This is a genomic window from Saccharibacillus sacchari DSM 19268, assembly GCF_000585395.1.
Lineage (GTDB): Bacteria > Bacillota > Bacilli > Paenibacillales > Paenibacillaceae > Saccharibacillus > Saccharibacillus sacchari.
On sequence record NZ_KK073875.1, the window covers coordinates 5,074,274 to 5,189,616 of the forward strand.

At 52.6% G+C, this 115,343-nt stretch carries 99 protein-coding genes, 1 tRNA gene, 1 pseudogene, 1 riboswitch and 2 other annotated features (1 of these 104 cut by a window edge); of the genes and pseudogenes, 36 read left to right on the plus strand and 65 right to left on the minus strand.

What is annotated here, in order from left to right; translation table 11 throughout:
- Nucleotides 1–184 (plus strand): hypothetical protein (locus SACSAC_RS28320; RefSeq protein ID WP_211251350.1); only part of this gene is annotated, 184 nt, incomplete at its 5' end.
- Nucleotides 185–524: 340 nt separating this feature from the next.
- Here SACSAC_RS28320 and pheA read toward each other — a convergent pair.
- From pheA to SACSAC_RS22160, 37 genes are all read right to left on the minus strand, one after another.
- A complete protein-coding gene (gene pheA / locus SACSAC_RS21980; RefSeq protein ID WP_037290363.1) occupies nucleotides 525–1,418 on the minus strand; it encodes a prephenate dehydratase in 894 nt (297 codons plus the stop codon).
- Nucleotides 1,415–2,389 carry a homoserine kinase gene (thrB, locus tag SACSAC_RS21985; protein WP_037290366.1) on the minus strand — a complete coding sequence of 325 codons (975 nt, stop codon included), beginning with the start codon at nucleotides 2,387–2,389 and terminating at the stop codon, nucleotides 1,415–1,417. The genes pheA and thrB overlap by 4 nt, the downstream gene beginning before the upstream one ends.
- Before the next feature lie 90 nt (nucleotides 2,390–2,479).
- Complete coding sequence (locus SACSAC_RS21990; RefSeq protein WP_037290368.1) at nucleotides 2,480–3,772, minus strand: homoserine dehydrogenase; 1,293 nt, start codon at nucleotides 3,770–3,772, stop codon at nucleotides 2,480–2,482.
- 102 nt (nucleotides 3,773–3,874) lie between these two features.
- Entirely contained in the window at nucleotides 3,875–4,312 is a 438-nt protein-coding gene (locus tag SACSAC_RS21995; RefSeq protein ID WP_037290370.1) for an ACT domain-containing protein, read from the minus strand.
- Between the two features lie 446 nt (nucleotides 4,313–4,758).
- Nucleotides 4,759–6,069 carry a GTPase ObgE gene (gene obgE, locus SACSAC_RS22000; protein ID WP_037290373.1) on the minus strand — a complete coding sequence of 437 codons (1,311 nt, stop codon included), beginning with the start codon at nucleotides 6,067–6,069 and terminating at the stop codon, nucleotides 4,759–4,761.
- Between the two features lie 70 nt (nucleotides 6,070–6,139).
- A complete protein-coding gene (locus SACSAC_RS22005) occupies nucleotides 6,140–6,847 on the minus strand; it encodes a Spo0B domain-containing protein (protein WP_169833797.1) in 708 nt (235 codons plus the stop codon).
- Between the two features lie 186 nt (nucleotides 6,848–7,033).
- The gene (rpmA, locus tag SACSAC_RS22010) at nucleotides 7,034–7,345 is read right to left on the minus strand and encodes a 50S ribosomal protein L27 (RefSeq protein WP_018977229.1); all 312 of its coding nucleotides are present in this window, start codon (nucleotides 7,343–7,345) and stop codon (nucleotides 7,034–7,036) included.
- Between the two features lie 22 nt (nucleotides 7,346–7,367).
- Nucleotides 7,368–7,700 carry a ribosomal-processing cysteine protease Prp gene (locus tag SACSAC_RS22015; protein WP_037290377.1) on the minus strand — a complete coding sequence of 111 codons (333 nt, stop codon included), beginning with the start codon at nucleotides 7,698–7,700 and terminating at the stop codon, nucleotides 7,368–7,370.
- Nucleotides 7,701–7,714: 14 nt separating this feature from the next.
- A complete protein-coding gene (rplU, locus tag SACSAC_RS22020; RefSeq protein WP_037290379.1) occupies nucleotides 7,715–8,026 on the minus strand; it encodes a 50S ribosomal protein L21 in 312 nt (103 codons plus the stop codon).
- Nucleotides 8,027–8,039: 13 nt separating this feature from the next.
- Nucleotides 8,040–8,123, minus strand: a sequence feature (ribosomal protein L21 leader region).
- Between the two features lie 69 nt (nucleotides 8,124–8,192).
- Entirely contained in the window at nucleotides 8,193–9,431 is a 1,239-nt protein-coding gene (locus tag SACSAC_RS22025; RefSeq protein WP_037290381.1) for an Rne/Rng family ribonuclease, read from the minus strand.
- 164 nt (nucleotides 9,432–9,595) lie between these two features.
- Nucleotides 9,596–10,396: a septum site-determining protein MinD gene (minD, locus tag SACSAC_RS22030; RefSeq protein WP_037290384.1), complete on the minus strand. Its 801-nt coding sequence runs from the start codon at nucleotides 10,394–10,396 to the stop codon at nucleotides 9,596–9,598.
- 3 nt (nucleotides 10,397–10,399) lie between these two features.
- Complete coding sequence (locus SACSAC_RS22035) at nucleotides 10,400–11,083, minus strand: septum site-determining protein MinC (RefSeq protein WP_037290390.1); 684 nt, start codon at nucleotides 11,081–11,083, stop codon at nucleotides 10,400–10,402.
- Between the two features lie 125 nt (nucleotides 11,084–11,208).
- A complete protein-coding gene (gene mreD, locus SACSAC_RS22040) occupies nucleotides 11,209–11,739 on the minus strand; it encodes a rod shape-determining protein MreD (RefSeq protein WP_037290392.1) in 531 nt (176 codons plus the stop codon).
- Nucleotides 11,736–12,629 (minus strand): rod shape-determining protein MreC, encoded by an 894-nt coding sequence (gene mreC, locus SACSAC_RS22045; protein ID WP_037290394.1) that lies wholly within the window; start codon nucleotides 12,627–12,629, stop codon nucleotides 11,736–11,738. Before mreC ends, mreD begins: the two co-directional genes overlap by 4 nt.
- A 44-nt stretch (nucleotides 12,630–12,673) precedes the next feature.
- Nucleotides 12,674–13,687 carry a rod shape-determining protein gene (locus SACSAC_RS22050; protein WP_037290398.1) on the minus strand — a complete coding sequence of 338 codons (1,014 nt, stop codon included), beginning with the start codon at nucleotides 13,685–13,687 and terminating at the stop codon, nucleotides 12,674–12,676.
- A 36-nt stretch (nucleotides 13,688–13,723) separates the two neighbouring features.
- Nucleotides 13,724–14,413 carry a RadC family protein gene (gene radC / locus SACSAC_RS22055; protein WP_037290401.1) on the minus strand — a complete coding sequence of 230 codons (690 nt, stop codon included), beginning with the start codon at nucleotides 14,411–14,413 and terminating at the stop codon, nucleotides 13,724–13,726.
- Nucleotides 14,414–14,703: 290 nt separating this feature from the next.
- On the minus strand, nucleotides 14,704–15,300 hold the full coding sequence (locus SACSAC_RS22060) for a Maf family protein (RefSeq protein ID WP_037290404.1): 597 nt from the start codon (nucleotides 15,298–15,300) through the stop codon (nucleotides 14,704–14,706).
- Between the two features lie 188 nt (nucleotides 15,301–15,488).
- Complete coding sequence (gene murC / locus SACSAC_RS22065; protein ID WP_037290407.1) at nucleotides 15,489–16,868, minus strand: UDP-N-acetylmuramate--L-alanine ligase; 1,380 nt, start codon at nucleotides 16,866–16,868, stop codon at nucleotides 15,489–15,491.
- A gap of 8 nt (nucleotides 16,869–16,876) precedes the next feature.
- Nucleotides 16,877–18,250, minus strand: coding sequence for a bifunctional folylpolyglutamate synthase/dihydrofolate synthase (locus SACSAC_RS22070; RefSeq protein WP_037290409.1), 1,374 nt, complete (start codon nucleotides 18,248–18,250; stop codon nucleotides 16,877–16,879).
- Nucleotides 18,251–18,262: 12 nt separating this feature from the next.
- Nucleotides 18,263–20,935 carry a valine--tRNA ligase gene (locus SACSAC_RS22075; protein WP_037290413.1) on the minus strand — a complete coding sequence of 891 codons (2,673 nt, stop codon included), beginning with the start codon at nucleotides 20,933–20,935 and terminating at the stop codon, nucleotides 18,263–18,265.
- An 85-nt stretch (nucleotides 20,936–21,020) separates the two neighbouring features.
- Nucleotides 21,021–21,332 (minus strand) — a binding site (T-box leader).
- Between the two features lie 80 nt (nucleotides 21,333–21,412).
- On the minus strand, nucleotides 21,413–22,399 hold the full coding sequence (locus SACSAC_RS22080; protein WP_037290415.1) for an RluA family pseudouridine synthase: 987 nt from the start codon (nucleotides 22,397–22,399) through the stop codon (nucleotides 21,413–21,415).
- The gene (gene hemL / locus SACSAC_RS22085) at nucleotides 22,399–23,700 is read right to left on the minus strand and encodes a glutamate-1-semialdehyde 2,1-aminomutase (RefSeq protein WP_037290417.1); all 1,302 of its coding nucleotides are present in this window, start codon (nucleotides 23,698–23,700) and stop codon (nucleotides 22,399–22,401) included. Before hemL ends, SACSAC_RS22080 begins: the two co-directional genes overlap by 1 nt.
- 450 nt (nucleotides 23,701–24,150) lie before the next feature.
- The gene (hemB, locus tag SACSAC_RS22090; RefSeq protein WP_037290419.1) at nucleotides 24,151–25,158 is read right to left on the minus strand and encodes a porphobilinogen synthase; all 1,008 of its coding nucleotides are present in this window, start codon (nucleotides 25,156–25,158) and stop codon (nucleotides 24,151–24,153) included.
- 200 nt (nucleotides 25,159–25,358) lie between these two features.
- Nucleotides 25,359–26,951 (minus strand): uroporphyrinogen-III C-methyltransferase, encoded by a 1,593-nt coding sequence (gene cobA / locus SACSAC_RS22095; RefSeq protein ID WP_245608675.1) that lies wholly within the window; start codon nucleotides 26,949–26,951, stop codon nucleotides 25,359–25,361.
- A gap of 4 nt (nucleotides 26,952–26,955) precedes the next feature.
- Nucleotides 26,956–27,888: a hydroxymethylbilane synthase gene (gene hemC, locus SACSAC_RS22100; protein ID WP_037290421.1), complete on the minus strand. Its 933-nt coding sequence runs from the start codon at nucleotides 27,886–27,888 to the stop codon at nucleotides 26,956–26,958.
- A gap of 5 nt (nucleotides 27,889–27,893) precedes the next feature.
- Nucleotides 27,894–28,541, minus strand: a complete 648-nt coding sequence (locus tag SACSAC_RS22105; protein WP_037290423.1) for a precorrin-2 dehydrogenase/sirohydrochlorin ferrochelatase family protein — start codon at nucleotides 28,539–28,541, stop codon at nucleotides 27,894–27,896.
- Nucleotides 28,542–28,548: 7 nt separating this feature from the next.
- Nucleotides 28,549–29,376 (minus strand): cytochrome c biogenesis protein CcsA, encoded by an 828-nt coding sequence (ccsA, locus tag SACSAC_RS22110; RefSeq protein WP_037290425.1) that lies wholly within the window; start codon nucleotides 29,374–29,376, stop codon nucleotides 28,549–28,551.
- A 13-nt stretch (nucleotides 29,377–29,389) separates the two neighbouring features.
- Entirely contained in the window at nucleotides 29,390–30,745 is a 1,356-nt protein-coding gene (hemA, locus tag SACSAC_RS22115) for a glutamyl-tRNA reductase (RefSeq protein WP_037290427.1), read from the minus strand.
- Between the two features lie 136 nt (nucleotides 30,746–30,881).
- On the minus strand, nucleotides 30,882–31,469 hold the full coding sequence (locus SACSAC_RS22120; RefSeq protein WP_037290429.1) for a hypothetical protein: 588 nt from the start codon (nucleotides 31,467–31,469) through the stop codon (nucleotides 30,882–30,884).
- Nucleotides 31,470–31,647: 178 nt separating this feature from the next.
- Nucleotides 31,648–32,331, minus strand: a complete 684-nt coding sequence (gene yihA / locus SACSAC_RS22125) for a ribosome biogenesis GTP-binding protein YihA/YsxC (RefSeq protein WP_037290431.1) — start codon at nucleotides 32,329–32,331, stop codon at nucleotides 31,648–31,650.
- 103 nt (nucleotides 32,332–32,434) lie between these two features.
- Entirely contained in the window at nucleotides 32,435–34,813 is a 2,379-nt protein-coding gene (gene lon / locus SACSAC_RS22130; RefSeq protein WP_037290434.1) for an endopeptidase La, read from the minus strand.
- A gap of 177 nt (nucleotides 34,814–34,990) precedes the next feature.
- Entirely contained in the window at nucleotides 34,991–36,133 is a 1,143-nt protein-coding gene (ispG, locus tag SACSAC_RS22135) for a flavodoxin-dependent (E)-4-hydroxy-3-methylbut-2-enyl-diphosphate synthase (protein ID WP_037293518.1), read from the minus strand.
- 160 nt (nucleotides 36,134–36,293) lie between these two features.
- A complete protein-coding gene (clpX, locus tag SACSAC_RS22140) occupies nucleotides 36,294–37,550 on the minus strand; it encodes an ATP-dependent protease ATP-binding subunit ClpX (protein ID WP_037290437.1) in 1,257 nt (418 codons plus the stop codon).
- Between the two features lie 19 nt (nucleotides 37,551–37,569).
- Complete coding sequence (gene clpP / locus SACSAC_RS22145; RefSeq protein ID WP_037290439.1) at nucleotides 37,570–38,160, minus strand: ATP-dependent Clp endopeptidase proteolytic subunit ClpP; 591 nt, start codon at nucleotides 38,158–38,160, stop codon at nucleotides 37,570–37,572.
- 218 nt (nucleotides 38,161–38,378) lie between these two features.
- Nucleotides 38,379–39,683 (minus strand): trigger factor, encoded by a 1,305-nt coding sequence (tig, locus tag SACSAC_RS22150; RefSeq protein WP_037290441.1) that lies wholly within the window; start codon nucleotides 39,681–39,683, stop codon nucleotides 38,379–38,381.
- Nucleotides 39,684–39,964: 281 nt separating this feature from the next.
- Nucleotides 39,965–40,807, minus strand: coding sequence for a hypothetical protein (locus tag SACSAC_RS22155; RefSeq protein WP_037290446.1), 843 nt, complete (start codon nucleotides 40,805–40,807; stop codon nucleotides 39,965–39,967).
- A gap of 517 nt (nucleotides 40,808–41,324) precedes the next feature.
- Complete coding sequence (locus tag SACSAC_RS22160; protein WP_037290449.1) at nucleotides 41,325–41,648, minus strand: hypothetical protein; 324 nt, start codon at nucleotides 41,646–41,648, stop codon at nucleotides 41,325–41,327.
- Between the two features lie 286 nt (nucleotides 41,649–41,934).
- Here SACSAC_RS22160 and SACSAC_RS27355 point away from each other — a divergent pair, with 286 nt between their 5' ends.
- From SACSAC_RS27355 to SACSAC_RS22175, 3 genes are all read left to right on the plus strand, one after another.
- Nucleotides 41,935–43,038 carry a YrpD family protein gene (locus SACSAC_RS27355; protein ID WP_051507322.1) on the plus strand — a complete coding sequence of 368 codons (1,104 nt, stop codon included), beginning with the start codon at nucleotides 41,935–41,937 and terminating at the stop codon, nucleotides 43,036–43,038.
- Nucleotides 43,039–43,285: 247 nt separating this feature from the next.
- Nucleotides 43,286–43,813, plus strand: coding sequence for a copper amine oxidase N-terminal domain-containing protein (locus tag SACSAC_RS22170; protein ID WP_037290452.1), 528 nt, complete (start codon nucleotides 43,286–43,288; stop codon nucleotides 43,811–43,813).
- 226 nt (nucleotides 43,814–44,039) lie between these two features.
- A tRNA-Arg gene (locus SACSAC_RS22175) sits at nucleotides 44,040–44,113 on the plus strand.
- Between the two features lie 175 nt (nucleotides 44,114–44,288).
- On the opposite strand, the gene SACSAC_RS22180 is transcribed toward SACSAC_RS22175, so the two are convergent.
- The 6 genes from SACSAC_RS22180 to SACSAC_RS22205 form a co-directional block, all read right to left on the minus strand.
- Nucleotides 44,289–44,867 (minus strand): copper amine oxidase N-terminal domain-containing protein, encoded by a 579-nt coding sequence (locus SACSAC_RS22180; RefSeq protein ID WP_051507323.1) that lies wholly within the window; start codon nucleotides 44,865–44,867, stop codon nucleotides 44,289–44,291.
- A 113-nt stretch (nucleotides 44,868–44,980) separates the two neighbouring features.
- Nucleotides 44,981–46,549, minus strand: coding sequence for a response regulator (locus tag SACSAC_RS22185; RefSeq protein WP_037290455.1), 1,569 nt, complete (start codon nucleotides 46,547–46,549; stop codon nucleotides 44,981–44,983).
- Nucleotides 46,546–48,441 (minus strand): cache domain-containing sensor histidine kinase, encoded by a 1,896-nt coding sequence (locus tag SACSAC_RS22190; protein WP_037290458.1) that lies wholly within the window; start codon nucleotides 48,439–48,441, stop codon nucleotides 46,546–46,548. The genes SACSAC_RS22185 and SACSAC_RS22190 overlap by 4 nt, the downstream gene beginning before the upstream one ends.
- Nucleotides 48,442–48,626: 185 nt before the next feature.
- On the minus strand, nucleotides 48,627–50,285 hold the full coding sequence (locus SACSAC_RS22195) for an extracellular solute-binding protein (protein WP_037290460.1): 1,659 nt from the start codon (nucleotides 50,283–50,285) through the stop codon (nucleotides 48,627–48,629).
- Between the two features lie 87 nt (nucleotides 50,286–50,372).
- Complete coding sequence (locus SACSAC_RS22200) at nucleotides 50,373–51,260, minus strand: carbohydrate ABC transporter permease (RefSeq protein ID WP_037290464.1); 888 nt, start codon at nucleotides 51,258–51,260, stop codon at nucleotides 50,373–50,375.
- A 27-nt stretch (nucleotides 51,261–51,287) separates the two neighbouring features.
- The gene (locus SACSAC_RS22205; RefSeq protein WP_037290467.1) at nucleotides 51,288–52,253 is read right to left on the minus strand and encodes an ABC transporter permease; all 966 of its coding nucleotides are present in this window, start codon (nucleotides 52,251–52,253) and stop codon (nucleotides 51,288–51,290) included.
- Nucleotides 52,254–52,559: 306 nt separating this feature from the next.
- On the opposite strand from SACSAC_RS22205, the gene SACSAC_RS22210 reads away from it, so the two are divergent.
- Nucleotides 52,560–53,501 (plus strand): GNAT family N-acetyltransferase, encoded by a 942-nt coding sequence (locus SACSAC_RS22210; RefSeq protein ID WP_051507324.1) that lies wholly within the window; start codon nucleotides 52,560–52,562, stop codon nucleotides 53,499–53,501.
- 378 nt (nucleotides 53,502–53,879) lie between these two features.
- On the plus strand, nucleotides 53,880–55,055 hold the full coding sequence (locus SACSAC_RS22215) for an asparaginase (protein ID WP_037293525.1): 1,176 nt from the start codon (nucleotides 53,880–53,882) through the stop codon (nucleotides 55,053–55,055).
- A 229-nt stretch (nucleotides 55,056–55,284) separates the two neighbouring features.
- Here SACSAC_RS22215 and SACSAC_RS22220 read toward each other — a convergent pair whose 3' ends face one another.
- A complete protein-coding gene (locus SACSAC_RS22220) occupies nucleotides 55,285–55,665 on the minus strand; it encodes a GNAT family N-acetyltransferase (protein WP_084778277.1) in 381 nt (126 codons plus the stop codon).
- Nucleotides 55,666–56,106: 441 nt separating this feature from the next.
- Between SACSAC_RS22220 and SACSAC_RS22225 the strand changes: the two genes are divergently transcribed.
- The 7 genes and pseudogenes from SACSAC_RS22225 to mnhG all read left to right on the plus strand — a co-directional run.
- Complete coding sequence (locus tag SACSAC_RS22225; protein ID WP_084778279.1) at nucleotides 56,107–58,764, plus strand: Na+/H+ antiporter subunit A; 2,658 nt, start codon at nucleotides 56,107–56,109, stop codon at nucleotides 58,762–58,764.
- The gene (locus SACSAC_RS22230; protein ID WP_037290470.1) at nucleotides 58,757–59,182 is read left to right on the plus strand and encodes a Na(+)/H(+) antiporter subunit B; all 426 of its coding nucleotides are present in this window, start codon (nucleotides 58,757–58,759) and stop codon (nucleotides 59,180–59,182) included. The genes SACSAC_RS22225 and SACSAC_RS22230 overlap by 8 nt, the downstream gene beginning before the upstream one ends.
- Complete coding sequence (locus tag SACSAC_RS22235; RefSeq protein WP_037290473.1) at nucleotides 59,182–59,538, plus strand: Na(+)/H(+) antiporter subunit C; 357 nt, start codon at nucleotides 59,182–59,184, stop codon at nucleotides 59,536–59,538. Before SACSAC_RS22230 ends, SACSAC_RS22235 begins: the two co-directional genes overlap by 1 nt.
- Nucleotides 59,535–61,013, plus strand: coding sequence for a Na+/H+ antiporter subunit D (locus SACSAC_RS22240; RefSeq protein ID WP_037290477.1), 1,479 nt, complete (start codon nucleotides 59,535–59,537; stop codon nucleotides 61,011–61,013). The genes SACSAC_RS22235 and SACSAC_RS22240 overlap by 4 nt, the downstream gene beginning before the upstream one ends.
- Nucleotides 61,014–61,499: a Na+/H+ antiporter subunit E gene (locus tag SACSAC_RS22245; protein ID WP_342666483.1), complete on the plus strand. Its 486-nt coding sequence runs from the start codon at nucleotides 61,014–61,016 to the stop codon at nucleotides 61,497–61,499.
- Nucleotides 61,499–61,789, plus strand: a complete 291-nt coding sequence (locus SACSAC_RS22250) for a Na(+)/H(+) antiporter subunit F1 (RefSeq protein WP_084778541.1) — start codon at nucleotides 61,499–61,501, stop codon at nucleotides 61,787–61,789. The genes SACSAC_RS22245 and SACSAC_RS22250 overlap by 1 nt, the downstream gene beginning before the upstream one ends.
- Nucleotides 61,761–62,111: pseudogene (mnhG, locus tag SACSAC_RS22255) on the plus strand (monovalent cation/H(+) antiporter subunit G); the annotation flags it as partial. The gene SACSAC_RS22250 and the pseudogene mnhG, both read left to right, overlap by 29 nt.
- Nucleotides 62,112–62,392: 281 nt before the next feature.
- Here mnhG and SACSAC_RS22260 read toward each other — a convergent pair.
- Complete coding sequence (locus SACSAC_RS22260; protein ID WP_037293536.1) at nucleotides 62,393–63,109, minus strand: class I SAM-dependent methyltransferase; 717 nt, start codon at nucleotides 63,107–63,109, stop codon at nucleotides 62,393–62,395.
- 208 nt (nucleotides 63,110–63,317) lie between these two features.
- The gene (locus tag SACSAC_RS22265) at nucleotides 63,318–63,632 is read right to left on the minus strand and encodes a hypothetical protein (RefSeq protein ID WP_037290480.1); all 315 of its coding nucleotides are present in this window, start codon (nucleotides 63,630–63,632) and stop codon (nucleotides 63,318–63,320) included.
- A gap of 961 nt (nucleotides 63,633–64,593) precedes the next feature.
- Here SACSAC_RS22265 and SACSAC_RS22270 point away from each other — a divergent pair.
- Complete coding sequence (locus tag SACSAC_RS22270; RefSeq protein ID WP_037290483.1) at nucleotides 64,594–65,823, plus strand: outer membrane protein assembly factor BamB family protein; 1,230 nt, start codon at nucleotides 64,594–64,596, stop codon at nucleotides 65,821–65,823.
- Nucleotides 65,824–66,278: 455 nt separating this feature from the next.
- Nucleotides 66,279–66,539 carry a GlsB/YeaQ/YmgE family stress response membrane protein gene (locus SACSAC_RS22275; protein WP_037290485.1) on the plus strand — a complete coding sequence of 87 codons (261 nt, stop codon included), beginning with the start codon at nucleotides 66,279–66,281 and terminating at the stop codon, nucleotides 66,537–66,539.
- 152 nt (nucleotides 66,540–66,691) lie between these two features.
- Here SACSAC_RS22275 and SACSAC_RS22280 read toward each other — a convergent pair whose 3' ends face one another.
- The 4 genes from SACSAC_RS22280 to SACSAC_RS27360 all read right to left on the minus strand — a co-directional run bounded on the left by SACSAC_RS22280 (nucleotide 66,692) and on the right by SACSAC_RS27360 (nucleotide 76,202).
- On the minus strand, nucleotides 66,692–67,939 hold the full coding sequence (locus tag SACSAC_RS22280; protein WP_037290487.1) for a methyl-accepting chemotaxis protein: 1,248 nt from the start codon (nucleotides 67,937–67,939) through the stop codon (nucleotides 66,692–66,694).
- A gap of 158 nt (nucleotides 67,940–68,097) precedes the next feature.
- A complete protein-coding gene (locus SACSAC_RS22285) occupies nucleotides 68,098–68,442 on the minus strand; it encodes a hypothetical protein (protein WP_037290490.1) in 345 nt (114 codons plus the stop codon).
- Nucleotides 68,443–68,559: 117 nt separating this feature from the next.
- A complete protein-coding gene (locus SACSAC_RS22290; protein ID WP_245608676.1) occupies nucleotides 68,560–75,279 on the minus strand; it encodes a non-ribosomal peptide synthetase in 6,720 nt (2,239 codons plus the stop codon).
- 53 nt (nucleotides 75,280–75,332) lie between these two features.
- Entirely contained in the window at nucleotides 75,333–76,202 is an 870-nt protein-coding gene (locus tag SACSAC_RS27360; RefSeq protein WP_425414825.1) for a 4'-phosphopantetheinyl transferase family protein, read from the minus strand.
- A 181-nt stretch (nucleotides 76,203–76,383) separates the two neighbouring features.
- Here SACSAC_RS27360 and SACSAC_RS22300 point away from each other — a divergent pair, with 181 nt between their 5' ends.
- From SACSAC_RS22300 to SACSAC_RS22350, 10 genes are all read left to right on the plus strand, one after another.
- A complete protein-coding gene (locus SACSAC_RS22300) occupies nucleotides 76,384–77,322 on the plus strand; it encodes a DNA-binding transcriptional repressor DeoR (RefSeq protein WP_037293540.1) in 939 nt (312 codons plus the stop codon).
- 108 nt (nucleotides 77,323–77,430) lie between these two features.
- Nucleotides 77,431–77,523, plus strand: a riboswitch (cyclic di-GMP riboswitch).
- Between the two features lie 43 nt (nucleotides 77,524–77,566).
- On the plus strand, nucleotides 77,567–78,565 hold the full coding sequence (locus SACSAC_RS22305) for a hypothetical protein (protein ID WP_245608677.1): 999 nt from the start codon (nucleotides 77,567–77,569) through the stop codon (nucleotides 78,563–78,565).
- Nucleotides 78,566–78,861: 296 nt separating this feature from the next.
- Nucleotides 78,862–79,527 carry a deoxyribose-phosphate aldolase gene (gene deoC, locus SACSAC_RS22310; protein ID WP_037290495.1) on the plus strand — a complete coding sequence of 222 codons (666 nt, stop codon included), beginning with the start codon at nucleotides 78,862–78,864 and terminating at the stop codon, nucleotides 79,525–79,527.
- An 80-nt stretch (nucleotides 79,528–79,607) separates the two neighbouring features.
- The gene (locus SACSAC_RS22315; RefSeq protein ID WP_037293543.1) at nucleotides 79,608–80,006 is read left to right on the plus strand and encodes a cytidine deaminase; all 399 of its coding nucleotides are present in this window, start codon (nucleotides 79,608–79,610) and stop codon (nucleotides 80,004–80,006) included.
- A 280-nt stretch (nucleotides 80,007–80,286) separates the two neighbouring features.
- Nucleotides 80,287–81,489: a NupC/NupG family nucleoside CNT transporter gene (locus SACSAC_RS22320; RefSeq protein ID WP_037290496.1), complete on the plus strand. Its 1,203-nt coding sequence runs from the start codon at nucleotides 80,287–80,289 to the stop codon at nucleotides 81,487–81,489.
- 74 nt (nucleotides 81,490–81,563) lie between these two features.
- A complete protein-coding gene (gene deoB / locus SACSAC_RS22325) occupies nucleotides 81,564–82,745 on the plus strand; it encodes a phosphopentomutase (RefSeq protein WP_037290499.1) in 1,182 nt (393 codons plus the stop codon).
- A gap of 518 nt (nucleotides 82,746–83,263) precedes the next feature.
- Entirely contained in the window at nucleotides 83,264–83,971 is a 708-nt protein-coding gene (gene deoD / locus SACSAC_RS22335; RefSeq protein ID WP_037290503.1) for a purine-nucleoside phosphorylase, read from the plus strand.
- A gap of 38 nt (nucleotides 83,972–84,009) precedes the next feature.
- Nucleotides 84,010–85,311, plus strand: a complete 1,302-nt coding sequence (locus SACSAC_RS22340; protein ID WP_037290505.1) for a pyrimidine-nucleoside phosphorylase — start codon at nucleotides 84,010–84,012, stop codon at nucleotides 85,309–85,311.
- Between the two features lie 167 nt (nucleotides 85,312–85,478).
- A complete protein-coding gene (locus SACSAC_RS22345; protein WP_037290507.1) occupies nucleotides 85,479–87,305 on the plus strand; it encodes an HSP90 family protein in 1,827 nt (608 codons plus the stop codon).
- A gap of 6 nt (nucleotides 87,306–87,311) precedes the next feature.
- Nucleotides 87,312–88,385: a hypothetical protein gene (locus tag SACSAC_RS22350; RefSeq protein ID WP_037290509.1), complete on the plus strand. Its 1,074-nt coding sequence runs from the start codon at nucleotides 87,312–87,314 to the stop codon at nucleotides 88,383–88,385.
- 188 nt (nucleotides 88,386–88,573) lie between these two features.
- Here SACSAC_RS22350 and SACSAC_RS22355 read toward each other — a convergent pair whose 3' ends face one another.
- Complete coding sequence (locus SACSAC_RS22355) at nucleotides 88,574–89,269, minus strand: MgtC/SapB family protein (protein WP_037290511.1); 696 nt, start codon at nucleotides 89,267–89,269, stop codon at nucleotides 88,574–88,576.
- Nucleotides 89,270–89,467: 198 nt separating this feature from the next.
- Here SACSAC_RS22355 and SACSAC_RS22360 point away from each other — a divergent pair, with 198 nt between their 5' ends.
- A complete protein-coding gene (locus tag SACSAC_RS22360) occupies nucleotides 89,468–90,136 on the plus strand; it encodes an S-layer homology domain-containing protein (RefSeq protein ID WP_037290513.1) in 669 nt (222 codons plus the stop codon).
- 93 nt (nucleotides 90,137–90,229) lie between these two features.
- Here the strand turns inward: SACSAC_RS22360 and SACSAC_RS22365 are convergent, their stop codons facing one another.
- The 4 genes from SACSAC_RS22365 to SACSAC_RS22380 all read right to left on the minus strand — a co-directional run bounded on the left by SACSAC_RS22365 (nucleotide 90,230) and on the right by SACSAC_RS22380 (nucleotide 94,398).
- The gene (locus SACSAC_RS22365) at nucleotides 90,230–90,868 is read right to left on the minus strand and encodes a PepSY domain-containing protein (RefSeq protein WP_037290517.1); all 639 of its coding nucleotides are present in this window, start codon (nucleotides 90,866–90,868) and stop codon (nucleotides 90,230–90,232) included.
- A 422-nt stretch (nucleotides 90,869–91,290) separates the two neighbouring features.
- Nucleotides 91,291–92,232 (minus strand): PepSY domain-containing protein, encoded by a 942-nt coding sequence (locus tag SACSAC_RS27365; RefSeq protein ID WP_051507327.1) that lies wholly within the window; start codon nucleotides 92,230–92,232, stop codon nucleotides 91,291–91,293.
- Nucleotides 92,232–93,686, minus strand: coding sequence for a sensor histidine kinase (locus SACSAC_RS22375; RefSeq protein ID WP_037290521.1), 1,455 nt, complete (start codon nucleotides 93,684–93,686; stop codon nucleotides 92,232–92,234). Before SACSAC_RS22375 ends, SACSAC_RS27365 begins: the two co-directional genes overlap by 1 nt.
- A gap of 1 nt (nucleotide 93,687) precedes the next feature.
- Complete coding sequence (locus tag SACSAC_RS22380; RefSeq protein WP_037290524.1) at nucleotides 93,688–94,398, minus strand: response regulator transcription factor; 711 nt, start codon at nucleotides 94,396–94,398, stop codon at nucleotides 93,688–93,690.
- A 311-nt stretch (nucleotides 94,399–94,709) separates the two neighbouring features.
- Between SACSAC_RS22380 and SACSAC_RS22385 the strand changes: the two genes are divergently transcribed.
- Complete coding sequence (locus SACSAC_RS22385; protein WP_037290527.1) at nucleotides 94,710–95,696, plus strand: diaminopimelate dehydrogenase; 987 nt, start codon at nucleotides 94,710–94,712, stop codon at nucleotides 95,694–95,696.
- Nucleotides 95,697–96,169: 473 nt separating this feature from the next.
- Nucleotides 96,170–97,546: an NADP-specific glutamate dehydrogenase gene (gene gdhA, locus SACSAC_RS22390; RefSeq protein WP_037290530.1), complete on the plus strand. Its 1,377-nt coding sequence runs from the start codon at nucleotides 96,170–96,172 to the stop codon at nucleotides 97,544–97,546.
- 153 nt (nucleotides 97,547–97,699) lie between these two features.
- Here the strand turns inward: gdhA and SACSAC_RS22395 are convergent, their stop codons facing one another.
- Complete coding sequence (locus SACSAC_RS22395; protein ID WP_037290533.1) at nucleotides 97,700–98,131, minus strand: DUF6526 family protein; 432 nt, start codon at nucleotides 98,129–98,131, stop codon at nucleotides 97,700–97,702.
- Between the two features lie 186 nt (nucleotides 98,132–98,317).
- Nucleotides 98,318–99,697 carry a sodium-dependent transporter gene (locus SACSAC_RS22405; RefSeq protein ID WP_037290540.1) on the minus strand — a complete coding sequence of 460 codons (1,380 nt, stop codon included), beginning with the start codon at nucleotides 99,695–99,697 and terminating at the stop codon, nucleotides 98,318–98,320.
- A 277-nt stretch (nucleotides 99,698–99,974) separates the two neighbouring features.
- Between SACSAC_RS22405 and SACSAC_RS22410 the strand changes: the two genes are divergently transcribed.
- From SACSAC_RS22410 to SACSAC_RS22420, 3 genes are all read left to right on the plus strand, one after another.
- Nucleotides 99,975–100,979 (plus strand): ABC transporter substrate-binding protein, encoded by a 1,005-nt coding sequence (locus tag SACSAC_RS22410; protein WP_037290543.1) that lies wholly within the window; start codon nucleotides 99,975–99,977, stop codon nucleotides 100,977–100,979.
- 237 nt (nucleotides 100,980–101,216) lie between these two features.
- Entirely contained in the window at nucleotides 101,217–101,936 is a 720-nt protein-coding gene (locus tag SACSAC_RS22415) for a DUF554 domain-containing protein (protein WP_037290546.1), read from the plus strand.
- 27 nt (nucleotides 101,937–101,963) lie between these two features.
- On the plus strand, nucleotides 101,964–102,689 hold the full coding sequence (locus SACSAC_RS22420) for a metallophosphoesterase family protein (RefSeq protein ID WP_037290549.1): 726 nt from the start codon (nucleotides 101,964–101,966) through the stop codon (nucleotides 102,687–102,689).
- A gap of 86 nt (nucleotides 102,690–102,775) precedes the next feature.
- Here SACSAC_RS22420 and SACSAC_RS27370 read toward each other — a convergent pair whose 3' ends face one another.
- Nucleotides 102,776–104,095, minus strand: a complete 1,320-nt coding sequence (locus SACSAC_RS27370; RefSeq protein ID WP_156951066.1) for a S41 family peptidase — start codon at nucleotides 104,093–104,095, stop codon at nucleotides 102,776–102,778.
- A 271-nt stretch (nucleotides 104,096–104,366) separates the two neighbouring features.
- Here SACSAC_RS27370 and SACSAC_RS22430 point away from each other — a divergent pair, with 271 nt between their 5' ends.
- On the plus strand, nucleotides 104,367–104,960 hold the full coding sequence (locus SACSAC_RS22430) for an RNA polymerase sigma factor (RefSeq protein ID WP_037290551.1): 594 nt from the start codon (nucleotides 104,367–104,369) through the stop codon (nucleotides 104,958–104,960).
- Entirely contained in the window at nucleotides 104,935–106,086 is a 1,152-nt protein-coding gene (locus tag SACSAC_RS22440) for a DUF4179 domain-containing protein (protein WP_051507329.1), read from the plus strand. The genes SACSAC_RS22430 and SACSAC_RS22440 overlap by 26 nt, the downstream gene beginning before the upstream one ends.
- A 414-nt stretch (nucleotides 106,087–106,500) precedes the next feature.
- Here the strand turns inward: SACSAC_RS22440 and SACSAC_RS22445 are convergent, their stop codons facing one another.
- From SACSAC_RS22445 to SACSAC_RS22455, 3 genes are all read right to left on the minus strand, one after another.
- Nucleotides 106,501–106,956: a hypothetical protein gene (locus tag SACSAC_RS22445; protein WP_037290559.1), complete on the minus strand. Its 456-nt coding sequence runs from the start codon at nucleotides 106,954–106,956 to the stop codon at nucleotides 106,501–106,503.
- Nucleotides 106,957–107,119: 163 nt separating this feature from the next.
- Nucleotides 107,120–107,386 (minus strand): hypothetical protein, encoded by a 267-nt coding sequence (locus tag SACSAC_RS22450; protein WP_051507330.1) that lies wholly within the window; start codon nucleotides 107,384–107,386, stop codon nucleotides 107,120–107,122.
- Nucleotides 107,387–107,418: 32 nt separating this feature from the next.
- Nucleotides 107,419–108,732, minus strand: a complete 1,314-nt coding sequence (locus tag SACSAC_RS22455; protein WP_037290561.1) for a VWA domain-containing protein — start codon at nucleotides 108,730–108,732, stop codon at nucleotides 107,419–107,421.
- A gap of 241 nt (nucleotides 108,733–108,973) precedes the next feature.
- Between SACSAC_RS22455 and SACSAC_RS22460 the strand changes: the two genes are divergently transcribed.
- From SACSAC_RS22460 to SACSAC_RS22470, 3 genes are all read left to right on the plus strand, one after another.
- Complete coding sequence (locus SACSAC_RS22460) at nucleotides 108,974–109,726, plus strand: ZIP family metal transporter (protein WP_037290563.1); 753 nt, start codon at nucleotides 108,974–108,976, stop codon at nucleotides 109,724–109,726.
- Nucleotides 109,727–110,055: 329 nt separating this feature from the next.
- Nucleotides 110,056–110,562, plus strand: coding sequence for a winged helix-turn-helix domain-containing protein (locus SACSAC_RS22465; RefSeq protein ID WP_037290565.1), 507 nt, complete (start codon nucleotides 110,056–110,058; stop codon nucleotides 110,560–110,562).
- 2 nt (nucleotides 110,563–110,564) lie between these two features.
- Nucleotides 110,565–112,034: an MFS transporter gene (locus SACSAC_RS22470; protein WP_037290567.1), complete on the plus strand. Its 1,470-nt coding sequence runs from the start codon at nucleotides 110,565–110,567 to the stop codon at nucleotides 112,032–112,034.
- A 326-nt stretch (nucleotides 112,035–112,360) separates the two neighbouring features.
- Here SACSAC_RS22470 and SACSAC_RS22475 read toward each other — a convergent pair whose 3' ends face one another.
- The 4 genes from SACSAC_RS22475 to SACSAC_RS22490 form a co-directional block, all read right to left on the minus strand.
- Nucleotides 112,361–113,248, minus strand: coding sequence for an ABC transporter permease (locus SACSAC_RS22475; RefSeq protein ID WP_084778283.1), 888 nt, complete (start codon nucleotides 113,246–113,248; stop codon nucleotides 112,361–112,363).
- Nucleotides 113,245–113,970: an ABC transporter ATP-binding protein gene (locus SACSAC_RS22480; protein ID WP_037290571.1), complete on the minus strand. Its 726-nt coding sequence runs from the start codon at nucleotides 113,968–113,970 to the stop codon at nucleotides 113,245–113,247. The genes SACSAC_RS22475 and SACSAC_RS22480 overlap by 4 nt, the downstream gene beginning before the upstream one ends.
- Before the next feature lie 15 nt (nucleotides 113,971–113,985).
- Nucleotides 113,986–114,894, minus strand: a complete 909-nt coding sequence (locus SACSAC_RS22485) for a hypothetical protein (protein ID WP_037290573.1) — start codon at nucleotides 114,892–114,894, stop codon at nucleotides 113,986–113,988.
- A gap of 217 nt (nucleotides 114,895–115,111) precedes the next feature.
- A protein-coding gene (locus SACSAC_RS22490) for a response regulator transcription factor (RefSeq protein WP_245608678.1) crosses the window boundary here: on the minus strand, nucleotides 115,112–115,343 show its 3' end. The gene runs 473 nt beyond the window's last position; only the last 232 of its 705 coding nucleotides appear in the window; its start codon lies beyond the right edge, outside the window — the gene reads right to left on this strand; the stop codon is at nucleotides 115,112–115,114.

Below are 115,343 nucleotides of genomic sequence, written 5' to 3' on the forward strand. Positions count from 1 at the left end.
TTGGCGATTCTTGATTGCTCAAGAATCTTATATTCTCACGATGATCTTCATCATCGCGACTCACTTACTGTTCAGTTTTCAAGGAGCAAACCGTGTTTCTCGTTTCTGCCGTTCAGCGTTTCGCTCGCAGCAGCAACTCTTATATATTAGCACGTTCGTTTTCGTTTTGCAAGTCTTTTTTTGAAATCTTTTTTATTCTACTTTTGTAGAATCAAATCCGAATTTCTAAAACCCGCGTCCAAAAACAAACATCCAATCTCGCAATCGCTCGACTGGACTTTTAATATAACATATTGCCGATTACATTTCAAGCCCTAATCCAATATTCTTTACGCAACGCAACATTTCTGCACAATATCAGTTTTAAAAACAAACAAAGGAGCATCTATTGCGTTGACCACGCTAAATTGAGTTTCTGTTCGAAATGGAACTGATCCTTCTCCCTAGCACTCCGTAAAGTCAAAGCGGTCCGCACCATGATGCTCCTTCACGTCAATCCCCAGCCTCTTAACTTGATGTGTTTTTCATTGTTGCTGCGCTTCCGTTTTCTCGGTCTCATAGTCGAAGCAAGGATAAGAACCAAGCACCCTCACCTGACAACCGAGCGCCGCGATTTCTTCGATTGCCGCTTTTAAAAGAACAGAATCTCCAGCTTCAAGCACATCAATATAGAAGTAGTAGTTGCCCAGCTTCTTTTTGGTCGGGCGCGATTCGATTCTGGACAGGTTCAATCTTCTCCAGGCGAAAGCCGACAGTACCTGATGCAAAGCTCCCGCGTAATCTTCCGGCAAAATGACTTGCATGCTCGTCTTCTCATGCTCGCTATGTTTGTCTAGGTTAATCCGCTCCGGGCCAATCAATACGAAGCGAGTGTAGTTGTTGTCGTGATCCGTCACCCGCTCGGCAAGTACATCCAGGCCATAACGTTCCGCGCCGAGTCGAGTTGAAAAGGCAGCCCAGCCGCTTTCCGGATGTGCCGCCGCTTGAGCTGCGCCCTCCGCCGTACTGCTTGCGTTTTCAAGTTCTGCATTAAGCAGATGCTCACTAATAAAGGTTCGACACTGCGCAATTGCAACAGGATGAGACAATACCTTGCGGATTTTTGAAAAATCGAGATTGCCGTCTTCTCCAACAAATTCTTCTTGGCGACCGACAAGATTCTGAATCGACGGATATACCCACTCGGCGCGCATCGGAATATCAACTTCATTAACCAGCCAATCCATATGCAAGCTGACCGAGCCTTCGATCGTATTTTCGACCGGAATAACCGCGTAATCAGCTTTCCCCTGAACTACGGCCATAAAAACATCGGAAATCAATTTATAATGAATCAATTCGACCGGTTCGTTTCCCAGCAGATAATCGACTGCTTCATGAGAAACGGAACCTGCCGGAAGCAGTGCAATACGTTTCATGACGAAATTTCTCCTTTAATCGTTTCCAGAAAAAGATCCGGATGAATCCCGCTTTCGCAAACGGCTCCTTCCAAGTCAGGCTCCAACCAGAGCGTACGGGCTTGGATTCCGTTTTCCGACATTACGCTTTGCATAAAGGCTTCCAGTTGATCGAACTCGGACGAAGTACGGTCAACCAGCGCAAGCAAAGTCGGTCCGGCTCCGCTAAGCGAAGCACCGAGTGCTCCATATTGAGTCGCTTGTTCCAGAATCTTTTCCATTCCCGGAACAAGCACGGCACGGTAAGGCTGATGCAATCGGTCCTTCATCGCAGAAGACAGCAGGTCTAACCGTCCCGCCGCCAAGGCAGCAGTCAGCAACGAAGAACGACTGATATTATAAACGGCATCCTGAATGCTGAGCTGCTCCGGCAAAACCGCACGCGCTGCCGATGTCGCCAATTCGAACTCGGGAATCAGCGCCAGAACTTTCAAGTTTCGAGGCGGCTCGATACGAACGTAATCCGCATGTTCGCCGTCCCACGCAGCTGCGATGATGCCGCCGAATAGCGATGCGCCAACGTTGTCCGGGTGCCGTTCCAGTCCTGTCGCCAAATCGAACAATCGATCGTTGGATAGCGGCGAACCGATCAGCGCATTTGCAGCCGCCATCCCGGCGATGATCGCCGAGGCGCTGCTGCCGAGTCCGCGCGTCAACGGAATGTCCGAGCGCATCCCGATCTCCAGTTCCGGAACATCGACGCCTGCTTCTTTGAACACGAGCTGAGCCACTTTGTAGATCAAGTTATCTTTATCCGCCGGGATTCCTTCAAAACCATCACCTGAAAAATGTACGACCGTACGTTCCGACTTGCGCATCTCTAGCCAAATATACAGGGAAAGCGACATGCCGAGCGTATCGAATCCCGGTCCCAAGTTGGCCGTGCTGGCCGGAACCCTGACGCGTACCGATCCGGCATTTTCGTTGATCATGATGTCCTGCTCCTTCCGACTTGTCCAGCAACGTCAGAGTCAATGCTCTACTCCAACGCCGCTTTTTTTCTGCACCCTATAGGGTTACGTTCAGCCTTCTACTCGATACACGCTCATGATCCGACGAACGACTTCCAACTCGTCAAATCGCTTTAATACTTTGTCGATGCTTTCTTTGCTTGCTTTATGTGTGACAATCACGATTTCCGCATTCGGGTTCAGCTCGTTCGGTTGTTGAACCACAGAGGCGAGACTGACTTCATATTCGGTAAAGATTTGCGTGATGCGCGCCAATACGCCCGCTTTATCGTCCACGTGCAGCAAAATGAAGTTTTTGAACTCGATTTCCGCATCGGTTTTGAGCTTTTTGGGTTTATGCGGCGCGATCTGCTTAAGTCCGTTGACGCCGAGGCGCAGATTTTTGATCACGGAGACCAAATCCGCCACGACCGATGTCGCAGTAGGCATCTCGCCGGCGCCCGCTCCGTAAAACATCGTTTCGCCCACAGCTTCACCGTACACGTAAACCGCGTTGAACACACCGTTTACCGAAGCAATCGGATGCGAAGCCTTGACCATCGTCGGCTGGACGCTGATCGAGATGGCATCGTCGTCGCGATCCGCGATTCCGAGCAGCTTGATCTCGTACCCCAAGTTTCTCGCATACGCGATATCGGATTGGCTGACGCCGGAGATGCCTTTTACCTGCACATCGGCAAGCTCGACGTTGGTTCGGAAACCGAGCGTGCCCAGAATGGTCATCTTGCGCGCGGCGTCCAGCCCTTCCACGTCCGAAGTCGGATCGGATTCCGCGTAACCGAGCTGCTGGGCTTCTTTGAGCACATCCTCGTAAGACACGCCTTCTTTGCTCATTTTGGTCAGCATATAGTTGGTCGTGCCGTTTACGATCCCCATGATCTTCGTAATCCGGTCCGACGAGAAGCCTTCGATCAAGGTGCGAATAATCGGAATGCCCCCGGCTACGCTGGCTTCGTAAAAGACGTCGCATTTCATCTGTTGAGCCTTGGCCAGAATCTCCGTGCCATACAGCGCCATCAGATCTTTGTTCGCCGTTACGATATGTTTGCCCTGTGACAGAGCTTCAAGAATATAAGTACGGGTCTGCTCGACGCCGCCCATCACTTCCACGATCACATCGATTTCGGGATCGTGAATAACTTCCCACGGATCATCAGTCAATTTGGAAGGATCGATCGGAATATTACGCGACTTTTCCCGATCCTTGACCGAAATTTTTTCGATTACGATCGGCGAGCCTACCTGACTACTCAGATCCTCCTGGTGCATATCCACGATCCGCACGACACCCGTTCCTACCGTGCCCAGACCGAGCAATCCAACTTTTATCGGCTTGTTACTCACGTACAATTTCCTCCCCGTCCCTATGCAGTCCTTGCTATAGCAATGGTATTGCCATACCCGCTGCTCGTTCCGATTTCAAAAATGTGTTCCGTTTGCGTCGACTTATCCTTGCCCGATCACAACGACCCGGCTGACGCCCGCTACCGATTCCAGCGAAGCGGTCAGGCGCCCCAGTTCTTCGTGCAGTCTCGACGTTTCTACCGATAATACCACATTCGCCGTACCTTGCAGCGGAATGCTCTGATTGATCGTGAGTACGTTACCGCCGCTTTCCGCAATCAACCCGAGCACTTTAAACAAAATCCCCGCGCGGTGTTCAAGCAGCAGCGACAACGTCACCAATCTTTCCCGATCCAACTGATTGACCTGATGAATACCGTCCTTATACTTGTAAAAAGCACTCCGACTGATCCCCGCGATCGCGACCGCTTCGTTGACCGTCTTCGCTTGCCCGCCGGCCAACAGCTCTTTCACATGCAGCGTCTTCAAGATTGCTTCCGGTAAAATATCTTCTCTAGCCAAGTAATAACGCTCTTTCATTTAACGTCCTCTCCTTAAAGACCACTGTTTTCATATAGCGGACATTATATCGAATAAACCGACTTAGCGTCAACCCTTTACAGCAAAAAAGTTACACAGTACGTTAATCTTATATAAAATCAAATCCCTTTTCCAACGCAAAAAAGCGAAGCGCCCTAGGAGACGCCCCGCTTATCCATTGCAAATAGATAGATAAACTATTGTTTGATCGCATAGCCCGTTAACAAACGGGCGCCTGCGATCCTCTTTTATCTCTTGATCTTATTCTGTCGATCTTGTGCCCTAATTCAAGCCCGAGCCCAGAAGCGGCGAGGGTATTCCCTCTACCACCCCAGCGAGCGGTTTGCGATTGGAGCGACTTTTGGCTTTCCTTCTACTGCCGGACCATACCAGGGTCCGCAGAGGAAAACAAGCCGGAGCGACAAGCGCAAACCGCTCGCCTACGCTCAATAATAGCTGCTGCCCTCAACAAACTCGAACTCGAAGTCGGCGATCCGAACGATCGTGCCGTCTTTCGCCCCGCGCTTGCGCAGCTCATCGTCGACGCCCATATGACGCAGCGTGCGCGCCAATTTCAGAATCGCATCATGCGTAGTCAACTGCATCCGCTTCATCATGCGTTCGATTTGGACGCTTTCGACGACGAACATCTCGTTCTCGCGACGAATCGTGAAGCCCTCTTCCTTGGCTTCTTCGACGCGATACACTTTGCGCTCGACCTGCTCGGCAGCTTCTTCGATCGCCGGAACGTCCGCGATCGAATCCAACACATCGACTGCCCGATACATGAGTTCCTTCACACCTTGACGGGTCAATGAAGAAATCGCCATGATCTCGATATCCGGATTGATTTCCGCGACTTTTTCTTTGAAGACGCGCAGATTTTCTTCCGAATCCGGCATGTCCATTTTGTTGGCTGCGACAATCTGCGGGCGCTTCTCAAGCTCTGCGTTGTACAGCTTGATTTCTTCGTTGATCTTCATCCAATCGTCGAACGGGTCCCGTCCTTCGGAGCCGGACATATCCACCACGTGGATGATAACCCGCGTACGCTCGACGTGGCGCAGGAACTCGTGGCCAAGACCGATGCCTTCATGCGCGCCTTCGATCAGGCCGGGCAAGTCGGCCATAACGAAGCTACGGCCGTCGTCGATTCCAACCACGCCGAGGTTTGGAGTGATAGTCGTAAAGTGATAAGCTCCGATCTTCGGCGTTGCCGCGGATACGACCGACAGCAGCGTCGACTTGCCTACGCTAGGGAAGCCGACCAAACCGACATCCGCCATGACTTTAAGCTCAAGCACGATATAACGTTCTTTGCCTTCTTCGCCATGTTCCGCAAGTTCCGGAGCCGTATTGTTTTGCGTGGCCATACGAACATTGCCGCGTCCTCCGCGTCCTCCGCGGGCAACGACGATTTCCTGACCGTTACGGGTCATATCCGCCAGAACTTCCTGAGTGTCGTCATCGATCACCAATGTACCGGGAGGAATACGAACTACCATGTTTTCGGCATTCGCGCCATACTGATTTTTATTGCGTCCTTTTTCTCCGCGTTGAGCTTTGAAATGGCGCTGATAACGGAAATCCATCAGCGTACGCAAGCCTTCGTCGACGCGGAAAATGATGTCGCCGCCTCGACCGCCGTCGCCGCCGGCAGGCCCGCCGTTCGGCACGTATTTTTCGCGTCGGAACGCAACCATACCGTCTCCGCCGTCGCCGGCTTTTACATAAATCTTCGCTTTATCTACAAACATGGATTCACCTCTTCTAGATGGTGTACGCATCCCATGCACAAAAGCTTGATGGCTGCGTACGCATTTCAAATTAAACAGGAAGCTTCCAACGAATCAAAGTTCCGCAATCGGAAGCTTCCGCCGATAAGGCACAGGATTCAAGAGCTTCTTCAACCGCGTGATGCAAAACAGATGCCGCCTGCGGATCATTTTCCGGTTCGATGAACAAAGTCGCTTCCCCGCCCTCTTCGCCGAACACGATACGCAGCGCAGGTTCCGCAGCTTGCGCCGCAAGTCCCGAATAGCGATAAGCCGCCATTCCTGCTCTCACCGCACGAATAAGCCCTTCTTCCTCTTCCGGCGTCAGGCTCCCTACATACTGAAGTTCCTGGTCCGCCTGGATGTGCAGCGCCACTTCCCGATTTTCCCCTTTGATCGTCATCAGGTAAAAAACAAGTTCAGGAAGTCCAAGCTTCGCAATTCGGCCTTCTTTATGCATTTCTGCGCTCACTCTGCTTACGATCTCTTCGACCCGCTCTGATTTGCCCATTCTTGCGTATCCGAAAATCAGTTGAAGATCGTTCATCCAATCATGCCGTTGATGACTGAGGACATTGAGGAAGAACTTTTGCATGGATTGTCTCAATTCCTGAAGCTCCCGATTCTTGCGGCGTTTCTCCCGTTCGGACAAAAGAAAGAACACGGCAGCAAGCCATGCTACCAGCAGGATAAACGTGATCACTCTTGGGAAAATCCAAGCCAGAACCAAGGGAACTGCGGTAGATAACGGCAGTATCAAGGATAAGTCCCTCCACCTTCTCATCGGCTCTCTCCGTTTCTGATACGTAGTTAGTCTGAGTATACCCAGAATTCGGCAAAAATCCAAGCCGGCATAGGCCAAGAACATCCTGTTTCTGAGCAAGCCTTTCAACAAAAAAAGACCTTCGGTACGAATACCGAAGGCTTCTTGATTACCCGTTAGGTCTTAGGCCTCTACGGAAGCTGCTACGTCAGCAACTTGTACCGGGTAGACGCTGACTTTTTTGCGGTCACGGCCGAGACGTTCGAATTTCACAACGCCATCGATCAGAGCAAACAAAGTGTCGTCTTTGCCAATACCTACGTTCGTTCCCGGGTGAATCTTCGTTCCGCGCTGACGGAAGATGATTCCGCCGCCGCGTACGGCTTGACCGTCCGCACGTTTAGCGCCAAGGCGCTTCGAGTGGCTGTCACGACCGTTTTTCGTCGAACCTACACCCTTTTTGGAAGCGAATAACTGGAGATCCAATTTCAACATAGTGGTCTACCTCCTTCTTTGCTTATTTTGTAACGTTGTCGATCCGAATATATTCACGATAAGAATTCACGATTGCCTCCAGCATGACCACCATTGAATCGAGAATCAGCTCGGCTTTAGCCTTGAGTTCGTCCGATTCAATCGGCGGAAGACTTCCGCTGAGAAAACCATTCTTCATTCGGGTACTCATAACCGTTCCCGCAAGCACTTCGACTGAGTTCACCGTCCCGACCGTAATGGCCGAAATAGCAGCACAGACGATATCCTCACCAGGATCGGCATATCCCGCATGACCCTTAACCCGAAAAGCCGTTATCTTCCCGTCTGGCGATCTAACAATTTGGACGATAACCAAGTTATCAACCTCAATTATGCTTGGATTTTTTCGATCGTTACCTTAGTGTAAGGTTGGCGATGGCCTTGTTTCTTGTGGTAGTTCTTCTTAGGCTTGTATTTATATACAACAACCTTTTGGCCTTTACCGTGTTTTTCAACTTTCGCCGTTACTGTTGCTCCGGATACCAACGGGGCACCAACTGTCAGTCCGTTTTCTTGGGAAACGGCCAGGACACGGTCGAACGTTACGCTTTCGCCGTCTGCGGCTTCCAGCTTCTCGATGAACAGAACGTCGCCCTCTTGGACTTTGTACTGTTTACCACCTGTTTCGATAATTGCGTACATCTTCTTGCACCTCCTCATGTCTCAGACTCGCCTGGTTCGGGTGGATTTTCTGCAAGCAGCAATCGCTTAGACCCGGCCTGTGCGGTTACAGCATGTTGTGCAAAGTGAAGTACACCGGCACACATACCAACGTATCTTAGCATGCCTTTTGTTAAAAGTCAACGGGTCAACGAATCATAATTCGTCCTGTTCCACCACATGCCGCACAGGTTTCATAAAAGAGTCCCGCACCGCTTTCACGCACCTTTTTGCGGGTCATTTCCAACAATCCGAGTTTTGTCCAACCCACGATATGCGACTGGGTGCGATCTTTGGCGAGCCTTTCCTCAAGACGGTTCCATACACGGGTTCGATTCTGTTCTTCCTGCATATCGATAAAGTCCACGATCACGATACCGCCGACGTCGCGAAGCCTAAGCAACCTGGCAATTTCCTGCGCAGCTTCAAGATTCGTATCGGTTACCGTCGTTTCCAAGCTATCGTCCGCTCCCGTGAATTTTCCTGTATTGACGTCCACGACGGTCAATGCCTCGGTCTGATCCCATACCAGTGTCCCGCCTCCGGGCAAGCGGATCTTACGGCCGAAGTCCCGATGAAGCTGATGTTCGACCTGATATGCTTCGAACAGAGGCGTTGGTTCTCGATGGAAAAGAACCCGAGTCTCGGTACCTGGCAGTATTCGCTCCAAATAAGCATGAGTTCGTTCGTGTTGCGCAGCATCGTCTACGATCAATTCATCAGAACCGGGATTAAAAACATCCCGAATCATGCGCTGTGTCAGGTCCAGATCACGGTACAACTCCTCTGGCGCCTCTAAGGTTTCGGAAGCTGTGCAGATCTCTTGCCATTGACTGCGAAGCTGGAGCAGATCCTCAAGCAGTATCGCATCTGCTTCGCCGCCTGCCACCGTACGCAAAATCATCCCCTCGCCGGGATTCCGCATCTGTTCCCCTAGTGTTTTGAGTCTCGTACGCTCGGATTCCGGTTCTACTTTCTTGGACACGGCTACATAATCCGCTTCAGGCATATAGACGATATGACGCCCGGGAAGCGAATAATGGGTCGTCACTCGTGCGCCTTTTCCGCCCAGCGGCTCCTTGGAAATCTGCACCAGAAGTTGTTGGCCTTTACGCGCAATTTGTTCAATAGAAGGTTTGGATTTGGGCTGTCGTTCCAAGTGAGCAGGCAGCATATCATCAATATATAAAAAGGCATTCTTCTTCAATCCGATGTCTACAAAAGCAGCCTGCATGCCGGGCAGCACGTTAACAATCCGTCCTTTATAAAAGTTTCCGGCGATCCCATGCTCCTGAACGCGTTCTGCGGCAAACTCAATCAGGCAGCCGTCCTCAAGCAACGCCGCCTGCGTCCACTCCGCTTCATTATGCACAACCAGTTGTTTCATGTGTCACCTCTTGCCCTACATTTTATTGGCGGGCTATGCCTATGAGTGCGCAACTTGCCTCTATTTCACTAGACGCGATTGGGCTGAAAAAAGTTTCGCTTGCTCGTATTTCTACGTCAAAAAGCCCCTTCTACCAAAAGTGAAGGGGCTTGATCGCGATAACGTTATGACTTGCCGCCGCCAAAAAGTTTCCGAAATAGATTGAAGCGGCCTTTTTTCTCATCCAACTGCATAAGCGGAACCGTATCCCCTTGAATGCGACGCGAAATGTTACGGTACGCGATCGAAGCTTTAGAATCCGGATTCATGACGGTCGGCTCGCCGGTATTGGCCGCCTTGATGACCATCTCGTCGTCCGGCACGATGCCGAGCAGATCGATGTTAAGCACTTGAAGCACTTCATCCACATCAAGCATTTCGCCGGCTTTGACCATGTTCGGACGAATCCGATTGACGACCAATTTCGGCGATCCGATATGCGAGCTTTCCAACAGTCCGATCACGCGGTCGGCATCGCGCACGGCCGCGTTTTCCGGCGTCGTGACGACAATCGCCTGATCGGCGCCTGCGATCGCGTTTTTGAAGCCTTGTTCGATACCCGCGGGGCAGTCGATCAGCACATACTGGAATTCGGCTTTCAATTCAAGGATGATATCGCGGATTTGCTCCGGCGATACTGCATTTTTATCTTTGGTTTGCGCAGCCGGAAGCATGTACAACTCTTCGAAGCGTTTATCTTTTACCAGCGCCTGATGCAAGCGGCAACGCCCGTCAGCCACATCGCAAATGTCGTAAATGATCCGGTTTTCCAGTCCCATCACGACATCCAAGTTGCGAAGGCCGATATCGGTGTCGACCAAGCACACCTTTTTGCCGAGCAGTGCCAGCGCCGTTCCGATATTGGCCGTGGTCGTCGTTTTGCCGACGCCGCCTTTTCCCGAAGTGACGACTATAGCCTCTCCCATCTTCTACACTCCTTTGAACACATTCAGATCCCGGCGCAGCCGGGCGATATTCGCCATCTTGTCGATCTGCATCTGCCCGTCCTTCAGATAGGCGAACTCCATCTGCGTCTCATGCGGATGGGCGCTGCTTTCTTCGGCACTATCTGGCGGACGACTGATGACTTCGGCAATTCGCAGCTGCGTCGGTGCCAGATACGAAGCTCCAACAATCGCATGTTCGCTGCCTTCCGAGCCGGCATGAGCCATTCCGCGCAGCGCTCCGAGGATATAGATATCTCCGGTACACACAATCGAACCCCCTGGATTAACATCACCCAAAAACAGCAGGTTTCCATCATGTTGGAGCACCTGCCCGGAACGGACCATGCCGCTCATTGTCGCGATCGGTACGCGCAATACCGCATTTTCCCGAAGCTCAGCGGTTTTCGAACCTTCGATCGAACGCACGAGCAAGTTACGCTTGCTTCGCAATACATCCAAAATTTGCAGCTTCTGCTCGTCCGATAAATCACGGCCCCCGAACCGCACATCAATCGAAACCAGCGGACCGCTAAGAAACGTTTCGCTATTCTCCAACATTTCCCGCAATCCGGTCAGCAATTCATCGAATTCGCATCGTTCGTCTAACCGGAACACGAGACCATCTTTGATTCCCTTGATTGTAATGAGATTGCGCTTGATGGACATCTCCCCCGCTCCCCTTCGACTTGAATGTTTCGAGACGAAGGTTCCTTTCTCCTGCACGAATCGCATAAAAGTTGCCGCAGATCCGCCGCTTCAAAACGATCGCTCGCTTTTCGAAGCGACGAATCTTACTCTTTCACGTCTTTTTTCGGACGAAGCGGCATCTTGTCGAATTGCCGACGGATCGGCACATAGATGATTAACGCAAAAACGAGCCGGAACAACAAGTCAGGAATGATATATTGGATCAACGCCCAGTCGTACGTTTGCTCATTGAAATTAAATACGGTGTAGATACCGAACAACATGCTGTCCAAAATGAAACTTCCGAGCATGACGACCGTAAGCATAACGGGCAGCGGCGCTTTGGGAAGTTGAAAAATCAACCCCAGCACGTAGGCCGTAAAACCCATCGTGAAGGAATACGGCCCCAGCATCGCACCGTAGTACACGATGTCGTGCACCATGCCGAACACGGCACCCAGTACCATGCCCGCATAGCGGTGACGGTATACGGAAACGAACAGCACGCAGACGAATACCAGGTTCGGCATCAGGTGAGGCATCCAAGCGTCGGGCAGGAACCACGGCAGCACGCTGCCGTCGATCAGGAAGATCACGAAAAGCAGCAGGACGAGAAACTGTTTGCGCCAGGTCATGGCGTACCGTCTCCCTCGTTTGGATCGATACCCGGAATGACAACAAAGAGTTCTTTCCATTCGACGAAGCTCGCGGTAGGTTTGATTAACGCCGTCTCGGTCAGGCCGAATTCGCTCGGAGTCACTTGCATGACTTCGCCCAGTACGATTCCCGCCGGGAACACGCCGCCGCTGCCTGAGGTAACCACTGTATCATAAGGCTCGAGCTTTGTTTTGTTCGGATCGATTCCTGTCATCAACAGACGCTTTTTGTTTTTGTCGTAGCTTTCCACAATACCGAAAGTATCGGCTTTTCCCGTTACCGTAGCCGCAATCGCGTAGCTGTCAGGCGAAGTCAGGCTCAGCGACGTGATCAGTTGAATCGTCGAGGTGTAATCGGTCGTTGTGCTGACAATGCCGACCATGCCTTCGATACTCGTTACAGCCTGACCCACGGCAACGCCGTCTTTCGAACCCACATCGATATTAACGGTGGGGTTATTGACATCGTCGTTGACCGAGATTACATGGGCAAACCGATAATACTTATTCGCGTTTCTTTTTTGCATTTCCGTAAAATCAAGGTCTTTTTGCAAATTCTCATTGTCTGTCTTGAGCTTGCGGTAGTCAATGACCTGCCGCTGAAGCTCGACAAGCTGAACGCGATAATTTTCGTTTTCTTCGTAAACAGCGTTCAAGTCCGCGATATCTTCAAAAAATCCCGATACCGCTGCCGCAGGCTTATTCACTATGCGCTGCGTAAAGCCGACCGTGTCCTTGACGAACTTCTCCGGCCAAGTCAGTCCGATCCGGTCGCCGAGCGTGACGCCCATCAGGGCAACGAAAAGAACGATCACGATCAACAGGATAAATAGTTTGCGATTTCCGAGCAGTCTAAACAGTTCGAACACCCTCTAACATTGCTGAATTGTTCATGAATATAGACACCCTTCGTTTATCCGCGTTTCGAACGGGACTTGAACAGGTGGATATTGTCGAGCGCGCGTCCTGTACCGATTGCGACGCAGTCCAGCGGATTTTCGGCTACGATAACCGGCATTCCTGTCTCGCCTGCAAGCAATTTATCCAAGTTGCGAAGCAATGCGCCGCCGCCTGTCAGGACAATACCGCGATCCATAATGTCGGCTGCCAATTCCGGCGGGCATTTTTCCAATGTAACTTTAACTGCTTCGATAATCGAGCTTACCGTATCAGCCAACGCTTCCGTAATTTCATGCGAAGTGATGGAGATCGTTTTAGGCAAACCGCTTACCAGGTCGCGACCTCGAATTTCGATCGTTTCCGGCGTTTCGAGCTGGATCGCCGAACCGATTTCCATTTTCAACATTTCCGACGTGCGCTCGCCGATCATGAGGTTATATTGACGTTTCACGTATTGAATGATGGACTCGTCCATTTCGTCGCCCGCTACGCGCACCGAACGCGCGGTTACGATCCCGCCGAGCGAGATGACCGCAACTTCGGTCGTACCGCCGCCGATATCGACAACCATGCTGCCTGTCGGCTCCCATACCGGAAGGTCTGCGCCGATTGCGGCCGCAAACGGCTCTTCGATCGTATACGCTTCGCGAGCGCCGGCTTGTTTGGTTGCATCTTCGACCGCGCGCTGTTCAACCGCAGTAATCCCCGACGGCACGCATACCATGACGTTCGGATGGCGTTGGAAGAACGAGCGTTTTTTCTGCGCTTGATTAATAAAATATTTGATCATTGTCGCCGTCGTATCGAAGTCCGCGATTACGCCGTCTTTCATCGGACGAATGGCGCGAATGTTCCCCGGCGTACGGCCGATCATTTTTTTCGCGTCTTCGCCTACCGCTTCGATCGTTTTCGTGTCGGTACGAAGCGCGACAACGGAAGGTTCTCTCACTACAATGCCTTTTCCCCGTACGTATACCAGTGTGTTTGCTGTTCCCAAATCGATACCCAGATCTTTATTGCCCATCATTTTCAATTAACTCCTTTTCTCATTCGAGTTCAATTTTCACATAAATCCCTGTTCTTTGAGGCTGACAAATCGACCATCGCCTACCACAATATGGTCAAGTACGTCGATTCCTACAATTTGCCCGGATTCGACTAAACGCTTGGTAATCGCGATATCTTCCGGACTTGGAGCCGGATCGCCGCTTGGATGATTATGAGCGCAGACGATCGAAGCGCTGCTATATTTGATCGCGGCGCGAAAAACTTCGCGCGGATGGACGATTGAAGCATTAAGACTCCCGATCGACAACGTTTCCTGCGCGATGACAACATTTTTTGTATTTAGAAAAAGGCAAACGAAATGTTCTTTTTGAAGGTATCTGAGCTGTTCGGTCAACAGCTCCGCCGCATCGCGCGGACTGCGAATCACGACCGATTCAGTCAGACGTGAGGCCACCATGCGCCGCCCCAATTCGATCGCCGCTCTTAGTTGAACGGCCTTTGCCGGGCCCACGCCCTTGATTTCTACCAGTTCTTCGACTCCCGAGTCTGCAAGGCCGCGAAGCCCGCCCGACTGCATCAGTATACGTTGAGCGATCATGATCGCCGATTCGCTGCGCGTTCCGGTTCGGAGCAGGATGGCCAGCAGTTCCGCATGGCTAAGCGCCTGCGCTCCGTATTGCAGCATTCGTTCTCTCGGTCGTTCTTCACGAGGAAGATCACGAAGCATAATATTCGACAATTCCATTTTTGCAGTCGTCCCTTCGAAATGGAACGCCGCTTCCGTGTTCAACTTGTGTATTCGATCATGGCAGGATCGGGACATGCGCTTGTTCAACCCAAAAACGGCAGCACCGATTTGCCCCTTTTAAACAATACCAGCTAAAAGCGGCTTGTCAACCTGAAGCCCGCGCGCCGCATCATGCAGCTTCCTTCGCCTGATTTTCAAGACAAAGGCTATGTAACCTTGTCATTATACCACGGCCGTCGCCCGCAATCGAGTCGGCCTATTTTTCGAGTTGATTCGGCGGCACGAAGTTAACCTAAAGCATGAATCCCGAACTGCCCCAGCATCCGGTACAGAGCCGCAATCGGCAGACCGACAATCGTATGATAGTCGCCTTCGATTCGCTCGACGAATACCGCACCTAGACCCTGAACGGCATAAGAGCCTGCTTTGTCCATCGGCTCTCCTCCGGCAACATAAGCCTCGATCTCTGATTCCGCAATGCTGCGCATGGTGACGCCGGCCCGACTGAAATCGGACAATTCACGTTCGCCGGAACCTTGAATACAAGCTAACCCCGTATAGACCTGATGCGTACGTCCGGATAAAGCTTTCAGCATTCGCTTGGCGTCTGCCTCATCTGTCGGTTTCCCCAAGACGACACCATCCAATACCACGATCGTATCGCTGCCGATGACAATAGCATCATGAGGAACACCTTCGGCAATGACGGCCTGAGCCTTGCGCAACGCCAGTTCCTGCACGATGCGCTCCGGCGACCAATCGTCCGGTACGCTTTCGTCCGCATCGCTAACTTTCACTTCAAAAGGCAAATTCAAAAGCGAAAGCAGCTCCCGTCTTCTCGGAGAGCCCGAAGCGAGGATCAGCGGCTTTTCTTGTTGAGTCATCCTATTGTTCCTCCTTCAAAATAGCCCTTCATTATTATAAGGGAACAATACTGCCGTCTCAAGCTTGCTCCGCTGTAAGAAAAAAGCCGCTCCCTCGCGATGCGGCGGGGAACGGCTTTCTAGCAGCCTTTGCGAATGCCTGTTTATCTTAAAAGGCTATTGCGATTGGAAATTTCGATATTTACGTATTACAGGTTTCGATTCTTCCAGTCTTCCGCGAGCTTATGCGAGACTTTCCAGATATCGCCTGCGCCCATCGTAATGACCAGGTCGCCGTCTTGAATGCGTCCCGACAAATGCTCCAGCGCTTCTTCCTTAGTCGCCAGATATTGCGAATTGGGATTGCTGTTCTGCTTGATCAACTCGGTCAGCGATGAGGAATGAACGCCTTCGATCGGCTCCTCGCCGGCCGGCGAGTAGATATCGACGATGATCGCCTCATCGGCGTCCGAGAACGCCCGGCTGAACGCGTCAAGCAGGAAGAAAGTCCGCGTGTAGCGCTGCGGCTGGAACACGGCAACAATGCGTTTGCCCGTTGATTTCGCTGCACGCAGCGTGGCTTCGATCTCGGTCGGATGGTGCGCGTAATCATCGACAACCAGTACGCCTGCCGCATCGGCCAACACTTGGAAGCGACGCTTCGCGCCATGGAACTTCGACAACCCGACAGCCGCTTCTTCGAACGGAATGCCGCTCTTCAGGCAGGCAATCAGTGCAGCCGTTGCATTATAGACGTTATATTTGCCCGGCACAAACAGATTTACGCGTCCCAGTTCTTTCCCTTCCGTGCTTACCGTAAACGAAGCGCGACGGTCGCCCAGGTCGATGTCCGAAATGCGGTAATCCGCGTCTTCGCCCATGCCGTAAGTCACGAGTTTGCAAGTAAGCTTCGGCTTCAATTCGCGCAAATTCTCGTCGTCGGCGCATACGATCGCCAGACCGTCCTCGCGTGTCTGATTCAGGAATTGCACATACGCTTCCTTGATTTTCTCGAAGCTGCCTTCGTAGTTTTCCAAATGGTCGGCTTCGATATTGGTCACGATGCTGATGTACGGATGATACTGCAAAAACGTACCGTCGCTCTCATCCGCTTCCGCTACGACAAAATCGCTTTTGCCCGCTTTGGCATTGGTACCGAAACCTACGATTTCGCCGCCGATAATGTACGTCGGATCCGTTCCGCATTCTTCCATCGCAAGCGCGGTCATGGATGACGTAGTCGTCTTACCGTGCGCTCCCGCTACCGCGATGCCTTGACGCTCGTTGAGCAGGCGCGCCAGCATTTGCGAACGGTGAATGGTCGGAATTCCAAGACGCAAAGCTTCGACGCGCTCCACGTTATCTTCAGGCAGCGCCGTCGAATAAACGACCGTATCGGCGCCCTCCACGTATTCGGCTTTGTGGCCGTAATGGATGGTCGCGCCTCCTTCAACCAATCTTTTGGTAAGGCTTTGTTCAGCCACGTCGGAACCCGTAATTTTGTAGCCCATTTCCAGCAGTACCCGGGCGATCGCGCTCATGCCGTAACCGCCGATGCCGATGAAATGGATGTGTTCTGTTTTTTTCATAATACGTTTCACCAACCTTTCTCAGAATCGGCCTGGTGCAGCAGTTGCGCACGCACGTCGGAAATTAAATACAGCGTACCGGAGACGACCCCGAGGTCCTCCGGTCCGATCGAAGCTTTGAACTCGGCCAGCGCCGTTTTCCAATCGGGCTGCACGACGATGCGAAGGTTCGGCTTGGCATATTCCGCCCGTAGTCCCTCCGCAATATCAGCCAGCGCCGAAGCATTCATTTTTTTGCGAAAATCCGGTTCTGTCAAGATCAATTCATCAACCAGCGGCAGAATGGATTTAAAATAGTCTTCGTGGCTTTTGGTGGACAACATGCCCATCATCAGTACGAGTTTGTTATACGTCCAGCCGTTTTGCAAGCTTTGTGCCAATGCAGCCGCCCCTTCGGGATTATGCGCGCCGTCCATCAGAATACGCGGATTTTTTTGTACAAGCTCCATGCGCCCTGCCCAAAAAGCTTCTTCAAACGCCGCCGTCGTCTGCTCGTCCTCCAGTTGGAACGCCATATACTGACGAAGCACCTCAAGCGCCATAAAAGCACCTGCGGCATTCTCCAATTGGTATTCTCCGCGCAGCGAGAGAGACAGATCGAATTCCCGGAACGGACCTTTGAAATGCAGGCTTTGGCCGTCTTCGCCAACTGCTGTTTTTTCATAAAAGAATTGCTCGCCCGCCGTATAACAAGTGCTGCTGTGAAGCTTGGCCGCATCCTTGATCACCTGCAACGCTTCCGGTTGGCTCACACTGGTCACGACCGGAACGCCCGCCTTGATAATGCCTGCCTTTTCTGCCGCAATCTTCTCCAGCGTATCGCCCAGAATATCCATATGGTCGTGTCCCACGTTCGTGATGATCGACAACATTGGATTCACAATATTCGTTACGTCCATACGTCCGCCAAGTCCCGTTTCCCAAATCACGACATCCGGGAAACAGACATCCGCATAATACAGAATAGCCAGCGCGGTCGAAACTTCGAACATGGTTGGCGACCCGAGTTCGGTCTCCGCCAGTTCTTCGACAACAGGATGTAACCGGTTCGACAGCGCGAGCAACGTCTCGTCCGGAATATCCCGCCCGTTGTATTGAAAGCGGTTCGTGAATTTCGTGATGTAAGGAGACGTAAACGTCCCAACGTCATAGCCGTTATGAATCAGCGCGCTGGTCAGAAAAGCACAAGTCGAGCCTTTGCCGTTCGTTCCCGCGACGTGAACAAACTTGAGACGACGGTGCGGATGGCCGAAGCGGTCCATCAGCGCCTCTATTCGTTCCAAGCCCGGACGGATGCCGAAAGGAATCAGTCCGTTAATCCATTCTACCGCTTCCGCATAAGAAGTCAGGGGCGCCGAAGCGCCCCGATCATTGTTGTCCATCGCTGAATCCCCTTACCCTTTCAGCTCGGCAATACGGGCCAGCACTTTATCGCGCTTCTCGGAGTAGTCGGCCTGTTTGGCACGCTCTTCCTCGATCACATGTGCCGGAGCCTTCGACGTGAAGCCGGGATTCGACAGCTTTTTGTCCACGCGCTCCACTTCCGCATTCAATGTCTTTACTTCTTTTTCAAGACGGGCGATCTCTTGGGCGATATCGATCAGTCCGGCCAACGGCAGATACAGCTCGGCTCCCGTAATCACCGATGTCACGGCTTTGTCCGGTGCTTGCAGATCCAGTCCGCTTGCATACTCGGATGTGTTACAGAAGCGACGGATATAGCCTTCGTTGGCGCTCAGGATGCTCAACATTTCCGGCGAAGTCGCTTTAACGTTCAGTTCGATCTTTTTGCTCATCGGTACGTTCACTTCAGCACGGATGTTGCGAACCGAACGAATGATTTCCATCAACAATTCCATTTCGCGCGCGGACTCCGCATTTTCCAACGCTTCATCATAGGTCGGCCAAGCCGCCAACGTAACCGTCTCGCCTTCATGCGGCAGATGCTGCCAAATTTCTTCGGAAATGAACGGCATAAACGGATGAATCATGCGCATGGTGCGGTCGAGCACGTAAGCGAGCACGGATTGCGTTTTCGCTTTTGCCGCTGCGTCTTCTCCATACAGCGACAACTTCGCGAACTCGATGTACCAGTCGCACAGATCGTCCCAGATGAAGTTGTACAGCAAACGTCCGGTTTCGCCGAATTCGTACGAATCGATCAGACGCGTGATGTCGCGGGATGTCTCGTTCATGCGGTGCAAAATCCAGCGGTCCGCCGTCGTCAAGTCACCCGTGATATCGATCTGGTCGTACGTAAAGCCTTCAAGGTTCATCAGCGCAAAGCGCGACGCGTTCCAGATTTTGTTCGCGAAGTTGCGGATCTGTTCGACGCGTTCCCAACGGAAGCGCAGGTCTTGTCCAGGTGTGATGCCTGTCGACAACATGAAGCGCATCGCGTCCGCACCGTATTTCTCGATGACTTCAAGCGGATCAACGCCGTTGCCCAGTGACTTGGACATTTTGCGCCCTTCGCTGTCGCGTACGAGACCGTGGATCAGCGTATCTTTGAACGGCATCTTGCCCGTGAATTCGTAGCCTTGGAAGATCATGCGCGATACCCAGAACGGAATGATATCGTAGCCGGTTACGAGTACGTCAACCGGATAGTAACGCTTGAAGTCCGCGCTTTCTTCGTCCGGCCAACCCATCGTCGAGAACGGCCACAGCGCGGAACTGAACCAGGTATCGAGAACGTCGTTGTCTTGAACCAGATCGTCGCGGCCCAGCTTTTCGCGCGCTTCTTCTTCGCTCTTGGCTACGACCATCTCGCCCGTTTCTTGGGAGTACCAGGCCGGAATGCGGTGTCCCCACCACAGCTGACGGGAAATGCACCAGTCGCGGACATTTTCCATCCAGTGCAGGTAGGTGCGCTCGAAGCGGTCAGGTACGAAGTTAACGCCCGTGCCTTCTTTTTGCGCAGCGACAACCGGCTCGGCCAGCGGCTGCATTTTAACGAACCATTGCGTGGACAAATACGGCTCGACAACGGCGTCGGTACGCTCGCTATGGCCTACCTGATGCAAGTGATCTTCGATCTTGATCAGAACGCCTTGTTCTTTCAGATCGGCAACGATCTTCTTCCGGCAATCCGCGCGATCCAGGCCTTCGTACGGACCGGCTTCGCTGTTCATGATGCCGCCTTCGTCCATTACCGTGATCTGCGGGAGATCATGACGCAAGCCGACTTCAAAGTCGTTCGGATCGTGCGCCGGCGTAATCTTAACCGCGCCGCTGCCGAAGTCTTTTTCTACGTATTCGTCGGCGATAACCGGAATTTCGCGGCCGATGATCGGCAGGACGAGCGTTTTTCCGATCATGTCCGCGTAACGCTCATCTTCCGGGTGAACGGCTACGGCGGAGTCGCCCAGCATCGTCTCCGGACGCGTGGTCGCTACCGTAATCGAACCGCTTCCGTCTTTAAGAGGATATTGGAGGTGGTACAGATGACCTTGCGTTTCTTTGTACTCAACCTCGATATCCGACAGCGCTGTGCGGGCAGCAGGGTCCCAGTTGATGATCCGTTTGCCGCGGTAGATCAGGCCTTTATCATACAACTTAACGAAAACTTCCTTAACCGCATCGGACAGGCCTTCGTCCAATGTGAAACGTTCACGCGAGTAATCCAGCGACAAACCGATCTTCGCCCATTGCGCTTTGATGTTGGCCGCGTACGTTTCTTTCCATTCCCAAGTCTGTTCCAGGAATTTCTCGCGACCCAGATCGTGACGGCTGATTCCTTGCTCGCGCAGCTTTTGCTCCACTTTGGCCTGCGTCGCGATACCCGCATGGTCGGAACCCGGCAGCCAGAGCGCGTCGTAGCCCTGCATGCGCTTCGCGCGAACCAGGATATCCTGAAGAGTGAAATCCAGCGCGTGACCGATATGCAGTACGCCTGTTACGTTCGGTGGCGGAATAACGATGCTGTACGGCTTCGCCTCCGGCACGCGGCCGGCTTTGAAGAAATCGTTCTCCATCCAGTACTTGTACCATTTCTGCTCCGCGGACTTCGGATCGTAAGTCGTTGGCAATGACGTTTGATTTTCGTTGTTTTGAATATCCGACATCGGACAGCCCTCCCGTTATTTGGGTTTACATTCGTTTGGTTTTCGTTTGGTTATTGAAAAAAGGCAATAAAAAAAGCCCTTCGTCGCAAAGGACGAAAGGACTTGCTTTCGCGGTACCACCTTTGTTCCGCAGCTAAGCGTTTCCCGTAGGAAAATCGCTATCTTCTCAGATCCGATTGCTTTCCCAAAGGAAAATCGGCATCTTGACTGCGGCACTCGTACGAATAACGGCCGTAACCGGCTTTCCCTAGCTTTTCGCGATTCATCCGGCGAAATCAGGTTCAGGAAAACGACTCCCGGGCGACTTCGACCAACATCCGTCCTACGGAATCTTCCAGCCTATGGATTCCGCTCTCTGAAGGGGCTGCTGCCTACTCTTCCCGTTCACTGTCTTTGATTTTGAAAAGTTTCATGAATATCCTTTATCATACCGTGCATAGCCGCGCGCGTCAATGATTCCGTACGAGAGTTGCCCCGTTATGTTAGGCGATCCAATAGCGATTGAAGCTCTGTCGGAAGCGGGTCGGCAACCTCGATCTTTTCTCCCGTAAAAGGATGTTCGAGTTTGAGACTCTCGCCATGCAGAGCTTGACGTTGCAGCAGGTCGTCGGAACCTCCGTAAAGCGTATCGCCGATTAGCGGATATCCGGCATGAGCCATATGCACGCGAATCTGATGCGTGCGACCTGTTTCAAGCGTTAGACGAACGAGGCTGGCCTGACCGTTACGGAGCGTCTGCACCAGCTCGACCCGGGTGAGCGCCTCCTGACCGCCGGGGGATACCCGGCGGCGGCTGTTGTGGTGACGGTCCCGACCGATCGGCGCGTCGATGACGCGCAGGTTGCGAGGGACTTTGCCTTCGGCGAGCGCGAGATAGACGCGGCCGATGGCTTTGTCGCGCATCTGCGCGTCCAGCGCCAGCCGGGCGAATTCGCCTTTGGCGTAAAGCACGGGACCGGACGTGTATTCGTCCAGGCGGTGCACATGGTGAACGGCGCAGGCTTCGCCGTTCATTTGGTAATGCGCGGCGACGACGTTCGCCAGCGTCAGGCGCTTCGCGCCTCCGTCGGGATGAACGGGCATCCCGGCAGGCTTGTGGACGACTAAGCAGAAGTCGTCTTCGTACAACGCTTCGAGTCCGTCTTCCGTCCAGACGGGCTCGAAGCCCAGGGCTTCGTCCGGACGAAGCCGCAGCCGCGCGCGGCCGCCCCGGACCTGCACTTCGCCCGCATGCAGCAGGCGGCGGGCCAGCTTGTCCGGCACGCCGAGCGCAGCGGCGGCCAGCGCTTCGGGCGTCGGCGAGGCGGCTGCGGAAAGCGAATTATCGCTGCCGGCCTGATCTGCGGGAATAGTTTCGTCGGAATAACCGACCGTGTCGAGATCGGGATCAGCCTTTTTTTCGGTCGGTTTTGCAGGCAAAACCGTCTCGATCCATTCGCCCCGGCGCGTCCAGGAGCGCGCCATCAGAGCGACAGCAGCGCGCTGCGGTGCGCTTCGATCGTAGCGTCGATATCGGCGTCGCTATGCACGCCGGATACGAACATGCCTTCGAACTGCGACGGCGCGACGCTGACGCCGCGATCGATCATCGCCGCGAAATAGCGACGGAACAAATTCAAATCGCTGGCTTTTGCCGTATCGTAGTCCACGACCGGACCTTCGGTGAAGAACGGGCAAACCATCGAACCTACGCGGTTAATCGTAACCGGAATCCCGACTTCTTTCGCATTTTTTTCGAATCCGGCCTGTAATCTCGCACCCGCTTCTTCCAAACGGTCATAGACCGCCGGAGTCAGCAGCTTCAACGTCGTGTAACCCGCAGCCATCGCCAAAGGATTACCGCTTAATGTACCCGCTTGATAAATCGGCCCGCTCGGCGCGATCTGCTCCATGATCTCGCGTTTGCCGCCGTAAGCGCCGACAGGCAGACCGCCGCCGATCACTTTGCCGAAGCAGGTCAGATCAGGCTTCACGCCGAAGCAGCTTTGCGCGGAACCGATGTGTACGCGGAACCCCGTCATGACTTCGTCGAAGATCAGCAGGCTTCCGTGACGTTCCGTCACTTCGCGCAATCCTTCAAGGAATCCGGCTTTCGGAGGCACAACGCCCATATTGCCTGCGATCGGTTCAACGATGATGCAAGCGATCTGCTCGCCGAATTTTTCAAAAGCAAGCTTAACCGAATCCAGATCGTTGTAAGGTACCGTAATCGTGTTGGAGGCTACCGATTCCGGTACGCCCGGGCTATCCGGCAGACCTAATGTTGCTACGCCCGATCCCGCTTTGATGAGCAGGCTGTCGCTGTGCCCGTGATAAGAGCCTTCGAATTTCAAGATTTTATCGCGCTTGGTCACGCCGCGCGCCAATCGGATCGCGCTAAGCGTTGCTTCTGTACCCGAATTGACCATACGGACAATCTCAACTGAAGGCACACGCTCCACGACCAATTTCGCCATCTCGGTTTCCAACAGCGTAGGCGCGCCGAAGCTCGTCCCTTTTGCCGCCGTCTCTTGCAAAACACGGACGACTTCGGGATGGGCATGGCCCATAATCAGCGGTCCCCAAGATCCGACATAGTCGATAAAGACATTACCATCGATATCGTACACGCGTGAGCCTTCACCGCGTTCGATATAAACCGGCGTCAGACCAACCGACTTAAACGCCCGAACCGGGCTATTCACGCCGCCGGGGATATACTGTTTAGCTTCTTCGAAAGCCGCGCTCGATTTCGTATCGATGCGTTTGGATACGGATTCGCTCATAGGATCACTCCTTCAAAAATTGTGTGCAAAAAGTCAAAAAAATCGATGCGCTAACCCACTTTTTTGTGCGAATACTGACGGTTTGTAAACATTTCGAACAAATTCCCAACGAAAAAGCGAAAAGATCGCCAAAATGTTGACTTTCCATCAGCATTTGCGAAAAAAACGGGATTAAACTACAAAAATGTGCACAAAAGGTCAACAATCCAAAATCGGCATAATGACCGTGATAAATTTGTAGTTGGAAGCGGCGAAATTCCAGTTCGATTCGCACGCAAGCCAACTATCGCACGCGGTCAAGGTACCTGTACCATGACCGTACTGAACCTGTGGTTTGAGGCGGCGAATCCTTCTTGGAGCGTGAAGGATTCGATTCGCACGCAAGCCAAACATCGCACGCGGTCAAGATACTAGCAGCTTGCGATTTTGCTTATCAGGTTGCTTCGCGGCTTAATTGCGGTCTTCGCGGATCCAACGGGCTGCATCTTTGGAGTGGTAGGTGATGATGATATCGGCTCCTGCGCGCTTCAAACCGGTCAACAGTTCCATCACGATTCCTTTTTCGTTGATCCAGCCGTTTCCTGCCGCCGCTTTGACCATCGCGTACTCGCCGCTGACATTGTAAGCCACGAGCGGAAGGTCGAATTCGTTTTTGATCGTGCGGATGATATCCATGTAAGCCATGGCCGGTTTGACCATCAACATGTCTGCGCCTTCCAGCACGTCGCTTTCCGCTTCGCGGATCGCTTCCAGCGCGTTGGCCGGGTCCATCTGGTACGTTTTGCGGTCGCCGAATTGCGGCGCCGAGTCGGCGGCTTCGCGGAACGGTCCGTAGAAAGCCGATGCGTATTTGACGGAATACGCCATGATCGGGATTTGGTCGTAACCCGCAGCATCCAGTCCTTCGCGGATCGCTTGCACGTAGCCGTCCATCATGTTCGAAGGCGCGATGATATCGGCTCCCGCTTCGGCTTGCGATACGGCGGTCTGTACAAGCAATCCCAGCGATTCGTCGTTCAACACGTCGCCGTGGATATGGCCGTCGCGTTCGAAGGTATGCACCATGCCGCAGTGGCCGTGATCGGTGAACTCGCACAGGCAAGTATCCGCGACAACGAGCAGATCGGGATACCAAGCTTTGATTTGGCGCGTCGCCTGCTGCACGATTCCGTCTTGTGCATAAGCTCCGGTACCGACACTGTCTTTGGTTTCGGGAATACCGAACAAGATGACGGCTTTGATCCCCAAATCGACGATTTCGTCCACTTCGGCTTTCATCATGTCGAGAGAAAAATTGTAAACGCCCGGCATTGAGCTGATTTCGTTCTTCACGCCTTCACCGTACGTAACGAAGATCGGCATGATAAAGTCGTCCGCGCTGATCGCGGTCTCGCGTACCATGCTGCGAAGCGCCGCGCTGCGACGCAAACGACGGTGTCTAACAGTTGGAAATGCCATAATAACAGGACTCCTTTTTTTAAAAAATGAATGTAAATGTTCGCCCGAACAGAAATCCGGCCGGGTCCTTCGGGTTTCAGGCGAAGGGTTCCGGCCGTTTCGTGCATTCAAGGTCGATGTTTAGGTGAATTTCAAACGAGCATAATCTTACTTTTATCGTTAATAAGGGACTCGCTGCGTGCACAAATCCGCTCTTCAAGTTACATACCCGTTTCTTTCCCGTCTGCCGAGACTTTCCACGCGCAAAGTGCCTCCAACAGCCCCTCAATCGTCGCTTCTTTTGCCAACAAATCCACGCGCAGACCCAGTTCTTCGGCCGTTTTGGCCGTTTGCGGACCGATGCAGGCCAGTGTCGACGCGTTCAGCAGCTCTACGGCATTTTCTTGTCCCATGCGTTTCAATACGGCCACCAAATTGCGAACGGTTGACGAGCTGGTAAACGTAATCGCATGCACTTTGCCGTCTTGCAGCAGGTCCAGCAGTTCCTCGTCGTCTTCGCCGGTCAACACCGTCTCGTACGTATCGAGCTCCGTCACTTCAAGGCCGCGTTCGCTCAGCGCCTGCGGCAACCAGGAACGCGCCAAGTCTCCGCGAGGCAGCAGCACGTGTTGACCGGCAAGCAGCTTCTCTCCGTAGGCCTCAAGCATGCCCTCTGCATCAAACGTAACGGGCGGCGCTTCGCTGCGAATGCCGCGTATTCGCAGCGCTTCGATGGTAGCCGGCCCCACTGCCGCGATACGCGCACGGTATAGCGCACGAATATCCAGTCCCTGCTCGTCCAGATGGCGGAAGAAATATTCAACGCCGTTGACGCTGGTGAAAAATACCCAGTCATAACGCTCGATCCCCGCAAAAGCTTTACGGATCGGCTGGAGCTTGTCTTCGCCTTCCGGCATAACGGTCTCGATAACCGGGAACTCATACGGCTCGCCGCCAAGTTCCTCGATCCGGTCGACCAATTCGCTTGCCTGACTGCGCGAACGCGTTACGAGTATGCGGCGTCCGAACAAGGGCATCTGCTCCGCCCAATGCAGGCGTTCGCGTTGACTGACGACGTCGCCCACTACAATAACGGCCGGCGGCTTAAAGTCGCGCGCCGCCACCTTCTCCGCGATATCCTCCAACGTGCCGACCAGCGTCTCCTGCTCCGCGCGGGTGCCCCAACGGACTAGGGCTACTGGCGTCGATGCCGGCCGTCCATGTTTAAGCAGCTGAGCGGTAATATGCCCGATCTGCGCAACGCCCATCATGAACACGAGCGTGCCGGTCGCGTTGGTCACTTTGTCCCATTTGATCATTTTGTCCAGCTTTTCCGGATTTTCATGTCCGGTTACGACGGAAAAAGACGAAGCCAGATTACGATGCGTGACCGGAATGCCCGCATACGCCGGAACGGCGATCGAAGAAGTAATCCCCGGTACGATCTCGTAGCCGATGCCGTGTTGACGAAGCTCTTCCGCTTCTTCCCCCACCCGACCGAACACGGTCGGATCACCGCCTTTAAGACGCACGACCACATGTCCTTCCAGCGCCAATTCGACCAGAAGTTTGTTGATGTCTTCTTGCTTCATCGTATGACGTTCGGTGCGTTTGCCTACGTAAATTTTACGCGCGCCCGGCTTCATTTGACGCAGCAGCCTCGGACTTGCCAAGCGGTCGTATACGACCACATCGGCTTTTTTGATGCACTCCAGCCCTTTTATCGTAATCAGCTTGGCATCGCCCGGACCCGCTCCGACCAGATAGACTTTCCCGACGCGTTTAGGCTCGTTTCCCATCGATTCTGTTCCCATGCGTTCAGCCCCTTGCCTGTTCGAGAATCTCGTCCGCGCCTCTGTCTGCCAGCAAGCGGGCAACTTCTCGCCCCAATGCTTCCGGATCCGTTCCGGTCGCGGATTCTTTGAGCAGCAGACTTCCGTCCGGCTTACCGACCAGTCCGGTCAGATGGACGGTTTTGCCGTCTTCATCCAATACCGCATAGGCACCGATCGGTACTTGGCAGCCTCCGTTGAGCGAAGCAAGCAGCGAACGCTCCGCCGCCACCGTACGCGCGGTGTCGCCGTCCTGATAACGACCCAGCAGCTCCAGCAGCTCGGCGTCGTCTTCGCGGCATTGGATGCCTAACGCCCCTTGTCCGACCGCAGGCAAACAAATCTCTACGGGAAGGTACGAGGTAATCCGGTCTTCCCAGCCCATGCGCTTGAGCCCCGCAGCCGCCAGCAGAATCGCGTCGAACCCTTCCGTTTCCAGCTTGCGCAGACGCGAATCGATATTGCCCCGAATCCATTCCAATTTCAGGTCAGGCCGATACGCCAGCAATTGACTGGAACGGCGCAGACTGCTGGTTCCGACCTTCGCTCCATGCGGCAGACCGTCCAGATCGACGCCCTCCCGGGAGATTAGGCAATCGCGAGGGTCCTGACGAAGCGGCACGGCCCCGTTAACCAGTCCATCAGGTAGCAACGCAGGCATGTCCTTCATGCTATGTACCGCCATATCAATCTCGCCGTTCAACAGCGCTTGCTCGATTTCCTTCACGAACAACCCTTTTCCGCCGACTTTCGACAGGGTAACATCCAGAATCTGATCGCCTTTGGTCACGATTTTCTTCACTTCGAAACAAACCTCGAGGCGCAGCTCGGCCGCCAGCTTTTCCAGCGCGTCGATCACCTGGTTCGTCTGCGTCACAGCCAGTGCGCTTTGTCTTGATCCGACTACAATTGTACGCATTCCCGTTATTCCTCCCGCTCTGTCTCAATCCATTCGGCCATTTGCGACTCGCTCCACGGCACGAATGTTTCTTGTCTGATATGGTCCAGTATATCCGTTTCCGTTAACTTTCGCATTAGGCGATGCCGAATCTCCGGCTCGCCGACACTCGCTCTGATCTTCTGCCGCATCACGTAAAGAAACTCGGCGTACGTTTCGTATTCACGGCCGAAACGTTCGTCGAGTTCCCGAATCAGCGCGGACGCCGCGGACGGTCCGGCCCCCGACGTCGAAGCCGTCACGACCAACCTGCCGCGCCGCAATACGGCCGGATGAATAAAATTGCCTGCCTGAGCGCGGCTGGCGACGTTGACGAGCGCTCCGCTGCGGCGTGCCGCTTCCGCGATCCGCTCGTTCAACGCCTCGTCGCCGCTGGCCGCGTACACGATCCTGTAGTTCTCGGCGTCTTCCATCCGGGCTTCTCGCGCGATCCGCTCGAGCTGCCCGGATTGCTCCAACGTCCGGATCTCATCGCCGATCTCCGGACTGATTACCGTCAGCTTAGCCCCTGCCGCAAGCAGCTGGTTGGCTTTGCGTCCTGCGATTTTCCCGCCGCCAACAAGCAGAACATGCATGCCGCGCAGGTCCATCATGATCGGCATATACTCCGTCATTACCCGCTCAGCCTCCGTTCCATTTGTGATATTCGGAAAACGCGTTGCTCAGCAGGTTGACGATCACGAGCGCGTAACCGACCAGCGTCCACTTGGCGATTGAAAAACCGGAATACTTGCGCGTGCGTTTCAACACAAAATACAGCCCGTACACGGCAAGTGCCGCAAACGTCGTAATGCCTTTGATATCGAACAGCATCTCCCACCGCTTTTGCGCCACGATCATAATGAAAGCGACCAACAACGACACGATGAGCAGCGGCGTTCCCGTCAGCACGGCGAGATGCGCCCAGCGTTCGGTCTGTTCCAGACTCGGCAGGCGCCGAATCGTATCATTCCATTTCTTCTTTTTTAACATGGCATATAAAAAGAGATATAAGATGCCGAATACGGCGGCGATCGTCAATGCCACCAGGCTCAAATTCGCCAGCGCGACGTGCAGGATCAACAGCAGCTGCTGGGTATACCCGATATGCTCCGCGTGTTCGCCGACCGAAAACCAAAATTCGTTCAGCACGCTGGCCGTGAATCCGACGATGCCGAGCAGCAGCACGACGAATTCGGCTTTTTGCGTCAAGGCCAGAGCAAAACCCGCTGTCGTGAGGACGAAGATAAACAAAAACAGAAAATCGTAGATGGAAAACATCGGGACCCGATTTTCCAAGACGATCCGTACGACAATGACTGAAAACTGCAACAATCCCGTGACGCCAAGAAGCCCCGTGCCGATCCGCCGGGATCTCACGCTGCGGCTCACGCAATCGGAGAAATAGAACAGAAGGCTCAGGGCATAAATGTAAATCATCAACTCGATCAAACTCGCAAGCAGCAGCATGCCGTTCACCTACCTAGAGGGCTGCCGGACGCAAAGCAAAAGCCGGGATGTCCACCGTCTTTTTTTCCGACTCCCGGATTACGGCCGCTTCCGCCTGCTCGATTCTGGACTCCAACGCAAAAATTTGGGTGAACATATCGACGGCTTCGGCACCGTTTTTGTCCGCTGCCATTTCTTTGACCCGATTGATCGGATCGTGCATCATCTGGTTGGCGACGCTTTTCATCATCCGACTAATGACTTTGCGTTGACGCTCGTCCAGTTCCGGAAGCTTGTTGAACAAACTTTCCAGCGTTTCCTGGTGAATATCCGTCGCTTTCTCCTGGAGTGCGCGGATGACCGGACGAACGCCCAGCGTCTTCAGCCAACCGTAAAAGTTGTCGGATTCCTGCTCGATCATACGTTCGATCTTGATTGCTTCGGCACGTCGGAGTTCCATGTTACTCTCCACGATGCCTTCAAGATCGTCGATATCATACAGGAATACGCCCGGAAGCTCGGCAATCGTCGGATCGATATTGCGCGGAACGGCGATGTCGATCATGAACAGCGGACGCGAACGGCGCGCCGCAGCCAAAGTCTTCACCTGCTCGCGCGTCAGCACGTAATCGGCAGATCCGGTCGAACTGATCACGATATCCACTTCGCCCAGCATCGCGACGCCTTCTTCCAGCGTACAAGGCACTCCGTTGAAGCGGCCGGCCAGTTCGCGCGCTTTTTCTACCGTACGATTCGCTACAATGACCTGCGCCGCTCCGCTGGCATACAGATGCTTCACGGTTAACTCGCTCATTTTGCCCGCGCCGAGGATCAGTACCTTCTTATCGGTAAACATACCAAAAATTCGCTTGCCCAGCTCGATCGCCGCGTAGCTTACGGAAACGGCGTTCTCGCCGATCGAAGTCTCCGAATGCGCGCGCTTGCCCAGCGTTACGGCCTGCTTAAATAACATATTAAACCAAGTTCCGGTCGCCTTCTCCGCCTGCGCGGTCAGGAACGCTTGCTTCACCTGCCCAAGAATCTGGGTCTCGCCGAGCACCATCGAATCCAGTCCGCAAACGACTTTCATCAAATGCTCGACCGCGCGCTCGTCCTCGTGCATATAAAGATGTTGCGTAAATTCGGCTTTCGGAATGCCGAACCATTGCTCCATGAAATTGCGAATATAAAAAGCGCACATGTGCAGCCGGTCCACCACGACGTACAATTCGGTCCGGTTGCAGGTGCCCACGATTACGCCTTCAAGGACGCTTTTCGTTTCTTTCAGCCGATACAGCGCCTCCGAAAGGTCCTCTTGCGCAATCGCAAACCGTTCTCTGATGTCGACTGGAGCCGTTCGGTAATTCAATCCGACTACCATGATGTGCATAACTGTTTCACCGCCTGATCTGAGATTGCTGCCAAATAAACATTCCTACAAACTATATAAAGTATATCACAACGTCTTCCTGCATTTTGACAAATTAAATGAAATGTTTATGAATATTCGATGTTCGTTAACAATTTTATGCTTCCAACCTGAATAAACGAAAAGCCTCTTCACGCAGCAGTTCGTCAATTTGTTCGATCTCTTCGATATTCCGGGCGGCAAGACGCCAATCCAACAAACGGTCTACCTGCATGCGGACGCAGGCAATCTCATATTCAATATCGGTCGAAGCGAATCGATATTCAAGCTCCGGAATCTGATCGCGATGCTCGAATACAAGGCGGCTCGCTCCCGGCGTGAGTTCGATAATCCGGCGCACGGAGCCTTCCGCATAGAAGTCCAGCATCACAAATCCCGGATAAATTCTTCGCACCATCCCGTCCCCTTTGAACGCAACAAACAGTTGGCGAATGAGATGCGTAAGTCGCGGATTGACAAGGCGAAAAGACAATTCACACACAAACAGATTGCGTCGGCGATCAAAAGGAAGCCTGACTTCCTCGCCGCCTTCGTCCTCAAGCACGATCTCCCGGCTTCCGCCGTCCAGCACCCGCACCCGATAATGAATCCGCGGATCTTGAATGTGTTGCATGAACCTCGACATCTGGCTTTCCGGCAGCAGTAAACGGGCCTTCACGAATTCCGTAGCTAATCGCTGCGCCATAGCGGATCTCCTCGATTCCTAAGGATGGGATGAATATGGATACGTCTACCTTTATTATACCCGCTTTACATAGAAAGACGGCCCCGTCGCCGGAGCCGTCTTTCGCTTGAATTCAAGGATATCAGACTGTTTACAGCCTTTTTGTAAGCGCTTCAATACTCATTCTTCTTATTGCTCTTTATTCTGCCGTTTCGTCTTCGATTACGCCATCCTCGGCATTACCGCTCGCTTCGAACTCCGCTTCCGCTTCCGCCGCGCGTTGGTCAAGCGTCTTCAACTCGCCCAGATGATCTTCGATGATCTTCCACAGCTCTTCCTTGCCCATATCCGTTTCGGACGAGAACATGACAAAAGGATCACCCGGACGCATGCCCAAGTCCTGCTTGATGACTTTCGCATGCTTTTGCCAACGGGTCTTGGGAACTTTATCCGCTTTGGTTGTCACCACGCAGATCGGGCGATCGTAATGGGTCAACCACTCGTACATCATGACATCGTCTTTGCTCGGCGGATGCCGAAGATCAACGACCATCAGCACGAGCTTCAACGGCTCGCGCTCCAGCATATAGCGCTCGATCATCTGACCCCACACTTCGCGCTGCTGCTTCGACACTTTCGCGAAACCGTAGCCCGGGAAATCGACGAAGAAAAACGATTGGTTGATCAGATAGTAGTTCATATGCTGCGTCTTACCCGGAACGGAACTGGTTCGAGCCAGGTTTTTACGACGCAAAAGACGGTTGATCAACGAGGATTTACCGACATTGGAACGTCCGGCCAACGCGATTTCCTGCAAACCGTCCACCGGATATTGCGCCGGTCCGACCGCGCTGATCTTAAATTCAGAGCTTGTTACATTCATGTTTGAAAATTCCTCTCTCGGACGTGGAAAAGCGACTCGCAAACCGATCGCTTTTCCGTCCTCGCAACTTCAATATTCGATTCGCTTTGCATGGAGCTTGGTATCAATGCGTTTCGATTTGGATCTCGGATGCTTCCGCCGCAGGCGGCAGCATGACCTCGGCCATCAACGCATGTTCCAACACTTGGTCCATATGCGATACCGGCACAAACTGTATGGCTTCTTTTACGCTGTCCGGAATATCGCGCAGATCTCGCTCGTTATCCGCAGGCAACAGCACTTTTTTGTATCCTGCACGATGCGCCGCAAGCGACTTTTCTTTAAGGCCGCCGATCGGCAGTACCCGTCCGCGCAGCGTGATTTCTCCCGTCATGGCGATGTCTTTCGATATCGCTCGGCCGGTGAGTGCCGAAATCAGCGCCGTCGCTAACGTAATGCCGGCAGACGGGCCGTCTTTCGGTACTGCGCCTTCCGGAATATGAATATGCACGTCGTTCTTCTCATGGAACTGGCCGTCGATGCCAAGCTGCTCTGCACGCGAACGCGTATAACTAAAGGCCGCCTGTGCGGATTCCTTCATCACATCGCCCAATTTGCCGGTGAGCGTAAGCTTTCCGCTGCCCGGCAGAACGCTGACTTCGATCGTCAACGTCTCCCCGCCGACTTCTGTCCAGGCTAAACCTGTTGCGCTGCCGACCTGATCTTCGGCTTCTGCCAACCCATAACGGAATCTTGGATTGCCCAAGTATTCTTTGAGCGAGTCCTTCGTAACTTCGATCCGTTCACTTTTTCCCGATACTAGATATTTAGCCGCTTTACGGCAAATCGCGGCAATCTGTTGTTCCAGATTCCGGACACCCGATTCGCGCGTATATTCTCGAATGATTTGCAGCAGGCCTTCCTGCGGCAAATCCAACTGTTCTTCATTCAAGCCATGCTCGCGTTTCTGCTTCGGCAGCAGGTAACGGTTCGCGATTTCCAACTTTTCCAGCTCCGTGTAACCTGGAATGTTCAAGATCTCCATCCGGTCCAGCAGCGGACGAGGGATACCCTGAAGCATATTCGCCGTCGTCACGAACATCACCTTAGACAGATCATACGGAATTTCAACGAAATGATCGCTGAACGTGTTGTTTTGCTCGGGATCAAGCACTTCAAGCAATGCCGCAGACGGATCGCCCCGGAAATCGGAAGCCATCTTGTCGATCTCGTCAAGCAGGAACACCGGATTGGAGCTGCCTGCCGTGCGCATGCCTTGCAAAATGCGGCCCGGCATTGCGCCGACGTAAGTGCGGCGATGACCGCGGATTTCCGCTTCGTCGCGCACGCCGCCGAGCGAAACGCGCACGAATTCCCGTCCCAACGAGCGGGCAATAGAGCGGGCCAGCGATGTTTTACCCACGCCCGGAGGCCCGACGAGACACAGAATCGGACCTTTCAGCTTTTTGACAAGCTGCTGCACGGCCAGGTATTCCAATACGCGCTCTTTCGGTTTTTCCAGACCGTAATGATCTTCATTCAGAATATCTTCAGCCCGAACGATATCCAACACATCCTCGGTTTCTTTGCTCCAAGGAAGCGCCAGCAGCCAGTCGACGTAGCCTCGAATGATTCCGCCTTCGGCCGCGCTGGTCGGCATGCGTTCCAGTCGATCGATTTCTTTTTTGATTCGTTCATGGACTTTCTCCGGGAATTCGCCGTTCTCAAGCTGCTCCCGCAGTTCTTCGACTTCTCCGGCACGGCCGTCTTTCTCGCCGAGTTCTTTTTGAATCGCCTTCATTTGTTCGCGCAGGTAATATTCCTTCTGCGTCTTCTCCATCTGCTTCTTCACGCGCTGGCCGATTTTGCGTTCCAACTCCAGTACTTCGCGTTCATTATTGAGCAGATCGAGCAGCTTTTCCAAGCGCGGACGGAATTCGACGGTTTCCAAAATCGCCTGCTTGTCCTTGATCTTGATCGGAAGATGGCTGGTGATGACATCGGCCAGTCGCCCGGGCTCATCAATATCGGATACCGCAGCCAACGTCTCCGGCGTTACCTTTTTCGACAAATTGATGTAATGCTCGAATTGGGTCAATACCGTGCGCATCAGCGCATCGACTTCCGGATCTTCCGTTGTGGGTTCAGCCAGTTCACGGGCATACACTTCATAGAACTCCGTGTTTTCCTCAATGAACTCCAACACTTCTGCACGCTCTAATCCTTCAACCAACACGCGAATCGTGCCGTTTGGCAGTTTGAGCATTTGTCGCACCTTGGCAACCGTTCCGATTCGGAATATATCATCCTGCTCGGGTTCCTCGATATTCACTTCGGACTGCGAGCAGAGAAGAATCAAATGATCGTCGACCATTGCCTTTTCCAGCGCCTTGACCGAGCGTTCCCGTCCAACATCCAAATGAAGCACCATACTCGGATAGACGAGAAGTCCCCGCAAAGGCAGCAACGGAAAACGGCGGTTTTTCTGTTTGCTCAATCCCATCGTTTTCACACCTCCAAAAGGCTTATCGTGCATATGCAATATACAATGTTTATGCGTGTGTTAAGTGTAGCATATCGCTACGGCGACTACCAAAAGCGAAAGCTTTTTATTGCGAAAAAAGGCGGCATGCCGGGCTCACCCCGTATGCCGCCTGTACGTTCGTTCACAATCACGTGCTTACTGTGCCGCTTCAGCTTTAACCTGCGCAGCTTTCGGTTGATGTCGTTCTTCGCGCCCCGGGATTCTGCCTGTCGCTTCATAGGCTACGACAATGGCGTCGATTTCCTTCTTGAGTTCCTCTACCATATCGGCTTCCGGGACTTTACGGATCATTTTGCCGTAGCGGAACAACAACCCTTCGCCGCGAGCACCCGCAATGCCGATATCCGCTTCACGAGCCTCACCAGGACCGTTAACCGCGCAACCTAGCACCGAAACTTTAATCGGAACTTTGATCTGAGAGATATACTCTTCGACTTCGTTCGCGATCGAGAACAGATCGATATCGAGTCGGCCGCAAGTCGGGCAGGAAACCAACGTTGCCGCATTCGTGATCAGCCCAAATGTTTTCAACAGTTCGCGAGCAACCTTCACTTCTTCTACCGGGTCGGCACTGAGCGAGATCCGCACAGTCGAACCGATTCCCATCGAAAGCAGCGCACCGATCCCGGCGGAACTTTTGATCGTTCCGGCATTGAGTGTGCCGGCTTCGGTGATACCCAGGTGCAGCGGATAAGGAATCACCTGCGCAGCCTTGCCATAAGCTTCGATGGCCATCGGCACGTCGGAAGCTTTCAGCGAAACGATGATATCATGGAAGTCCAGCTCTTCGAGAATGCCGATATGGAACAGCGCGCTTTCCACCATGGCATCCGCAGTCGGATAGCCGTATTTCTCGAGCAAATGGTTTTCCAGCGAGCCAGCATTGACACCGATGCGAATCGGTATTCCTTTTTCTTTGCAGGCTTTAACAACAGCTTCGACCTTTTCGCGCTTCCCGATGTTACCCGGGTTGATGCGAACTTTATCGATGCCGTTCTCGATCGCTTTCAACGCCAATTTATAATTGAAGTGAATATCGGCGACCAGCGGAATGTTGATCCGTTTCTTGATTTCTTTGATGGCGTCAGCCGCTTCGTCATTGTTGACGGTAACCCGCACAACCTGACAACCCGCCTCTTCCAAACGAAGAATTTCGGCTACTGTCGCTTCGACGTCGGCCGTTTTGGTTGTACACATGCTTTGAATAATCACTTCATCGCTGCCGCCGATAACCAGGTTGCCCACCTTTACGGGCCGTGTCTGATGTCTTAAATACATTTCATTCGACCTCCAAATCGGAAAAAGCAAGATGTCGTCCACTGCGGACGCTTGATGCGGCATTGGATCGTTTACCTGTTTAACACACTCATAGCAAACCGGCCAAACCATGTAGGGTTGACCGGCTCGGCATGAGGCCTATGCGATAAAAGAGGACGCTTTAGGCGCTCTCTTCCCGTTTTTTGTTTTTACCTTCGCCAAGTTCAGGAACAACCTTCTCCTTGACGACTTTCTCGGTAATGACGCATTCGGTCACGTCTTCGCGCGAAGGCACTTCGTACATGACGTCGAGCATCAGTCCTTCGATGATCGCTCTCAAACCGCGTGCACCGGTTTTGCGCTTGATTGCTTCTTCGGCAATCGCGAGCAGAGCCGCATCTTCGAACACCAAGTTTACGTTATCCATTTCAAGCAGCTTTTTGTACTGCTTGGTCAGGGCGTTTTTCGGTTCGGACAAAATGCGTACCAGCGTTTCTTCATCCAGCGGAGCCAATGTCGAGATTACCGGCAGACGGCCGACGAACTCCGGAATCAGACCGAATTTGAGCAAGTCTTCCGGTAACGCCATCATCAGGTATTCGCCTGCTTTCAATTCGCGTTGGCCTTCGCCTTCCGCGTTGAAACCGATGACTTTTTTGCCGATCCGACGCTTGATCATCTGTTCGAGGCCGTCAAATGCACCGCCGCAAATGAACAGGATGTTCGTTGTGTCGATTTGGATGAATTCTTGATGCGGGTGCTTACGTCCGCCTTGCGGAGGAACCGAAGCTACCGTACCTTCAAGAATTTTCAGCAAGGCTTGCTGCACGCCTTCGCCGGATACGTCGCGGGTAATCGAAGGGTTCTCCGATTTGCGTGCCACTTTATCGATTTCATCGATATAGATAATGCCGCGTTCGGCTTTCTCCACATCGTAATCGGCTGCTTGAATCAGCTTCAGCAGGATGTTTTCGACGTCTTCACCGACATAGCCGGCTTCCGTCAAGGATGTCGCGTCCGCAATCGCAAACGGTACGTTCAAGATACGAGCCATCGTCTGCGCAAGCAGCGTTTTACCCGAACCGGTAGGACCGATCAACATGATATTGCTTTTCGACAATTCCACGTCTTCGGATTTGCTTTGCGCGTTAACGCGCTTGTAGTGGTTATAAACGGCAACGGCCAGCGATTTTTTCGCTTGGTCTTGTCCAATTACGTATTGATCGAGGATCGCGCGGATTTCCTGCGGCTTCGGAATATCTTTCAGATCCACTTCTTCTTCATGGCCCAGTTCTTCCTCTACGATCTCCGTGCACAACTCGATGCATTCGTCGCAGATATATACGCCGGGTCCGGCAACGAGCTTCCGTACTTGTTCTTGCGTCTTACCGCAGAAGGAGCACTTCAGCTGACCCTTTTCTTCGTTGAATTTAAACATCTAACCACCCCTTCGAGGATTAAGAATTAATCGGTCGCTCAAGAATTTTGTCGATCAGTCCGTAAGACTTCGCTTCTTCGGCACTCATGAAGAAGTCGCGGTCCGTGTCCCGCTCGATTTTCTCAAGGGGCTGACCTGTCGTATCCACATAGATTTTATTCAGCTTCTGCTTCGTCTTGATGATCCAATCCGTATGGATCCAAATGTCCGAAGCTTGTCCGCTAACACCGCCGAGCGGCTGATGAATCATGACCTCGCTGTTCGGAAGCGCAAAACGCTTGCCCGGCGCTCCGGCTGTCAACAGAAGGGATCCCATGCTCGCTGCCATACCGACGCAAATCGTGGATACATCCGGCTTAATGTATTGCATTGTATCATATATACCCATGCCCGCAGTCACAGAACCACCGGGGGAATTAATGTACAAGTAGATGTCTTTCTCGGGATCTTCCGCTGCCAAGAATAGCAATTGCGCAATAATCAGATTGGCTACGTGATCGTCGATCGCATCGCCAAGCAGAATGATCCGATCCTTCAGGAGCCTCGAATAGATATCGTAAGAGCGCTCGCCGCGGCTTGTTGATTCAACAACTGTAGGGACTAAATTCATGCGATCAACCTCGCTTTCATTGGGACAGTGTATGGAGGTAAAGCAAGCTATCAAGAGTTAACAAGGTACTTGCTTCTATCCTATGCCTCTAGTTTACCATTTTCAAATGCCAATGTCATTTTTCGGCGCAAGAACATGAATCCTCGAATCGAAAAAGATAAAAAAGCAAGGCACGCATAAGATCATACGTGCCTTGCCTATGCAAGTCAAGCTATTGCTTACTCAGCGGATGCTGCGACTTCCTTGCTGTTTTCAAGCAGGAATTCGATTGTTTTGCGCAGAGTGATTTCATCGTTCAAGCTGGAGAGCGAACCGTTCGCGCCCAGAATGCTGCGGATTTCGTCAATGCTGCGTTTGTACATGTCAGCCATCGTTTGAAGTTCTTTTTCGATGTCCTCTTCGGATGCCGAAATGTTTTCTTCTTTTGCGATTGCTTCCAGAACCAGGTTGTTCAGCACGCGCTTCTCAGCATCGGACTTCATTTGTGCACGCAGGTCTTCAACCGTTTGACCGGAGAAGCTTGTGTACATTTCCAGGTTCATGCCTTGTTGACGCAGACGGTTGTCGAAGTCGCGCATCATGTTCTCAACTTCGCCTTCGATCATCGCTTCCGGAATTTCAACTTCCGCTTTTGCTGCTACGGCTTCAACAACCGCGTTTTCACGAGCTGCGTCGTTTTCGCGTTTTTTGCGATCTGCGATTTGAGTCTTCAGATCTGCTTTGTATTCGTCCAGCGTGTCGAATTCACTTACGTCTTTTGCGAATTCGTCGTCCAGCTCAGGAAGCTGTTTGCGCTTGATTTCATGCAGTTTAACTTTGAAGACGGCTTCTTTGCCAGCCAGTTCAGCTGCATGGTAAGTTTCCGGGAACGTTACGTTAACGTCCTTCGAATCGCCAGTCGACATGCCTACAACTTGCTCTTCGAATCCTGGAATGAACGAACCCGATCCAAGTTCAAGTGCATAGTTCTCGGCTTTGCCGCCTTCGAATGCTTCGTCGCCTACATATCCGTCGAAGTCGATGGATACGGTATCGCCATTCGCTGCCGCTTCTTCGTCAACGACGATCAGCTCAGCATGGCGAGTTTGCAGACGCTCAAGCTCTTCCGCGATTTCCGCGTCCGTCACGTCAACTTCGGATACAGGTACTTCTACGCCTTTGTATTCGCCCAGTTTAACTTCCGGTTTGACGGTAACTTTGGCTTTGAATTTCATCGTTTGGCCTTTGCCAAATTGATCGATGTCGATTTCAGGACGATCAACCGGGAAGATTCCCGCTTCTTCTACGGCTTCGCTGTAAGCTTCCGGCAGCAGAATGTCGATCGCGTCATTGTACAAGCTTTCCACGCCAAAACGCGCTTCGAAGATCGACCGCGGTACTTTACCTTTGCGGAAGCCCGGAACGTTGGCTTTCTTTACGACTTTTTGGAATGCTTTATCAAGTGCGGCTTCAACGCGTTCTACCGATACTTCAACTTCGAGAACGCCAAGGTTTTTCTCCGTTTTTTCCCAACTTGCTGTCATATTGAGTATTCCCCTCCAACAATTAGCTATCAATTAAGTTAATTTAACATACTACTACCTTGTCAATTCTTACTCGCGGAATTATGTTTGAATGAACGGCACACGCTTCAGGTGCGTTTCATTTGAACATAACCTTACTTTTAGCGTTGACAGGGTACTGCTTTCACGCTCGCAACAACCATACCATCATAACCAAATTCCCGGCGGATTTCAAGCATCAACGCCACTCCACTGCCAAATCCACAGGCTTAACGCCAAAAAAGTAACCGTTTCCCCGCAGATTAGCGAATCAAAGAGCCTTGCGTAAATGCACGAAGCGTCCGCTCAGCACGCTCGCAGCGGAAACGCAGTTCTCCCGTAATGCCGTAGGCATCGCGGATTTGCTCTGCGTTTCCATCGCCGCCCAATGCCTCCGATGCTTGTGCATGAAGCGCTGCGGCCCAAGCATCCAACTCTCCTTCTTCCCCGCGGATCAACATGACGTAATCATTGGTTCCGTAGGTCGCCATCATAAATTGCATCCATAATTCACGGGCAAAATAGAACATGGAAGGCGACTCGTTATCCGTCTGATCCGATACGCGCTCCAACACTTCGTCAACCGCGGAAGGAAAATCTCCCGGGGACAACGGCGTCCGTTCGATTTCCAGCTCCAAAGAAATGCCTTCGCGGGGAAGGCGGACCGGTCCCGATGCCCCGCGGCGCTTAAGCGTCTGAAGCCCGCGAAACTGGAGCAAGGGATGCAGTTCTCCCGCCTGCAACCATTCGATCAGCAGCCGATCACTCTCGGCGCCTTCCAGATAAGCCAATTGCTCCAGGGCAATTTGTCCGCGTTCCGTAAGCGGTTCTTCGGTTACTCTGCGAACCAGCTCAAATGTATACCCCGCATTTTCCCGCTGCTTCTCAATCGTTCGACGCTTGAGAACCTGCGCCTCGCTCTCCGGTTCTTCCCCGGCCAATGCCGCTTCGTTGCCATAGGCATCTTGAGCGCCTCCGGGAAAAGCCACGCGCAGCCATTCAAGCAGAGTGCTCCACTCCTGACGTCGCTGCTCGTCTTGCCCTTCGCAGCCCATCAGAAAATCCAATGTTTCCATCGCTTCTCCGTAACGTTCGCTCTCAAGCATCCGGGTAATCTGCTCCTGATAATGATCAAGCGTCTTCGGAAGCAGTACAACGCCTGCCTTTCGCGTCTGGTCGATAAGTCATTCCCCCTCTCCCGCAGGCCAACTTCCGTTCGTGATTCTCACAATGAAGGATGAGCGTCAATTATAGCATAAGCGAATCGCGATTGCTTCCTACCGCGTCTTTTCTGGCTAAATATCCTTCTATTAGATGAAAGAATAGATGGACGAAAAGACTCGCTCTTTACTGCAAGACAAGTTTTTTGAAAATATGCCTGCCTAAATGCTAGCTACGTTGGGTTAGTGTCACAAGAGTCGGTATGGAAACATGCAACGTGGAATATCCAAAGTCAGGCCCTGCCGGACTGAACAACACAGCCAGCGACCCAAAAGGTAAGACTTCTGCTCTCACCTCCAAGTGGGGCAAAAAGGGAAGGATCAAAGTCACCACGTCCAGAAGCGGTCAGTGTGTAGCAAAAGACCCTAAGAATCCGGGCAAAGGACAGGTCAAGTTCACCTACTACGTTCCGACGATGTTGAAGCTTTCATCAAGTTTGTTGTTGGACAAGGCAAGCTTTGGACGAAGAACGTCGAACACATGCTGGGGATTTTGTACTAGAGAATGGGTTGTAGGCGAAAGGCACGTGAGAGATACAGCGCTGCGTAGCGACTTAACCTGAGCTAGCGAAAGTCCGGAAGCTGTGGCAAGTATAGACGGCTTGGCATGAAGAACGTCTTCGGCTGTCGGGAACGTATCGAAGAGAGTATCTAGTGGCGCGACATCCAGAGAAAGAACCTGTGCCAAGTGCTGGACAAGTTTGGGTTGGTTGCGGAAGTTAAGCATGTTCACGACTCCTTTAAGAATGGTGAACGGAGTTTAACAGGCTTGTTTCTGTCGAACAAGACAACGCCACTAACGCGTGAGGAAAAGCAACGGCGACTATAATTATCTTAAAATCCATGATAAAAAACTTTTATGTGAAATTTGAAATAAAAATCATATAAACCATATTTTAAAAAAAATTACTATAATCCCTTAATGATGTTTATATAAATATAGACACATTATATTTCATTAATGTGATAGAAAAGGTTAAGTTAAACTTTTCTACAATAAAGGAGGAGAGAAAATGAAGAAAGTTATCACCGCTACAGTATCTAGTTTTTTCTTGTTGTCTAGTTTAACGTCATTTGCAGGCAGTCCGAACGATGTTACAAAAATCGAAAGCAATGTTGAGGTAATAAATGAGAGTGATCGTTCTTTTACTAAGACTGTAATTAACGAATTAATTGCTAACGCGGAAACCCAGATCGAAGCCTTAGAAAACGAAAAACCCTCAGAAAATGGAATCGATTCAACAAGTAAATCACTTGCAAAAAATGAAATTTATCAATATGTATATCTTTCTTCAAATGAGACTGAGCCTAGTTATGAATATACTCAACCAGTGGAAGAAAAACCTCAATTGAGGATATTAGATCTTAAGCCTCAAGATGATAACAATTTAAGCATCAACGCTTTACCGACTGATCAAACTGACTTTATTACAGATGGAGTTGGTGGCCGTGTGTTCATAAAGCCAAATGGGAATACTAACTCTAATTTAAGCATGTACCTTAAAGTTCCTGCTGACAACGAAGTTGCTCCTAAAATTGCTGCTTATAACTATACCGGCTTTAATGCAAGCAACAACGATACTCAGGTGGATATAGGATTAATGCAAGTGAAGGGACGAGGACAGTATCAAAGCGAAACTGCATGGCAAGCGTTTGCTACAGTCAGGGTTAACGGCAAAGTATTGAGTAACAAACTTATTAAACTTCTTGATGGATATGACAAAACTTACAACCTAAATGGTTTTAACTCAAATCAAACAGTCAATACAAGAACTTATTACAATTATGCAGGCACGGGTAAAGCAAGACTTCAAGTAAGCGGAACAGCGATTTGTGGTGACTTTGAATGTAAAAACCCTGTAGACACTGGCCTGACTACTATCTTAGAAACAAGTAAGATAGGCGTTACTTCTATAACCAATTGGAAACTAGTATCTACAGTTGTATCTAACGATAACACGGGCAAAAACAAAGGAATATTCAGTAATATAAAACTCGATAATACGTTAGTTCCAAGTTCTTATTTTGGTACCCCTTCCCAAGACCATGCCTATGTGACACGTGACGGTTCAAATACAGTTACAATAGATGTAGATTCCAATAAATATCCTTTTTGAGCATATAACGCAACTTTATTTGATAAAATTTCGTTAGAAATGATAAGCTCCTCTTCACCACAACATGTCTTTAACTATTCAAAAGAGTCTCGCTCAGGATTTAAAGTCCTCAATATGAAAAAACACAAGAATCTCGCTTCTTCAAAGATCTATAGTAGCTGTATGACAGTCAAGTAAACAAAAATCAGAAAACCTTGTGGTGAAGAGCATTATAAGCTCCATAAAACAGTAAAAAAGAGGTGGATTCATGCGAAGAATATTTGGGTTGGTTTCGATCTTTTTGTTGCTTGGATCATCGTCAATCTGGAGTATGCAAACTTATGCGGCTCATCCGGCATGGGATAATCAAGAAAATGAACCTCCGATAGGTTTGGTTGAGCCAGCATATTCTCTTATTGATCGTTATGAGCATTCTGAAAAAGTTCATTTGAGGATTAATGGAGATACCTTCTACAGCGAACTCAAACCTGTAAAAGTATATGAAACTGTCATGGTACCCGCAAGAGACTTATTTAAAAAGATAAATATGAAGATTCAATTTGACCAGCAAAGCCTTGCATTAACGGCAAGCAAATCAAACACGACTCTTAAATTTTCATTAAAAAGTTCTATTGCTACTGCAAACGGAAAGGAAAGCGTGTTGCCTCGAATTCCTTTCCGAGAGCAAACCAGTAATCGGATGTTTGTACCTTTGCGATATACAGTTGAATCGCTTGGCGGTACAGTCAAATGGGATAACAAGCAAAAAACAGCATACGTAACCCTAGCAAAATGAAAAGGTACACAGGCAATTAGCGCACGCTAAAAATAAACAAGCAAAACTTGGACAGCAACAGGACAGCCGAAAGCCAACCGGGTAGAATACGGAGCACCTACTCTCTCTCCTATTTCAACGCCCGGTTTTTCACTTGGAATATTCCTCTGAGCAACTTTTTTAAAGATCATACTTGCACTAACCAAGCATTCGTGGTATATTAATTTCTGTTCTGTTTTTCACTTTTGTCCCAGTAGCTCAGTTGGATAGAGCATGCGCCTTCTAAGCGCACGGTCGGGGGTTCGAATCCCTCCTGGGACGTTTGAGTAGAAGGTTCCCAAACGGGAGCCTTTTTTTATTTCCTAATGAATATAGACCTAGACCTATCAAGCCGTCTCCGGCATTGGAGCCGGCTTTTTTTCATTCGATGCAAAAAGACCTTCCAAAAGATCAGAAGGTCGCTTATCCTGCATCATCTCTGCCTATTCATCCCTTATCAGATCGAAGGTGCCGAAGGTGGCTTGGGTACGCTAGGTCCCGATGGCCCTGGCGGTGAGACAGGCGGGCGAGAAGGTCTGGATGGCGTATTTGTCGTGCCGTTCGACTCTGCTTCTTTCGTCAACAATACCCGGCTGCCGTTTTGATCCCATTCCAGCTCGGCACCAAATAGATCAGCCGCCACCCTGACCGGAACCATTGTCTTGTTCTCGTAAGATAACGGCGCGGCCTCAAGCGTGATATTTTGCCCGTTGCGCTTGGCGTCTCGGCTTCCCAGGGTTAAAACGAACCGCTCCCCGTTTTCGCCGCCTGTTATCGTAATCGTGCGCCAGGTCTTGTTGTATCGGAAACTGTAGTCGCCGAACGCTTTCAAATCAGTCAACGTCAAATAGGTCAAGCCGTTCCGAACCAGCACTTCTCCCTGCGCGACTCTTCCGTTTATGTACACCGTCGTCGCAGCGGCAAGGGCGCTTTTTTCGCTAATCGAAGGCGCCAGCGGCGCAATCAACAAGGCCGCTGTCGCCGCCAGTAACATTTTTTTCACTTTTCCAGCCGGATTCTTCGAACGCATGCTCATTTGATGACCTCCCCTCGTAGCTTGACCAACCTCTCATTTAACTGGGCCAAGTTACCCGTATACGTTTTTTAACCGTCGCTTCGGCGCCTTAATCGTCAATCCGAGTCGGAATTTCATTCCGATTCGGAAGCATGCGCCTTACTGCGGTATTCATGCGGAGAAATGCCTTCCAGCTCTTTAAAGACACGGGCAAACTGTTTAACGTTCTCAAAACCCACCGCTTCGCCGACGCCGATCATTTTCAACTCTCGTTCCGCCAACAGTTCTTTCGCTTTTTCGATCCGCACTTTTTTCAAATACACGACAAAACTTTCTCCCGTATACGCCTTGAACGCCTCGCTAAAATAGGAATAGTTTAGGGAAACATGGTTACTGACACTGGCCATATTGAGCGGTCTGGCGTAATTTTGTTCGATGAACGCGACCGCTTCTTTCAGATTTTCATTTTCCGTATAAGCCAGCCGAACTTGCTTGATATAATCGTTCAGACTCACCAGCAAATTCTCCAGTGCCCGGAAATAATCGTGAAAATAACGGAAACTATTCCAATCGCCCACCTTGCGGTACAGCTTGAGCACCTCCATTGAAGCTTCGCCGTAACGTCGAAACACCTCATCCAGCACCTGCTCGTTAATCAGCCTCGCCGTATGTTCAATATAGGAAATGTCGATTCGCGCCAGCTGGTCGATATGAAAAATGCGATACAGCAGTTCATTCATCTCACGCGTGCGGTCGGTCCCGAGCAGATTGCCGAGCAGCCGAATTTCTTCTTCCGGAGGCGGAAACAGTTGTCGCCCTTCCTTGATTGCCCGGGCATCCACCAGATGAACCCCCGGATGCAAAAAGGTGTACTTCAATGCCAGACACGCTTCCCGATAACTCTCCGGCAGGTCTTCCAACCGGCTTCCCGGCAACCCGAGACCGACGAGCAATCCGCCCAATTCCCGTTTCTCCGCCAGTTCAGCCAGACGCGCAAAGCGTTCGGGCGAAGGATCAATCAACACCAGATGACCTTCACGATTCCACAGGGCCGCTTCATGCCCCCGATCCAAAGGCCCTTCCAGACGTTCCACGACAGATGCCAACTCCTCGCGGCTCATGCTTCCGCCCTGTTCATACCGATAAGCAACCACCGCCAGGGAAAAAGGAAGGGTTACGCCCGCTCCGTCGGAAGATAGATCATCCAACGCCGCTTTAAATTCTGCGCTGTCCGCTTCAAGCAATTGGGTAAGCCGCGCCAAACGCAGCCGTTTTTTGTAATCCTGGGCCAGATCGATTCGCTCCGACTCGTCCTTCCGCTGCTCCAGTTCTTCCAAAGCACGCCCCAACGCTTCAAACAAATCTTCGCGCCGAATCGGCTTGAGCAGATAATCCCGTACTTGAAAACGGATCGCCGTCTTGGCATATTCAAATTCGTCGTAGCCGCTGAGCACCAGCACGATCGGACCTTCCGCCGCCCGGCACTGCTGTCGAAACCGCTCCAACAATTCCATCCCGTCCATGATAGGCATGCGAATATCCGTAATGACCACGTTCGCCGGATGCTCCGCATGCAGCTCCAATGCTTCTCGTCCATGGGCCGCGAGCCGAATCTGACAGGTATCGCCAAACTCCCGCTCGATCATGACTTTCAAGCCCTGACGTATATTTTTCTCATCATCTACAATCAACAGATCGATCATTCTTCCCATCCTCCTCCGGTCAGCAGCACTTTCGGAATCGTCAGCACGATACGCGTGTACGCCCCCTCCTCGCTCTCCAGAAACAGTCCGTATTCCTTGCCGTAAAAAAGCCGGATACGCTGATGTACATTGCGCAGACCAATCCCTCCAAGTTTGACTCCCGTATAAGCGGAACCTGTTCCTTCTTCTCCGCTCCCCTGAATTTCCGTATTCAACTCGGCCAAGCGCCCCTCGTCCATCCCTGCTCCGTTATCGGTCATCACAATCTGGATTTTCGCCAAGTCCGCTTCGCGCACTTCGATTCGGAACTCGCGCCGTCCTCCGTCGCCCAGCGTCTGCCAAGCATGCTTAACCGAGTTCTCGACGATCGGCTGGAGCGACATTTTCAAAATTTCCAGTTCCATAAAGGGCTTCGAAATCTCGCAGATCAACGTAATCGGTTCATCGAACCGGATATTCATGACTTCGATGTAATTTTCGATATGCCGGATTTCGTCTTTGAGTTTGACGTATTCGCCGGTCCATTTGAAGTTATACCGCATCATGCCGCCTAGCGAGGTTAACGAATCAGAGATTTTGCGTTGGTCTTCGATCTCGGCCAGCATTTTGATGTTTTCCAGCGTGTTATACAGAAAGTGCGAGTCGATCTGATTGTACAGCGTCCGCAGTTCGGCTTCCTTCATCAGCGCCTGCTTGCGTACCGCTTCGGCAATCAACTCGTTGATCGTCTGGGTCATTTTGTTAAAATGGTGTGCCAAGTCGCCGATTTCGCCTCCGCCGCTGATACTGAGCGCAGGTTGAAGTTCGCCTTTGCGCACCCGCTTCATCGCGTCGGCCAACTGCTTGAGATTTTTCAAAATAAACGAATTCATGATGTAGGTGAGCAGCGCGAGAATCAAAATGAATCCGATATTGGCGTAAATGAGCATGCTGCGCGTTCGATTCAGATCTTTGAGCACTTTTTCCAAAGAGACGGCATTGAGCAGGTAGGCATCCATTCGCTCGACAGGCGTGTATAGCATCATATAAGCTTCGCCGCCCTCTTCATAACGGAAAAATCCATCCGAGATATTGGGTACTTGACCGGGGTCGCCCAAATTCCGCAACTGAGATACCGCATATTGAACCGCAGGCGAGTCCGCTGGCAATTCAGAGTCTCCTCCGTGCGCATACACTTCACCGGACGTGACCAGCAGCATCTGTGATCCTTCTTCCTGAAGCTCTCCGAATGTTCGGGGCGAAAACTGATCCAAGCGCATATCGACCTGAACTACGCCGATGTGCTCGTCTTTCGGCAAGTTGATTTCGCGCAGCAGCGATACTTTAGGCGGGTCTTCTTCAGTTCCTCCGACATCCTGAACCGCGGATTCCGGTTGGAAATACCAGGCCTGACGCTCCCCTAAGCCCTCAGTCAACGCAAACCACGGTTTATCGCGCACCCGGCTCTCGCGAAAAATGATCGGCCAAATTTCGTAATTGCGTTCATTAGCCGTATAGAGACGCAAATGCAGAATAGCCGGATTGCTGATTTGGATGCGGGCCAGATTGGCATAAGCCGTATTGTTGAAATCAACTAACTCTGCGGCCGTAGGGTCTGTCTGCTCGGTCAGGTAGCGGCGTACATTTTGGTCGGACAAAGGCAGCTGGGCGGAACGTTCCATCGTTTCGATCTGATTCACGATGACCTGCTTCTCGCTCTGCACCAGATAATCGCTTTTCACCCGTGCGTCTTCAATGTAACTATCTCGGATATCATTATATAAATAAGTAGAAATTAACGTGCTGGGTATCAAAATCAACAAGGCATACGCGGCGACCAATCGGCTTTGCAGTGAGCGGGTTTGAAGCCAACGACGTACCGTGTAAGCGGCATCTCTCCATTTTATCCCCATCAGCTCCCCCTTGTATCCGTTTTCATGAAATGAGCTTCCCTATCATACAAAGCGCTTCCCCATGATGACAAGACCCAAAATCAACAAACAGTCCACAAGCCCCGGCAAGTTGCTCCGAGGCTTGGGACTGGTTCACGAGGATGCAGGCATGTACACCCCGGGAATACATAACGTTACAGCTTGCCTTACTTAGTTCCGCCTAATTTCTCCAAATTTTTCTCATATTCAGTCTGTTGATACGCTTGCACTTCGGACAGACCCGTCGATTCGCGTTTTTGCTGGTAATCGCTCCAGATCTGGTCGAACTCGGCTTCGGAAGATGCCAGCAGCAGTTTCGGAAGCGTTTTGCCCCATAGCTGTCCGAGTTTCGTGTTCGCGATGCCTTCTTTGGAGTTGCCCGTCGGGTTGATCTGGTCGAATTCGGAAGCGCTGACCGTTTTGCCGCGCGTCCAATCCATCATTTGCTTGAACGGATCGACCGGAGCAGGCGCCCATTGATCGGTAATGTTGGTGTCCATCATCATCCAGTATTTGTGGGAAGCGCCGTACTTCGTATCGAATGCCGCACGGTCGGTGTTGAGCATATCCAGCACCTCCGGCTTGAAGACGGGCTTATCGCCTTCCATGTCGTACGTCACGCCTTCTTCGCCCATGTACAGATCGCGTTGACCTTCTTCGCTCGTCAGGTATTCCAAGAAGCCGATCGCGCGGGCTTTGTCTTTGACGTCTTTGGAAATGAGCGTCAGCGTCCAGCCCGAGATGCCCGGCCCCGACAGGTTAGGTTGGTCTTTCGCCGCGTTCGCGGGACCGTCTACCGCAATGTAAACGGAATTCGGATCGTTCGCGAACAGCGCGTTTTGCTGGCTGCTGAAGTCGCTGCGCTGATACATCATGGCGAAGTAACGGCCTTGCGCGATCTTTTCTTCCATTTGTGCGCGTTTGTCGATAAAGATGTCTTTGGCCAGCAGACCGTTCTCATTGGCTTGACGGAACGTTTTCAGCCATTTGATGTATTCCGGATCGGTCGGGCGGTCGTACAGTTTGCCGTCTTTTTCCTGCGGAATCGCCAGGAAGTTTTGCAGATAGGCTTCCAGCGAATAGTTGCCGTTGTCGGTGAACTCGTGCAGTCCGATCGGGATCAACGGTTGTCCGTTCACTTGAGGGTATTTTTCTTTGGCCGCTTGCAGCGCTGCCAGGAACCCTTCCGGCGTGCTCATATCCGGCGAACCCAGCGCTTCGTACATGTCTTTGCGGACGACGAACACCTGATTTGAGACGTACTCTTTGCCGTACTTTTCAAAGTCGGCCGGAGAAGAGGAGGCGTTCGGATACCCGTAGACATTGCCATCTTCTTGCGTGTACCACGACAACTTGGCCGGATCGGCGACGTTTGAGATGAAGTACGGATCGTACTGCTCGGCCAACTCGTTGAGCGGCAGCACCAATTTGCCTTCGATCATTTTTTTCACCGCGTCGTCGCCCCAGGCGATCGTCACGAAGTCGGGCAGTTCGCCGGATGCGATCATGGTATTCATTTTTTCCGCTTCGTTGCCGGCCGGAACGATAAAGTTGAGATCGACGCCGGTCTTTTTCGTCACGTATTGACTGGTCAAATCTTTACCCCAATCGGTCCCGGTGTACCAAGCAAAGTTGATGTACCAATCGAACGTGATCGGCGACGTGTCGTTTTGCCAGGAAGGTTTAGTTGGGTCGACTGCCGCTTGGGCCGCTTCTTCTTTTTCCGTTGCCGCTTCTTTAGTTTGTCCGCCTGACGAACACGCCGTGCTGAAGATCATCAGCATCGCGGCCAGGAGAATGGAGAATTTTTTTCCTCTTTTTCTCATGTGGGTACCCCTCTTCTGTGTAATGGACGTACGATGTCGCTCAGTGTTGCTTGTATCGAAACATGAAGCGTAAAACCCTTGTAAGAATCAGCCTTTGATCGAGCCGATCATCATGCCTTTGACGAAATACTTTTGCAGGAACGGGTAAGCGAACACGATCGGCGCCGTCGTCACGACCATCGTAGCCAACTTGATCGATTGCGAGGTCACGGAACGCGTCACGCCTCCCGGAACGGCCGCCATCATCTGGTTCGAGCTGGATTCCGCCACGACCCGGTACAGATAGGTCTGAATCGGCTGCAAATCGGTATTATTGATATAAATCATGCCGGTAAAGTAGTCGTTCCATTGATACACGCCATGGAACAAAGCAATCGTCGCAAGTACCGGCATGGATACGGGAAGCACGATGCGCAAGAAGATCGACCAGTCGTTCGCCCCGTCGATTCGCGCTGCCTCCTCCAACCCTTCAGGGATTTCCCGGAAAAAGGTCATGAAGATAATGAGATCGAAAAAGCTGAACAAGACAGGAATGATATAGACCAAGAAGTTGTCCAGCAAATGCAAATCGCGGATCAGCAGGTACGTCGGAATCAGTCCGCCGCCGAAGAACAGCGTAAAAGTCCCCATCAAAATATAGAACTTGCCTCCGATCAATCCTTTGCGAGAGAAGGCGTAAGCGACCATCGCGGTGAAAAAGACGTGGGCCACTGTACCGACGAGCGTCTTGGCAACGGTAATTCCCATCGCCAGCATGATCCCTTCGCTTCGGAATACCGCGCTGAAGTTCTCCAAACTAAACTGCCTCGGCCACCAGTAGATCCCTCCGCTCATGGCGTCGGTACCGTCGTTGAACGAATTGACCAGCACGTACCAGATCGGGTAGATCGTCACGAAGCAGATCAATACCATGCCTAGCGTATTGAGAAAGTCGAACAGCGCCTCGCCTCTCGTTTTGCGTTTTAATGTCCACATTGCAAGTTCCTCCTTCCTTCCGCCGCCCTAGAAAAGCGAGGTGTTGTTCAATTTTTTGGTGACGCCGTTGGCGATCAGCAGCAGGATCAACGCGATGACCGATTTGAGCAGCCCGACCGCGGTCGAATACGAGAAGCGTCCTTGCTGAATACCGGTTTGATACACGTAAATATCGATCACGTTACTTGCGCTCTCGTTCAGCGAGTTGCGCAATACGAGAATCTGATCGAAGTTGGAGTTGAGCACGCCGCTAACCGCAAGAATGAACAAGATGGCAATCGTCGGACGAATATTGGGGAGCGTGACATAGAACATTTTCTGAAAACGTCCGGCCCCGTCCATCGTTGCGGCTTCGTACTGTTCAGGTGACACGCTTGCCATAGCAGCCAGGTAGATAATCGCCGACCAGCCAAGCTCTTTCCAAATATCCGAGGTGATCACGATGCCCCAGAAGTATTTCGGTTCCGCAAGGTACGAGATCGGTTCGGTAATTAATCCCAGTCCCATCAGAATATTATTGATAATGCCGACGTCGGCGAGCCAAGTCGCCAGCATGCCGCCGAGAATGACCCATGACAGGAAGTGAGGCAGATACGAAATGGTTTGAACGGTTTTTTTGAATTTAACCGAGCGCAGTTCATTCAGGAACAAAGCGAAGATGATTGGCAACGGAAAACCGATCACCAGCTTAATCAGACTGATTCCGAGCGTATTACGGATGACGCCGCCCAGTTCATCATCTTGCAAAAACTCCCGGAAATGATCCAGTCCCACCCATGGAGCGTTGGCGATACTGTCGACGATGTTGTATTCTTTGAACGCGATAATGATTCCGTACATCGGGATGTAGTTGAAAATGAACATCCATGCTACGCCGAGCAGTGCCATCGTCTGCAAATGCCGCTGCCCAAGCAGCTTTCTCCACCATTTACGTGCTCTACCGTCCCGATCGGACGGCAATTCCGAGACGCCCGCCTCTATTTTCCTGTCCATCTTCCTTCCAGCCCCCTCCGACCCTGTAGCCGACTTTTTGTAAGTGCTTACATTCCATAAATTTATTGTAGCCCGTGAAAACAACCGAAGTAAGGCTTCAAATTTCGGGGTTGAGTCTCAAATTTTCAGGTTAGGATTGCCTGAAAATCTGAAACGGGGAGCAAAATTTCAAATTGAGTTGGCCTGCAATTTATTTAAGACAAGCTACTCGCTCTCTTTCTTGTTATAATTCGGAAGAAGCCGTTCAACTTATTCAACTTCAATAGATGGCTGCCGGCTTGTATGGCCGGGAAAGGAAGTGAATACATGCCTGATCCCTTGCTCTGGAAACAGAGAATCAGAACCCTTCGCGCCTTCAATTACAGCGACACCATGCAGGCTGGCGTACTGCGCGAGCGCCTGCTGCATAGTTCCTACTCGTTGACTGAATCAAGAGTCATTCTTGAAATTTCTCGTCAATCCAGATTGACTGCCACCGATCTAAGCCGAAATTTGGGACTTGATCCCGGATACTTAAGTCGGTTACTGGGCAGGCTGGAATCCGGAAACGTGATCGAACGCCCTCGCAGCGAACGCGACGGCAGACGACGGTTCCTAAAACTTACCGAAGACGGCAAACGAATTGCCCAGCTGCTCAATCGAAGAGTAGACGATGACGTTGCCGAATATCTGGCCGGCTTGTCCGAATCCGATCAGGCACGTCTGATGGAAGCCATACGCACGATTGAAGAAATCAATGATTCCCGTGCGGCTTATGTTCCGGACAGCCGCTATTTCCTGCGCGAAGCCGAACCTTCCGATGCCGAGCGATTAACAAAGACCTACGAAACATTGTTCGAGCAAACTTTCGGGCATGCAGACGAATTTCATGAAGTGATAACCGATACCAATCAAAAGCTTTTCGATCCGGCAAGCACGACGAGAGCCCGTTGTTGGATTGCCGAGATGAACGGCGAAAGCGCCGGATCGATCGTCGTCGAGCCTTTGGACGAAAAGCGCATGCATATTAAGCTGTTCATGGTCGAATCCAAACGCCGCGGGCTCGGGATCGGCGGAAGCCTTCTGGGTGAAGCCATCCGATTCGCTCGGCAGAACGGCTGCCAAAAACTGATCCTTTGGGCTGTCAGAGATCAAATTCGGCTTCAAAGACTGCTCACTCGTCACGGTTTCCGTATGCGCGACCGACCGAGCATTTCGTATTACGGGATGAAGTTTGACGTAGAGTGCTGGGAAGTGCCTTTTTCCTAAAAGCGTGCATAATCCGGTTTGCAGTGAATATTTATTCTTATTTTTAAATATTTATTCCTCCTCTCATTTCTATAATTCTTTTTACTGGAAAAAACGCAGGAGCAATCATTACGGCTTAGCTTTTTGTTAAGTTATATTTATTCACACAAAAAGCTTCTTGACCTTTTCTGAGATGTTCAAAATATTGATTAAATATGTTCGTTATATGAAGAAAAAAGGCGAAATTCGTATTATAATATCGAATAAAGCGCTCTATTGATCGTTTATGATATTTGTTAATTTTACTAACATGAATTTATATTTATAGACATCGGGAAGCAAGCTATGTCACTTAAAGTTCCTTCCCAAATCATTTTAAGGAGGAATTTTATGTCCACGATGTCTATGAAGGTTCTGAAAGCCGTGCTTGCCCTTGGCGTTATCGCTGCCGCGGCGGCTCCAATCGTTCGTATTCCGGGTGCTTACGCAGCGGAAGTTACAGGAACTGTCATTGCCAGTACACCGGCCGCAGCAGGAACGGGCACAGTCGTAAGCGCACTTCCTAAGGTCGAAGTTATCGCTACAGGCGGCACTATTGCAGGTCAATCTGCTGACGCAACAAGCTTTGGTAATTATCGCGCCGGCACTTTGCTAATCGCCGACATGGTTGCAGAGCTTCCCGACAAGGACAAGATCGCGCAGGTCAGTACATACCAATTCGGCAATTCAGGCTCCAGCGCCTACAGCATCGCCGACTTGTACGATCTCTCCCTTCGCGTGGACCAAGCCCTCAAAACGCAGGATGCCGTCGTGGTAACCAGCGGAACCGATACGATGGAAGAGATCGCTTACTTCCTCGATCTGACGGTACGCAGTTCGAAGCCCGTTATCGTTACCGGATCCATGCGACCTTGGACGGTTATCGGCAGCGACGCTCAAGCCAATCTGTATAACGCAATCAAACTGGCGGCAAGCGGCAAAACGAAATACTTCGGCACCGTGCTGATGCTGAATGACGAGTTCCATGCCGCGCGAGAAGTCACGAAATCCAATTCTTACCGTACCGACACTTTCATCACTCCGGAGCTCGGCGCGCTCGGTTACATCGATGAAGCCGGGGTTCGCATTTATCGCGCGCCTGCCCGTGCCCTGTTGAGCACCGCCAATTGGAACACCCCTTTCGATCTGTCGAAGCTGAACAAATCCAATCTGGCCAAGGTTGAAATTGCTTACTCGTACCAGGATGCAGGAGCCGGGGCAATCTCCTCCTTTGTCGCCAACGGCGCGGACGGCATCGTGACGGCAGGCACCGGAGCAGGCGGCATCTCGCGCGCAATGAGCGCGGAACGCACAGCCGCAATCGCCGACCACGATACAATCTTCGTCACGACGACGCGTACCGGATCGGGCAGCAACTACTCCAGCGGCGACAACATCATTGCCGGAGATAACTTGAACGCTGTGCACGCCCGTCTTATGCTGCTGCTGTCGCTATCCTTCTCCAATGACTTCGATACGGTCAAAGAATGGTTCGAGACTTACGGCGCTGCTCAGGTCAGCGTTCCGGAGAAGTAAGCGTAGAACAATCCAAAGTTTATATTTAAAAAAGAGCTGCCTCAACGCCATATCCGGCTTGGGAGCGGCTCTTTTTGACGAGTTGATAAGGTCACGTGTGCGCGTGAAGCCAGAAAGCTCCGAGAGAAATTGCCAGCATAGGCTTCCGAAGTGCATTTCTTCGAAATGCTTCACAAGACGCTGTCTCACTCGGAAAATTGAATTGAATTTAAATGTAGTGCTCCAACACTTAAAATCGTCCGTCCTTTTTAAATCCAAAGGCAAATTCTTCAAAGCCGAGTCCCCGATAGTAAGCCCGATGTTCTTCGGAACAAAAAAGCTGGATATGGATTCCCTGTCCGCGCAGTTCCGAACGAACGCCTACGCCGCATAAATAAGCATTGATCACGCCGTCGGATACCAGTCTTCCGGTTGCGATCAGGCGTTCATCGGCATATGCGCTGATCACTTTCCAACTTCCTTCCACAGCCAGTCGAAGTTGCTTCGGTTCCAAACGCAAAAAGTCGTTCCATTCCAATGCTTCGTAAAGCTCATGCAAATCGAATGCTGATGGAATTTCCCATGCCCAGCGAAGCTCCGCGTCTTTCCATGTGTCCTGATTTTGGCTCATCTTCTTCACTCCTTGCGTCCGCGGGCCATCCGTAAGAATAGGTAACAGCGACATGACCTTTTTCTGTCTGCATCATAGCCTCTTAAAATAGACGAACCGGGATTTTTTTCGTATAAAAATCCAATTTACTAGCTTTGGTTACCTTAATTCGGGTAATATTAAAAAGTAAAGCTTGGTTGAAAGCTACCAAGTTCAGCGTGTCGAGAAAGTCTAAAGTGCCTGGAAGAGAAAAGACGGAGAGAGAAATTCAGTTCAAAACGCCTTTGAACTTGGAAAACTTCAACTCAAAATTTCAATCGACTTTTCCAAGTGAGACAGCGAATTGAACGAATTTCTCTTGCAGCCTTCTCGCTTCCCGCGCCGAAGTAACTTTCGTAGAGAAGTCTGAGCTTGGTTAAACACGATCAAGCCGAAATATATGAAGCGGAAAGGAGAAGCCGTTTGTCCCTACTCCATCTCTTGACGCTGTCGCCGTTCTTGCTTGCCGTTTTACTCCCTTTTTTGGGAAAAGCGGTTCCCCGTTTGCACAAAGGATGGTTCGCAGCCGCACTGTCGGCTTTTGTCTTCGCCATGCTGCTCGGCTACTTGGCCGATGTCGGCGACGGCTCCCCGATTGTCGAATCGTTCGACTGGATTCCTTCACTCGGAATCTCGTTCACTGTCTATCTCGATGGATTGTCCCTGTTGTTTGCCTTAATGATTACCGGAATGGGGGTTCTTGTTGCCCTTTATTCGATAGCGTATATGAGTGCTGCCAAGGAATCGTTAACGCGCTTTTATGTGTTTCTCTTGGTTTTCATGGGCGCCATGCTCGGGCTTGTTCTCTCGGACAACCTGCTGACGCTGTACGGATTCTGGGAACTCACCAGTATCACCTCGTTCTTGCTGATCGGCTACAAAAACGAGAAGCATCGATCGCGTTACGGCGCGCTCAAGTCGCTGCTGATCACGATGGCAGGCGGCCTCGGCCTGCTTAGCGGTTTCATTTTGCTGTATGTGATGAGCGGAACATACCGGATTCGAGAACTTTTCGAAGTCGGAGCACCTTTGATGTCACACCCTTTATTTTTGCCGGCCATGATCTTGATTCTGCTCGGCGCCTTCACCAAGTCGGCTCAATATCCGTTCCACATCTGGCTGCCTGACGCCATGGAAGCTCCGACTCCGGTCAGCGCTTACCTGCATTCCGCGACGATGGTCAAAGCAGGTCTCTATCTGGTTGCGCGGATGAGCCCGATTTTCGCAGGAACGGCGGAATGGTTCTGGATCGTCTCGCTTGGCGGATTGATTACTTTGCTGTATGGCTCGGTGGCTTCGCTCAAACAAACTGATCTCAAAGGCATTCTCGCCTATTCGACGATCAGCCAGTTGGGTTTGATCATGTCCTTGCTCGGCCTATCCTCTTTATCGGGTATTTTCGACGGAGAAGAGCGATTGCTCTATGCCGCCGCCGGAACGGCAGCCATGTTCCATCTGCTGAATCATGCCGTATTCAAAGGCGCGTTGTTCATGGCTGCCGGCATCATCGATCACGAAACCGGCACGCGGGATATTCGCAAGCTCGGCGGACTCGCCCAGGTCATGCCGATCACGTTTACGATCTCGTTGTTCGGTACGTTTTCCATGGCGGGGATTCCTCCTTTCGGCGGATTCATCAGTAAAGAAATGTTCCTGGATTCCGTGATCGAACCTTTGCACGCCGGAGTATTCGGACTTTCGACATGGGCAGCCTTATTCCCTGTCGTAGCCTGGATTGCCAGCGTATTCACGTTCGTGTATTCGGTCTTGTTCGTATTCCGAACCTTCTTGGGACCGCGCAAAAAACCGTTGATCAACAAAAAGATTCACGAAGCCCCGCTTCTCATGGTGCTTCCTCCCGCATTATTGGCCGCCCTGGCGCTTATGCTTGGCCTTTTCCCGGGTACGGTCGCTTATTCACTGATTCGTCCCGCTGCTGAAGCCATGATGCCGATCGTCACGGCTTCGGGAGACAGGCTTCCGATGGACATCAAGCTCTGGCACGGCTTCACGCCTGCGTTATGGATGACCATCGCCGTAGTCGCAGTCGGAATCCTTCTCGCCTTGACCGTACGACGCTGGATGAAGCTGTATGCTTTTATTCCGCGCCGGGTATCGATCAATCGGTTTTACGATATTAGTTTGCGCTTCTTCGAACACATCACGGTACGGGTAACTTCGCTTTACATGAACGGTTCGTCGCGCAGCTACGTCAAGTATATTCTCGGATTCATGATGCTTGTTCTCGGCTTTATCCTGTACATTTCGACCGATATCAGCTACAGGGTCGGCGCTTATGCGCAGATTGCGCCTTACGAGTGGATAATCCTGCTGGGCTTGGCTGCTGCGGCTCTCGCGGTTCCGTTCGCCAAATCCCGCCCTGTCGCCATCATTTTGACCGGATCGGTCGGATATCTGATGACGTTGATGTTCGTATTCCTGCGCGCGCCCGATCTGGCATTGACGCAAATGGTCGTTGAATCCATTTCGGTAACGTTGTACCTGCTCTGTTTCTATCATCTGCCTAAACTGCGCACGGAAAGAAGGGCCGTACGTTTCCGTCTGCCGAACTTCCTGGTGGCGATCGCAGTCGGCGTGTTGATGACGCTCGTTGCGCTTGCCGTGCTGGGTACGAATCCGTTCGAACCCGTATCCGACTATTATGTTCGGGAAAGTTACGAATCGGCCGGCGGCAAAAATATCGTAAACGTCATCTTGGTCGATTTCCGCGGATTCGACACCATGCTCGAAATCATGGTACTCGGCGTCGGCGCGATCGGTATTTACAACATGATCAAGCTGCGCCGCAAAGCAACCGATGTCGGATCGCGTCACGTCTCTCACGAAGATGACGAATCCGATGACGTGGCCGATCGTTTCCGCAAAAATCAATACGGACACGACGGTCCGATTGAAGTCTCGCGCAAAAAGGAACCTTGGATCAACTGCGTGAGCGATCTGAACGACAAAGCGCCCGAACAGGAAAAGAACTCGGATTCCGATTTCGAGACCGAGCCTGATTCCGATTCGGAATCCGCAACTGACGAAAGCCGTAAGAAAGGAGGAGATCTGGATGCCTAGAGGCAGTGACGTTTTTCTGCAAAACATCTCCAAGATCGTCGTGTTTATTATTTTGGCGTTCGCTTTGTATTTGTTTTTCACCGGCCACGGCAGTCCCGGCGGCGGTTTTATCGCCGGACTGATGAGTGCCGGTGCCCTGCTGCTGCTCGCGCTCGCTTACGATATCGAGACCGTGCGCAAGGTTGTCCCGATCGACTTCAAAATCGTTACGGCAGTCGGCTTGCTGATAGCCCTTTGCGGCGGAACCGGCTCATTATTGTTCGGCGAGCCGTTCCTGAAGCATGCTTTCGGTTATTTTCAACTCCCTCTGCTCGGCGAAACCGAGCTCCATACGGCCTTGATTTTCGATCTGGGCGTTTATCTGGCAGTCGTGGGCGTGACCATGACGATTCTGCTCACGATCGGAGAGGATAACTGATGGAAGTCGTCGTAGCCGTGATCGTCGGCGTGTTATTCGCCGTCGGAATCTATCTGATTTTAACTCAGGACTTATTGCGGATCGTGCTCGGCACCTCGCTGCTGACCCATGCCGTGCATTTGCTTTTGATGGCCATGTCCATGCTTAAGACCGGTGCGGCGCCGCTGCTCGGTCGGGGCAAAGAAGAATTTGTCGACCCGCTGCCGCAAGCTTTGATTCTGACTTCGATCGTCATCAACTTCGGAATCACCGCCTTTTTCCTTGTTTTGTCTTATCGGGCTTATCAGAAGCTGGATACGACCGACATGGATCGGATGCGCAGCGAATCTTCCAAACATAGGGGGCGTCGCCGATGAACAACTGGGTAGTCGCTCCACTCTTGATTCCGTTGTTTACAGCCGTTTTGCTCATTTTTCTGCATAATAAACTCAAGCTGCAACGCTGGATTAGCCTGCTCAGTTCTCTGCTGAACGTCGCGGTTGCGATCTATCTGATCGTCCAAGTCCGTACTGACGGCATTCAGACGCTCAACATGAGCGGTTGGGCGCCTCCTTATGGCATCGTGCTTGTCGCGGACATGTTCGCCGTGCTGCTGGTATTAGCCGCTTCCATCGTTACCGCATGCTGTCTTTGGTACTCATTCCGCGGCATCGACGAAGAACGGGAACGACATTATTTTTATTCGCTCGTTCACTTTATGATTGCCGGGGTTAACGGTTCCTTCCTGACCGGCGACCTGTTCAACCTGTTCGTCTGCTTCGAGTTGATGTTGATGGCCTCCTATTCTCTGATTGTGCTGGGCGGGACCAAACGTCAATTCCGCGAGACGCTGCACTATATTTTGATCAATGTATTGTCTTCGACACTGTTCGTCGCTTCCGTCGCTTATTTGTACGGAGCAACGGGAACTCTGAATCTGGCGCATCTGTCGATGCGGATCGCCGAAAGCGGACAGACCGGACCCATTACGGTCGTCTCCGCGCTGCTGCTTGTCGTATTCAGTGTCAAAGCCGGGCTGTTCTTGTTCTTCTGGCTGCCCGGCTCCTACGGTGCCCCGCCTGCTGCCATCTCCGCCTTGTTTGGTGCTCTGTTGACCAAAGTCGGGATGTATGCGCTGATTCGGACGTTTACCCTGATCTTCTATCATGAAGTCCAGGTCACCCATATGCTGATTGGGACGATGGCTGTCGCCACGATCATACTCGGAGGATTCGGTGCCGTTTCCCAGACCAATGTTAACCGTATTCTCGGCTATAACGTGATCGCCAGCATCGGATTTATCTCGCTCGCCCTTGCCGTTTCCAATGCCGACGCCCTGCAAGGTGCCGTATTCTACCTGATCCACGATATGATCGTCAAAGCCTTGTTGTTCCTGTTGGCCGGCATATTGGTTGCGGAAACGGGAACGGAGCGTATCAATCGAATGGGCGGCGTACTGAGTCATTCCCCGCTGCTCGGCTGGATGTTCTTGATCGCTTCGCTAGCGGTTGTAGGCATTCCTCCGCTCAGCGGTTTCCCGGGCAAGCTCCTGATCATTCAGGGCAGCCTGGAAAACGGCCAGTACGTCATTGCTGCGGCAGGCGTGCTGTTGACCCTGATGTTGATGTACTCGCTGATCAAGATTTTCATCCTCGGATTCTGGGGCAAAGCACGACGGCCGCGAGAAGCGCATTGGAAGCAATCCCGCAAGCTGCTGCTCGCTTCAGCGCCGCTGATGATGTTGATCATTCTGCTCGGGATCTTTGCGGAATCGGTCATGCCGTATATCACGAGCGCTTCAAACGTGTTAACCGACCCGTCGATCTATATTCAAGCCGTATTTAAGGAGTAGATGCCTTTGGCTTTTCAACTGTTGCTCAATCTGGTCATTGCCTTCGTCTGGATGCTGCTTATGCGCGACATGACGATATCCGGCTTCCTTGTCGGGCTGTTGATCGGATTGCTGCTGATGACGCTGATGCGACGATTTTTCCCTCAACCTTTTTATCCGCGAAAAGTGTGGGCTTGCGTCAAACTGCTCGGACTGCTGCTGAAAGAATTGATTGTTTCTTCATTCGCCGTCATTGTCCAGATTATCAAGCCCAAATTGACGCTGTCGCCGGGAATTTTCGCTTACGAAACCGATTTGAAACCCGGCTGGGAGCTGACGCTTTTATGCGGACTCATGAACCTGACTCCCGGCACCTTGCTGCTCGAAGTCAGTCATGACGAAAAGACGCTGTACATTCATGCCATGGATATGAAAGAAGCGCATAGCGTGGAAAAACATATTCGCGAAACGTTCGAAAAAGCCATCATGGAGGTGACCCGAAGCTGATGCAAACCGTACTGCTCATTTCGATGATGCTGCTTGCCTTGGCGATCGGCGGATGCCTCTACCGGGTACTCAAAGGCCCTTCGATCGCCGACCGAATCGCCGCGCTGGACACGATCGGAGTCAATGTGGCTGCCGAGGTTGCCATTGCCGGCGCTTACACACGCTCTACGGCCTACTTCGAATTGGTGCTGCTGATGGGCATTCTGGCTTTTATCGGGACCGTGGCCTTGGCTCGTTACATGGAAAGGGGGCGGGTGCTGGATGCTCCAGACGATTCAACTCCTGATTGAATGGTTGTCGGTGCTGCTGATCCTGCTCGGCGCCCTGCTCAGCGTATTCAGCGCCTTTGGCCTGATTCGTCTGCCCGATGTCTATTTACGATCGCATGCCGCCACGAAAAGCGCGACGCTCGGCGTGCTGTGCGTGCTGACGGGCGTGTTCCTGTATTTCGCATCCAGCATGCAAACCGCCAGCATGAACATCTTGCTCGGCATCGTATTCTTTTTCATCACCGCTCCGGTTGCCGGGCATCTGAACGGACGGGCTGCCCACCGAAGCGGCGTTCCTCTTTGGACGGGCAGCATTCAGGACGAACTCGCCGAAGCCGCCAAAGCGGCAGGCGTACCCGATGCCGGAACGTCCGGAGCCGCCATGTCCGACGCTGCAAAACCCGACGGCATGCCCGGCGAACCGCCGACGCTTAAGGAACCTTCCGAGCAGCAAAGCGGACGCCAAGAGCCTCCGGAACCGAAAGAAAAGTAAATCGATCTTAAAAAAGCGCTTTTCGTCGTGAACCTCTCTTCCTTATGGAAGGATCGTTCATCGCCGAAAAGCGCTTTTTTCAACCGGAATCGAGGTATAGGACACTGGCTTATCCGTTGTATGTACAGGCGTCAAGGCTTGCGGAACGTTAATCGATACTTCGCTCCTTTGCAGACTTCCTCGTACTGAACATCCAGCATGCCGGCAGGAAGCATCGTCAGAATATCGGGACGCCGAGGGTCTGTTTTTTTAGCCAGGGAAATCCTCGGCTTCCGTTCGCGCTTATGCCGATCGGTTTCGTCTGCGATCAGCAGCTTGGTCCCGCTTTTGGCGACCCGAATCATTTCGCGCAGCGCTTTGGAGGGATCGCTGAAGTCGGCCAGTCCGCCGACATGATATACGCAATCGAACGACTCGCTGCGAAAAGGCAAATGCTCCGCTTCACCATGAACCAACTCCGCTTCCATGCCCCACTCCTTCAAATGTCTGGCAGCTTGACGCAGCATCGCTTGGGACAAATCCAAGCCGTACAACCGCGTACCCGCGGGCAAGATCGGCAAATTCGCCCCGGTCCCGACCGAAATCTCCAACACGCGATCACCGCGCCGAATGTTCAGTTCGGACAGGAAGGTCCAGCGATAATGAATCTCTCCTCCGAAACGAAGCTTCAAATATAAGCGATACGCAAACGCATGGAAGCGCGCCAGCTTATCGGCCAAAGCCATTGCCCTGGCGTTGGTCAGTTCCATCCCCTGCGGCCGAACGGCGTGCACAAACCCGTCCTCGGTGCGCGGCAGCGGATAGGATTCCGGCTGTGTATATTCCGAAATCCGCGTCGAATCGAACATAAGGTTTCCTCCCGACTTTTCTAATTGCCTAAAGCCGATTTCCGTCTTCCCGTTCATTGTAACGCCAACCTCTCCCCAGCGGCTCCACCGAGCGATTGAACTTCATCTCCGTCTTGAGTCCTACGCGACTCCGATCGACTGATCAAGTTGCAGCAAAAGCCGCAGGCATACGCCGCGGCTTCCTAGCTGGCTTATCATTGTTGGATTGTTAGAGCGATTCTACGTAGTTTTTAGCTTCTTTCAGCGAAAAGTTGTACATTTCCCTTGCTTCTTTGATCGCTTCGATCTTGCGCCCTTTGGCTACGAGCGAACGCAGCATCTCGTCGCCTTCCGAGGAAGATCTTGGTGCTTGTTCGCCATCACTTGATCCCATCATGGACGAAGGGCGATGGAAGCGCGGCGAATCGGCGAGCCGATTGATCTCCTCGCGTAAACTTCTTACCTCAAAACGCAGGCCGATAACCATCAGCATCAGCGAAAAAACAATAATCGCCAAAACGATGGTCGTAAAATCGAATTCCATGGACGATACCTCCTTTGAAACCATGCTCGACGAAGATGTCGAGGAAGTTCTATTTGAAGGGGAAGCTTAAAACAGAAAAATCCTCGGCATTCGGGCTTGCATGTTTTCCTTTTTTAAAAATAGGATTCACTTCCGTTAATTCAAGTTTGTCTGCTTTCATTATACACGTATGGGCATGGAAAACCGATTCTATCGTTAGTATGTATAGCGGAAAAAAGAGTTGCATATTGCACAGTCGGTTCGTTTATTTGATGTTTATATTCATTGCGGAACGGGCCATTTTTTCTTTCAAGATCTCGTGGAATGTTCGTTCCTGGTCGCCGTTGGTGTTTTTCTGAGGCGATGCTGCCGGTTGCGGTCTGGTGTATTGAGAATGAAAAGCCATTAGGTTATGTACGCTCATATTCATAAGTAGATGTCCCTCCCGAGGAATGTAGGACGCGAATGCAAAGTCAATTTTATTGCATTCGCGCTTTAAGGACATGCCTTCAAGTTTCGCTATACTGCGTGTGAAGACACATCGTCAGTACTCTGTACCAAAAGAAGGTAAGGTTACGCTCGGACGAACGTAAACCCATTATTAAAATTGGCACAGAATATTAGGTCGCTCTCTTCTATGTACGACTATATAACCCGGGATAGTTAAAAATAAACCGCTTTTACGGGAATCAGGGACAAAGGTGGAGCATTTAAACGCAAATCGCAACCGAAGCCATGGCTTCTAAGACTGTATGACTAGGTTGCATTAAAAGCATCTTTTTTTGGAAAACAATCTAAATAAAAGTCGATTCCGAGCCTAATGGCGGGATAAATCCAGAAAAAGCCCGGCCTAGCGAATCAGAACGTAAAATGATGCGGGTCAAAGCGTAAACTTCTGGTAAACATGGCATCCAACGTGTATAATCAGCGTAGTCAAGTTCCACCGGACGTTAAGTTTATAGAGAGGAATGGAAAATCGTTCATGAAATCGACAGAAAAATGGGGAGCATTCGTCCTTAGCGCAGCCGTGCTGCTAAGCGCTCCCGGCTATGCAGATGCTGCAGGAACTCTGACGGGTAGCGAACTCCCTCAGCCTTCTTGGACCTCGGCAGCTGTATACGATACATCGTCTGCCTCAGCTCACGATATCCGCTTCATCAAATCCCGCAGCCTCGTCTACGCCCACACCGTGCAGAGCATCAAAAAAAACAGCTCCAAAACGTCGTACGACTGGTATTTGGAAAGTGTTACGGCTTTTGATGCCGCTACCGGAGTCAAAAAGTGGTCCCGGACCTTCCATGAGAAAAGCGGTCCGTACACGATTGCCAGCTCCCTCCTTTATGCGGAGAACGGCACGGTTTATTTCACGGGAACCTTTTCGGACAAGACCCAAAAAATCTACGCGATTCGAGCCGACGGCAAAGAAGCGTGGAATCGATCTATTCCGTTCGGAAGCCAGGTCTATATGCTAGGCGACGAAAGCTTGTTTATTGCATCGCCCCAAGGACCGGATAAGCGCGGAATCGTCAAAACGACAGCCGTACACTGCGATGCGACAGGCAAGACATTGGCATCCAAAACCCTGACAGGAAGCGTTTTGACGGCAGAAGGGGAGCGCATTGTCGTCGATACGAGTCGTCTGGTCAAAATGAGCAACAAAGACTGGGACCGCTCGCCAAGCCCTTCTGTCGAAGTCTACGCTCCTGATCTGAAGCGCATCTATACGTACAAATTCCCGGCAAGCGTCAATCTGCTCGGCGACGGCGGCGGCCAACCGATCTTGGTCCAAGACGACGGCACCGTTATTTTCCGAGGCTCGATCACGGGAACCGTCAACAAATTATTCGCTTTCTCGCCCGAGGGCCGTCTGCTATGGGGCCGCGTCATCCCTGCCGATTCCGTCATCTTGTCGACCGGCAACGGATACGTCACCTATTCCAACCGCAAACTCGCTTCTTTTGAACTGGACGGAAAAAAGGCCGAACGTACCCTGACCGACGAACCCGGCCAGATCGTCGTACTCGAACGCTCCGACGACGGCGAGTTGCAGGTAGATATGGCGGAAACGCTCTACATCCTTGATCCCGACACCCTGGACATCACCCGTGCCGTATCCAATCTCCCGTTGCGTTCCGACTATGCCTTCGCATACGCCGGAAACGTACTCTACGCCGCCGAATCCGGTTCTTTGGTGAAATACGCTTTGGATTGATCCTCCACTATATCGATCCTCAACTATATAGAAGAACTTTAATTCCATACGATCTACACCCCCAGATCTTCGCTACTAAGCGAAGATCTTTTTTTGCCCTTATTCCCTGCCCTCCTTCCCCCTACCCATCTTTGAAACGTTGCAGCAGCGGAGGGGGAAATTCAGCGAAATACAGGTTTTCAAAGAAAACCTGCGGTAACATCCAGCGTAATGTTGACGCCTTTGAACTCGTAAAGCTGCAAGCTTTATGAGTGAGATAGCGTCTTAAAGCATTTCGAAGAAATGCACTTCGGAAGCATACGCTGGAAATTTTTCCTGCAGCGTCTCGCACCCGTTTCAAAAATGTAACCTTTTCAACTGTTTCAAAATTAAATTTTCAAGTTGTTATTCAAATGCTTGCTAGAAGGTTAAATTGTATTTGAAGCAAACAAAAACATAAGCGGAGGCGATACAAAATGGGCATTATCTGGTCGTTAATTATCGGCGGGGTTATCGGTTGGTTGGCCGGTCTCATCGTGGGCAGAGATATTCCTGGAGGCATCATCGGGAACATCATCGCCGGTTTCATCGGCGGTTGGCTTGGCGGAGTCATTCTTGGAGAAATGGGTCCGGAAATCGGAGGATTCTACATTATTCCGGCATTGATCGGTGCGATCGTTCTGGTAGCGGTTGTGAGCCTGATCATGCGTTCGGTTGGCCGCAGAAACAGAGCCTAACCGAATCATTCCTTTAAAAAAACCAGCCAGAACGCCTGAACGGTTTTCATCGAAAATCGTCCGCGTACTGCACAAAAAGAGCGCATCCCGTAAACACGGAATGCGCTCTTTTTGCATGTACGATAGATCATGATTAATCGCTACTTTACCTATTAATTGGCAGTTTGCAATTCCCGGAAGTGTTCAACGGCCTGCTTGACGCCGCCCGTCAATTCGGACAATCCGCTCACCGTTTCGGACAATTGCTGCATGCTCGCCAGCTGCTCTTCCGCAGCCTGACACACGGTTGCCACTTCTTCCGAAGTGCTGGCTACCATTTCTTCCGCGTGGGTAATCGTATCGCTCACCTGCTCCGTGTGTGCGGCAATTTGCTCCACGGCAGCCGATACATCCTGCATCTGCATATTAACTTCGTCAACCGCTGCCTGAATGAACTGGAAGGAACGTCCGACTTCTTCCAGCGATCCGATCCCTTCTTTCATATCGCCGGCGACTTGAGACGAAGTATCGACAACCTCGTTCGTATCTTTCTGAATGCTCGCATTGATCGTGGACACCCGCTTCGCCGATTCCGAAGATTGTTCCGCCAATTTGCGAACTTCCGAAGCGATAACGGAGAACCCTTGCCCGTATTCGCCCGCACGTGCCGCTTCGATTGCCGCATTCAAGGCAAGCAAATGCGTTTGCGAAGCAATTTCGGTGATAATGCTTACGAAATATTCGATCTCTCCGGACTTCTCGTCGAGACGGTTAACTTGCTCAAGCAGCGTCTGAATGCTGCTGTCCGTCTTCCGAACCTGATTCATCGCGCTGACCAACTGCTGATAACCGGAAGAAGCCTGTTCGGAAGTGATTAATGTCGCGCTTGCGACTTCATCCGCGCTTCCGGCTACCTGCTGAACGGCTGCCGACATTTCGTTAGTCGTACGCGAGATTTCTTTCATTTTTGCCGTTTGCTCACCGGAACGCGTCGCCGCGCTGCGAGCCGATTCGGTGATCAGATCTGATACGAATACGCCGACATCCGCGTTAGCTTTGACTTGCTCGACATTCTGATCGATCTCCAGCAAATAATCCTGCATCCGTTCCATCGCTTTTTGCGAAGCATGGCCCGGTTCGTCGACTTCTGCTTCTGCCGAAGCCGCCACAGCGCTTTCGGTCGCTCCAACCGCCGCAAAATGCTGGTTCATCTCTTCCGCTCTGCGATCCATCGCGCGCAGTACGAGCCAGATTCCGGATACGAAGGCTCCGCCGCCCACGACCGCGGCCAAAATGATTCCCGGCACGAAGCTTCCCCAACCTCGGCCCGGCATCATAAACAGAAAGGCAATCGCAACTTCCAACAGCGCAACAGCTGCCGCGCCGGTTAAAATCATACGTTTGTTAGCCTGTGTATTCATTGTCCCCCACCATTCCCCTCCGAACGTCTACAAAAAAAGCCCGGGTATACCGGGCTTAGGCACGTCAGAAAGTCCGTTACAGCCACTGAACGGATTCTTTCCAAGCGACAAACTTCAAGTTGCTTTGACAAACAGAAGAGCCGAAAACAGCCAGTCTTTTAGCTGTTCAGGTAAGCTTCCGCTTCATCAAGTTTTTCGAACGACACGACGATGTCGCCGAACATGCGCTTCATTTGCATTTTCGATACCGCGGAACCTGTGTAGTATGCCCATTTCGTCAGGCCTTTTTGCACGGACATCTCGCCCAGCGGAGCCAGCGCTACCGCGACTTCTTGCGTGAACAATTTGCCTTTGCTCAGATCGGTCAGGCCCGTGAAGCCGGGTTTTACTTTTGCCAGTTCAGCTTTGTACTGCGTGTTGTAGGCTTCAACTTCATCCATCGTAATGCTTTCTACGGTGCAAACAAGACGATTTTTAGCTGGAATATATTCGATCTTAAACATGGAAAATCCCCCTCGATTCAGATATGTGGCCTCAAGTTCTAGTGTACTAAAAAAAATGTCGAATTCAAAGCAAAAAATTGCATTTTTTCATTTAAATTCTTTCTTTTCATTCAAATGTCACTTTAGGAATGACGTCTCCTTTGCATAACGGATCATCTTCGAAATGAGCGCCTCATCCATAGCCTTCCATTTGAAGCCAAGCCGCTCTAAATAAGCAACCGTACGGTCTGAAGCAACTTCGAATCGCGTTTGAATTTGCGCGCTTTCCAACCACCCGTAGTGCAGCATAATTTTGTCGATCTCGGAACGAGACTCTCCGGACTGGAATTTCTCGATAAGTTCGTCGACAAATTTTGCGAATTCTAACGGTCGGACTTTATACTCAACCTGCTCGGCCGTCAAAATTCGATGCATGCTTTCCAAGTTCGGATTCAACAAATGGAACGTCTCATTCCGGAGATTCTCCGGCTGCATCAGCAACAGAATCGATTGGCTGATTCCGTCCACGTAAGAGAAGTCCGTATCCGGCGCAAGCTCAGGCACCATGCCCAGATGAATAAACGACTGCATCATCGTGTAAAAGGCATTTTCCCCGATATTCTCCTGGAATCGGCCAGTATCCGAATGGAATACGACATTGCCGAGGCGATAAATGCTGGTTCGCAAACCCCGCTCTCTCGCTTGAACGACTCGCTCCTCCGCTTCGAACTTGGTCTTCGCGTAATAATTCTCGTATTCTTGTCCGAGATTAAGATCGTATTCGCCGAAGAACGCTTCTTCCCGTCCGGGAATAACCCCTGTGGCTACGCCCAGCGTAGAAATATGGTGGACGTCTTTTTTTCGATCCGACTCGGCCAATTGCAGCAAGCGCTCGGTAGCCTCGACATTATGCCGCTTAAAGTCCTCGTAACTGCCGTAATGCTTTACCGTTGCCGCAGCATGCACAATCGCATCCGTTTCCTGCTGCAATCGCGCATAAGCAGCTTCGGATAGACCCAGATGTTCTTCGGACAAATCCCCGCTTAACACGTGAAGCCTCGGCATCGCCTCTTCCAACGAGCCTGTACCGAAGTAGAAATCAAGCTTGCTCCGAATTCGTCGGAACGCTTGAGCATCATCGTCTCCGCGCACAATCGCGTAGATGTGCCAATTCGTTTGCATGAGCATATCGCGCAGAACATGCACCCCGACATAGCCCGTAGCCCCCGTCAGCAGAACGCCCTCATAGCCGCGAAGTTGGGTCAGATCAACAGACGTCGCATCTTCGTTAGCCTGGCGTCGATACGTTTCGCGAGCTGCTACTAAGGTATCCTCGCCCTGTTTCCGGCTAGCTTCCTTCAATTCGGCGAGCTTTTCCGCCATGCGGTTCGATGCGGGCTTGACCACAGCTGCCAGCTCCGCCAAAGTCTGATGCTCGAATACATCGTTAATGCTAAGTTCAAACTGTTCTTGCAGACGGGCGACCATAACGGCGGCTTTCAAAGAATGACCGCCCAGCTCAAAGAAGTTATCATCGCGTCCAACGCGGCCTACACCCAACACGCTCTGCCAAACGGTTGCGATCTTTTGCTCCGTTTCGCTTTGCGGCGCGGCATATTCTGCATTTGCCAGCATCTCGCCCGGCTGCGGCTCAGGCAGCGCACGGCGGTCGATCTTCCCGTTCGGGGTCAACGGCATCGCGTCCAACTGCACGAAGTAAGACGGAATCATATAATCCGGCAACCGGTTCGCCAGATGCTCTCGCAGCTCCCGCTGGGTCGCATGAGCCGTCGAAGCGATATACGCGCACAGGTATTTTCCGCCCGCCGCATCTTCCTTGGCCAGCACGATGGTTTCTTTGACCGAGAAATGCTCCAGCAATGCCGTCTCGATCTCGCCCAATTCGATCCGGAATCCTCGAATCTTGACCTGGTGGTCCAGTCGACCGAGGAATTCCAGTTCGCCGCCTCCGTTCCAACGCGCCAAATCGCCTGTTTTGTACATGCGGCCTCCCGCTTCGAACGGATCGTTCAAATAACGTTCCGCAGTCAGCTCCGGTTGATTGTAATAGCCGCGTCCCACGCATTCGCCCGCAATATACAGCTCGCCCGCCGTGCCTTTCGGCTGGAGATGCAGCGCATCGTTCAGGATGTAAACGCGCGTATTGGTAATCGGTTTGCCAATCGGAGGCAGCTCGGGAATCGCGCCCGCAGGATCAAGGGTATGCGCGGTCGCGACATGCGTTTCCGAAGGCCCGTAGTGATTATGCAGGAAAATGCCGTTGCGACGCAGATGCTCTTGGAATTTTTCCGGCACGACCAACTGCTCGCCTGCCGTTACGATATGGCGAATGCAGGTCGGGAAGCGTTCTTCGTATTCTTTTTCGCTCAAAATAAATTTCAGGAACGATACCGGCATGAACAATACGCTGATCTGCTGCTGCTCGATCAGATCCAGCAGCCGGCCGACTTCGCGTCTCATTTCGCTGCGAATCATGCACAACGTGCCTCCGGCAAGCAGCGTTGACCAGATCTCCTGCGAACAGACGTCGAAGCTGAGCGTCGTGAATTGCAGCACCCGCGCCGTATAATCGATATTGGTCCGCGTATATTCGTAATGCATCAGATTCATCATATTGCGGTGCTCCAACATGACGCCCTTCGGACGGCCGGTCGTGCCCGACGTATAAATGACGTAAAGCAAATCGCCGGCTGTCGAACGAACTTCCGGATTATCCGTGTGCGGCGAATAGGCATCCGCTTCATCCAAATACAGAGAAGTTCCGTCAAATCGAAGTTTGCCTGCCAGGTGGCGTTGGGTCAAAAGCAGATCCGATCCGCTGTTCTCCATCATGTATCGGATACGGTCTTCCGGATATTCCGGGTCGATCGGAACATAAGCTCCGCCTGCTTTCAAAATGCCCAGCAGTCCGATAATCATTTCCGGCGAACGATCCAACATCAGGCCTACCAATTTATCGGCCGCAACGCCTTTTTCGATAAGCGTGTGCGCAAGACGGTTGGACCGTTCGTTTAATTCCGCGTAAGTCAGCGATATGCCTTCGAAAGTAACCGCCGGATGATCAGGTGATTGCGCAGCTTGGCGTTCGAACGCCTCTTGAATAGTCAACTGACGCTCATAAAGCGACGAGGTATCATTCAGGTCGAACACCAGCGAATGCTTTTCTTCTTCTCGAAGCATCGGCAGGGCGTGTAAAGCAAGATGCTCGTCGACCGCGGCAGATTGCAGCAGTTGCACATAATGATCAGACATCCCGCGAATAGTCGCGCCCTCGAACAAGTCGCTGCAATATTGGAAGTCGATCCGAATACCTTCTTCTTGTTCCGTTACATCGACCATCAAATCGTACTTGGCAATAGCCGGCGCATACAGCTCCAGCGTCGTTTTCGCTCCTGCAAGCTCCGGTGCGAGGCTGCCGGTATTCTGCATGACGAACATGGTATCGAACAACGGGCTGCGTCCGGCAATCCGGGGAACATTCAACTCGTTGACCAGCTCGCCGAGCTCGTATTCCTGATGGTCGAATGCGCCAAGCAGCTCCATTTTCACATGATCCAAGTAGGCGGCGAATGTCTGTTTCTTGTCCGGGTAGGTGCGCAGCGGAAGCGTATTGACGAACATTCCGATTACGCCGTGCGCTTCTTCGCGGTTACGGTTGGCTACAGGAACACCGACAATCACGTCTTCTTGTCCCGCATAACGGGACAACAGCGTACCGTAGGCGGCGAGCATGACCATGAATAACGTCGTACCCGTGCGATCCGCCAACTTTTTCAACTTCGCTTGCAATTCCGAATCGATTCCGCCGTGCAGGGTCGCTCCCCGGAAACTTTGCTTGTCCGGGCGAGGCTTGTCGGTCGGAAGCTGGAGCATCGGCAATTCGCCTGCGAGACGCTCCCGCCAATAGCCCAATTGCGACTCCCGAATGCTGGCCGCAGCGCCTTGCGCATACCAGACCGAGAAGTCTTTGAACTGAACGGCAGGCAGCTCCAATGATTCGCCCCGATACAGCATCGACCACTCTTCGAAAAAGACATGCATCGAGACGCCGTCAACCGCGATATGGTGGAAGTCGAGCATGATGAAATGCAGGTCGTTTTCGCACGATACAAGGCCGGCTCTCATCAACGGCGCGCGACTCAGGTCGAACGGACGCACGAACGCATCCATCATGGCGCGGATATTCTGTTCCCCGGCGCGCGCTACGGCCAGACGAAGCTCCGCCTGCGCGTGGACATGCTGGACAATCCGCTCTCCGCGAAGTTCGAAAGTCGTGCGCAGCGCTTCGTGCCGACGGACAAGTTCCTGCAGGGAGTATTCAAGACGCCGCACATCCAGCTTACCTTCGATGCGAAGCAGCACAGGCGCATTATAAGCCGTATCCGATCCTTCCATCTGCTCGACCAGGAACAGGCGCGCTTGAGCCGGATAAGTCGGGTAATGCTCGGCCGGCAGCGCGGCCGAAATCGACGGAAGCTCCAACGACGATAGACCTACTTCACCGGCACGCTGCGCAATCCGCGCGGCTTGCGTACGAACGGTCGTGTATTCAAACAGTTCGCGGATCGACAACTTGGCGCTGAAGCGACGTTCGATCTGTGCACGCAATACCGCCGCCTGAAGAGAGTGACCGCCGATATCGAAGAACCGATCCTGTACGCCGAAACGATCATGCCCCAGGATCTCGCTCCATAACGCGTGCAGTTGCTTTTCGGTTGCGCCCAATGGCGATTCATAAGCCGCGCCTTCGCGAACCTGAGGTTCCGGCAGCGCACGGCGATCAATCTTGCCGTTCGCGTTAACCGGAAGCTTGTCCAATGCGACAAAATGAGCCGGGACCATGTAATCGGGCAGCGTAAGCGAGAGTTCGCCGCTCCACTCGGCATGGCCGCGCTCCGAATCCGACTCGACGTAGGCGCACAGATACGCGTCACCCGCAGCGTCTTTCAACGCAACGACGACGCAATCGCGCACGCCTTCGCTTTCCAGAATCCGCTGTTCGATCTCGCCGATCTCGATACGGAAGCCGCGGATTTTCACTTGATGATCCAATCGGCCGAGGAATTCGATCGTGCCGTCACTCTTCCAACGGGCCAAATCGCCTGTGCGGTACATGCGCGCTCCTTCAATGTAAGGATGCGGGACGAACTTCTCCGCAGTCAGTTCGGGACGGTTGAGATAACCGCGTGCCAATCCGTCGCCGGCCACGCAAAGTTCGCCGGCCACGCCAACCGGCTGCAAGTGCCCGTAAGCATCCAAAATCATGATTTGCGAACCCCGAACCGGCTTGCCAATCGGAATATTGCCTTCCATCTCAGTCACGAGGTGCGAGCTGGTTACAATCGTGTTCTCGGTCGGGCCGTAGCAGTTATGCAGTTCGTATGGACGCGGACGGAACGTTTTCAGTTTGTCTCCGCCCGTCAGCAAAATACGGAGCGATTCGTTGTCGAATTCCATGAATTGTTCGCAAAGCTGCGTCGGAAGAAACGCGATCGTGATTCCTTTTTCGTTAAAATGCTGATTCAAACCGGACGGGTCAAGACGCAGATCCTCCGGAATCATGTGAATAGACGCGCCGGACAGCAGGTAAGGGAATATTTCCCAGACTGAAGCATCAAAGCCGAAGCCTGCATATTTAACCGTACGGTCTGCCGAAGTAATACGGAAATGCTCGATATGCCACTCCGCCAGATTAATTAGCGACCGATGTTCGATCACGACGCCTTTCGGCGTGCCCGTAGAGCCCGATGTGTAGATGACGTAAGCAGCGGAATCCGATGCGCCGAACGTGCCTGTTTCGACCGGAACTGCCCAATCCCGATTGTTATCGATACGCCAGGCGCTGCCTGCGTAGCTTCCCGGCGCTTCAAGTCCCGGCGTCAGCAGCAGCAGTCCCGCTCCGCTGTCTTCCAGCATGAAGCGCACGCGTTCCTGCGGATATTCCGGGTCGATCGGCAGATACGCAGCGCCGGTCTTCAGTACGGCCAGGACAGACAGGATCATCTCTGCCGACGGACGCGCCATGATTCCGGCAATCTGTCCGTCTCCAAGTCCCGCTTGACGCAATTCGGCAGCCAGCACGTCCGAGCGTCGGTCCAACTCCGCGTAGCTCAGCGAACCGCCTTCGTACACGACCGCATCCAGGTTCGGCACAAGTGCCGCGCGCTGCTTGATCATGCGGTGAATCGGCCGATCGGCTGCAATCGACTGCCGTTTCCCGCTCCATAAGTTCAAAAGAGCTTCCCGCTCCTGCTCGCCAAGCAAGTCCTCTTCCCCGATCCGCGAGTCCGGTGCCGCCGTCATCCGAACCAGAATCCCATGCAGATGCGCCAGCACGTTCTCCACGAATGCCTCGCCGAACACGGATTTTCGGAAAGCCGCGCGGGCATGAATCGAATCGGTTCCGGAAAATACGATGAACAGATCGCAGTCCGAAGACTCTAATGCTTGCTCGGCACGGATGCGAAGATCGAATCCGATCCCCGTATTGTAAGGCCGATCCACAGCACCCGAAGCATACAGTTCCGCAAAATATTCAGGCTTTAATGTCAAATCCGTCGATCCCAGAAGCTCTGCCGCAGCCTCCAGACGCATACGGAATGTATCTTTCCGGCTTCCTTTTACCAACAAAGGGAACATCTCGCCCGTATCCGACGAATACACGGCAAATGACTGCTCCTCACTCCGCAAATAACGTTGAAGCAAAATGGCCCATGCAGCATGGGCAGTTCCGCCGCGCAAAAGAGACGGATCAAGCGCAAGCAGCTCGCGCTCAACCTGTCCGATTTCGCTCGAAGCAGGCCGGGTCTCGCCGGACAAAAACGTTTTTTCCTCCACAGCCTGCAATCTCTCCAACCATCGAGTTTCTGAATGATTCTTCAACTGCGCATTCATCGCTTATTATTTTCCCCTTCCGCGTATCGTGCATCTCGTGACAACAAAGCTCCAAATCGCTTTGCCAATTCTTCCCCGTCAAGCAGCAAGACTTCTTCCGTCCAATTTTCTTCCGGTCTTCGACAAACGGCCAGCGCATACTGCTCGGGCACGGACGGAGCAACGTTCGACGACGTCAGAATCCATGGAACCGTTCCCGACTGCCGGGCCTCCATATGAAAGCGTTTAGGAGCGATAGGCTTCGGGGCGAATGCCGCAAGCGGATACTCATCGTGCAAACCGGTTCCCTCCGCTTTCAACCAGCTCTCCAACAACGTCCAACGCTCGTAAAAAGCCTCAAGCTCTTCTTGCTCGGAAGAACCGGCCGGTCCTTCGGATTCCGAATGCCCGAGCAGCAGACGCATCGCGGACGCTTCAAAAGGCGCCACGCGCTCGACGTCGATTCCGACCTCGGCCTGAGCGACTGCGCATACGACAAGAGCGCCTGAGGCGGACACATTAAATTGAGGCGCTTGATCGCGATCGAGATACGGCTTCCCGTAACCTCCGCGCCGAAAAATCAACTCGCGATAGCCGGCGCCCAACTTTTCTCCGAGCATGATCGCCAGCAGCATATGCGAGGCTGCCTTGCGCAATCGGTCCTCTTCACGCGCAAAACGCGAAATACGTGCTTGCTCCGCAGGATGAAAGGCGGAAATCAGGCCGGACCAATCCTTTTCCGTAGAGAACGAGTGAAAGAAAACTGCAGAAACGTCGATGGGCCAAACTCCTTCCGAAGATTCGAATATGCGACGCGAGTATGACAAATTCAGATACAAATGCCTGCTAAATTCGTTCTTTCTCCCTATGATACCAAAAAAACTCACACAAAGAATATCGGAACATTCGATGAAAAATGAAATACTTTTAAGAAAAAAGTCTCATTCCATCCTTAAGTCCCATTTTTTTGATTCACACTTTAGTGTAGCTTTCTTTCTTCCGTGCAAAGCATGCGGCAGACACGTATAATGAACCTAAAAAATCGAGGGAACGATCATGACGGATAAAATCGACCTGGACAGGCAGCGCCTCAGCATTGAAGCTGCACGGCTTTACTACATGTCCGACTATAGTCAGCAAGATATCGCGGTCAGGCTCGGCGTCTCGCGCCCGACCGTCTCGCGGTTGCTTCAACATGCCAAAGAGAACGGATTCGTCCGCATTACCATTGCCGATCCGCTTGAAGATTTGGACGCGCTCGGCGCGGAACTGACCCGCAAATTCGGCCTGCAAACGGCACGCGTTTGCTATTCTCCCTTGAATGACTACCGGGAGATCCGATCGCGCGTAGCCGCCGCGGCAGCCGAATATTTGGACGAAACGATTCAAGACGGGGACATTATCGGCATTACGTGGGGAACGACGATGCATGCGCTTGCGCTCGGACTGCGGCACAAACCGGTACGCGGCGTCGAAATCGTGCAGCTCAAAGGCGGAGTCAGCCATTCGCAGGTGCCTACTTACGCGGCCGAGACAGCGAATCTGTTTGCGGAAGCTTTCGGTACCGTCGCGCGCTATCTTCCGCTTCCGGTCATTTTCGATAGCGTAGAGTTGAAAAGGATGGTCGAGGAAGACCGTCATATTCAGCGCATCATCGAACTGGGCCGCCAAGCCAACGTCGCGGTCTTCACCGTCGGTACCGTCGAGGAGGACGCGCTGCTGTTCCGGCTCGGATACTTCGACGAGCAGCAGCGGCATCGTCTCCAGGAGGCCGGCGCAGGCGATATCTGTTCCCGCTTCTTCGACGACGACGGCAACATATGCAGCGAAGAAATCAATGCGCGCACGGTCGGAATCGATCTGTCCGAGCTGCGCCGCAAAGAGCGCTCGATTCTCGTAGCGGGGGGACCGCGCAAAATTCGTTCGATTCGCGCGGCGCTGGCCGGACGTTATGCCAATACTTTAGTGACGGACCAGTTTACGGCGCTTGCCCTGCTTGCGGATTAAGTTTGCCTGCCCGCCAGCCGATACAAAAGATGTGCGGTGAAAAGCGACAAAATCCGCACGCCTTGAACGAATGCTTGTACGTTGAAGGCGCTCGTTCATTATTTCTTATCCTGCGCAGGGCAAATCCGCCGAAAGGCGAGAGACGCAAAGCCGCGGGCCTAAAACCGTCCTCCGGGCGGTCATGGCAGCCGGGTTGCCGATTCCGGACCTGATTTGCGGATGAATCGAAAGGTGAAGAAACATCATGAATACACGCTCCACGTTTTCCCGCTGCCTTGTTTTATGCCTGTTGGTTGCTTGGACTGCCGGCTCGTTCGGAACTTCGACTGCCGAAGCCCGCGAGCAGGACGGCTTCTCGACCTGGGTCTGGAACCCCTGGCTGCTGCGGACTTCATCCGACGATCTGCTGCAATTCGCGGCTTCGAACGACGTTTCGACGCTTTACGTGCAGATCGACGCCGAGATGGACAAAGCGGATTACGCCGCGTTCATCCGCCGGGCGTCTGCGCAAAATATTCGGGTTTACGCCTTGGACGGCGCTCCGCGTTGGGCGACCGACCGCAGTTTGCCGCAAGCTTTCCTGAGCTGGTTGACCGCTTACCAGTCTTCGGCCGGTGCAGACGAGAAGTTTTCCGGCATTCATGTCGATGTGGAGCCTTATCTGCTTCCCGAATGGGAAAGCAGCCGGGATACTTTGCTGACAACGTGGAAAACATCGACCGATACGCTGCTTGAAGGCGCGAAAAATCTGGGACTGCGAGCGGAAGCCGATATGCCCTTCTGGTTCGACGAACATCGGATGCCCGGCGAAAAAGGGACGCTCAGCGCCTGGATGATCGGCCGCTTCGACGGCGTAACGATCATGGCGTATCGCGATTCCGCGGAACAGATCGCGGAAGTCGCGAAAAACGAGCTTGCCGAAGCGGAAAAGCTGGGCAAAACGCTGCGGATCGCCGTGGAAAGTAACCCTTCAGCCGAAACGCCCCAGGTTACTTTCTATGAAGAAGGGACCGAATTTTTGAACAGCCAGCTTGAAGCCGTTCGTCAAAAGGTCGGCAGCAGTCCTGCTTTCGCGGGATTTGCCGTACATGATTACGCGGGATGGAAAAAGATGCAGGAAAAAAGCACGGCGACGAACGGAAAACCTTCCCGTGCTTCTTCGTCTTCGAAAACCGGCGCGGCTGTCAAGTCGGTTAAAACCGACCCGGCAGCCGCGCAAAAAAACGCAGGACGCAAAAAATAGAAAAAGCCGCGTCGGGACATATTTTCGAGCCCCGAACGCAGCCGAACCGAAGATTTCTGCGGGTCTCTGTGCCGACCGGAGCGGTCAGGATTCAGCCCGCTTTCCCTGTTCGTCCTTTTAGGAGAACCGGCCGAAAGCGGGCTTTTTGCGCTGTTGATTATCGCGGATCTATCGGCAAGCCGCCGAAGGAGCAGCATGCGTTCAATAAGCGTGAACAAATTTTCAATAACCATTTTGCATTTGTTCACGTTAATGTTATGATAGGGGTAATTCCACACTTGAAGGAGAGATCCAAGATGAATCTTGCATCCATGATCGACCATACCCTGCTGCGTGCCGACGCGACGGAAGCCGAGGTCGCCAAGCTGATCGAAGAAGCCAAAACCTACGTCTTTGCTTCCGTCTGCGTCAATCCGACCTGGGTTGCTTTCGCGGCTGAACGCCTGGCAGGTACCGAAGTGAAAGTCTGCACCGTAATCGGCTTCCCACTGGGAGCATCCACGCCGGAAACGAAAGCGTTCGAAACTGTCGACGCCATCGAAAAAGGCGCGCAAGAGATCGATATGGTGCTGAACATCGGCGCGCTGAAAAGCGGCAACGTCGAGCTTGTCGAACGCGACGTTCGCGCTGTAGTCGAAGCGGCTGCTGGCAAAGCGCTCGTTAAAGTCATCATCGAGACTTGCTTGCTGACCGACGACGAGAAAGTGCTGGCTTCCGAGTTGTCCGTTCGCGCAGGCGCTAATTTCGTGAAGACCTCCACTGGATTCTCCACTGGCGGCGCAACGGCTGAAGACGTAGCCCTGATGCGCAAAACGGTCGGCCCGGACATCGGCGTCAAAGCTTCCGGCGGCGTACGCAGCCGTGAAGACATGGAAAAAATGATCGAAGCAGGCGCGACGCGCATCGGCGCAAGCTCCGGCGTGAAGATCATGCAAGGCGAGAAATCCGACTCTTCGTACTGATGCCTTTAGCATTATGCCTTTAGCCTTGACAAGGTACTAACCCATTCTGGATTCCAGGAGGCCTTCCCATGAGTCACCCTATGCAAGAGCAATTGATCGCAGCCGCGATCGAAGCCCGCGGTTCCGCTTACGTCCCGTATTCGCATTTTGAAGTCGGAGCCGCACTGCTTGCCGACGGCAAGATCTATTCCGGCTGCAATATCGAAAATGCTTCGTTCGGCTTAACCAACTGCGCGGAACGCACCGCGATCTTCAAGGCCGCTTCAGAAGGCGTGCGCCGGATCGAAGCGATCGCGGTCGTTGCCGACACGGAAGGCCCGGTATCTCCGTGCGGCGCTTGCCGCCAGGTCATTGCCGAGTTTGCCGACGAAAACACGCGCATCTATCTGACCAATCTTCACGGCAACACCGAGGAATGGACGATGGCTACGCTGCTTCCCGGCTACTTCCAGGCGAAAGACATGGATAAGTCGAAGTAAATCGGATTTACGGATGCACGGATGCGTCTGTTGACGGCAGCGATGCCGAAACAGACCTGTCCGGCGCAATCGTGAAAACCGATATTTCAACGGTCTATTTTTGTAAACGCTTCAACATGATTCAAATAGCAGCATTCGTTGAAAATAGGGAGAGAGGCATAGAGTCGCATTGCGCCTTTCGCTCCCTTTCTCGATGCACAATGTCAGGATTTTGTAAGCTTTTGAACAAACCGGCAGCTGCCGGACAGCCCAAAAAATACCTTCCAGGAGATTGTCGCCCATGAACATTTTGATTGCTTTGCTCGGACTGGCCGTCGTGTTCGGTCTCGCTTTTGTTGCAAGTAACGGTCGGAAAAAGATTCGTTATCGCCCGTTAATTATTATGGTCGTGCTTCAAGTTCTGCTCGCTTTCCTGTTACTTAACACCGTTGTCGGTACTACGTTGATCAGCGCTTTTGCCAATACGTTTGAAACATTGCTGGAATACGCCAAAGCCGGAATCAGCTTTGTGTTCGGCGGGTTGGCGAGAGAAGAAACGCCGACCGGTCAGGCTACCGTCTTTTTCTTAGACGTGCTAATGCCGATTGTCTTCATCTCCGCGCTCATCGGCATTCTTCAATACGTGCGCGTTCTACCATTTATTGTTCGTTACATCGGACTCGTATTGAGCAAAATCAACGGAATGGGCAAGCTCGAATCCTACAACGCGGTCGCTTCCGCCATACTCGGCCAATCGGAAGTCTTCATTTCCGTCAAAAAGCAGATAGGCCTGCTACCAAAGCATCGACTCTACACGCTCTGCGCTTCGGCAATGTCGACTGTCTCGATGTCGATCGTCGGCGCTTATATGGGCCTAATTCCGCCGAAATATGTCGTAACCGCATTAGTACTCAACCTGTTCGGCGGATTTATCATTGCTTCCATTATTAATCCTTATAAAGTCGAGTCGGAAGAAGATATACTGGAAGTGCAACAAGAGGAGAAACAATCATTCTTCGAAATGCTCGGAGAATACATCATGGACGGCTTCAAGGTTGCAATCGTGGTCGCAGCTATGTTAATCGGCTTCGTTGCGCTGATCGCCATGCTGAACGGCATCTTCGCTGCGATCTTCGGACTTTCATTCCAAGAGATGCTAGGCTACGTGTTCTCGCCATTCGCATTCGTTATGGGCGTTCCGTGGCACGATGCAATTACGGCAGGCAGCATTATGGCTACCAAACTGATGACAAACGAATTCACCGCCATGTTCGAACTGAATGGATTGATCGAGGCTGGAACCCTCAGCGAACGCACAATCGGCATCGTATCCGTCTTCCTCGTCTCGTTCGCCAACTTCTCCTCGATCGGCATTATCGCCGGCGCGGTGAAGGGTCTGCACGAAAAGCAAGGTAACGTCGTCGCCCGCTTCGGCCTGAAATTGCTTTATGGCGCAACTCTCGTCAGCATGCTATCTGCGATCATCGCAGGACTGTTCATTTAAGATGAATCTAAGTCGTGAAAAAGCAAGAAAAAAGGTGTAGAATAGGATTTTCTGATCTGAAAGGAGCATGAACCATGTCTACATTCAAACGTATCCACTTGATCGTGATGGACTCGGTCGGAATCGGCGAAGCGCCGGATGCCGCGGAGTTCGATGATTTCGGAGTCGACACCTTCGGCCATATCGCCCGCGAAATGGGCGGCCTGAACATGCCGAACATGGCCAAACTCGGCCTGTCCAATATCGAAGAGGTTCAAGGCATAGCCAAAGCCGACAAGCCTCTCGCTTACCACACCAAAATGCAGGAAGCTTCGCGCGGCAAAGACACGATGACCGGCCACTGGGAAATCATGGGCCTGTATATCGATACGCCGTTCCGCGTCTTTCCGGACGGATTCCCCGATGAACTGATCCAGCGCATCGAAGAAAAAACCGGACGCAAAGTGATCGGCAACAAGCCGGCCAGCGGCACGGAAATCCTCGACGAGCTGGGCGAAGAACATATGAAGACCGGCGCGCTGATCGTCTACACCTCCGCCGATTCCGTGCTTCAAGTCGCGGCGCATGAAGAGATTGTTCCTTTAAAAGAATTGTACGAGATTTGCGAGTTCTGTCGCGAAATCACATTGGAAGATCCGTACATGCTCGGCCGCATCATCGCTCGTCCGTTCGTCGGCGAGCCGGGAGCGTTCAAGCGCACAGCCGGACGTCACGACTATGCGCTGAAGCCGTTCGGCCGCACCACGATGAACGAATTGCAAGACGGCGGATTCGACGTGATCGCCCTCGGCAAAATCGCTGACATCTATGACGGCGAAGGCGTAACCAAATCCGTTCGCACCGTGTCCAACATGGACGGCATGGACAAGTTGGTCGAAGAACTGGACAACCCGTTCAATGGCCTGAGCTTCCTGAACCTGGTTGACTTCGACGCCCTGTTCGGCCACCGCCGCGATCCGCAAGGTTACGGCCAAGCGCTCGAAGAATACGACGCCCGTCTGCCTGAAGTATTCGCCAAAATGAACGACGACGATCTGCTGCTCATCACCGCAGACCACGGCAACGACCCGACGTACCGCGGCACCGACCATACCCGCGAATACGTCCCGCTGCTCGCCTACTCGCCGAGCTTCAAAAACGGCGGCACCAAGCTTCCTGTCCGCACCACTTTCGCCGACATCGCAGCAACAGTAGCCGAAAACTTCAGCGTCAAAATGCCGGAATACGGCACAAGCTTCCTGGGCGATTTGAAGTAACGAATGAACGGATCGGAAGCAGTGCAATTAGGCATTCGTATCAAAAAAGGCCGGTGCTTGCTCCATCAGGAGATTAAACAAGCACCAGAGTTGTAAAAACTGCAACAAAATCTTCCCGCAATCGATGTCCAGCAAGCCTATCTTGCAGAACTTGCAACATTTTCTCGTTTTCATCGCGAGTAAGATCGAATAATTGCCCAAAATGCTGCAAAACTTACAACATACTCGTTCAAACGCCTTATTTTCAATACAAATTGTTGCAAAAACTACAACCCGGTCCAAAACGAACATGATTTTCCCTTAATCCAAAAAAGGAACGCGAATCGGCTTTACCTCCAGTCCCACCCCGTTCGAGCCTAGCGGAGAATGGGGTGGAGCCGGAGAAACGAAGTGCTCGCATTTGTTTTCCGATTTTCACCTTATAAAAGTCTAATCGAAAAAATCGGAAAATAACGGCGATCGCAGGCCCACCCTATTCGCAGCGCCACCCACACCCACCAAACTGGAGGTTTTTCAAAATGAGTGTTCACATCGAAGCCAAAGTCGGCGACATCGCCGAAACGATCCTGCTCCCGGGCGATCCCCTGAGAGCCAAATTCATCGCCGACACTTACCTCGAAGACGTCGTGCAATACAACCAAGTCCGCGGCATGCTCGGCTTCACCGGTACCTACAAAGGCAAGCGCATCTCTGTTCAAGGTTCCGGCATGGGCATCCCTTCGTTCGCGATCTACGCCAACGAACTGATCAGCGAATACGGCGTCAAAAACCTGATCCGCGTCGGCACTTGCGGCGGCATGCAGGAAAGCGTACGCGTTCGCGACGTGATCTTGGCGCAGGCGGCATGTACCGATTCCAGCATGAACCGCAACACCTTCCCGGGCTTCGACTTCGCTCCGATCGCAAGCTTCGGCCTGTTGAAAGAAGCTTACGAACGCGCCGTGGAAAAAGGACTGAACGTCCATGTCGGCAACATCCTCAGCTCCGACATCTTCTACCGCGACGACAAGACGGTCACGACGAAGCTGATGGAATACGGCGTGTTGGGCGTGGAAATGGAAACGACGGCCCTCTACTCGCTCGCAGCCAAATTCGGCGTCAACGCCCTGACCATCCTCACCGTCAGCGATCACCTGCTGACCGGCGAAGAAACCACTTCGGCCGAGCGTCAATCGACCTTCAACGACATGATGGAAGTGGCTCTGGAAACAGCGCTCACTCTGTAAATAGCCGAATTCATCTTACGAAAGCGAGGCAGACAAACATGAGAATGGTAGACTTGATCGAGAAAAAACGAGACGGAAAAGAACTCAGCACCGAAGAAATCAACTTCATTATTGAAGGCTACACCCAAGGAGATATTCCGGATTATCAGGTGAGCGCATTCGCAATGGCTGTCTTTTTCCAGGACATGAACGATCGGGAGCGCGCCGATCTGACGATGGCGATGGTGCATTCCGGCGACACCATCGACCTGTCGGCGATCGAAGGCGTCAAAGTCGACAAGCACTCCACGGGCGGCGTAGGCGATACGACCACTCTGGTCCTCGCACCGCTTGTTGCGGCATTGGACGTACCGGTCGCGAAAATGTCGGGACGCGGTCTCGGCCATACCGGCGGTACCGTGGATAAGCTGGAAGCGGTCGAAGGATTCCACGTCGAAATCACGAACGAAGAATTCGTGAAGCTCGTCAATGAGCATAAGATCGCGGTTATCGGCCAAAGCGGCAACCTGACTCCGGCCGACAAAAAGCTGTACGCGCTGCGCGACGTAACGGCAACGGTCAACTCGATCCCGATGATCGCAAGCTCGATCATGAGCAAAAAGATCGCAGCCGGAGCCGACGCAATCGTGCTCGACGTCAAAACTGGCGCGGGCGCATTCATGAAGACGCTCGAAGGCTCGAAAGACCTTGCTCACGCGATGGTCTCGATCGGCAACAACGTCGGTCGCCGCACGATGGCCGTTATTTCCGATATGAGCCAGCCGCTGGGCGCAGCGATCGGCAATGCGTTGGAAGTGCAAGAAGCGATCGACACGCTGAAAGGCCAAGGTCCGAAAGATCTGGAAGATCTGTGTCTCGCACTCGGCAGCCAGATGGTCTTCCTGGCAGGCAAAGCCTCCTCGCTGGAAGATGCCGAAGCGAAACTGCGCGAAGTCATTGCCAACGGCAAAGCACTGGATAAATTCCGCGACTTCCTCGCGAATCAAGGCGGAGACGCTTCGGTTGTCGATCATCCGGAACGTCTGCCGCAAGCGGCTTACAAGATCGAAGTTCCGGCTCCGCGCGGCGGCGTCGTATCCGAGATCATCGCTGACGAGATCGGCGTAGCCGCAATGTGGCTCGGCGCAGGCCGTGCGACGAAAGAATCGGAGATCGATCTGGCTGTCGGCCTGATGCTGAACAAGAAAGTCGGCGAAGCTGTCGAAGCCGGCGAATCGCTCGTTACCATTCATGCGAACAGCGAAGATGTTGCTAACGTAACGGAGAAAATCCTTGCGGCAATCTCGATCGCGGACAGCGCGGAAGCACCAACACTGATCTACGGCACGATTACCGAATAAGCGATACGCCGAGCATACAGGGCGTCCTTCCCATCTTCAATCGGGAAGGACGTCTTTTTGCTATGCCGAAAGTCGCAAAAAGCTTCCCGCATTTGGAAACGAGAATGAAGCAAGCTAAAATAGAGGCAGGGGTTTTATGGAAAACGGAAATTAGAGGAGGAATAGAAATGCCTGATTCGCAAGAGTATCGTTTTCAGGTCAACCTGAGCGGAATGATCGATATTTTATCGAACCACCTGTACAGCAGTCCGCGTGTATTCCTGCGCGAATTGCTGCAAAATGCCACTGACGCGATTACGGCACGCATGGATCTCGATCCGTCCCATCGCGGCGAAGTGTTCGTCGAGCTGGCAGGCCGCGGCGCCGATGCCACCTTGCTGATGCAAGATAACGGGATCGGATTGACCGAGGAAGACGTCCATGAATTCCTTGCCATGATCGGCCATTCTTCCAAGCGAAACGGAACGGAACTGCTTGGCGAAACTTCCTTTATCGGACGGTTCGGCATCGGTCTGCTTTCCTGCTTCATGGTCAGTGACGAGATCGTTATGCTGACCCAATCGGCAAGCGGCGGCCCTTCAATCGAATGGAAAGGAAAGCCGGACGGTACATACACGATTCGCAAATTGGAAACGTCGTTGACGCCGGGCACCAAGGTCTATTTGCGCTGCAAACCGGAGACGGACTTTTATTTCGAATCGGAAACGGTGGAATTGGATCTTTTGCATTATGGCGCTTTGCTGCCGTATCCGATCCGTCTATCTGCGGAAGGACGGGAGCACCGGATTAACCCGGAAGTCCCTGACTGGATCGTGCGTCCGGATCTTGCGCATGGCAGTCCGGACGAGGTACTGCGTTTTGGCGAAAAAATGCTGGGCGAGCGATTCCGCGACTTTATTCCGTTACGGACTTCGACGGGGCGCACAGGCGGTATTGCCTACATTCTTCCGCATGCCGTCAATCTGAGCGCCAAGCGCTCGCACAAGGTTTATCTGAAACGGATGCTGATCTCCGAGCAGGCGGACAATATTTTGCCGGAGTGGGCCTTTTTCGTAAAATGCTTGATTTGGACCGACGAACTTCAACCGACAGCCTCGCGTGAACATTTTTACGAAAACGAACAGTTGGAACGCGTACGCGGCGAGCTGGGTGAAGCCATTCGGGACGCACTGATTCATATGAGCGAACAGGATCAGACCCGGCTGCGGCGTATCGTCGAACTGCATGCGTTATCGATGAAAAACCTGGCCGTGGAAGACGATACGTTTTACCGAATGATCCATCGCTGGCTGCCGTTCGAGAGCACCTACGGACACAAGACGCTGGGCGAGCTGATTGATGAAAAACAAACGCTCTACTATACTCCTACGCTCGACCATTATCGCCAACTCCGCCATGTCGCTTCCGCGCAATCGATGCTGGTCGTCAACGGGGGTTATATTTACGAAGCGGAATTGCTGGAGTCGCTCGCTCGCATCTTGCCGGGAACCGACGTTCGTCGTTTATTGCCCGAGGATGTATCGCTTGCTTTTACCGACTTGAATCCTGAAGAACGATCCGCAACCCTTCAAGCCGCTCGTGCCGCGGATCTGGCTCTTCAGCGTTTCCGCTGCCGCATCCTGCTGAAACGCTTCAAGCCGGAAGAATTACCTGCCTTGTTCACTTTGCCGGAAGAAGCCGCTACGCTGCGTTCGATTGAACGCGCCAGCGAAGAAAGCCCGCAAGCCTTCGCTTCCATACTCGGAAGTCTGGGCGGTTCGCTCCAAGGAGAGGCAAGCTCGTATTCCATTTTATACCTGAACCTGAACAACCCTGTCGTCGAGCGAATGTTTACGGGCCAATCCACCAGCCGTTTAAGCACGTTGATCGAGATGTTATACGCGAATGCGCTGATGATGGGACACTACCCAATGAGCCGTTCGGAGCTGGCGCTGCTGAATAAAGGTATTTTGTCGTTGATTGATTGGAGCATGGAATCGGAGAAAGGAGAATAATTCACGATGGACCATTTTGAATCGGAATTTGAAGACCTGATGATGGAGGCTTACGGCTTGCCGAACGGCGCGGCCAAGATGGCGTTATTGGAGCGAGCGGCTGAATTGGCGGATCTCGCGGGCAACGTCGAAGCCGGTTACGAAGCGCGCGAAGAAATCGTGGAAGTCGGCAGTTTCGGAGGTTTTCCGTTAAAAGCGATCGTGGCGTACTCTTGGCAGCTCGGTCAATATGATCGAAACCCGGAAGCCTACGAAGCCCATACGCTGCATTGGAATTACAAATGGGTCATCGACGATGTCCCTTCGTTCCCGGACGTCCCCGCGCAGCAGATCGAATCGCTGCTGGAGGACCTGCGTCGGCGTTATCAGGAGTACGGAGTCAGCGACCGCACTTATTGGTACTACCGTTTCCGGATCTCGATGTATATGGGCGACCTGGACAAAGCAGGCGAATATCTAAATGAATTCCGCAAACTGAAAAGAGACGCCATGAGCGACTGCTCCGCTTGCGAACTGGACGAGCAAGTCCGTTACCTGCTGCTCACCGGACAAGACGAAGCCGCAGTCAAAAAAGCCCAGCCGATCGTCAAAGGCCGCCAGCGCTGCGCTCATGTCCCGCACGCAACCTTGCCTTTCCTTCTGCTCCCGCTGCACCGACTGGGACGCACCGAAGAAGCCGAAGAGATTCAGCCTAAAAGCTATAAACTCATTCGCGACAATCTGACCTTCGTACACGAGTTCGGCGAACATATCGGTTACCTGTCCATCGTCGATCCGCAAAAAGCCCTCCCGCTGCTGGAACGCCATCTCCCGCAGGTCGAAGGCCATGAAGATCCGTTAAACCGGATGATGTTCTACTGGAACGCCGCTGCCTTGCTGCAAAAACTGATCCGCACCGGCGAATCTTTCGTACTCAACCTTCCTCCGTCCTCGCGCTTCTACGCCTTGGCCGACAACCACGACGAACTGCGCCAAAAACTGGAGGAAGAAGCCTTCACCACCGCCCAAGCCCTAGACAACCGCAACGCCAATACTTATTACACGGAATATGGAAAAGAACTACTTAAAGAGCGAGGCTAACGCCTTCGCTCTTTTTATAATCTTATAAAGCCGATTTTTTTATAAGAAGCTTCTCTATGCAAGACGTATGCATAATATCTTTATCTTTGGCCTCCCATACCTCCCCCACAAGAAAGCCCTATCCATGCGCACGCAGAGCGAATTTCTCCCGCAGCGTCTCCAGCGTGGAGATAGGGCTTTCTTAATTTTCACTTCAGCTCGATTCCGATGATATGATCGTGCTCCTCCAACAGCGGCATCAATTCATCCGCAGTCGTCCCTTTCGGAAGGCGAACCACCAAATCCAAAGTGAGGTGCTTTTTCTCTTCATCTTTCCCACCTGCTTTGAAATCGATTACGGTCATTCCCCGCTCCTCAAGCAGACGCTTGAAGTTCTCCGCTGCACCCTTTTCCTGCCGAACCGTAACAAGCAGCCGATGCGTCGAGGCTACCAAGCGACCTTTGAAATTGCCGTGCATGATAATCTGCGTCATATAAATCAACAGCGTCGCCGCGATCCCCAAAATATACAAGCCCGCTCCCATCGCCATGCCGACTCCCGCAGTCGCCCACATTCCCGCCGCAGTCGTTAGGCCGTTAATCGTATATTTCCGCATGAAGATCATGCCTGCTCCGAGAAAGCCGACACCGCTGACGATCTCGGATGCGACTTTGGTCGGGTCGATCTGCACGCCGGTTCGTCCTTCCAAATCCATGAATCCGTACTTGGAAATCACCATAATGAGCGCCGCGCCTACAGCCACAATGAAATGCGTTCGTGTTCCAGCCTCCTTGCGCCTGCTTTTTCGTTCATAACCAATCAGGGCTCCGCACATTCCTGCAATCAGGATTCGCAGCAAATGCTCGAATTCCAGCGGTAAATCGACCAGATCGAAGTACCCCATACCTTCAACTCCTCTCCAAGTATGAACAAGCAAGCATTTATGGTTCTCCATGTTTTTCTGCCCGGACATCTGCTATGTTTTTACCCACGTTCGAGTAGGGCGTGTACGCAAACTTACTTTTTCGAATTTCATTTGCAACATTCCATAGGAGAGCCTCGTCTGAAAGATATCCAAGCCTAATCAAGGAGCGTGTTATTGATGAGAAAAAAATTCGGTACAAAATTAGTTGCGATTCCGGCCGCCGCGGCCATTCTGCTATCCGGTCTGGCCGGAGGTTCCGCTTATGCCGCAGCCGCTTTCGGCGATCTGCAAGGCGTGCCGCAAGCGAATCAAATTACGGCCCTTCAAGAAGCCGGCATCGTGAAAGGCGCGAAAGACGGCAAATTCAACCCGCAAGGCACATTCACCAACGCTCAAGCCATTCAACTTACTGTCGATACATTCGGATTGAATATCGACGATCTGAATTTTTTCAAAAAGCCTGAAGCTTCGGATTCGTTCCCTAAAGCTTCCGATCATGCCTGGTACTCCGATGCGCTGGTGATCGCCGCTTATAGCGACCTGAACCTACCGCGCGACCTTGATCCGAATGCTCCGGCTACCCGGGCTTCGTTCGCCTCGTTGTTGATCAATGCCGGACAAAAATCAGGGGCGCTGCCGATGTTCCGACTGATTCCGGTAGAGATTACGGACGAAGCTTCGATTCCGGACGGAAGCAGCGGTTCGATGCAGGAAGCACTCGCGTTTGGCATTCTGGAGTTGGACGCGAAAGGAAATATTCACCCGAATGAGACTTTGACTCGTGCTCAAGCTGCCGATATGCTGTATAAAATTGCCGTCAAAGGCCATATCTTCGAAACGAAATAAAGGTAAAAGCGCAATAAAATCGCAAAACGGAAGATGCCGCAGAGGCATCTTCCGTTTTTTTATGGCTATCGTTTGTAGCGAACCGGCTAAAAATCAATCGTCATCGCTATCGTCGTCGTTGTCATCGAAATCTTCGTCATAGGAAAGGACTTTTCCCGTATTGGCATCGACATCGACGTCCGCTTCGCCTTGCGCGGTGCGGATTTCGATTTCATAGATGAAACGTCCGTCGTCTTTATCCAAATCGATATCCGTCACCGTTCCGCCGCCGGTCTGCTTGAGCGCGATCTCCTCGGCTTTGGTCGACGTGATCTTTACCGAAGCCGCGGCGCCGGTTGCTTTGGCGTTCGAATTTTTCTGTTTGCTGTTCGAAGCGTCCTTATCGTCGTCGTTGACCACTTTCAGTACGGAAGCGGAGTAAGCATCCACCCAGACATCCACGTCGTCGCCGTTGGCGCGGTCGATATCGACTTCGTAATACGTTTTGCCGTTTTTCGTTTCCAGATCGATATCGTCCACCGTTCCGGCTTGCGCTTTCAGCGCGATCTCTTTTGCGCGTTCCGGCGAAATAATCGAGGCAGCCGACGCGTTTTGCGTTTGCGCGGATGCATTCGACGAGTTCGCCGCACCGCTCGCGGATGTTCCCGTTCCTGCACCGCTCGCCAAAGCTGCCGTTCCTCCGAGCGTCAATGCGGCCGCAACCGCTCCGATCATCACTTTACGTTTTACCATTTCAATCTCCTCCTCTGGTACCTTGCCAACACTAAAGGCAAGGTACGGATATGTGTAATTTTTGCAAGGCGTCTTACCCTGCCGCACTATTAGATTAACCGTGCCGTCTGAGAAGGCGGAGAGAGCTTCATTAGAAAACGATGAGAAAGAAATGAGAGAGGGTTTATTTTGTTTAAAGGGACGGCGCTGCGGGAGAAATTCGTTCAAGACGCTGTTTCACGCAGAAAGCTTGCAGCTTTCCGCGTTCAAAGGCGTCAACATAGCACCGGATGTTACCGGAGGTTTTCTTCGAAATCCTGTATTTCACTGAATTTCTCCCTCCGCTGGACGCTTTGTACAATATAAACTTTAAGGAAAAAAGAGAAATAAAAAAAACAAAAAAGAACCGCCTGCACGAGAGGCGGTTCTGGCGGTTAGGCGGGTTAGGTGTTTTCGGCGTCTTCATCTGCGTCTTTGTCTTCGTCCCAGGTGGTGGAGAGGATAGTGCCGGAGACGGCGTTGATTTGGACAGAGGCTTCGCGGCCGTCTTCGAGTTCGATTTCGACCAGGTAGTAGGCTTGGCCGTCTTCTTCAGTTCGGAGGTCGGCGTCGGTGTCTTCGACTTTGGAGCCGGCGTCGGCCAGGGATTTTGCGGCGATCTTCTCGGCTTCTTTTTCGCTGAGTAAACGAACCGGATCGTTAGAATGATTTGGTTTTTGCGGTTGATTATCTTTGTCGCCGGGCTTGGTCGAATTGTCGGGATTCTCGCCGTTTTGTCCGTTGGAAGAGCTATCAGGGTTTTCGGTTGGCGGATTTTCTTGGCCGGTATTTGGATTGGATGCAGGTTCGTCAGGCGGTTGGGCGGAGCCGTTGCCTCCCGTCTGCGGTGCAGAGATTTCTTGTTCGGATCGGATATCTCCGCTGTACGCATCGATTGTAAGTTTTAATAAGCGGCCTGTAGGATCGGTTAATTCTGCCACATAAAAAGGGTTATCGGCGTCTGTCGGCGTTTCCAGTTCCAGACGGGTGACTGTTGCGCCTGTTGCCCGACTTTCCAGCAGCGTTTTGACTTTTGTGCGCTCGAGAATTTCAGGCGGGGTCTGTTCGGCGGCTTCCAGACGGCGGATCGATTCGACCTGTCCGCTGGAAGCGGAGAGCGCTACGGCGTACAGGCCTGCTTCGGTGCGCAACCGCATATCGTAGTGACCGTTTGCCAGATTGGCCGATTCCACCTGTCCGCTGTAGCGTGCCAACAATTCCTGTTCGGCTTGTTCGCGCGTGAGCACAGGTTCGGCTGCTCCCCAGGGACTCCACAGGATCAATCCCGTCACCGCAACCGCCACCACGGCTGCCGATCCGATGAGTTTTCCTGAACTGCGTTTCATCACGATCTCTCCTTTCGCTCCGATTTATGTTCGTCTGTCCGCGTGCTTCTTCGTCCGAGACCTGTTTTACCGCTTCGGGTTTCTGAGGCAGGACGAGGCAGATTTAAGATTGGAAAAGTCAAAGTAACGATGGTTCCTTTTCCCGATTGGCTTTCGATTCCGATCTGAACGCCCAAGGCTTCAGCGATATCTTGCGCCAAAGATAAACCCAGACCGGAGCCGCCGGTCTGGCGAGTACGGGAAGAGTCGACTCGATAGAAGCGATCAAAGACTTTCGGCAATTCGGATTCGGGAATCCCGACGCCCCGGTCTATGACGCGTATGCTTGCCGCCAATCCGCTTCCGCCGGAAACTTCGACTTCAATTCCATCTTCGCTGTACTTGCGCGCATTGTCCAGCAAGATAAAAAGCAGTTGGCGCACTTTGGCCGTATCGGTCGTTACCGGAACAAAGTCATCCGCATGCACGGTTACGCTGCGTCCGTAAGCTCCTGAAAACGCCATGGCGGATTCTTGAACGGATACCGTTAAATTGGTTTCTGTCATGTCCAAAGTGTCCGCCTCAGGGCGACGCGCCGATTGAAGCAACCGCTCCGTCAACTCTCGCATCCGCACCGATTCCGACAAAATCGCGCCTACGGCCTCATCGAATACTTCCGGACGTTCTTTACCCCGGCGTCGCAGCAAGTTGGCGTAACTCTCGATAATCGTCAGCGGCGTTTTGAGTTCGTGAGAAGCATCTGAAACAAAGCGCTCCTGCCGGGCAAAATTGGCTTCCAGCAGCGCAATCATTTCATTGAACGCACGCTCCATTTCGGCTAGCTCGTCTCCAGGCTTTTGACCCGTTTCGATCTGCCGAAACTTTCCGCTCTGTTGAATATCCCCCATCGTGCCGGTAAGCGCCGAGATCGGCTTCACGATCCGGTTCGACAGCACGCGGCTGGCTAGAATTGCAGGAATCAATGCGAGCAGCGATACCACTGCCAATACGGTTCGCAGCACGGCAAGACGACCTTCCGTATCGGCGATGCTGCGACTGATCTGCACGCTGCGTACTTCGCCATCCGACCAGATCACGGGAACCGATACACGAATATAGCCGCTGCCGCCCGCGCTTAACCGTTCACTGGTGACGCCTTCGTGGTACGCATACGTTTCCGCGATAAAAGCATCCCCCGCACCGTTCGTCACGGCAGAGAGACTTGTCCCTTCCGGACGGACAACCCGCAGCATTCCATCCGCCGGAACGTAAGCGCGCAGCAGATCGTCCGGAGCAATTTGGGCTGAAGATCCGGCGACCCGCTCTGCAATAAGAAAAGCTTCGGCTTGGATACGCTGCGTCTCGTCCTCTAGCGACATTCGCTGAAATAATACATAGACCGAGATGCAGACCACAGCCAGCAATGCCGCGAAAAGCACGGAGGTGTAGAGATAGATTTTACTTTTGAGCCGCATCTCAGGAAGACTCCTTCAAGACGTAACCTACGCCGCGCACCGTATGGATCAACTCGGGAAGTCCCGTCTCGTCGATCTTTTTTCGCACATAACGGATATACACGTCGACGACGTTCGTATCCCCCGCATAATCGTACCCCCAGACCTCTCGAATCATTTGTTCCCGGCTCAAAACTTGACGCTGATTGCGAAGCAGGAAAACAAGCAAGTCGAATTCGCGGGGGGTGAGGTCGATCCGCCGTTCTCTCCGGTACACTTCTCTCGTCTGCTCGTTCAAGCGCAGATCGCCGATCGCAAGAAACTCTTCCGCGACGTCAACAACCGCTTCCTGCCGAGCTATTCTGGCGGCGCTTACCCGCAGCGAAGAACGAATGCGCGCCAGCAGTTCCTCGATTTCAAAAGGCTTGGTCACGTAATCGCTCGCACCCAGATCCAGTCCGGATACTTTATCTTCGACCGAGTCTTTTGCCGTCAACAGAATGACCGGAGTCAACGGATCGCTCGCACGAATACGGCGCAGCACTTCAATTCCGCTAAGTCCGGGCAACATGACATCCAACAAGATCAGATCCCAACCGCCTTCCCTGTACAGCTCCAAGCCTTCCGTTCCCGAACCCGCGCGTCCTGTTCGATAACCTTCATAGCCCAGTTCAAGCTCCAACAGACGGGCAATCTTGTCTTCATCCTCGATAATCAATACCTTTTCAGTCACATCCGGGCCTCCTTATGTTTAAAAGCTTGCGGCTTTTCTTCAAGCTCATGTATGTTTTGGCTTCATTCGTCGTCTGCTTTCACGCCCTATCACGTCTTGCCCATATTTTAAGCCAAAGAGCGCCCGGATGCCACAAACGCAATTGTTACCTTTTGTCAAAATGTTAACTAACCATTCATCAAATCTAGGACTTTAGGGGCATTTTTTCATAAAAATTCAATTAGGCAGTTTACACACTGTGTCAACTATAACTATACTTAACGGATATTCGGAATTTTACAGTCAAACGTTTGCAAAGGGAGGATTCTTTCATGCAGCAAAAAATCAGAATCGGCATCGTCGGCTATGGCAATCTCGGCCGGGGCGTACGTAGCGCAATTGCGCAAAATCCGGACATGGAACTTGTGGCGGTATTCAGCCGTCGCGATCCCAAGTCGCTGGAGCAGCGCGGAGAATCAGTCCGTTTCGTACATATCGCAGACGTCGAGCAATTTCGTAATGAAGTCGACGTGATGATCCTGTGCGGGGGGTCCGCTACGGATCTGCCTGAACAAACCCCTCAGCTTGCTTCGCTGTTCCATACGGTGGACAGCTTCGATACGCATGCCAAGATCCCTGAATTTTTCGATACGGTGAATACGGCCGCTCTCGAAGGCGAACGGGTCAGCGTCATTTCGACGGGTTGGGACCCGGGCTTGTTCTCGATGAACCGACTGCTCGCGGAATCGATCCTGCCTGAAGGCAAGGAATATACATTCTGGGGCAAAGGAGTCAGCCAAGGACACTCCGACGCGATTCGTCGCGTTCCGGGCGTCAAAGCAGGCGTACAATACACGGTGCCTGTCCAAACCGCGATCGACTTGATCCGTTCGGGCGAAACGCCGGAATTGAAAACCCGGGATAAGCATATGCGCGACTGTTACGTCGTTGCCGAAGAAGGCGCGGACGAGAATGCGATTCGCGAAGCGATCGTGTCGATGCCGAACTACTTCTCCGATTACAACACAAGCGTGACGTTCATTACGGCAGAAGAACTGGAGCGCGAGCATTCGGGCATGCCTCACGGCGGATTCGTAATGCGCAGCGGCGTTACGGGAGCCGGCACGAAGCAGCGGATCGAATTCGGGCTGGAGCTGGAAAGCAATCCGGAGTTCACGGCCAGCGTATTGATCGCTTATGCGCGCGCGGCGTTCAAGTTGGCTGCCGAAGGTCAGACGGGGGCGCGGACGGTATTCGATATTCCGCTGGGTCACTTGTCGCCGAAAAGCGCTGCGGAGCTGCGCGCGGAATTGCTGTAGGTCGGATTGCTGTAGATCGAATTGAAAGTCCTATTCGTTGGGGCAAAGCTGGGTCGGCTGCGAGAGAAATTTGTTCAAGGCGCTGTCTCACTCGGAAAAATCGATTAGAATTTTGATTGGAATTTTTCCGAGTTCAAAGGCGTCTTTCACTAAATTTCTCCCTCCGCCTATCGCTTCGCCGGAATAGGGACTTCAACGATATTCAACATTCCGTTTTTTATGGAATGGGTTAAAAGATTAGATCTGCCACCGAACCTTCGGTTCGGTGGGATTATTAAGGGCTGCGGGAGTTTGCAGCTCTTTTCCTCAAATGTAAAGAGGCGACTTCCTTCAAGGAAGGTTATGTACGCGTACGATCCTCGTTTGTTCTCCGGTGTTTCTATTTAGTTTATTCCTTTATCAGATTAACGCTAGAACCCGGTATTTTATAAAAGCACCAATCACCGAAACCCATTTCGAAGGAGCGTGTATTTATGATCGAGACTCAAAACGAAACTGGCTATGCTGAAGCGAAAGCTTATGTCGAATCCGTGTTTGCTACTGTGGTGCGTCGCAATCCTTATGAAGACGAGTTCCATCAGGCCGTACGCGAGATTTTCGATTCGCTCGTTCCTGTGTTTGCCAAGAATCCCCGTTACCGCGAGCACGGTTTGCTTGAGCGCTTGTCGGAGCCGGAGCGTCTGATTTCGTTCCGAGTGCCTTGGGTTGACGATTCGGGTCGGGTACAGGTGAACCGCGGTTTCCGCGTGCAGTTCAATAGCGCGATCGGACCGTACAAAGGCGGCTTGCGCTTCCATCCTTCGGTTAACGCGAGCATCATCAAGTTCCTCGGTTTCGAGCAGGTGCTCAAAAACTCGCTGACCGGCCAGCCGATCGGCGGCGGTAAAGGCGGGTCGGACTTTGATCCGAAAGGCAAATCCGACCTGGAAGTGATGCGCTTCACGCAAAGCTTTATGACGGAGCTGTACCGGCATATCGGTTCGGACGTCGATGTTCCGGCAGGCGATATCGGCGTCGGCGCACGCGAGATCGGTTATATGTACGGTCAATACAAGCGTATCCGCGGGGCAAGCGAAGCGGGCGTACTCACGGGTAAAAACCCGCTGTACGGCGGCAGCTTGGCTCGTACGGAAGCGACAGGTTACGGTTGCGTGTACTTTGTGCAGGAAATGCTAAACGGCGCCGGACTGGACTTCAAAGGCAGCCGCGTGACGGTATCCGGTTCGGGTAACGTCTCGATCTACGCGATTGAAAAAGCGCAAGAGCTTGGCGCGACCGTTATCGCGTGCAGCGACTCCTCGGGCTATGTCCATGACCCGGAAGGCATCAATCTCGCGACGGTAAAACGGATCAAAGAAGCGGGCCGCGGACGCATTTCCGAATACGTGGCCGAGCATCCTCACGCGACGTATACAGAGGGGTGCGAAGGCATCTGGAGCATTGCTTGCGATATCGCGCTGCCGTGCGCAACGCAAAACGAAATCGATGCCGAAGCGGCATCCGGCCTGATTAGCCGCGGCGTCAAAGCGATCGGCGAAGGAGCCAACATGCCGTCCACGCTGGGCGCGATCGAGAATTTCCTCAAAGCCGGCGTTCTGTTCGGTCCCGCAAAAGCAGCCAATGCCGGCGGCGTAGCCGTTTCCGCGTTGGAAATGGCGCAAAACAGCGCACGCCTGTCGTGGACGTTCGAAGAAGTGGATGCGAAGCTGCACCAAATCATGAAGAACATCTATGCGGAATCGACAAAAGCCGCCGAAGAATACGGACAAGCCGGCAACCTGGTCGTAGGGGCCAACATCGCCGGATTCCTGAAGGTTGCCGATGCCATGATCGCTCAAGGCGTGGTTTAATCCGAAGTTTCCTTTCATGTAAAAGAATCGGGCGCTCCATTCCATGACTCTATGAAGCGCACGATTCATCAAAAAACGCGATACCGGCTTTCACCGGACATCGCGTTTTTTGTGTTGGCTGTTCCTGTTTCCTTTTTTAACCGTATACTTCCATTAAATGCGCATCGTGTCCGGACGAAACTCCTTGATCGCCGAACGGATACGCGCAGCATCCCAATTTTCTTCTGCCGTGCGCGCACAAAGCGCCGGAAATTCTTTATCCCCTGCATTACGCAGCGCAATGATCTGAGCGACGCTCAGACGACGATCCAGCTCCCGTCCCGTCAGACGATAATACCGGAAGCTTTCTTCCGCGCGCACGATGCGGTCCTGCGTCTTGGTGGCATATACGCGAATCCGCGTAGCCGCAAACCCAAGGCAGACGACCAGCCCCAGCAGCGTCCAAGCCGGCAAAGCTTCCTCCCCCTGCTGCACTGTGCGCACCAGATTGACAATCGATGCGATCAATACGATCAACAGCAAAGGCAGCGTCACAAAGTGATACGGCCAATCAAAGCGCATGCTGAATTTTTTCGATGATTCCATTCCTTTTCCCCCTTATGAACTTCCGCAAGCTTGAACCGATTGTTGCGGCTATCAAGCTCCATTATAAGCTCTATTACACCGGACGGTACGATCGGCAATCATTTTTCTTCGGGCTCGCAAAAGAACCGATGCAAAAAAGCGATGCTCCGAAATTTCGGAACACCGCTTCAGCTTGACGATAAGCAATTAGAACTTCAGTACGCCAATCGAATACAAGAAGATCAGGATGATCAGCAGCGGGCAAACGTACCGCAGCAGGAACATCCACGTTTTGTAGATGCCGCCTGTAAGACCCGCTTCTTCGCCCGCGCGTTTCCACGCATAGCCGGTGAACAGCGTGATGATCAGACCGCCTACCGGCATCAGAATATAGGACGTGGAGAAGTCGAACAGATCGAAGATCGTTTTGCCGAATACCAGCAGATTGCTCAGGGGTCCGTCAGCGCCTTCGACCGACAGTGCGGAAGGCACGCCGAGCAGGAACGCCAGTCCCGCCATGATGATCGCCGTTTTTTTCCGGCTCCATTTCCATTGTTCCATCGCGTAAGCGACCGGAACTTCAAGGATCGACACGGCCGAGGTCAGCGCGGCGATCGCCAGCAACAGGAAGAAGATGCCGCCGAACAGGAAGCCGAGCGGCATTTGGGCGAAAGCAGCCGGGAGCGCGATGAAGGCCAAGCCTACGCCGCTCGACGGCTCCATGCCGTAAGCGAATACGGTCGGGAAGATCACCAGCCCCGCGATGAACGCGTACAGCAGGTCGCCCGCGCCGATCGCCAGCGTAGCTTTTCCGAGCGATTGATCCTTTTGCACATAAGAGCCGTAGGTCAGCATGCAGCCCATGCCCAGCGACAAAGAGAAGAACGAGTGGCCGAGCGCGATCAGGACCGATTCTTCGTTCAGCTTGGAGAAGTCCGGTTTCAGGAAGAACTCGGCTCCTTCAAGCGCTCCCGGCAGCGTCAACGCGCGTACCATCATGATAAGCAGCAGGATCAGGAAGCCGGGAATCAGAACTTTGTTGAACTTCTCGATTCCGCCGGATACGCCTTTTGCGATAACGTATCCGGTGATAACCATGACGACCGCGCTCCAGAAGATCGGCATATAACCGCCTGCGAAGCCGAGGAACGTCGCCGCGTAATCCATGCTCGTATCGGACAAGGCGCCCGCGAACGATTGGATCATGTAATGCAGCGTCCAGCCGGCGACCACGCTATAATACGACATGATCAAGAACGCCGTAATGATGGAGATCAGGCCGAACCATTTCCAATGCTTTTTGTTCGTCAAGTTAAACAGCGAGGAAGACGCATTGCCCCTGCCGCCCCTGCCGATCGTCATTTCTGCGAGCAGGATCGGCAGTCCGACCACGACCAGACAGATAATGAACAGCAGGAAAAATGCCGCCCCGCCGTTTTCCCCCGTAATGTAAGGGAACTTCCACATATTGCCCAGACCGACCGAACTTCCGATCGCAGCCAGGATAAATCCGTTTTTGGAAAAGCCGGTGCTGCCCTCTCCGAGTCTTTCTCCGGCATTTCCCGATTTCTTATTCAAACCTGCCATACCCCTCCGACCTTTCTGCGTTCGATTCTGCGATGCGGTTTTTCATTTTCTCATGGTAACGAATCAACGCGACATTGTCTATAGTTTGTTGGCGAAGTCAATAACAAAATGAATTTTCAAAAACATGCACGCCTTCTTTTAGCAAAAATAATCCCTTATTATCGGCCTATTCGTCAAAAAAGCTATGCAGCCTTATCCAAGTTTTCGACATCATTTGACGTCTTTTTCTTTTTTATATATGATAACGATTATCATTTGAGCCTAAAGGAGATTTTATATGTTCGTTCGTCCGAAAAAACGTCTTCGCGCCTGCTTGTTTGCGATTTTATTGCCGGCTCTGTTATCGGTCGCGGGCTGCGGCGCTGCCGGTAACCTTTCTTCCGGCAATGCCAATGTGCCCGGCGAAACCGCGGCAGACGCCGACGTAGCGCAAACTGCCGTGAGGAACGTCAACCATCTGAAAGGCGAGAGCGTCATTCCGGCTTCTCCGCAACGTATCGCCTCGCTCGATTACCGGTTGACGGATTTCCTGCTGGCGATCGGCCTCAAACCTTACGCGTCCGGAACGTATCCCGGCGGCGGAATGCCTCCTTACCTTGACTCTTCGCTGCTGGAAGGCGTTCAACCGCTCGGAGACGAGGTGAACCCGGAAGCAGTGCTGAATGCCGCGCCCGACGTTATCTTGGGACGAAAAGCGCACGCCGATTTGTACGATCAGTTGAAGGCGATTGCTCCGACCGTCATCGCCGATTCGCCGTCCGCAGATTGGAAACAAGAGCTTCGTTCGTACGGCGCCATGTTCGGACGCGAAGCGCAGGCGGAAGAATGGCTGAACCGTTACGAGCGCGAAGCCGAAGCGGCAAAAGCGAATATCGCGAAGGTCGTTCCCCCGGGCTCGACGTTCCTTTACTTGCGCATCCTGCCCAAAGAAGTTCGCGTTCACGGACCGAAGCAGGCACTGTCCGACGTCCTTTACGGCGATCTCGGCCTGACGCCAGCCCGAGGCGTCGAAACGTTGGACGACGTCGTTCCGATCTCGCTCGAGGTATTGCCGGATTACGACGCGGATTACATTTTCGTCGAAATCGGCGCTCCGAATACGAACGGCGATCAAGACGCGAACGATAATCGCGGCCGAATCGAGCAGACGTCTGTCTGGAAAAACTTGAAAGCCGTCAAAGCCGGGCACGTATACGAGATGCCTCAATGGGTGATCAGCGAAGCCCCTTATATTAAGGAAGAATCGCTAAAAGCAGTGGAAAAGGCGCTTACGCAACCTTAACGAATATTCGATTCGGCGAAAAAACCGCACAGACCCGCTGGGCGTGTCTTCAAACCTCGCCTGGTACGCGGCACAAAGCACGGGAGCGGACGGTATCCGCTCCTTTTTGGTTTGCGCGCGGGCATGCCTTCGGCTTCTCTTGCGATTCTGCCTTGTTGTCTTCGGAATCTCCGCTTAAAATAGAAAGAATACCGGGTTGTTCGACGATCCATATTCAAGGTAAAGGTGGAATCGAAAATGCCCGTCGGGCCTCTTATTAACGCCCTTGCCGTCCTGTTGGGCGGCATGCTCGGCGCGCTGCTGGGGAATCGGATTCCCGAGCGTCTGCGCGCCAATCTTCCGTTGACTTTCGGTGCCGCCTCGATGGGGATGGGAGTGGCGCTTATTGTCAAAGTCCATACGCTGCCGCCTGTCGTTCTCGCCCTGCTGCTTGGCAGCGTGGTAGGCGAACTGATTCGTCTGGAAAAAGGTATCGAATGGCTGGCCGGCAAAGTACGCGGACCCGTCGATCGTTTGTTTTCCGCAAAATCTGCCGGGCCCGATCCCGATGTCTTCATGCAGCAGTTTGTCGGCATCGTCGTCTTGTTCTGCGCAAGCGGCACGGGAATCTTCGGTGCTTTGAACGAAGGGATGACCGGCGATTACACGGTACTGTTATCCAAGTCGTTCCTCGATTTCTGCACGGCGTTGATTTTTGCCGCGTCGCTCGGATTTATCGTACCGACTGTCGCTCTGCCTCAAGCGATCATTCTGCTAGGATTATTTTTTACTGCCGGATTGATTCTGCCGCTCACCACGCCCGAAATGATCGCGGACTTCTCGGCTGCCGGCGGTATCATTATGCTGGTCACCGGTCTTCGCATCTGCGGGATCAAAGCTTTTCCGGTGGCCAATATGCTTCCGGCACTTATCTTCGTTATGCCTTTATCGCAGCTATGGACAGCCCTGCTGGGCTAACCCTTCCCCGAAAGAGAGGCCTCTCCCATGACCAAACGAACATTGGCGATCAGCGATATTCACGGTGAACTGGATCTGCTGGATCGCTTGCTGAAGCAAACCGAATACGATCCCGCCGTCGATCAGCTTGTGCTGCTCGGCGATTATATCGACCGCGGCCCCAAGTCCATGCAGACGCTGGAGCGCGTGATGGAGCTGCATGCCGCAGGCGCAATCGTGCTCAAAGGCAATCATGAAGACCTGATGCTGCGCGCGCTCGACGGCGGAAGCGAGGACGATTGGAAACGCTGGATCGTCCGCAACGGCGGTTATGTGACGCTGCAAAGCTACGGTTTCGCCGAACGGCAATTAAGGATTGAGACAGGCGAAGCTTTTCGGCAGCCGGAGTTGGATTCCGATACGCTGGAGCGTCATCTGAACTTTGTGCGCAGTCTGCCTGATTACTACGAGACCGATGACTTTATCTGCGTTCATGCGGGAATTCCGCCGGGCAAGACCGCTGCCGAAGCGGACCCCTCCGATCTGATCTGGATCCGCGAGGAATTTCATAAAGGCTACAACGGCGCGAAAAAGGTAATCTTCGGTCATACGCCGACACGCGGCCTGCATGGCGACCCGGACAACAACGACCCCTATTACGGCAGCAACCGCATCATCGGGATCGACGGCGGCGCCGTGTTCGAAGGTCAGCTCAATGCGCTTGCGATCGAGAGCGGGGAGACGTTTTATGTAAAAGCGATTGAAGCGACTTAAAAGCTGAATAGCGCTCGTATGCTAAAAAACATCGCATTGCCGTGAGGCTGCGATGTTTTTTGTGCAAAAAACGAACGTTTAGGCGGTCAGTACTTTTTTTCCTCTTCAAGCGCAGTCAGCACGCAAGCATCTCCGTTCTCCGCAAAACGCCGAGTATAGTCCACCTCGATATCCGGCAACGTTCGTGCTTCAAAGTTAGACGCTCCCGTCGCATCAAGACCCATCATCAGCTCCATTCGAAACACGTATCCGCTGTTGGGCAGCGCAACATAAGCCCCTTCCCATCCGATTCCGTCTCCTCCGGTGCGTTCGCCGACCAGAGTCGCCCAGTCGCTTTCCTTGGCGAAATTAGCCCAAGCTTCCGCTGACGAGAACACGCCTGCATCGACCAGCAAATAAATTCTCCCCTCAAATCCGATCGGTTCGTACGGCGTAATTTGTGCTTGATCTTTGGAGTAACGGTCAAAATCGGTGAATGTTTCGGGAGGGAGACTCGGCAAATGTTCATCCTTCAACTCATCGATTGGCAGAAGCTGCGCATACGAAATCCCCATTTTCGATTCGATAAAAGGTTTGGCAAACTCCCCTCCTCGGAACAATTGATACGTCGTCCATGAACGGGGCTGATTCGTAAGACGCTGCACGATTCGGAACCAGTAATCGCTATCGCCGCCTCCATTTCCGCGGATATCGAAAATGAGCGCGTCCGCGTCCTTCTGCTCCTCAAGAAACGGCAAAATTTGCTTCAAATCCGCCTCTTTCCTTTCGCTCTGCAAACCTGGAATCTTGAGATAAGCCACTCGCCCCTCTTCTAAGGTCTCAAACTTCAAAGGATTTCTTGCTCGAAGCTGTCTGCCTAAAAGCTCTGAAGCGATGCGATACTTGTCCGAAGTTTCCGAATTTGCCGGCTCTTCAGCCTTTTTCCTCTCTACTTCAGAAGCCGACTGCGCTCCCTGATAACGCTCCACAACTTGAGGCTGCTGCAACTGATCCACCCAAGGGCCGTGAGTTCCCCGTTCATCTTGAAGTTGCAGAAATAACCTCAATGCCGACGCATATTCTTCTTTTGACACCATAGCGGTATGCCCGTTTCCCAAACGCCCTAACAACTGTTCGAGAATATTTAAAAATGCCTCATCATCCTCCGAAGCCGCCGCCCTTTGCGCGTAATAGTCTTGCCTGGAAAACCAATCCAACCCCGTTATCCGCTCGCTCAATTCGATATACGGATAATTTTCCTTCATTAGCTTATACAAATATGCAACATCTTCAACTTTCTGGTCCGCCGTCAGCGAATCTTTCTCAGCTTGAGCAATGCGCTCGCTGCTTGTCGTCAACAACAGCTGTACGATCGCTAATCCCAGCATGCCTGTCTTCATCCCCAGCCTCACTCTTTTCGCATCCAATCCCAAAAGTCATCCTTTCGCCCTTTTCTACTAACTTAAAACCCATAATATAGAAGGTACACGAGTAAAAACATTAACTTCCGCACACCCTAATACCTTGACCGCATTCGATTAAAGTTTGCTTCCATCGGAAACACGTACGGTTCAAGCGGGTTTTTGAGGGGCGTAACCTAACTTCTTAAGCGGTCAAGGTACTAATCGTACCTCTCCCGTCACATTTGAAGCGATTCGGATCGTTACATAGATAAGGACACTGAAAGGAGAGGATCACTTGAAGTCGACAAATACCGAAGCCGATTCCGATCAGCAGACCACAATCGAAACGGTAATTGCCCAGGTATTGGCCGGGCGGCGCGAATGCTACGAGACGATCGTTCAAGCCTACGAAAAACAAATTTATGTATACTGCCGCTTGCTGCTCCGGGATCAGACGGAAGCGGAGGACGCGACCCAGGAAGTGTTCATTAAGGCGTATAAGGGACTCGGAAGCTATGAAAAAAGAGCCTCCTTCTCTTCGTGGCTGCACCGAATCGCCTATCATCATTGCTTGGACCGTCTCCGCAGCAGCAAGCGCAGGGAGCGCCTGAACGAAGCCTGCAAAGAACAACTGCGATCCGCACCGCCCAGAACGCATGAACAGGAACAAGCGGTCATTGACCGTCTGTTCGAAGAATTGACTCCCGAAGAACGGAATCTTCTTCTGCTCCGCGCGATCCAGCAGTATACCTTTGAAGAGATTGCCTGCATTACAGGTCGTACGGCGGCTTCCATGCGCAAACAATTCGAACGGCTCAAGAAAAAGTTGGTTCGTCAACATTCTCATCCAGGAGGTATTCCCCATGAAAAAATGGCAAGATCAACCTAAGTCCGATCCCGTAGAAGAGCTGCGTACGGCGCTAAACGATCTCGACATGCCCGCTGAAGGCTTCAGTAATCGAGTGATGCAACAGCTGGAACAAATCGATGCTCGCCCGGGGAAAGAAGCCCCCTTCTCGCCGCCTCGCAAACGAACGGCACGAACAGCGGCAATCGTCGCCTCGGTCGCCGCAGCTGTCAGTCTGGGCGTGCTGGGCAGCGGCTTCGTTTCTCCGGTCATGGCCTCGGCGCTTAAGCATCTTCCGGTGATCGGCAACGTCTTTGCAGACGATACTTACGACAGAGGCATCCAACGAGCCGTCGAAATGGGATATGCGCAGACGCCGAATCTCACGGTAACTCGCGGTGACTTTACGTTTACGGTGACGGATGTTCTTTACGACGGTACGCGGTTGAATCTGGCAATCGAACAGGAGGGCGCTAAGAAAGAAAGTATTATGGCTCCTCTGTCTTCTCGGGCGCATAAGGAAGACCCTAACGATCCGAAAGGAAAAATCTATGGTTTTAACTTGTATATTAACGGCGAACGGATTCCGTCCAATGAAGGGGCATTCGGAGACGAAATCACGCGGCTCGGCTCTTTCTCCGCTGAATTTTACCGCTTGAGCGAAGACTTGGGCGAAGAGTTCGAATTAACAGCCGAACTGGATGTGACCGGAGTCGAAGGCGCGTTTGTGTTTGAAATCCCGATGCGGAAAGCCACGGAAAGCATCGCTAAACTGACGCCGAATCAAAGCCGGGCCAGCAACGGCTTTGAATACAAGGTACGCAGCCTGGAAATAACTCCGATTACGAGTCGCCTTATTGTAGACAGCACAGGGCTTGCGCCGACAGATGAAGCAAACAAAGTCACGAAAATGTATTATGAATTGGTCAACCAGCAGGGAGAATCGATCGAACAGAAAAAGATCGGATTCGATGACGAAGCGCCAAAAACGGCTTATTCGGAGGATGAACTGTTCGAGCCTTTCGACGAGCTTCCGACCTCGGTCACGGTTCGCCCGTACAGTTACGTTCTCGGCGAGAATGGCAAAATCATCAAAGACGAGCAAGACGAACGAGTCAAAGAATATTATCCTGAACTTGAAATGACGTTGGAACTGCCTAATCCTTAATGAACCAAAGCTCCGCGGCAGGTCTCCCCGAAAGAATAGCCGAACGGATCAAAAAGCCTCTTCGCCAGAGTTTGGCGAAGAGGCTTCTATGCGTCGTCTAATACCTTAAACGGACTTGACCGGACTAGATTTGAGGTTCAACGCGGTCCGTCCATCAAGACCGTTCCATATCGGTTCGTTCAACCTGATCGGACAAGCGTAATCCGGAGAAGAGGACGTATAACGGATCGATATGACGCTTAGCGCCCCGAATTGAGAAATTGAGATTTTTAACGGAACGAGGCGACGCTTAGCGGTGGAAAAGGCCGATTTTTGTATCGATTTCATCCGTTTTTCCGGTTTAAGCGTCCCTACGATCCGTGACGGATTTCAGATTGCGAAAATCAGCGTTCTAACGGATATGAGATCCGCCTATTATAGTTCCCGCGGCTGCACGTCAGGCGGGTTCACGGGCTGAATTTCTGGCGGGCTGATCGGCTTCACGTCCGGCGGATCGATCGGTTGAATCTCGGGCGGCGAACCGGGTTGTATGCCGGGCGGCTCCTTCGGCTTAACCTCGGGCCGGTTCGGACGCACGCCCGGCATGTCATCCGGATCGAACTCCGGCGGTGATCCCGGTTGCACGCCCGGAGGATCAGCCGGAACAATCTCAGGTTCCCGACTGGGCTCCGGCTCTACACCTGGCGGTTCCTTCGGGGTAATCTCGGGCGGCTGGTTTGGTTCAAAACCCGGCGGCTGCTTAGGTTCAACTTCAGGATCCGTTCCAGGTTGTGTGCCAGGTGGCTCCTCCGGTATGGGCGCTCCCGGCTCTGGCGGTTCCGATACGCGAATAATATAGAAATCGTTCTTTTCTCCGATATCCTGTTTCATGGTCAATCGCCTCCTCTTGATCGAAATGGCGTTGCGTGAAAGGATCTTTGGGCGTTGATGCCCTGTCGAATCAACGATACCTTCTTTATTACCCTCCCCGCGTACCCAACACGCTCTTTTATTCTTTTCCCGCGCCTTTTACATGTTTAATCACGGTTTCCTTTCACCACTCGTGCCAAGCTCCCGATCCATTGATTTCGATAATAGCCTTTTTCTGAGTGCGACCATGATTGAAGCTCATCGTTCGCAGTTCATAACCCGGCGAATCCAGCGGCAGCAGCTTTTTCCACTTGGCTACCGGATGAGTCGGCTTGCCGGGACGCGTCATATCGACCAGAACCAAGTCTTTATGCAGCATATTCAAACATTGCCCCAGTGTCAGAGACAGCGAATCCGATGAACTTGAAGAAGATTCCAGATGTCTATTCATGATGATTTCTCCTTATTTCGATTTCTGATTTCTTATTTCAAAATCCCTTTTGCCCGCACTTCTTTCAGCCAGCCCGGGAACTCGTTCAGCAACCGGTCATACAACTCCTCGTCGCTGACCCGATCCAGATCGTCCAACGCGAAGAAATCGGCATTGTCGACGAGTCGTCCTTTCAGATCGTCAAGCTGTTCCAGCACGCCGTAGTTCGCATTGCCGAGGCCGACGAACTGCCAGAAGATCGGCTTGTCCGCATGCTTGATCAGCAGCTTGGAGATTTTTTTCGTCTCGTAAATCCCTCCATCGCTGAAAAAGACGATGTAGGTCGGCGTGCGGTCATCCGGGTCTTCCTGCGTATATTTCTTAATGATATCTTCCATGACGACAGGTTCGTTGTTGCCGAAGCCCAGTTTGCTTTTCATGCTCGGACCCGCGTATGTCTTTTTTACATAATCTTCGTATTGATGCTCGTTTACGCTCGGCGCGCGCATCATCTTGGTCGCGAAGAACCACACGTCCAGAATCCCGTCATCGTCCATCTGCGCCGAGACAGCGAGAATACGCTCAAACGCACTTTGAACCGTTCCTTTTTTATACAACTGGCTCATCGAACCAGAAGCGTCGAATACGACGGCAACCCTGGCTTTTTCATGCGCGATGTTTTTCTTCTCCAGCGAGATGCCGACTTTGCGCTTGAGCAGGTCGATCTTGCCGAGGGGCACGGAAGGTTCCGGCGCTTTCGGAGCAGGCGGCGTCGAAGGCTGAGGCGTAGGCGCGGAGGTGGCAGCCGCAGTAGAAGAAGTCGAGGGCGCCGTTTCCTGCACCTCGTCTTCAATCTCCACGCCGTGCGCTTCGGCCAGCGGCTTAAGCCCTCCGTTGAATCCCCGTCCGATCGCACGCAGCTTCAAGCCCGAAGAATGGCGGTACAGCTCCATAAAGACAAGCGAACGCTCCTGCGTGGCTTCCTTGATCTCGTACAAAATCTCGCCGGCGCCCGTCTCCGCGACGATGCGGCATCCTTTAATATCGGCAAAAGTTCCCGCTCCGTCCAATGTGGCCGAGAACACGCATTTGGCGACGGTCGACGGGTCCAGCTCATTCGTTCGAATCGTAAACACGACGCCGTTAGGCCCGGTTCGCTCATAGCGCACATGCCCGCCGGGACTGGCATCCTGATTGTAAAAAATAAAATAATCGTCGGAAGAAACTTTGCCGTTCTCCCCGACCATAAAACAGCTCACGTCCAAGTCGGCCGGCGCGCTATCCCATTTTACATGCACGCGAAGTTCCGTTGTCTGTCCGATCGGTGCGTTGGCACCTGTCGTCAATACTGTTTGAGGTGTTGCCATCTGATCGCCTCCCGAAAAATATTGTGGGTTGTTCCGTATCCATCTACGCAGCATTATAGCATTCAGTAACAGCAATTGCGAAAAATGCCCGGAACATCCATTCCCCTCTTTTTGCGACGAGTTTGCCTGCTGGGCGTACTTCGCGTTTGGTCTTCCTGCTTCCCGGGTTAATGAACGTTCAGGAGCACTTCATTATGTCCATTTATACGCAATAAATAAGCAGCAACAAGGAGGGATATTCATGTGGAGTGCATTGATGTGGGGCGGCATTTCGGCTTCGGCGGTAGTACTCGGGGCGTTGGCTGCCTTATTTGTGCGCATCGGCAAAAAGACCATCGGCTGGATCATGGCTTTCGGCGTCGGGACGCTGATCGGGGCAGCCGCGTTCGAACTGTTGGGCGATGCGCTGGAAGACGGCGGACTGACCGCGACGGCGATCGGCTTTACGGCAGGCGCGCTGGTGTATACCGTGTTCGACCTGATCGTATCCAAGCGCGGCGGCTCCAACCGCAAGCGTTCGGGCAAAGATCAATCCGGCTCGCAGGCGGCAGGCGAAGCGGATCAGAGCGGGCTGGGCATTTTCGCAGGGACGGTAATGGATGCGATCCCGGAATCAATTATGCTCGGCGCAAGCCTATTGGCGGGAAAAGGAATCAGCGTGGTGTTAGTCGTCTCGATCTTCGTCAGCAATATTCCGGAAGGCTTGTCGAGTACCGTCGGCTTGCAAAAAAATGGGTATTCACGCGGTAAAATCTTCATCATGTGGGCAGCGGTACTGCTGGTGTCGGCGTTGGCTTCAATGGGAGGCTACTTGTTCCTCGAACAATTGTCCCCGGAAATGAAAGCGGCGATCGGAGCTTTCGCGGGCGGCGGGATCATCGCGATGCTCTGCTCGACCATGATGCCGGAAGCATTCGAAGAAGGCGGTCCGCTGGTCGGATTTATCGCATCGATGGGATTGTTGACGGCGATTTTGTTGGATACGTTCTCCTGAAAAACTTATGAGAGCTACGTTGTCTTTTTGTCCATGTAGATGGTGTCCTATCTCTCAAACGCATACCCAGATAGCCTAAAAAGCAATGTACACCCTCTATTCAGCTCTTTTCTAGCTTGATTGAGGATATACGTTGCTTTTTTGCTTATGTAGTTGGCTTTATGCTGGATCGGGGTCGATCTACGTTGCTTTTGGTGCAATAAGATTGGCTTATTAACGATTTACAAGCCGCTTCGCTGATGCTATAGTCAATCATACGATCTGGATTCCAGATTGATCTATTTCCAGAATGATCGAAAATCCAGAACGAGTAGAACGGAGGGCTTATCATGACATCGGATCATTCCAAAGAACATCCCCTTATTATTGACGAAAAGCAAAATAAACTGCTGCAAAACGCGTTGCGGATCAAGATCATGCATGCATTATCGCGCGAAGCGATGACATCGAAGCAGGTTGCGGATCTTCTGCGCAAAACGCCCGGCAACATTCATTACCATATCCAACGGTTGTACGAAGGCGGGCTGCTGGAGTTGAGCGATACGCGCAGCGTAGCCGGCATCGTGGAAAAATATTATACCTCGAAAGCCGCCCAGTTCCATTTTCCCGGACGAGCGGAAGGCGACGGTTGGCAGGCGGACGACGATGCGTGGACGGGCGGCAGTCCTTTTTCCGAATATCACGCCACGCGGTTGGATTTGTCGGAAGAAGAAGCCGTTCGTTTCTCGGATGAATTGAAGACGCTTCTGGAAAAGTGGGAACAGAATACCGAAGGCGGGCAGGAGTACGGCGTTAGTATTCGGCTTGGACGGATCGACGGAAAGAAGGAGAAATAAACATGCTATCCGAAGTTGAAAAAAATACGGATGCGGGCAGCAACGCTTCACGATTGTCCGTCTTCCTCTCTCCGATCCGGCGCTCAAAAGCTTTTACCTATCTATGGCTCGGACAATGGATCGCGATGCTGGGAAGCTCAGTGTCGGTACTTATTTTGCCGCTCGTCGTCTACTCGCTGACCGATTCGTCGACCGCGCTCGGACTGGCGATGACCTGCTATATGCTGCCGAATATTTTGGCGCTGCCTTTTGCCGGCTGGATCGTGGATAAAACGGACCGTTTGCGGCTTGTGATGCTGAGCAACGGAGCGCGGTTATGTATTATGCTGCTTGCCGCTGTGTCGATTTTCAGCGGAACTCTGACATTGGAGCGGCTGTATATCGGATTGGTGTTTTACGGCCTGATGGAAGGCGTTTTCAATCCGGCCTACTCGGCTTTGCGCGCGGAAGTATTTACGCCGGATATCCGCAACGCGGCCAACGCGCTGAGCCAGATCAGTATTCAAGGCGTTCGACTGCTCGGCCCGGCGCTCGGCGGCATGCTGGTCAGCGCGGCATCGCCGGGTGCGGGCTTCGCGCTGGATTCGGTGACGTACCTCATCTCGCTGATTTGTTTCGCGATGCTGGGCCGGGTGTTATCCGCGCAAAAAGGGCGAAGCGGTCTGTTCGCGTCGACCAAAACGGCGCGGGCGGAACGTTCGGCACGCGCGAAGGCGCCTTCTTCGATGACGGCAGCATCGGATGCGGTGCCGTCGACTTCGGTCGTAGCCGGCGCGGTCATCGCTCCGTCTTCGGACGCGGCGGAACTCGCGCAAGCCGTGGCCGATCCCGCGGCCGATAAAACGGCTGCGTCCTCCTCCGTCCTGTCCGGCTTCGGCACGGAATTCATGGAAGGCGTTCGCGTGCTGAGCAAGCTGCCGTGGCTATGGATCACCATCGTCGCTTTTTCGCTGCTCAATATTTGCTATACCGGAATTGTCGCGGTGCTTGTGCCGTGGCTGTTCAAGGTTCATCACGGATTGGATACGTCGGTGTACGGCATCGCGATGGCGGGAACGGCAGTCGGAGCGATTCTGGCGGCGGTACTGTTCGGATCGAAAAAGGATTGGAAACGCCGCGGATTGGTCGCTTACGGCGGAGCGCTGCTGGGCGGAGTGGCTTTGCTGTTGCTGTCGGTCGTGACCTGGGTACCGGGGCTTGTGATGGCAATGGTGCTGGAAGGCTTCGGCATGATGATGTTCATGATTATTTGGGAGATCAGCTTGCAGGAGCTGGTGCCTGCCGAAAGCTTCGGGCGCGTGGCAAGTCTCGATATGTTGGGATCTTTCGCGCTGCTTCCGGTAGGGTATCTCATTGTCGGGCATCTGGCGGATACGATCGGCGGGATTCCGACGATCGCGATTTTTGCGGGGGCGGGGATTCTTATTTTGCTGGTGGCGCTGTGTTCGCCGCATATCCGACGGTTCAACTGAGGGGGAGTGAGCGTATAGGTGGCGCCGGGAGCCGGTTTCGACCTGCGCTTCATTGTCCTTTTCCCCTTGGGCAAAGGCGCTTCGGTTCGAAACCGGCTCCCGGCTGGGCTATACGGGGGATGGGGCAAGAAAAGATAAGAGAAAATAAGAAAAGATAAAGGATATGGATTTAAAAACGTTCCGCTTGGCTTTTCGGCCAGGCGGAACGTTTTTTTATGAGACAACTTGGCTTGGAAAAGAGGCGTTCGGCATTTGAAAAATCACGGCTTTCAGAAGGCCTTTGGACACTCTCTGCTTTATTAGCTTGGAGCTCTGGCTCTGGGAACTTAAACTTCTTTTCGATCGAATAATAGGATTTGTGCGGTTGAAAGTATGGTCGCGCTGCCGATTAGGATGCCGGCGCCCATAGCCAATTGCCCGAAAGCGATCTCCGATCCGATAATGCTTTTGTATAGAGCGGCGTATTCGGTCAGGAACATCGGGGAGATTGCCGGGAATGCCAAGGCAAGTCCGTTCAATGCAACGAGCAGTACGATGCCGAGCAGGAAGCCGGAGGTTGCGCTGCGGGCTAGGGTTGAAGCGAAAGCTGCGACTGTGCTGATTGCGGCTATAGGCAGCAGGGTTACGATATAGGCACCGAGTATGGTGAACAGATTCAAGTCGCCAAGACTTGCGCCGGATAGTAAAGCTGCTGTCAGGGACAGGATCAGTAGAATCGCCAGCAGGCCAGCTTGATAGACGAGCATCGCGCTTACTTTGCCGATGGCAAGCGCAGGGCGACTTACCGGGCGGGTCAGCGGGATCTTCAGTTCGCCGCGTTCTCGTTCTCCGGCGAACAGGTCGGCTGCCAGCATACAAGCCACGAGCGGGAGAATGACGGAAGCTGCGAGCGAGAGCAAGGTGTACGGCAGATTTTCCGGGGAGAAGCGGATCAAGCTGCCCGCATTGCCGTTTAGCAAGAGCATCACCAGCGGAACTATAGCGACGAGCACGGGAACAGCGCGATATTTGAATTGGGCTAGAATCTTATACAGTTCAACTTCCGCCGTACGCCGGATCATTCCGCTAAGCGTAGGGCCGTTTCCCTGTCTGACTCCTGCTGGAGCACTGAAATTTGCCGATGGATTTGCCCCAGTTGTTGCCTTTTTCATCACACTCGTTCCTATTCGGGTCGCAGCATTTTCCTTCATAGCTTCGTTACCGGGTCTACTCATATCGCTTCCCTCCCATCCGCATTTGTCACTCTCAAGTAATAACGCTCAATGCTTCCATACTGCTCCAACACCTGCGGCACGGACGCGGTATCGACCAATACGCCTTCGCGCAGCACCGCAACATGAGTGCATAGCTGCTCCATCTCATGTGCCAGGTGGCTCGACAGAACGACCGCGCTGCCCCGCTCCCGTTCTTGCAGCAGCAGTTCGCGGAACATCGCGGTTCCTTCGATATCCATGCCGTTTGTCGGTTCGTCCAGCACCAGCAGCTCCGGCTGCGGCAGCAGCGCGGAAGCCAGCGCCAGACGCTGCTTCATGCCGACCGAGAATTTGCGCACTTTTTCTTTGCGATAAGGCAGTAATCCTACACGCTCTAATAGCGGTTCGACCCTCGCCGCATCGAAGCCTGGGTAGAAGCGGCCCGTCAGCCGGAGATTCTGCTCCGCCGTCAAATACGGATACAGCCCGGGTGTCTCGATCATGCAGCCCGTCCGTTCCAAAATGGCGGGAAGGTCTTCCGCGGGGTCCATGCCGAGCAGCGAGAGCGTGCCCGCATCCGGTGTAAGCAGCCCCGTCATGGCTTTCATCGCCGTCGTCTTGCCGCTGCCGTTCGGGCCGAGCAGCCCCAATACCTGGCCGGCTTCAACTTCGAACGACAACTGATCGATACCGCGCCGATTGGCATACTTCTTGGTCAGGTTTTCTATGCGAACGATGGTCATGGGTAAACTCCTCTCTTATTGTGAACGGTCGCTGCCGAAAGGCCCGTGACCGAATTTGCCGTGGCCCGACTCCAGATCGACTTCTTCGACATTTTTGCCCGTCACGTCGATATCTTGCGGAACCGTGCTGCCGATGTTGCTGAAGGCGCTATCGATCGAAGCTTCCAGCTCAACCTTTTGCCCATCCTTGTCCAGACCGGATACGCCGATCGTCGTTGTCAGAGCCGTAATCGTACCGTCCGTTACCTTAGCGTCCAGACGAACTTTTTCCACGCGACCGTTCGACGTGATTGGGAACAACGAAGCTCCGTCAAAGTCCGACCATTCCGACTGCCACTGCGCTTCTTCGCTCAGGCGATCCGTGCCATGCTGCGCGCCTGCTTCCAGCACCGCGTTCATCGCGAGGTTCGCCAGTTCCGGAATTTGCGCATCCGTCAGACTCAGCGTGATCGTATCTCCATTTTCCGTAAAGCGGTTTTTGATGTCGCCCAGCAGCAGATCGCTCGCCGCTTCCGCCAGTCGGATCGCGCTTGGCGAAGTTTCGAAGTCCGGCTTCTCGCTAAGTTCTTCGCCCGAAGCGTCCACGGAGTAGTATTGATCGCCTTTACGCAGAATCAGCTTGTCGCCGTCCGTGGACTGCTCGACCGCAAGGGTGTGGCCGCCGATCTCGAATTGTCCCGACGAGTAGAGGTCTTCGCCTGCCGATTGGACTTCCAATTTACCGCTCGCCGTAACCGCGCCGTTTTGCGTCACTTGGATATTGGAAGTCAGTGTCGAGTTGTCGATTGCCGCTGTCTTCACGACTGCCGTGCGGAAGTTGTCATAAGCGCTGCCATTCGCATAGGCCGCCGCTCCGAGACTTGCCGTTACGATCATGCCTGCCGCCATTACGCCGATTGTTTTGTTGCGCGTGCTTTTTTTCATCCCAATCTCTCCTCTTGTTTGTAAAGTTGTGTGTTTCCTTTGCCTACTCATATCCTACAGCGGAGGGATAAACGGAACTTTCAACGTTTCTAAACAAAAGTTAAACCATCCGTAAATATTCGTTCAAACGCTTTCTTTTCTTCATACAAAAAGGACCTCCGTCTACGCTCCACATTCTGCGCACGGAAGTCCTTGATCTCCATTTTCCCGACATACCTTATGCTTTAAAACGATACCCCGCGCCCCAAACGGTCTGGATCACTTTGGGATCGCCCGGATTTTCTTCGATCTTGTCGCGCAGCCGGTTGATATGTACCGCCACCGTCGCGCTGTCGCCGATCGCGTCATAGCCCCAAATTCGTTCGTACAACGTTTCTTTGCTCAACACCATATCGACATGCTCGACCAGAAATAGCAGCAGCTCGTATTCTTTGTTTTTGAGCGTCAGC

Excerpts from the sequence above, each read along its gene's own strand:
- pheA (WP_037290363.1), bottom strand. The coding sequence starts at position 1,418 with ATGAAACGTATTGCACTGCTTCCGGCAGGTTCCGTTTCTCATGAAGCA.
- thrB (WP_037290366.1), bottom strand. The coding sequence starts at position 2,389 with ATGATCAACGAAAATGCCGGATCGGTACGCGTCAGGGTTCCGGCCAGC.
- SACSAC_RS21995 (WP_037290370.1), bottom strand. The coding sequence starts at position 4,312 with ATGAAAGAGCGTTATTACTTGGCTAGAGAAGATATTTTACCGGAAGCA.
- obgE (WP_037290373.1), bottom strand. The coding sequence starts at position 6,069 with ATGTTTGTAGATAAAGCGAAGATTTATGTAAAAGCCGGCGACGGCGGA.
- rpmA (WP_018977229.1), bottom strand. The coding sequence starts at position 7,345 with ATGTTGAAATTGGATCTCCAGTTATTCGCTTCCAAAAAGGGTGTAGGT.
- rplU (WP_037290379.1), bottom strand. The coding sequence starts at position 8,026 with ATGTACGCAATTATCGAAACAGGTGGTAAACAGTACAAAGTCCAAGAG.
- SACSAC_RS22025 (WP_037290381.1), bottom strand. The coding sequence starts at position 9,431 with ATGAAACAACTGGTTGTGCATAATGAAGCGGAGTGGACGCAGGCGGCG.
- minD (WP_037290384.1), bottom strand. The coding sequence starts at position 10,396 with ATGGGAGAGGCTATAGTCGTCACTTCGGGAAAAGGCGGCGTCGGCAAA.
- SACSAC_RS22035 (WP_037290390.1), bottom strand. The coding sequence starts at position 11,083 with ATGTCCATCAAGCGCAATCTCATTACAATCAAGGGAATCAAAGATGGT.
- mreD (WP_037290392.1), bottom strand. The coding sequence starts at position 11,739 with ATGACCTGGCGCAAACAGTTTCTCGTCCTGCTGCTTTTCGTGATCTTC.
- SACSAC_RS22050 (WP_037290398.1), bottom strand. The coding sequence starts at position 13,687 with ATGATGGGCAATAAAGATCTGGGTATCGATTTGGGAACAGCAAACACA.
- radC (WP_037290401.1), bottom strand. The coding sequence starts at position 14,413 with ATGGAATTGTCGAATATTATGCTTCGTGATCTTCCTCGTGAAGAACGA.
- SACSAC_RS22060 (WP_037290404.1), bottom strand. The coding sequence starts at position 15,300 with ATGACTCAACAAGAAAAGCCGCTGATCCTCGCTTCGGGCTCTCCGAGA.
- murC (WP_037290407.1), bottom strand. The coding sequence starts at position 16,868 with ATGAAAAAAACAGAACACATCCATTTCATCGGCATCGGCGGTTACGGC.
- SACSAC_RS22070 (WP_037290409.1), bottom strand. The coding sequence starts at position 18,250 with ATGGACAACAATGATCGGGGCGCTTCGGCGCCCCTGACTTCTTATGCG.
- SACSAC_RS22075 (WP_037290413.1), bottom strand. The coding sequence starts at position 20,935 with ATGTCGGATATTCAAAACAACGAAAATCAAACGTCATTGCCAACGACT.
- SACSAC_RS22080 (WP_037290415.1), bottom strand. The coding sequence starts at position 22,399 with ATGGCGCGCTCCTGGACGCGCCGGGGCGAATGGATCGAGACGGTTTTG.
- hemL (WP_037290417.1), bottom strand. The coding sequence starts at position 23,700 with ATGAGCGAATCCGTATCCAAACGCATCGATACGAAATCGAGCGCGGCT.
- hemB (WP_037290419.1), bottom strand. The coding sequence starts at position 25,158 with ATGGCATTTCCAACTGTTAGACACCGTCGTTTGCGTCGCAGCGCGGCG.
- cobA (WP_245608675.1), bottom strand. The coding sequence starts at position 26,951 with ATGGGAACAGAATCGATGGGAAACGAGCCTAAACGCGTCGGGAAAGTC.
- hemC (WP_037290421.1), bottom strand. The coding sequence starts at position 27,888 with ATGCGTACAATTGTAGTCGGATCAAGACAAAGCGCACTGGCTGTGACG.
- SACSAC_RS22105 (WP_037290423.1), bottom strand. The coding sequence starts at position 28,541 with ATGACGGAGTATATGCCGATCATGATGGACCTGCGCGGCATGCATGTT.
- ccsA (WP_037290425.1), bottom strand. The coding sequence starts at position 29,376 with ATGCTGCTGCTTGCGAGTTTGATCGAGTTGATGATTTACATTTATGCC.
- hemA (WP_037290427.1), bottom strand. The coding sequence starts at position 30,745 with ATGCACATCATGGTAGTCGGATTGAATTACCGAACGGCTCCAGTCGAC.
- SACSAC_RS22120 (WP_037290429.1), bottom strand. The coding sequence starts at position 31,469 with ATGGCGCAGCGATTAGCTACGGAATTCGTGAAGGCCCGTTTACTGCTG.
- yihA (WP_037290431.1), bottom strand. The coding sequence starts at position 32,331 with ATGAATGTAACAAGCTCTGAATTTAAGATCAGCGCGGTCGGACCGGCG.
- lon (WP_037290434.1), bottom strand. The coding sequence starts at position 34,813 with ATGGGATTGAGCAAACAGAAAAACCGCCGTTTTCCGTTGCTGCCTTTG.
- ispG (WP_037293518.1), bottom strand. The coding sequence starts at position 36,133 with ATGTATTTAAGACATCAGACACGGCCCGTAAAGGTGGGCAACCTGGTT.
- clpX (WP_037290437.1), bottom strand. The coding sequence starts at position 37,550 with ATGTTTAAATTCAACGAAGAAAAGGGTCAGCTGAAGTGCTCCTTCTGC.
- clpP (WP_037290439.1), bottom strand. The coding sequence starts at position 38,160 with ATGAATTTAGTCCCTACAGTTGTTGAATCAACAAGCCGCGGCGAGCGC.
- tig (WP_037290441.1), bottom strand. The coding sequence starts at position 39,683 with ATGACAGCAAGTTGGGAAAAAACGGAGAAAAACCTTGGCGTTCTCGAA.
- SACSAC_RS22155 (WP_037290446.1), bottom strand. The coding sequence starts at position 40,807 with ATGCTTGAGAGCGAACGTTACGGAGAAGCGATGGAAACATTGGATTTT.
- SACSAC_RS22160 (WP_037290449.1), bottom strand. The coding sequence starts at position 41,648 with ATGCTTAACTTCCGCAACCAACCCAAACTTGTCCAGCACTTGGCACAG.
- SACSAC_RS27355 (WP_051507322.1), top strand. The coding sequence starts at position 41,935 with ATGAAGAAAGTTATCACCGCTACAGTATCTAGTTTTTTCTTGTTGTCT.
- SACSAC_RS22170 (WP_037290452.1), top strand. The coding sequence starts at position 43,286 with ATGCGAAGAATATTTGGGTTGGTTTCGATCTTTTTGTTGCTTGGATCA.
- SACSAC_RS22180 (WP_051507323.1), bottom strand. The coding sequence starts at position 44,867 with ATGAGCATGCGTTCGAAGAATCCGGCTGGAAAAGTGAAAAAAATGTTA.
- SACSAC_RS22185 (WP_037290455.1), bottom strand. The coding sequence starts at position 46,549 with ATGATCGATCTGTTGATTGTAGATGATGAGAAAAATATACGTCAGGGC.
- SACSAC_RS22190 (WP_037290458.1), bottom strand. The coding sequence starts at position 48,441 with ATGGGGATAAAATGGAGAGATGCCGCTTACACGGTACGTCGTTGGCTT.
- SACSAC_RS22195 (WP_037290460.1), bottom strand. The coding sequence starts at position 50,285 with ATGAGAAAAAGAGGAAAAAAATTCTCCATTCTCCTGGCCGCGATGCTG.
- SACSAC_RS22200 (WP_037290464.1), bottom strand. The coding sequence starts at position 51,260 with ATGTGGACATTAAAACGCAAAACGAGAGGCGAGGCGCTGTTCGACTTT.
- SACSAC_RS22205 (WP_037290467.1), bottom strand. The coding sequence starts at position 52,253 with ATGGACAGGAAAATAGAGGCGGGCGTCTCGGAATTGCCGTCCGATCGG.
- SACSAC_RS22210 (WP_051507324.1), top strand. The coding sequence starts at position 52,560 with ATGCCTGATCCCTTGCTCTGGAAACAGAGAATCAGAACCCTTCGCGCC.
- SACSAC_RS22215 (WP_037293525.1), top strand. The coding sequence starts at position 53,880 with ATGTCTATGAAGGTTCTGAAAGCCGTGCTTGCCCTTGGCGTTATCGCT.
- SACSAC_RS22220 (WP_084778277.1), bottom strand. The coding sequence starts at position 55,665 with ATGAGCCAAAATCAGGACACATGGAAAGACGCGGAGCTTCGCTGGGCA.
- SACSAC_RS22230 (WP_037290470.1), top strand. The coding sequence starts at position 58,757 with ATGCCTAGAGGCAGTGACGTTTTTCTGCAAAACATCTCCAAGATCGTC.
- SACSAC_RS22235 (WP_037290473.1), top strand. The coding sequence starts at position 59,182 with ATGGAAGTCGTCGTAGCCGTGATCGTCGGCGTGTTATTCGCCGTCGGA.
- SACSAC_RS22240 (WP_037290477.1), top strand. The coding sequence starts at position 59,535 with ATGAACAACTGGGTAGTCGCTCCACTCTTGATTCCGTTGTTTACAGCC.
- SACSAC_RS22245 (WP_342666483.1), top strand. The coding sequence starts at position 61,014 with ATGCCTTTGGCTTTTCAACTGTTGCTCAATCTGGTCATTGCCTTCGTC.
- SACSAC_RS22250 (WP_084778541.1), top strand. The coding sequence starts at position 61,499 with ATGCAAACCGTACTGCTCATTTCGATGATGCTGCTTGCCTTGGCGATC.
- SACSAC_RS22260 (WP_037293536.1), bottom strand. The coding sequence starts at position 63,109 with ATGTTCGATTCGACGCGGATTTCGGAATATACACAGCCGGAATCCTAT.
- SACSAC_RS22265 (WP_037290480.1), bottom strand. The coding sequence starts at position 63,632 with ATGGAATTCGATTTTACGACCATCGTTTTGGCGATTATTGTTTTTTCG.
- SACSAC_RS22270 (WP_037290483.1), top strand. The coding sequence starts at position 64,594 with ATGAAATCGACAGAAAAATGGGGAGCATTCGTCCTTAGCGCAGCCGTG.
- SACSAC_RS22275 (WP_037290485.1), top strand. The coding sequence starts at position 66,279 with ATGGGCATTATCTGGTCGTTAATTATCGGCGGGGTTATCGGTTGGTTG.
- SACSAC_RS22280 (WP_037290487.1), bottom strand. The coding sequence starts at position 67,939 with ATGAATACACAGGCTAACAAACGTATGATTTTAACCGGCGCGGCAGCT.
- SACSAC_RS22285 (WP_037290490.1), bottom strand. The coding sequence starts at position 68,442 with ATGTTTAAGATCGAATATATTCCAGCTAAAAATCGTCTTGTTTGCACC.
- SACSAC_RS22305 (WP_245608677.1), top strand. The coding sequence starts at position 77,567 with ATGAATACACGCTCCACGTTTTCCCGCTGCCTTGTTTTATGCCTGTTG.
- deoC (WP_037290495.1), top strand. The coding sequence starts at position 78,862 with ATGAATCTTGCATCCATGATCGACCATACCCTGCTGCGTGCCGACGCG.
- SACSAC_RS22315 (WP_037293543.1), top strand. The coding sequence starts at position 79,608 with ATGCAAGAGCAATTGATCGCAGCCGCGATCGAAGCCCGCGGTTCCGCT.
- SACSAC_RS22320 (WP_037290496.1), top strand. The coding sequence starts at position 80,287 with ATGAACATTTTGATTGCTTTGCTCGGACTGGCCGTCGTGTTCGGTCTC.
- deoB (WP_037290499.1), top strand. The coding sequence starts at position 81,564 with ATGTCTACATTCAAACGTATCCACTTGATCGTGATGGACTCGGTCGGA.
- deoD (WP_037290503.1), top strand. The coding sequence starts at position 83,264 with ATGAGTGTTCACATCGAAGCCAAAGTCGGCGACATCGCCGAAACGATC.
- SACSAC_RS22340 (WP_037290505.1), top strand. The coding sequence starts at position 84,010 with ATGAGAATGGTAGACTTGATCGAGAAAAAACGAGACGGAAAAGAACTC.
- SACSAC_RS22345 (WP_037290507.1), top strand. The coding sequence starts at position 85,479 with ATGCCTGATTCGCAAGAGTATCGTTTTCAGGTCAACCTGAGCGGAATG.
- SACSAC_RS22350 (WP_037290509.1), top strand. The coding sequence starts at position 87,312 with ATGGACCATTTTGAATCGGAATTTGAAGACCTGATGATGGAGGCTTAC.
- SACSAC_RS22355 (WP_037290511.1), bottom strand. The coding sequence starts at position 89,269 with ATGGGGTACTTCGATCTGGTCGATTTACCGCTGGAATTCGAGCATTTG.
- SACSAC_RS22360 (WP_037290513.1), top strand. The coding sequence starts at position 89,468 with ATGAGAAAAAAATTCGGTACAAAATTAGTTGCGATTCCGGCCGCCGCG.
- SACSAC_RS22365 (WP_037290517.1), bottom strand. The coding sequence starts at position 90,868 with ATGGTAAAACGTAAAGTGATGATCGGAGCGGTTGCGGCCGCATTGACG.
- SACSAC_RS27365 (WP_051507327.1), bottom strand. The coding sequence starts at position 92,232 with ATGAAACGCAGTTCAGGAAAACTCATCGGATCGGCAGCCGTGGTGGCG.
- SACSAC_RS22375 (WP_037290521.1), bottom strand. The coding sequence starts at position 93,686 with ATGCGGCTCAAAAGTAAAATCTATCTCTACACCTCCGTGCTTTTCGCG.
- SACSAC_RS22385 (WP_037290527.1), top strand. The coding sequence starts at position 94,710 with ATGCAGCAAAAAATCAGAATCGGCATCGTCGGCTATGGCAATCTCGGC.
- gdhA (WP_037290530.1), top strand. The coding sequence starts at position 96,170 with ATGATCGAGACTCAAAACGAAACTGGCTATGCTGAAGCGAAAGCTTAT.
- SACSAC_RS22395 (WP_037290533.1), bottom strand. The coding sequence starts at position 98,131 with ATGGAATCATCGAAAAAATTCAGCATGCGCTTTGATTGGCCGTATCAC.
- SACSAC_RS22405 (WP_037290540.1), bottom strand. The coding sequence starts at position 99,697 with ATGGCAGGTTTGAATAAGAAATCGGGAAATGCCGGAGAAAGACTCGGA.
- SACSAC_RS22410 (WP_037290543.1), top strand. The coding sequence starts at position 99,975 with ATGTTCGTTCGTCCGAAAAAACGTCTTCGCGCCTGCTTGTTTGCGATT.
- SACSAC_RS22415 (WP_037290546.1), top strand. The coding sequence starts at position 101,217 with ATGCCCGTCGGGCCTCTTATTAACGCCCTTGCCGTCCTGTTGGGCGGC.
- SACSAC_RS22420 (WP_037290549.1), top strand. The coding sequence starts at position 101,964 with ATGACCAAACGAACATTGGCGATCAGCGATATTCACGGTGAACTGGAT.
- SACSAC_RS22440 (WP_051507329.1), top strand. The coding sequence starts at position 104,935 with ATGAAAAAATGGCAAGATCAACCTAAGTCCGATCCCGTAGAAGAGCTG.
- SACSAC_RS22445 (WP_037290559.1), bottom strand. The coding sequence starts at position 106,956 with ATGAAACAGGATATCGGAGAAAAGAACGATTTCTATATTATTCGCGTA.
- SACSAC_RS22450 (WP_051507330.1), bottom strand. The coding sequence starts at position 107,386 with ATGAATAGACATCTGGAATCTTCTTCAAGTTCATCGGATTCGCTGTCT.
- SACSAC_RS22455 (WP_037290561.1), bottom strand. The coding sequence starts at position 108,732 with ATGGCAACACCTCAAACAGTATTGACGACAGGTGCCAACGCACCGATC.
- SACSAC_RS22460 (WP_037290563.1), top strand. The coding sequence starts at position 108,974 with ATGTGGAGTGCATTGATGTGGGGCGGCATTTCGGCTTCGGCGGTAGTA.
- SACSAC_RS22465 (WP_037290565.1), top strand. The coding sequence starts at position 110,056 with ATGACATCGGATCATTCCAAAGAACATCCCCTTATTATTGACGAAAAG.
- SACSAC_RS22470 (WP_037290567.1), top strand. The coding sequence starts at position 110,565 with ATGCTATCCGAAGTTGAAAAAAATACGGATGCGGGCAGCAACGCTTCA.
- SACSAC_RS22475 (WP_084778283.1), bottom strand. The coding sequence starts at position 113,248 with ATGAGTAGACCCGGTAACGAAGCTATGAAGGAAAATGCTGCGACCCGA.
- SACSAC_RS22480 (WP_037290571.1), bottom strand. The coding sequence starts at position 113,970 with ATGACCATCGTTCGCATAGAAAACCTGACCAAGAAGTATGCCAATCGG.
- SACSAC_RS22485 (WP_037290573.1), bottom strand. The coding sequence starts at position 114,894 with ATGAAAAAAAGCACGCGCAACAAAACAATCGGCGTAATGGCGGCAGGC.